Here is a 115,343-nt window from a genome sequence, read left to right on the forward strand (position 1 = left end):
ACTCTATCAGACTCTTTCGCGTCCGATTCCCGGTCGAAGCGGGCCTCGCAATTTCCGCCTTCCGGTTCTCCGCTTTCGCGTTTCCCTTTCCGGCGGTTCCAACCTTACCAGACCCTTTTCCGTCCCCGTTTCCGGGTAGGGATTCGAATTCCGGTGGCCGTTGGAAGGGCCTTTGTCTTTCGACTGACTCGACTTTACCAGAAGCATTCAACCAAGCTGAACGGTTGCGTGATCCGGAATAAGAGAATCAATGGCTCTGCGGAAATTCATTTCCGGTGAGAGCGAGGAAGACGTTAACGGTTGGGATCGGACCTGTCCAGTCCGACGCAACCCGTAAAATCTACCTCCCCCGTCTGACCGTGTCAACAGTTTTCTGGGGCGAAGAGGAGACTAGCAGGTCAGCGGGGGTGCACGCACATCAGGCAGCGACCGGCAACTCGGCGCTGCGCTCCGAGGCGTCGATGTCGCCCCGGTCGCCCGCGCGCGCCGCCCGAGCGCCCAGGATGTAGACGTACGCGAGGAAGGCCAGCTCGGCCGCGATGCCGATGGCGATACGCCCCCAGGTCGGGAGACCGGACGGGGTGACGAAGCCTTCGATGACACCCGAGACGAACAGGACCAGGGCGAGGCCGATGGCCATGCCAAGTGCGGCTCGGCCCTGTTGGGCGAGGGCTGTCCGACGGCTGCGCGGGCCCGGATCGATGACCGTCCAGCCGAGGCGCAGCCCCGTACCCGCGGCGATGAAGACGGCGGTGAGTTCGAGCAGACCGTGCGGGAGCACCAGCCCCAGGAAGGTGTCGAGACGGCCGGCCGAGGACATCAGGCCCATGCCGACGCCGAGGTTGAGCACGTTGACGAAGAGGATCCAGATCACCGGGATGCCGAGGAAGGCTCCCAGGACCAGGCACATCGCTGCCGCCTGGGCGTTGTTCGTCCATACCTGGGCGGCGAACGATGCGGCCGGGTGGCTGGAGTAGTACGTCTCGTACTCTCCGCCCGGGCTGGTCAGGCGGCGTAGGTCGTCCGGCGCCGCGATGGCCGACTGGACTTCCGGATGTGTGCCGATCCACCAGCCGATGACGGCGGCCAGCAGCGTGGAGAGGACGGCTGTGGGGATCCACCAGTGCCTGGACCGGTAGACGGCTGCGGGGAACCCGGCGGTCAGGAAGCGTGTCGCGTCCCGCCAGGACGCCCGGCGGGTGCCTGTGACGGTGGACCGGGCACGGGCCACGAGCTGAGTGAGGCGCGCGGTGAGCAACGGGTCCGGCGCGCTGGACTGCAGGAGGGAGAGATGGGTCGCCGTGCGCTGGTAGAGCTCGACGAGTTCGTCGGCTTCCGCGCCGGTGAGCCGGCGCCCGCGGTGCAGGAGATGGTCCAGGCGGTCCCACTCATGGTGGTGGGCGGTCACGAAGACGTCGAGGTCCATGGTCGGCTGCTGCTCCAGGCATGGGTGCGTACGGGTTCGTACTACGGCGGCGCGCTGCGGATCAGCTTGGCAGACTGATGTCCCGAGGGGCAGGGAAGACCGGTGAGGAATGGGGCGGCGATGAGTGAGTTCGTGACCGGGGACGCGGTCGTGCTGGGACTGAGACCGGCGAAATTGCCGAGCCGGGCGCTGGCGATGGCCATCGATCTGACCGTGGTGGGGGCTGCGTTCGTCCTGGTGTCGATCGGGCTGGCCATCGCGACGGCCACGCTGGATGAAGCGGCACTCGCCGCGGTGTCCGTCGCGGCCTTCCTGCTGGTGCTGGTGGGCGGACCCATCGCGGTCGAAACGCTCAGCCACGGGCGTTCGCTGGGCAAACTGGCGTGCGGGCTGCGGGTGGTCCGCGACGACGGGGGGCCGATCCGTTTCCGTCACGCGCTGGTGCGCGGAGCCATGGGGGTCGTCGAGATCCTGATGACGCTCGGGGTCGTCGCCTGCATCGCCTCCCTGGTGTCGGCCCGGGGACGGCGGCTCGGGGACGTGTTCGCGGGGACGCTTGTCGTACGCGAGCGGGTGCCGGCCGGACGCGCGGCTGCCGTACCGCCTCCGCCGCCCTGGCTGGTCGGTCGGTTCGCGGCGCTGGATCTGTCGGGGGTGCCGGACGGTCTGTGGCTGGCGATACGCCAGTACCTGACGCGGATGCATCAGCTCGACGCGCAGGTGGGCCGGTCGATGGCGGATCGGCTGGCCGGGGAGCTGGCGGCCCGTACGGGGGTTCCTGTGCCCGAGGGGGTGCCCGCCGGTGCGTATCTGGCGGCGGTGGTGAACGAGCGGCAGGCACGGGATGCGCGGCGGGTGTTCGTCGCTGCTCAGGATGTTGCTGCGCCGGCGGGGAGAGGAGTACCGCCGGGTGGCGCCGTTGACTCTGCGCCGACGGGGTCCGGGCCGTCCGCGAAGGGCGCCGGGGCGGCTGCTCCCGTCGCCCCCGCAACGCAGATGCCCGTCGTCCCGGCCGCGATCTCGGCCGTGAAGCAGCAGGGGACGGCACCTGCGACAGGGTTCGCGCCGCCCGCCTGACTCGATCTTCCACCTGGACGGCGCGGACGAGGACTGGCCGGATCGCATGCCCGGCCGAAGACCGCCCGCAGGTGATCGGGGGCGAGAACCCGCAGGAGATCGGGTGCGAGAAGACGTTCCACACCCGAGGTCAGAGATCGAGTCGGCCCGGTGAGGGCGGGGAATCCAGGTCTTCGAGTTCGATCCCGGGGGCCGAGAGCACCACGTCGCCGGCGATGTGAATGGCGTGCTGCTCGCCGGTGTCCAGGGCGCTGACCTGGTATTCGTCCACCATCAGGGGGCCGTTGTCAGTGGCGTGCGCTTCACTGTTCACCAGAGCCCAGGACTGGTCGACGGTGCGGGGGGCAAGGACGGGATCCGTGAAGGCGACCAGGCGGACCCGGGTCGCGGGGGAATCGGGGGTGAGACGCAGCAGCCGTGAGGTCGCGACGAGGAATGCGGGGGACGTGCCGGTGAAGGCGTGGGCGCGCACATTGCCTTCGGTGGCATGAGTACCGGTCGGGTCCGTACGGACCCAGGTGACGCCGTCGAGGGCGGCGCCGCGGACCTGCCAGCTCGCGGAGTGGAGTTCGAGGCGGATGGGGCGGCCCAGTTCGTCGAGAGTGAGGTCGACGGAGCCCAGGTGATCGCCGGAAGGGGCGGTGGTCCGGGAGACATAGCGCCAGCCGGAGGGGCCGGGGGCGCACTGGAAGTGTTCTTCGCCGAGGAGGGTGTGATCGTGAAGGTCGTGAAGCGAATATCGGCCGCGGGGCATGGGGTCCTTCGAGGTTCCTCGGGCTGAGCGGGTGCGGTACGGCACAGGCCCCCGACACGGGGGTGCGGGGGCCTGTGCTCGTCACTGCCGCTGAGGCTGTGCCGTCTGTCGGCGGCCGCTCGTCACTGACCGGTGGTGACGTGCGCGACCGCTGACGGGCGGGGTCAGTAGCGGTAGTGGTCGGGCTTGTACGGGCCCTCGACCTCGACGCCGATGTAGGCGGCCTGCTCGGGGCGGAGGGTCGTCAGCTTCACGCCGAGCGCGTCGAGGTGGAGGCGGGCGACCTTCTCGTCCAGGTGCTTGGGCAGCACGTAGACGTCGGTCGGGTACTCCTCGGGCTTGGTGTACAGCTCGATCTGGGCCAGGGTCTGGTCCGCGAACGAGTTGGACATCACGAACGAGGGGTGGCCGGTGGCGTTGCCCAGGTTCAGCAGGCGGCCCTCGGACAGCACGATGAGGACCTTGCCGTCGGGGAACGTCCAGGTGTGGACCTGCGGCTTGACCTCGTCCTTGACGATGCCGTCGATCTTCGCCAGGCCGGCCATGTCCATCTCGTTGTCGAAGTGACCGATGTTCCCGACGATGGCCTGGTGCTTCATCTTGGCCATGTCGGTGGCCATGATGATGTCCTTGTTGCCCGTCGTGGTGACGAAGATGTCGGCCTTGTCGACGACATCGTCGAGCGTGGTCACCTGGTAGCCGTCCATCGCCGCCTGCAGAGCGCAGATCGGGTCGATCTCGGTGATGATCACACGGGCGCCCTGGCCGCGCAGCGACTCCGCGCAGCCCTTGCCGACATCGCCGTAGCCGCAGACGACCGCGGTCTTGCCGCCGATGAGGGTGTCGGTGGCGCGGTTGATGCCGTCGATCAGGGAGTGGCGGCAGCCGTACTTGTTGTCGAACTTGGACTTGGTGACGGCGTCGTTGACGTTGATCGCCGGGAAGAGGAGGGTGCCGTCGCGGTGCATCTCGTACAGCCGGTGCACACCGGTCGTGGTCTCCTCGGTGACCCCGCGGATCTCGGACGCCAGCTGGGTCCACTTCTGCGGGGACTCGCTGAGGGTGCGGTTCAGCAGGGTGAGGATGTAGCCGTATTCCTCGCTGTCCGCGGTCGACGGGTCCGGAGCCGCACCGGCCTTCTCGAACTCGACGCCCTTGTGGACGAGGAGGGTGGCGTCGCCACCGTCGTCAAGGATCATGTTCGGGCCACCGGTGGGGGTGTTCGGCCAGGTCAGGGCCTGCTCCGTGCACCACCAGTACTCTTCGAGCGTCTCGCCCTTCCAGGCGAAGACCGGGATGCCCGCGGGGGCGTCCGGCGTGCCGTTCGGGCCGACGGCGATGGCCGCGGCGGCGTGGTCCTGGGTGGAGAAGATGTTGCAGGAGGCCCAGCGGACCTCGGCGCCGAGGGCGACCAGGGTCTCGATCAGCACGGCCGTCTGCACCGTCATGTGCAGCGAACCGGTGATGCGGGCACCGGCCAGCGGCTGCGTGGCGGCGTACTCCTTGCGGATCGACATCAGGCCGGGCATCTCGTGCTCGGCAAGGGTGATCTCCTTGCGGCCGAACGCCGCGAGGGAGAGGTCGGCGACCTTGAAGTCGTGTCGGTTGGTGACCGTCGTCATAACGGGCTGCTCCTCGTGATGGGTGTCGAGGTTGGGCACGGCTGGCTCTGCGGCGGCGGGCACACGAATGCCCGGGCGCTCGCAGCGCAGTCCGTCGGAGGCCCTCTCTCCCTCGGCCGGTCCGTGCGAACGGACCGATCGACCGCCATCAGCAGCGACGTCTGACACTGCTGTCGAATCTACACCGATCGGCCCAGCCGCTCCCAGCCCGCCTGGGGCGGAGAGTGGCGGGGAGGGCGGCGACGAGGGACGGGAGAGGGGGTGCCTCGGAGTGCTGGGGAGGTGTACGCCCGGCGGGGTCGGCCCGGGTCAGTGACCGGAGTCCGCCGGGGTGCCGGGGGGCTCTTCGGGAGGCGTTGCGGGGGCGGCTCCGCCGGTGGCACCCGGGGTCTTGCCGGGGTTGGTGCCGGCTGCCGCAGCGGTCTCGCTGTAGATGTCCGGTTCCAGGTAGATGACCCGGGCGATGGGGACGGCTGCGCGGATACGGGTCTCGGCGGCGTTGATGGCGTTGGCCACTTCGGTGGCCGTGTCGTCGTGCTGCACCGCGATCTTGGCGGCGACGAGCAGTTCCTCCGGCCCGAGGTGGAGTGTGCGCATGTGGATGATCCCGGTGACTGTGTCGCCGTCGACGACCGCGGCCTTGATCTTCTCGACCTGGTCGGCGCCGGCGGCCTCGCCGAGCAGCAGGGACTTCGTCTCGGCGGCCAGCACGATCGCGATGACGATCAGCAGGATGCCGATGCAGAGGGTGCCGATTCCGTCCCAGACACCATTGCCGGTCCCGAGCGCAAGGCCGACACCGGCAAGGGCGAGGACCAGGCCGATCAGAGCGCCGAAGTCCTCCAGGAGTACGACGGGGAGTTCGGGAGCCTTCGCCCGGCGGATGAACTCCTTCCAGGAGAGCGATCCGCGGGTCTCGTTCGACTCCTTGATGGCCGTACGGAAGGAGAAGCCCTCGGCGATGATCGCGAAGATGAGCACCCCCACCGGCCAGTACCAGGCCTCGATCGCGTGCGGGTGCTTGATCTTCTCGTAGCCCTCGTACACCGCGAACATGCCACCGACCGAGAACAGCACGATGGAGACGAGGAAGGCGTAGATGTAGCGCTCACGGCCGTAGCCGAAGGGGTGCTGGGGGGTGGCCTCGCGCTGGGCCTTCTTGCCGCCGAGCAGCAGCAGGCCCTGGTTGCCCGAGTCGGCGAGCGAGTGGACGCTCTCGGCGAGCATCGATGACGAGCCGCTGAACAGGAACGCCACGAATTTGGCCACGGCGATCGAGAGGTTGGCGCCGAGTGCCGCCACGATCGCCTTGGTTCCGCCTGACGCACTCATGGGTGCCTGGTGTCCCTTCTTCGGTGCTGCGGCCCTGGCGCCGCGGTACGGCCGGACATTGTTGCAGTCGCTGGTACGGACGGTACGTCAGGCCACCGATGTTGCGCGGAACAGAGTTCCCGTACCGGACACTTCGACCTTCTCGCCGGAGGGGACGAAGACCGAGGCGCCGGGTGTGAGGCCCAGCGTGCCCGCCGTCGGGGCGCCCGCGGTGCAGAGCAGGATCTGCGGGGTTTCCCTGGTCAGGTCGACGGGGTGGGCGCCGGGCGACAGGTCGAAGCGCGAGAGCCGGAATTCGTCCACGGGCGTCTCGTACAGTTCCTCGCCCGAGGGGGACGCCTCGGGGCGAAGGATGGCGGGGTCGCTCGCCTCGAAGCGGACGATACGCAGAAGTTCGGGTACGTCGATGTGCTTGGGCGTGAGGCCGCAGCGCAGCACGTTGTCCGAGTTGGCCATGATCTCGACGCCGAGGCCGTCGAGGTAGGCGTGCGGAACGCCCGCGCCGAGGAACAGGGCTTCGCCGGGCTGGAGTTCCACGTAGTTCAGCAGCATCGCCGCGACGACACCGGGATCGCCGGGGAAATGGTGGGCGATCCGGGCGTAGGGGGCGTGGGCGCCGCCCAGGCGTTCGGCGGCGACGGCCGCCAGATTCACCGTTTCGGCCATCTCCGCGGGGTCGGCGCTGAGGATCGCGGTGAGGACCTCGCGCAGGGCCGCCTCTTCGGGGTGGGCGCCGAGAAGGTCGACGTACGGCTTGAGGGAGTCGACGTCGAGTGCCGCCATCGCCTCGGCCGCCTCGGCGGGCCTGCGGAAGCCGCACAGGCCGGCGAAGGGGGTGAGCGCGCAGATCAGTTCGGGCTTGTGGTTGGCGTCCTTGTACGTGCGGTGAGGGGCGTCGATCGGGACGGAGCGCCGCTCCTCGTCCTCGTAGCCGCGCGCGGCCTGGGCGAGGTCGGGGTGGACCTGGAGGGAGAGCGGGGCGCCCGCGGCGAGCAGTTTCAGGAGGAAGGGCAGTTGGGGGCCGAACTTCTCGACGGTGGCCCGCCCCAGTTCGCGCTCCGGATCGGCGGCGATGACGTCGCTGAGAGCCTGTTCGCGGCCGCCTCCTCCGGTGCGGGTCGGGCGGGTGAGGCGGGAGGGGGCTCCGGAGTGGGCGCCCATCCACATCTCGGCCTGGGGTTCGCCGGTGGGGGCGATGCCGAGCAGTTCGGGAAGGGCGGTGGTGGAGCCCCAGGCGTAGGGGCGCACGGTGTTGGAGAGCCGGTCCATGGGTGGGTCCTTGTGAGATGCGTGGATCGAGGTGGGCCGCGAAGGAGCGGGGTGGTTCGGGCCGGTTCGAGCGGTCAGGCGCGGGCGGCCGACGCGAGTGCCAGGTAGACGGCGGCGAAGTCGGTGACCGCGAGGAGTTCGGCGAGCGCTTCGAGTGCGGTGCCCTCTTCCGGTTCGAGTTCGCTGATCGCGGTGTCGTGACCGAGCGCCAGCTCACGAGCGGCGGGTCCGGCGCTCAGGCCGCCGGTGGGGCGGTCGCGGAGCAGTACGACGCGGGCGTGCAGGGGCTCCGGCTCGTCGACCCGGTCGCGGAAGAAGTCGTCGGGGTCGGCCCCGGCGGCGAAGGCGCCTGCCAGCAGGGCGCCGTGGGCGGGCAGTGCTTCGGGGAGCTCGGCGGCGAGGGCCGGGCGGCCGGACAGCTCGGCCAGGACGGCGGCGAATCTGCGGCCCACCGGGGCGGCGGCTTCGCCCTCCGTCCAGATGAGGGGCAGGCTGTCGGCGAGTTCGGCAGCGAGGGTCTTGGCCGGGTTGCTGTAGGTGGCGACGCCCGGACCGCAGCGTTCCGCGGTGCGGTCGAGGCGGTCGGCGACGCTTTGCAGTGCCTCGGCGGGCGCGGTGAGCAGGCCGACCCGGTCCAGCAGCGCGAGCAACGGGGTGAGCAGGGCCCAGAGCGTGCCGGGGCCGGCGGCCGACGTCTCGGCGTCGTACTCGCCGTACGGGGCGGAGGCCATCGGTACGACGAGTCCGTGCGCCCCGTCGATCGCCTCGCGCAGTGGTGACTGGCGGGGCGCGACGGCGACGACGTTGCAACCGCGGCGGTACGCCTGTTCGGCGAGAAGGGAGAGGCCCGGCTCGGAACCGTCGACGGTGACGATGAGCAGCAGGTCCACGGAGCCGGCCCAGCCGGGCAGCGTCCAGCGCATCGCGCCCGCTGCGGGGGCGACCCCGGTGGGCTGGATGCGGGTGACGGGTCCGGATGCGCCCGCCAGGGCGCTGATCAGGTCGGCGACGCCGGACGCGGCGGTGCCGGAACCCGCGACGAGTACGGCGCGGGGGCGCCCTTCCGGGTTCAGCGCGGCGATCCCGGCCTCCGCGGCGTGCCGGGCGGCGGTACGGACCCGGGCCCCTGCCTCGGCGGCGCCGCGGAGCAGGCCCCGGCGGTCGGCCCGGGCCAGGGCTTCCGGGGCGTCGAGCAGCGACTCGTCGAGCATGGGGACGGTCCTCCGATCACGTGCTGATCAACGTGCGGGGTGTGGGCGCGCCTGCCGTTACGCGGGGCGGCGGGCCTCGTCGACGAGAAGGACGGGGATGCCGTCCCGTACCGGGTACGCCAGGCCGCAGTCCTCGCCGGTGCAGACCAGCTCGGGGCTGTCGGCTGCCGACCGGTCGTCGAGCGGGGCGTGGCAGGCCGGGCAGGCGAGGATCTCCAGAAGGCCGGCGTCGAGCGGCATGGGGTGTCCCTTCAAGGGGTTCGGGATCGCGCGGATCGGGCGACGTCAGCCTACCGCCGGGCTGTGCGGGGTGCGGCCGGGGCGGAGGAGCGGGCGGGAGCGGGGAACGCGGCCCGGGCCGGTGCGCGAGCAGGGCCCTCGCGGGGACCGCCGTCGTCCCGCCCCCACAAGGGCGCGGCCCCGCGGCGATGTGCCTGCGACGGCCGGTGCCGCGTCCGCCCCGCCCTGAACCGACAGCGCAGGACGGGGCAAGCAGGCAGGGGACGGCAGGACAGGGACGGACAGCGCCGGATACGCCCTACGCGGCCCGGGCCCGCACCAGTGCCAGTACCTCGTCCCGTACCGCCGTCATCGTCCGTGCGTCGCGGGACTCGACGTTCAGGCGCAGCAGGGGTTCCGTGTTGGAGGCGCGGAGGTTGAACCACCAGTCCGGACCTGTGACCGTCAGGCCGTCCAGGTCGTCGGTCGTGACGCCGTCACGGGAGGCGAAGGCTTCACGTACCGCTGCCGTGCGTCCCGGCTGGTCGGCGACCGTGGAGTTGATCTCGCCGGATCCGGTGTAGCGGTCGTACTCGGCGACCAGTTCCGACAGGGTGCCCGGCTGGCTCCCCAGCGCGGCCAGGACGTGGAGCGCGGCGAGCATGCCGGTGTCGGCGTTCCAGAAGTCGCGGAAGTAGTAGTGCGCGGAGTGTTCGCCGCCGAAGATCGCGCCGTGCTCGGCCATCTCCGCCTTGATGAAGGAGTGGCCCACGCGGGTGCGGACCGGGGTGCCGCCGTTCTCACGGACGACCTCGGGGACCGAGAGGGACGTGATCAGGTTGTGGATGACGGTTCCCCGGCCGCCGTTGCGAGCGAGTTCCCTGGCCGCGACCAGGGCCGTGATCGCGGACGGGGAGACGCCCGTGCCCTGTTCGTCGACGACGAAGCAGCGGTCGGCGTCGCCGTCGAAGGCGAGGCCCAGGTCGGCGCCCTCGGCCACGACGCGGGCCTGGAGGTCGACGAGGTTCTTCGGGTCGAGGGGGTTGGCCTCGTGGTGCGGGAACGTGCCGTCGAGCTCGAAGTACATCGGTACGAGGTCGACGGGGAGGTCCGCGAAGACGGTGGGGACGGTGTGGCCGCCCATGCCGTTGCCCGCGTCGACGACGACCTTCAGCGGGCGGATCGATGCGAGGTCGACCAGGGACAGCAGGTGCGCGGCATAGTCGGGGAGCGTCTCGCGCTCGGTGACGGTGCCAGGGGTGGCGGCCGGTTCGGGTGTGCCTGCCTCGGACCACTTCTCGACCAGGGTGCGGATCTCCAGGAGGCCGGTGTCCTGGCCCACGGGCGCGGCACCCGCCCGGCAGAGCTTGATGCCGTTGTACTGCGCCGGGTTGTGCGAGGCCGTGAACATCGCGCCGGGGAGGCCGAGGCTGCCGGAGGCGAAGTACAGCTGGTCGGTCGAGCAGAGGCCGATCAGTGTGACGTCCGCGCCGCGTGCCGCGGCACCCCGCGCGAAGGCTCCCGAGAGGCCGGGCGACGAGGGGCGCATGTCATGGCCGATCACGATCGCGTCGGCACCCGTCACCTCGACGAACGCCGCCCCGAACTGCTCGGCCAGCGCTTCGTCCCACTGGTCGGGCACCACTCCGCGCACGTCGTACGCCTTGACGATCTGCGACAGATCAGCAGCCACGGGCCGGTCCTCCTGAGATTCCTGCGGACCGCCCAAACTACCCGGCGGTGGTGCGCGCGGGTCGCGGGGTCGGCGGCAGTGCGGCCGTGGGTGCGTGCAGCCGTGCGGATCCCGGGTTGTGCCTACGGTGACGGGAGAGGCGGCTGCCCACCGTGTGGCCGTCGATCGGCGGGCGGGCCCGCTCCCCCGCTCACGGCAGCGTCCAGCCCAGCACCGCCGTGCTCTGCGCCAGCACGATCAGACACATGACAAGCAGCAGTCCCAGGCTCCACGGCAGCACCTTGCGCAACAGGTCTCCCTCGCGTCCGGCCAGGCCGACCGCCGCGCAGGCGATCGTCAGATTCTGCGGAGAGATCATCTTGCCGAGCACCCCGCCGGAGCTGTTCGCCGCGGCGAGCAGCTCCGGCGAGAGGCCCGATTCGCGTGCCGCGGAGACCTGGAGTGCTCCGAACAGGGCGTTCGCGGAGGTGTCGGAGCCGGAGACCGCGACACCGAACCAGCCGAGCACCGGCGAGAGGAACGCCAGTCCGGCGCCCGCCGCCGCCACGAACTGGCCGATCGTGGCGGCCTGCCCGGAGAGGTTCATGACGTACGCGAGGGCGAGCACGGAGGTCACGGTGAGGATCGCGTACCGCAGTTCATGCACCGTGCCCGCCCACTCGCGCGCCGCGTCCCGGGGCCGTACGCCGAGCACGAGGGTGGTGACCAGCCCGGCCAGCAGGACGAGGGTGCCGCCGGTGGCGATGACCGGAAGCGTGAAGAGATTGGCGCCGACCGGCTTGCCCGCCGGGTTCGCGACATCGAGGAAGGGCCAGTCGAAGACCCGGGTCGCCCCGGCCAGCAGATCCTTGACCGGCGGAATCTGCGCGACGGAGAAGACGGCGACGATGAGGGCGTACGGGGCGTAGGCGCGCAGTACTTCGCGGCGCGGGTCCTCACGGTCGAGGTCCTCGCTCCGTACGCCGGTCAGGACTGCCGCACGCACCGGCTCCTCGGCCGGCCTGCGTGCCGCGGGGACGGCCATCAGCGCTGCCGCGCCCACCAGCGCGGCGGCGATGTCGGCGAGTTGGGCGGAGACGTAGTTGGAGGCGGCGAACTGGGCCCCGGCGAAGGCGATTCCGCAGACGACCGCGGGCAGCCAGGTCTCGCGCAGCCCGCGCCTCCCGTCCACGAGGAAGACCAGGATCAGGGGGACGAACAGGGCCAGCAGCGGGGTCTGGCGGCCGACGACGGAGGCCACGTCGTCCAGCGGCAGCCCGGTGACCTGGGCGAGCGTCACCACGGGGGTGCCCATGGCTCCGAACGCGACCGGTGCGGTGTTGGCCACGAGCGAGACGACGGCCGCCTTGACCGGGTCGAAGCCGAGCGCCACCAGCATCACGGAGGAGATCGCGACGGGCGCGCCGAATCCGGCGAGGGCTTCGAGGAGCGCGCCGAAGCAGAAGGCGATGACCAGCGCCTGGATGCGCGGGTCGTCCGAGAGCCTGCCGAAGGAGCGGCGGAGGATGTCGAAGTGCTGAGTCCGTACGGTCATCCGGTACACCCAGAGGGCGTTGACCACGATCCACATGATGGGGAAGAGCCCGAAGAGCACGCCCTGTGCGCCTGCGGAGAGGGCCTGGCCGAGCGGCATGCCGTACACGAGCGAGCCGACGGCGACCGCGACGGCGAGGCCGATGAGCCCGGCCCGGTGCGCCCGCATCCGGACAGCCCCGAGCAGCACCAGCACGGTGACCAGGGGAAGCGCCGCGATCAGGGCGGACAGGGCGAGCGAATCGGCTACGGGTTCGAGTTGCTGGACAAACACACAGACCTCCCCGGATTCCGTGATGCGGAAAGCTTTTTCACACGGTGAGGGCATAGTCGTGTCCACGACAAGATGCGTCAATGACTCGTCACGAAGATGCGAAGATGCGTCCATGGCTCGTCACGGGAAAACCCGTCACGGGAAAGCCCGGTCGGCTCTCACGGGCGGGACACGCCGGGCGGTCGCCCCGGTCAGGAGTCCGGCGAGCGCAGTACCCGCAGATGGCCGCGGCGCGCGACCTCCATCGGATCCGCGGCCTGCGGGCCGCCTCCGGCCCGGCCCTCTGTACCGCGGTCGTGCGGCCGCGCCGCTTCCCGTACCGCGTTGGCGAGCGCTTCGAGGTCGTCACCGCTGGGACGCGCGGGAGCGGAAGGGTCGGCGAGCCTGACGACCTCCCAGCCGCGCGGGGCGGTCAGCCGCTCGCTGTGCTCGGCACAGAGGTCGTAGCAGTGGGGTTCGGCATACGTGGCGAGCGGGCCGAGGACCGCGGTCGAATCGGCATAGACGTACGTCAGTGTCGCGACGGCGGGGCGGCCGCACGCGGTGCGCGAACAGCGACGTACAGGGCTCACGATGTTGGACGGTACCGCACTCTTGAGCGGGCTGCGACGACTCTCCCTCGGCTCACCCCACCGTGTCGCCCTGTGAACCGCGGCACAACCGCCCTCCCTGCGGCTCTTCTGACCTGCGCGGGAGCCCGGGAGCGGAGGTGGTACCGGCAACGGTTTTGGTCACCGCTCAGCACAAAAGCTGTCATTCAGCAGGAGACCAGCGGTCAGGAGCCGGGCCTGAAACGGGCTCCTGTTCGGCCGGATTGTTCAGGGTCGGACATGCCGACGCCGGGTCAGGGAGCGGCGATCCGCCCGGCCCGCGGAGCGTTACCCTGCGTCAGTGATGGACAGTCCCGTGCCTTCCCACCCGTCCGAGCCGCGCCCGCGCCGCCGTGACCGCCATGGCCGCGGTATGCGCGGACCCGTTGCCCCGCCCCAGGTGCCGCTCTCGGTCAGCAGGGCGGAGAGCTTCCGTGATCTCGTGCAGGACTCGGTGGAACGGCTGGAGCGGCGCTGGCCGCAGCTGGCCGATGTCGACTTCATGGTGCTCGATGTACCGGGGCCCCAGGAGGAGACCGTGCCGTTGGGGCATGCGGTCTCCGCGGAGAAGGGCCGGCCCGCGCAGATCGTCGTCTACCGGCGGCCCGTCGAGATCCGGACGAAGAACCGCGACGAGCGCGCCCTGCTGGTGCACGAGGTGGTGGTGGAACAGGTCGCGGACCTGCTCGGGCTGTCACCGGAGTCGGTCGATCCGCGGTACGGGCAGGAGTAGGACGAACGGCGGTACGGTCCCGTCCGTACCGCCGCGCGCTCAGTCGTTCAGGACCGACAGGTCCTGGTCGGCCGTCGGCACCTCGACCGTTCCGCCGTCGTTCGGCAGGGTCTGCACGGTGAACATCTGAATGCCGTCCTGCGGCAGGGCGAGCGTGCGTGCGGCATGGACCGGGCCGCCCGACTCCGTCTCCACCGTCAGCGCGTAGCTGCCCTTGAGCCCGGACGGTACGGGCGGGGTGACCGCGAGCGTCGTACCGCCCTTGACCGTGTACGTCTTGACGGTCGGTTCGCCGCCCTCGCTCCCGGCGGAGGCGGTGACCTTCACCGTGGCGGTGGCGCCCGGCGCGGTGAGCGAGAGGGTGGAGCCCTTGGCCCGGTTGTCGGCCACGGTCGCCTGCGCGCCCACCGGTCCGGTCGCCGGGATGTAGGCGACCTCCTGCGCGTCGCCCTTGCCGCGGACCACGCGCAGCGCGGCCACCACCGGGGTGCCCTTGCCGCTCCCGGCAGGGGTGAGGAGCAGGGAGCCGGCTTCGCCCTTGGTGATGTCCTTGAGGTCGACGCCCGCGGTCATCCGCGACTTGACGTGGAGGTCCTCGTGTCCGGCCGGGGAGATCGCGCCGTTCTTGCCGAGCAGGTGCACCTTCAGGTCGGCGTCGTCGTCCCCGGGCGCGAAGGCCACCAGACGGACCGAGGTGGCGTCCGCCGGGATGCCGGGGAGCACCAGGGTGCCCGTCGGGTCGGCCGAGGCGGCGAGCCAGTCGCTGCCGGTCTCCTCTTCCGCGGTCCTGACGACCGCGCCGACACGTCCGGTACGGGTGGTGACGTGCACGGTCACGTCCTCGGTGGCCTCGCTGGTCAGGGTGGAGATCAGGACACGGACACCGGACCGGGCGGGCACCGTGATGCCCTCGCCCACATCGGACTTGAGGCTGCCGTCCGGACCGTACAGCTCGATGTCGGCGACGGCCGCGGTGTCGTCCGGGTTGGTGAGGTGGACGTAGTCCTCGCGGGACTTGGCGGTGCTCGCTGCGGGGAACCAGAAGTCCGTGTCGGGTGCGGTGCAACTGACGCCGAGCAGGCCGCGGGCGCCGCCCGCCTCGACCGTGGTGGTCTGCTGCGTGGTCCAGCCGGGGGCCATGCGGCCGGTCGCGGTGCCGACCAGGGCCGGGGCGTCGGCGCCGGACGCGTCGGCGGTGACCGGCTTCCCGGGCTCCTTGAGGGAGACGACCGGCTTCGTGAACTCCGCCTTCTTCTCCTCCTTCTTGTCCTTCTTCTTGTCCTTCTCGTCCTTCTTCTCGTCATCGGCCGCGGTGTCGTCGGCCGCCGCGCCCGTGGACCGCTTCAGTTCGGCCGTACCGGCCTCGCCGCCACTGCCGTCCGCCGGGGTGAAGGAGGTGTACGTCGTCTCCGCGAGGTCCGAGAGACCGGGCGCCGGGCAGAGCAGGCTGGACCGTTCCACCGGGAGCCGCGGGGCGGACTTCGACTCCGCCGCGGCGTCGTCACCGGGGGCGGTGAGCGCGGCGAATCCGGTGACGGCCGCGAGGGCGACAGCGCCCACGATGAGGGACAGGCTGGGAGACTTCACTCGGACTCGCCTCGCGATGCGTTACCGGTCGGCCACGGGTTGTGGCCCGGGGCGGGGTTCTCGTCGGGGTTCTGCTGGTCGTAATCGCCCTGCCGGCCGCCGTGCGCGCCGTAGTCGTAGGACGCCTGGGGGTCGTACGAGGAGGGCTGGGGGGCGTACGGGGCCTGCGGGTCGTACTGCTGCTGCTGCGCGTAGCCGTACGGGTCGTAGGCGTTCTGCTGGTACGGGTCGGCGGTCGCAGGATGGTCCTGCTGCGTGCCGTACTGGCCGTCCTGGTACTGCCCCTCCTGCTGCTGACCGCCCTGGTACTGGCCTTCCTGATACTGGCCTTCCTGCTGCTGGCCTTCCTGCTGCTGACCGCCCTGATACTGCCCGTCCTGCTGCTGACCGCCCTGGTACTGGTCGCCCTGGTACTGCTGGTAGTCGGCGTCCTGGTACTGCGACCCGTCCCATGTGCCGTACTGCTGCTGCGGCACCGCCGCGTACTGGCCGCTGTCGGCCTGCGGATCGAACACGCCCTGGTCGCCGGGCGGGTACGGCTCGGCCGCCTGCTGCGGCACCGCCGCGTACTGGCCGCTGTCGGCCTGCGGATCGAACACGCCCTGGTCGCCGGGCGGGTACGGCTCGGCCGTCTGCTGTGCCGGGACGTACTCCCCCGTCGCCTCCTCGGCGCCGCCGACCGGATCCGATGCGGTCTCCGCCTCCGCCTCCGCCTGGGCCGCCGCGCGGAGCCTGCGGGCCCGGCGTCCTTCGCCCGCGACCGGCTCCGCGAGGACCGAGAGGGCCTCTTCGGGCAGGTCGTCGTCGATCTCCCGGCGGCGGCCCGGCAGGGCGAGGACCACAAGGACCACGGCCAGCGCGGACTGGGCCCAGATCCAAGCGGTGTGGGTGAGCGGGGTGTTGTACGTGAGGTCCAGCGTGCCGCCCTCGGCGGGGAGCTCGAAGCCCTGGGCCCAGCCGTCGACGGTCTTCGGGGTCAGGGCACGCCCGTCGAGCGTGGCCTCCCAGCCGGAGTCGGCGGAGTCGGCGATCCGCAGCACCCGGCCGGAACCGCCCGCCGGAATCTTGGTGTGCGCCTCGACGGGGAGGGAGCCCACGGGCAGCGGTTCGTCGTCGGCACCGGACGGGACGATCATGACGCGGGCGACCTGCCGGTCGACCCGCCACAGCGCACTGCCGTCCAGCTGGCTCAGCCGGCTGAGGCCCGGGGTCGCGTCGAGAACCCGGCTCATCTCCTTCGGAGCGCCGTCCCGTACCAGCACGTAACGGATCGCGAATCCGCTGAGCTGGCTGCCCTGGTCGGCGCCGGAGCCCGCGACCAGATGCGCGACGACCTTGTCGAGGTGGCTGTTGCTGCCGCCCGCCTCGGCCAGTTCCGCATCGCCGAGCCGCGCGCCGGAGCCGCGTACCAGGGTGTACGAGACCGTGGCGGGCGAAGTGCCGCCGAGGACGAGGGTGCGCGGCTGGTCGCGCGTGGTGCTCTCCTCCGCGACGAACGCGGGCACCTGCACCGGGTCGCGGCGCTCCAGCGGACCCGCGGCCCCGCCGATCATCCATCCGGCGGCGGCCAGCACCGGGGCGAGGCCCGCGGCGAGGGCGATCAGCGCGGCGACGGGCTGGCGCCAGCCGAAGCTGAGCTCGGCGACGCGTACCCGGGCCCCGTCCGCGCCGACGAGGGCGGCGACGATCAGGGCGATGCCGTAGACGAGGGTCGCGGGGCCGGCCCAGCCCGAGCCGTTGGCGAGAGCGGCGAAGACCAGCGCCACGAGGGCGACCGCCCACGCGCTGCGCACCGCGAACTGCCGCTCTCCGCGCAGCAGCGCCGCCAGTGCGGCGCACACGATGCCGAGCAGCAGCACTCCACCCGCCGCCTTGGGGCCACCGGGGCTGATGCCGAGCAGATCGAGTGCGGAGGCCGCGCCCGAACCGTCGTCCAGGCCCGCTTCCTTCAGGAAGCCCGACGGACGGGTGAGAAGCGAGAGCGACCAGGGCGCGAGAACGAGCAGCGGGGTGCCGATCGCGGCGAGGAAGCGGAGCCCGTACGCGGCGATGTCGTCGCGGCGCAGGGCGAGCACGCCGATGCCGAGGACCACGGCGAGCGGCCAGACGATGGGTGTGAAGGCCATCGCGAAGGTGAGGAGCAGGGTGTACGCCCATGTGGCGCGCCAGCTCCCGCGGGCGTTGCCGGTGGACCGCATGCCGTGTGCGGAGATGGCCGCGCGGGCGATCAGCGGGAGCAGGACCGCCAGGACGGCGGTGCCGAGGCGGCCCGTCGCCAGCGCCCCGGTGGCGGCGGGCAGGAAGGCGTACGCGACGCTCGCCCAGGCCCGCAGGAGCCTTGATTCGAGCAGCGGCCGGGACACGAAGTAGGCGGTGAGTCCGGCGAGCGGGACCGAGCAGACGAGCAGCAGTGTGAGCGCGAAGCCCGTCGAGCCGAGGAACAGCGCGGACAGGGCCGAGATGGCGGCGAGGTACGGCGGTGCGGTCTGCGTGCCGCCGGTACCGACCGCGTGCCAGCCGTCCGCGAATCTGCCCCACAGATCGGAGACGTCGGCGGGCGCGGGCAGCAGCGCGCCGCCCACCAGTGCTCCGCCGCCGAGCAGGCCGCGGCAGGCGACGAGTGAGACGAGCAGCAGAACGGCGAAGAGCACCGGCCCGGGCTTGCGTCCGATCCGCTTCAGTCGCGCGAACTGCTCGATCTCCAGGAAGTCGGCGTCGTCGCCGCCGGGACCGGACTCCACGGCGCCGTGCCGTGAGCCGCCCGTGTCGGCGTCGGAGCCCCCGCCGAAGTTGCCCACGACCTGTTCGACGGTGGCACGGACGGTCGCGCCGGGCGGCGGGAAGAGGCTGCGCAGTTCGGCCTGGTCGACGCCGCCCTTGCCGCGGCTGCGCCGGGCCGCGAGGATCCGGCCGGGGCGCAGCAGGGTGCCGAAGAATCCGGCGACCTCGTCGAGGGCCTGGCCGGGCACCTTGCCGACGAGATAGGCGAGGGTACGCAGCAGGGTGCCGAGGACGAGCCGGAGCATCACCCAGAGCAGGGCCTTGCCCCGTGCGTTGACGAGCATCGTGTAGACGGCGCCGGCCTTGTCGACGCGATGCGGGGACGCGACCGAGCGTCCCACGCAGTCGATGGGGCGGCGCTCGCGCGCGGAGGCTTCGGCGTGCCGGAGGACGGCGTCGGGGGCGACGAGCACCCGGTGCCCGGCGACGTGCGCGCGCCAGCACAGGTCCACGTCGTCACGCATCAGGGGGAGCCTGCGGTCGAACCCGCCGAGCTCCTCCCAGACATCACGGCGGATCAGCATGCCCGCGGTGGAGACGGAGAGCACGGTACGGACCTGGTCGTGCTGCCCCTGGTCCTGCTCACGCCGGTCCAGTCCCGTCCAGCGGCGACCGCTGTTGGCGATGGAGACGCCGACTTCGAGCAACTGCCTGCGGTCGTACCAGCCGCGGAGCTTCGGGCCGACGATCGCGGCGTGCGGGTCGGTGTCGACGACGCGCAGCATCTCGGCGAGCGCGTCGGGTTCGGGTGCGCAGTCGTCGTGGAGCAGCCAGAGCCACTGCACGGGTTCGCCGTGCGGCAGTTCGGGCAGGTCGTACGCGTCGTCCCGCCAGGTCCTGCTGACGGGATCCCAGCCGCTGGGGCGCTTCAGATAGGGCAGGTCATCGGGCGTGAGGACGCCGGTCGTGCGGATCGCCTCGTCGACGGCGGTGCCGAAGTTCGTACGGCGCGCGAGGTGCAGAACCCGTTCGGCGCCGAGCGCCTCGGTGACCAGCCGTGCGGAGTCGTCGGCGCTGCCGGTGTCGGCGGCGGCGACGTTCTGTACGGGGCGTTCCTGCCCGAGCAGCCCGGCGAGCGCGTCGGGCAGCCAGCGTGCCCCGTCGTGGGAGACGAGCACGGCGGTGACGACATGCCGGGGGAACTCTGGGGCGGCGGCAGCCGCGTACGGCGCCGTCGATTGGCTGTGCACGGACATCGAGGTACGGGCCCTCCGGCCGGGTCCGGGGGGCGTCCCCCCGGGGGCTGCATCGGTGTACACGCGCGCTCAGTCGGGGCGTTGGCGCGTCTCGGACGGGGCCCCACACTAACGGTACGGGCCGCCGCGATGCCGCCGAGCGGTGGAACGAGGGCGGTGACGGGCGGCGGGCACAGCGATGGCCCGTCTCCTGCGGGGCAGGCGACGGGCCGTGGTGGGTCGCGCTCCGGTGGGCGGCCGGCGCGCGCTTCGTGTGCGGTGTGGTGGTGTTCCGGTGGGCCGCGGTCAGACGGCGGCCTTCTTCAGGCGGCGCCGTTCACGTTCCGAGAGGCCGCCCCAGATGCCGAACCGTTCGTCATTGGAAAGCGCGTACTCAAGGCATTCGGACCGGACTTCACAGGCGAGGCAGACCTTCTTGGCCTCGCGGGTGGATCCGCCCTTCTCGGGGAAGAAGGACTCGGGATCGGTCTGGGCGCACAGCGCGCGCTCCTGCCAGCCGAGTTCCTCGTCCGCGTCCTCGACCAGCAGTTGCTGGAACAGCTCGGTCATGTGCGCCCCTCGTCTGTCTCTTGCGTCCCCGTGATGCGGCCGTTACTGATCGCGGCCGAACGACACGAGTGAAATTACAAGCGTGTAGTTCCGAGCCAGTCAAGCGAAGATCTGCTATTGGCCCTGGTATTCACTCTGCGGAACCAAGGGTATGCGGAAAGTGGGTAAATCACCAAAAACCTGACATATGTCACTGGCTCCCTCACGCCCCTCCTCTCACCGAGTGAGACGACCGGGACCACCGCCATGTTTCGATTCGATCACCGAAGCGATCGAGATCACAGTCGGGTCACGAGACCTCAACGGCGTTTACGGACACGGTCGATGCGCCACATCTCCGTCACCATGACCGCACAAACCTTTCCCTGCCCCCGGTAACCGGATGAGGTGAAACATTACCCCCAAATCGGGCATCAGGTTGACAGGGGCGGCACTGAGCCGGTCTCCTTGACTGCATGCAAGCGACCGCAGCGATGTTCGCCACCCACGTCCGTGGGTTCCGCACCGCTGTCCAGGCCCGCTGTTGCTGTTCCAGCTGTCACAGCTGTTGACGCCGTAAGGCTCCGGCTCTGACCCAGCTCCTCTTCGCAGAGCTCTTGCAGAGCGTGTCCGTAGCGCTGCGTCCGCGCTTCCACGGCTCTCCGTCTCCGGTCTCCGGTCCCTGAGAAACCCCGCACATGCACCCCCCATGCCGAGGAACCCCGCTTCCATGAACAGCGACAGCGACCTTCAGATCGCCGGCGACATCCTTGAGGTCCCGCACCTCCTCCAGCCGGCCCGCGAGCACCCCTCCACCGTGGCCGAGTTCGCCGGACTCGCCCGCCGGATCGCCGCCGACCGCGCGCAGTGGGCGCCGCTCGTCCGGTACGACGCCGGCACCCGCTGGTACCACCGGCTGCGCTCCGTTCCCCCGGCTCCCGGCTCCGTGCGAGCGGGAAGGACCCCCCTCGGTTACGAGGTCTGGCTGCTCAGCTGGGTGCCCGGCCAGGGCACCGGCCGGCACGACCACGGACCGTCCTCCGGCGTACTGACCGTCCTGGACGGCCGGTTGACCGAACGCACCGCGTGCGGCGCCCGGGCGCTGGATCCCGGTGCGCAGCGCGTCTTCGCGCCCGGCTCCGTGCACGAAATGGTCAACGACTCCCTCGAACCGGCCGTCAGTCTGCACATCTACTACCCGGGTCTGACCGAGATGCCGATGCACACGGCGCAATGCGCCCCGGCGGCCGTGGATGTCGTACCCGCCTGACAGACTGCTGTGCATGCGCATTGTGGTTCTGGCCGGTGGGATCGGTGGTGCTCGTTTTCTGCGTGGCCTCAAGCAGGCCGCGCCCGACGCGGACATCACGGTGATCGGCAACACCGGTGACGACATCCATCTGTTCGGGCTGAAGGTCTGCCCCGACCTCGACACCGTGATGTACACCCTCGGCGGTGGCATCAACGAGGAGCAGGGCTGGGGACGTACGGACGAGAGCTTCCAGGTCAAGGAGGAGCTTGCGGCGTACGGCGTGGGGCCCGAGTGGTTCGGTCTGGGCGACCGCGACTTCGCGACCCACATCGTCCGTACGCAGATGCTGGGCGCGGGCTATCCGCTGAGCGCCGTCACCGAGGCGCTCTGCGCACGCTGGAAGCCGGGTGTCCGGCTGCTGCCGATGTCCGACGACCGGGTCGAGACCCACGTCGCGGTCGTCACGGACGGCGAGCGCCGGGCCATCCACTTCCAGGAGTACTGGGTGAAGCTGCGCGCCTCCGTCGAGGCGCAGGCGATCGTGCCGGTGGGTGCCGAGCAGGCCAAGCCGGCACCGGGCGTGCTGGAGGCCATCGCCGAGGCCGATGTCATTCTCTTCCCGCCGTCCAACCCCGTCGTGTCGGTGGGGACGATTCTCGCCGTGCCCGGGATCCGGGAGGCGATCGCCGAGGCCGGGGTGCCGGTCGTCGGCCTCTCCCCCATCGTCGGGGACGCGCCGGTGCGCGGCATGGCGGACAAGGTGCTCGCCGCGGTGGGCGTGGAGTCGACGGCATCGGCCGTGGCCACGCACTACGGCTCCGGACTGCTCGACGGATGGCTCGTCGACACGGTGGACGCCGCCGCGGTCGCCGAGGTGGAGGCCGCGGGCATCCGCTGCCGTTCCGTGCCGCTGATGATGACCGATGTCGACGCGGCGGCGGAGATGGCGCGGCAGGCGCTGACGCTGGCCGAGGAGGTCCGGGCGTGAGCGCCGGATCGCGCGGGTCCTCCCCTTCCCCCTCTCTCCCCTCTCCGTCCGCCCCGCCGCCGTCCTACCGGGTCTGGGCGCTGCCCGGGATGCCCGAGGTGCGGGCCGGGGACGACCTGGCCAAGCTGATCGCCGCCACCGAGCCGGGGCTGGCCGACGGGGACGTCCTGCTGGTCACCTCGAAGATCGTCTCCAAGGCGGAGGGCCGGATCGTCGAGGCCACCGACCGGGAAGCGGCGATCGACGCCGAGACGGTACGGGTGGTGGCGCGGCGCGGCACGCTGCGGATCGTCGAGAACCGGCAGGGTCTCGTCATGGCCGCGGCCGGGGTCGACGCCTCGAACACCCCTGCGGGGACAGTGCTGTTGCTGCCCGAGGACCCCGACGCTTCGGCGCGCGCCATCCGGGACGGACTGCGCGACACGCTCGGCGTCGAGGTCGGGGTCGTCGTCACGGACACCTTCGGACGCCCGTGGCGCACCGGGCTGACCGATGTCGCGATCGGGGCGGCCGGGGTCCGGGTGCTGGACGATCTGCGTGGCGGTTCGGACGCGTACGGCAATCCGCTCAGCGCGACCGTGGTCGCCACGGCCGACGAGCTGGCCGCGGCCGGTGATCTGGTCAAGGGCAAGGCCGCGGGGCTTCCGGTCGCGGTGGTGCGGGGGCTCGGCCATGTCGTGGACCCGACGGGTTCCGAGGACGGGGCCCGGGCGGTGGTGCGGGGCGCGGCCGACGACATGTTCCGCCTCGGTACGTCGGAGGCGGTACGGGAAGCGGTGACCCTGCGGCGCACGGTGCGCGAGTTCGCCGACGAGCCGGTGGACCCGGGGGCCGTGCGGCGGGCCGTGGCCGCGGCGGTGACGGCGCCCGCGCCGCATCACACCACGCCGTGGCGGTTCGTACTGCTGGAGTCCGAGGAGTCGCGGACCCGGCTGCTCGACGCGATGCGGGATGCCTGGATCGCGGATCTGCGCCGGGACGGCCGGAGCGAGGAGTCGGTCGCGCGGCGGGTGCGGCGGGGCGATGTGCTGCGCCGGGCCCCGTATCTGGCGGTGCCGTGCCTGGTGATGGACGGCTCCCACACGTACGGGGACGCGCGGCGGGACACCGCGGAGCGGGAGATGTTCGTCGTCGCCGCGGGGGCGGGCATCCAGAACTTCCTGGTGTCGCTGGCGGGCGAACGGCTCGGCTCGGCATGGGTGTCGTCGACGATGTTCTGCCGCGATGTGGTGCGTGAGGTGCTGGAGCTGCCGGAGTCCTGGGATCCGTTGGGGGCGGTCGCGGTGGGCCGGCCTGCGGCCCCACCGGTGCCCCGCGCGGCGCGGGACGCGGAGGCGTTCGTCACGGTGCGCTGAGGCGGGCCGGAAGCGGGCCGGCGGCTGAGAGCCCCCGCCCGACGGGCTCCGAGGCGCGCCGGACGGACGGGCCGTCCGTCACAGCCGGGCGATGTCGCCGCGCGGCATGCGGGGGGCTCTGCGCGGCAGGGTGTGGCCCGACAGCAGGATGAGGCGGGTCGCCCGGTGGCGTTGCCCCTCGTAGGGGGCGAGGAGGGCCAGCATCTCCTCGTCGTCGGCGTCCCTGTTGCCGGCCAGGGCGTGGCCGACGATGCCGGGAAGGTGGAGATCGCCGACCGTGACCGCGTCCGCCGCGCCGTTCGACCGTTGAAGGGTCTCGGCCGAGGTCCAGGGGCCGATGCCGGGGATCAGTTCCAGGCGGGCCATGGCCTCCGGGAGTTCCATGGCGGCCGCTTCCTCCAGTCGGCGTGCCACGCGTACCGCGCGCAGGATCGTGGCCGAGCGCTTGGCGTCGACGCCCGCACGGTGCCAGTCCCACGACGGGATCAGGGACCAGGTGCGGGCGTCCGGCATGACGTGCAGGCCGAGCGCGCCGAACGCGGCGTGGTCCGTGGGGCCGGGCGCCGGCGTGCCGTGCCCGCGGACCAGGTGGCGCCAGGCGCGGTAGGCCTCGTCCGTGGTGACCTTCTGTTCGAGGACCGACGGGATCAGGGATTCCATGACGAGGCCGGTGCGGAGCAGGCGCAGGCCGGGGCGGCTGTGCCGGGTCAGGGCGAGCAGTCGGTGGCGGGGGCGGAAGGCGTCCGGGTCGTCCGTCGCGCCGAGCATCGTCGGGAGCTGGTCCAGCAGCCAGGTCGCGCCCGGTCCCCAGGCCATCGCGTCGATCCGCCCGTCCCGTGCCGTGACGCGGAGGGTGCCGGGGCCCGCGGGTGTGCGGCAGGCCCGCCAGACCACGCCGTCCCGGGTCATCCGGAAAGTGGGGTCGGCGGGGCCGCGGCGCAGCGGGCCGAGGACGAGGCGCAGATCGAGCGGGCCCGGCGGGGTCCAGGCGCGGATCAGCGCGTCCGCCGCCGGAGCCACCGCCTGACGGGGCACTGCCGCACGCGGAGCGCTGCGGGGTGCGAATCGTCCTGCCACGGTGAGGTCCTCGGTCGTCGGGGGTGCCTGTCGAGGGTAAGCGCAGTGGCGGGTGTCCGGCTCACTCGTCGGACGAGAAACGCACCGCGGCGTCCGGCAGGACCGCCCCGCACCAGACGCGGATGCCGTCGCGCAGTTCGTTGTCGGCGCCGACCCGGGCCCCGTCCCCGATGACCGCGCCGGCCAGCACCGTGCGGCTGCCTATCCGGGCCCCGGCTCCGACCAGCGAGTCCGTGATCACGGCTCCGGGTTCGACGACCGCGCCGGCCAGCACCGTGGACCCGTCGATCCGGGCCCCTTCGCCGATCCGGGCGCCCTCGCCGACGACCGTGCCGCCGCTGAGTTTCGCGTCGCCGGCCACGGAGGCCGTCGGCATGACGAGCCGGTCGCCGCACCGCCCGGGGACGGCCGGGGACGGGGCGCGGCCGAGGACGAGGTCGGCGGAGCCGCGGACGAAGGCCTGCGGCGTGCCGAGGTCCAGCCAGTACGTGGAGTCCACCATGCCCTGGAGGTGTGCCCCGGAAGCGAGCAGTCCGGGGAAGGTCTCGCGCTCGACGGAGACCGGCCGGCCGGCCGGGACGGTGTCGATGACCGACCTGCGGAAGATGTACGCCCCCGCGTTGATCTGGTCGGTGACGATCTCCTCGGGTGTCTGGGGCTTCTCCAGGAACGCGGTGACCCTGCCGGTGTCGTCCGTCGGTACGAGGCCGAAGGCGCGCGGGTCCTCGACCCGGGTGAGGTGGAGGGAGACATCCGCTCCCGACGCGGTGTGCGAGTCCACCAGCGCCCGGATGTCGAGGCCGGTGAGGATGTCGCCGTTGAAGATGAGCACCGGTTCGTCGGGGCCGGCGGTGAGCCGGGACGCGACGTTGCGTATCGCTCCGCCGGTGCCGAGCGGTTCGCGTTCGGTGACGTACTCGATGTGGAGACCGAGCGACGAGCCGTCCCCGAAGTACGGTTCGAAGACCTCCGCCAGATAGGACGTGGCGAGCACGATGTGCTCGACCCCGGCGGCCCGGGCACGCGCCAGCTGGTGCGTGAGGAACGGAACGCCCGCTGCCGGGACCATGGGCTTGGGGGTGTGCACCGTGAGCGGGCGCAGCCTCGTTCCCTTGCCGCCGACCAGGAGGATCGCTTCTCTTGCCTCTGTCACAGCGCTGACTCTGCTTCCTGGTGGGGCCTGGCCTGGTTTCGGCTCGCCAGTGTATGCAGAGCGGCTCGGCCGTCCCGGCCGGCGGCCCCGTCGGCCGCTGCGGGCTTCTCGCCGTACCGTTCAGCGGCCCTGCAGACGGGCGGAGCCGGTCCGCGCCGTGCCGAGCTTCTTGTAGAGCCGTGCTCCGGGGCATTCGGTCACGAAGCCGTCCCGGTGGCCCGAGATGACGTTGAGTCTGACCTTCCTGCCCTTCTTGAACTTGTTCCCGCCTCCCGAGACGAGCGTGGTCCTGCCGCGCGGGTCGGCCCCGTACAGGCCGAGCTTCCACGCGGTGAGCTTCGCGACGGCGTTCACCGCGGCGGCGGGCGGGTTCGTGCGGGTGAAGGTTCCGAGCACCGCGATGCCCGTGCTGTTGGTGTTGAAGCCGAGGGTGTGTGCCCCGAGGACGGCCTTCGTCACGCCTCCGGCCCGTCCTTCGTAGATGTTTCCGCACCTGTCGACGGCGAAGTTGTAGCCGATGTCCCGCCAGCCGCTGCTCTTCACGTGGTAGCGGTAGATGCCACGCAGGACCGACGGCGCCTGGGAGCAGGAGTAGTTGTTGCCCGTGGCGCTGTGGTGGATGAAGGCGGCCTTGACGGTCTTGGTGTACACGAAGGCGCGTTCCCTGAGCTTCTCGTCGGCTCCCCAGCCCTTGCGGGTGATGACGCGCGGGCGGGGTCCGATGTACGGCCTGGAGCCGGGGGCGAGCCGGACCTCCTCCTCCCCGCGTGCCTCGGTCTCCGCCTTGGTCAGGGCGGGGAGCACGCTCGGGTCGAGCGGTGCGGTGCGCCCGTCCCCGCCGTCCCCGCCGGCCTCGGCGCCCGCTGCGGGAAGCTGCTGCGGGTCCTTGCCGGGGTCGACGAGTTCGAGTCGCAGACCGGTGGGCAGCGGCACGGCCGGCGCGGTCCGGTCCCGCGGGTCGGTGGTGTCCGGGCGCACCCGGACCGCGACCCCGTCCGACGGGCCGACCCAGAGCGGGGCGGTGGAGCCGCGCACGGTGCCGGACTCCCGCTCGGCGGTCCCGGGGTCGGCTCCGTGCTCGGCGTTGTGCGTCTCCAGGTCCTGCCAGTCCGACCAGCGGGCGGTGGCGCGGGCGCGGGTGCGGACCTGGACGGAGCCGTGGAGTTCGGTTCCGGCGTCGTCCCAGACGACGCCGGCCAGGGAGAAGGGGCGGACCTCGCGTTCGGTCAGCCCCTGCTCGGCCGGCCCGGCGGTCCGGGTGGGTACGCCGGTGGCCCGGCCGGACGGTGCGGACAGCGGCGACATGGGCAGCGACTGCGTCGAGCCCGCGACGTCGGACGCCCCGCCGGGAACGCCGGGGGCGGCGCCCGCGGGGACGGCCGACGGCAGTGCGAGTGCGGCCGCGCAGGCGACACCGATCGAGGATGCAAGGAAGGCACGCATGACAATGATCCTGGGCACATCATGACAACTCCGTCTACCGCGGTATTTCCCCACGATTGACGGACCGTCTGCCGAACCGGTGTACCCGGCATCCGCCGCTCCGGCGCGGTCCGGCGCCGACGCGTACCCTTGCGCGGATGAACGCCACCGACCGCACCCCCGCCGACCTGCTGCGTTCCGCGCTCGCCGTGGATCCGACCCGCCCCTTGGTCACTTTCTACGACGACGCCACCGGAGAACGCGTCGAACTGTCGGTGGCCACCTTCGCCAATTGGGTGGCCAAGACCGCCAACCTCCTGCAGGGCGACCTCGCCGCGGAGCCCGGCGACCGGCTCGCCCTGCTGCTGCCCGCGCACTGGCAGTCCGCGGTCTGGCTGCTCGCCTGTTCCTCGGTGGGCGTGATCGCCGATGTGCAGGGCGACCCGGCCGGCGCCGACCTCGTCGTCAGCGGCCCGGACTCGCTGGAGGCCGCGCGCGCCTGCCGCGGCGAGCGGGTCGCCCTGGCGCTGCGTCCGCTGGGCGGCAGGTTCCCGCAGGCGCCCGAGGGCTTCGCGGACTACGCGGTCGAGGTGCCGGGCCAGGGCGACCGGTTCGCTCCGTTCACGCCCGTGGATCCGGACGCTCCCGCGCTGGCGGTGGACGGCGCCGAGCTGACGGCGGCGCAGCTGGTGGCGCGGGCTCGTGAGGACGCGGCCGGTCTCGGCCTGACCGCCGGGTCGCGGCTGCTGACGGGCCGTACGTACGACACCTGGGACGGCCTGAGCGCGGGGCTGTTCGCTCCGCTGGCCGCCGGGGGCTCCGTGGTGCTGTGCCGGCACCTGGGGCAGTTGGGCGAGGACGGTCTGGCGGGGCGCGTCGCGAGCGAACGGATCACCAACACCGCGATGTGACAAGAGGTCTGGGGATCACTCGTCCGGCCCATACCGGTCGAGTCCTCGGGTCTGCGCGTCAACTCCGGTACATGATCGGCGGTACGGACCACTCGGAAATACAACCAAGCGTGAGGTTCAGCCGTCTACTTGTGCGACCGGCGGCCCAGCGCGCCGCCGAACGTGAGGATGGACGCAGACGTGAGCGAAAGCGCCGGCCCGCCGGATGACTCCGACGACTCGGCCGCGGACGAGGGCAGGTCACCGGCCGGGGATGGCTCCGGCGGCGCTGCCGGGCGCAGCCGCCGCTGGCTGCGCTGGACCGCGCTCGGCGTCTCGCTCGTCGTGCTGGCCGCCGCGGGTCTCGGCTGGTGGCTTTACCAGAAGCTCGACGGAAACATCAGGACCGACACATCGGCCGCCGCCGAGCTCAAGACCTACGAGCGGGAGCGGCCCGCGACCGTGGTGCACGACGCGGAGAACATCCTGCTCATCGGCTCCGACAGCCGGGCCGGTGACAACCGTGAGTACGGTCGCGACGACGGCGGCAGCCAGCGCTCGGACACCACGATCCTGCTGCACCTCGCCGCGGACCGGAAGAGCGTCACCGCGATGTCCCTGCCGCGGGATCTGATGGTGCAGATCCCCGTCTGCCACAGGGCGGACGGTACGGCGACGAAGAAACAATTCGCCCAGTTCAACTGGGCCTTCGAGTTCGGTGGCACCGCCTGCACGACCCGCACGGTCGAGAAGCTGACCGGCGTCCGGATCGACCACCAGATGGTCGTCGACTTCAGCGGGTTCAAGGACATGGTCGACGCGGTGCACGGTGTGGAGGTCTGCCTCAAGAAGCCGGTCGACGACGCCGACGCCCATCTGAAGCTCTCCGCCGGGCGCCACAGGCTCGACGGCGAGCAGGCGCTGGGGTACGTACGGGCACGCAAGTCCATCGGCAACGGCAGCGACACCGAACGGATGGACCGCCAGCAGCAATTCCTGGGCGCGCTGGTGAACAAGGTGCAGAGCAACGGCGTCCTGCTCAACCCGACCCGCCTCTACCCGGTGCTGGACGCGGCCACCAAGTCGCTGACCACGGATCCGGGCCTGGACAGCCTCAAGAACCTGTACGAGTTGGTGCGGGGCCTGCGCGAGGTACCGACCGACAAGGTGCAGTTCCTGACCGTGCCCCGGCAGCCGTACACCGCCGACCCGAACCGGGACGAACTGGTTCAGCCCGACGCGAATCGCCTCTTCAAGCGGTTGCGTGACGACACTCCGGTCGCCGTCGTCCCGGCGGACCGGCTCAAGGGGGACGACGGGAAGAACGCCGGGAAAAACAATGCCGCGACCGATACTCCGGACGCCTCGGGCCCGAGTCCCACACCCACCTATTCGGGCAACAACGCGGCGGCCGACCTGTGTAAGCAGTAAAGCAATTCCCAAGCAGAAGCCGGTGATCGGCGCGTAATGAGCAGAATGACCAGTTGTAAGGACCGTGGAATTTGTCACGCTCGTCGCTCTACGACGAACAGGGCCGATAGTGTGACGCGATCCGGTGCTTCCGGCCACCCGGCCGCGCGCTTCCGGAGTAAAGGATCGAGCGCCTGACCGGGGATGGCGCCTCGCGTGGCACCCGACGGAGGACTCAAGCAACCGTGGATGCGCAAAGTCGTGGGCGGGCGGATGAATTCGACCCCGCAGACCAGTGGGTTCTGAACCCGCACACCGGCGATTACGAACTGCGACTGAATCATTCCGGAGGGGATTCAGCCGGCGTTTCCCAACCGTCCGGGCCGCGCGTCCCGCATCGCAGAACACCGGCCCGCGACAATGACGGCGAGCGCATAGACAAGGCCCGCGACGGCGGTCGCGGCGAACGCGGAGACGCGACCCGGCACAGCGGTGAGGGCCGGGGTCCGGCGCGTGACGGGCGCGGGTCCGACCCGCGCCGCGAAGTGCCGGGCCAGCGCGGCCGCCGTTCGGCCCATGGTCCGCGCGGGCAGGAGGGTGCCGACCGTGCCGAGGGCGCGGGCCGCCGCAGCCGCAAGGCCCCGAAGGCGCGCCGCAAGAAGGCGCTGCTGTGGACGGGCGGCGTGATGGCCTTCGTACTGGTCGGCCTGTCGGTCGGCGGATACGCCCTCTACCAGCACTTCAACGGCAACCTGAACACCGTCGACGTCGGCAGCGCCGGCAACAAGGACGTCGTCACCGCCAACGCCCCGCTCAACATCCTGATCATCGGTACCGACAAGCGCACCGGTAAGGGCAACGAGGGGTACGGCGACAAGGGCAGCGTGGGCCACGCCGACACGAACATCCTCTTCCACGTCTCCAAGGACCGCACCAACGCGACGGCGCTCAGCATCCCCCGCGACCTGATCACCGACATCCCGGACTGCACCGCCAAGCAGTCGGACGGCTCGGAGAAGGTCATCCCGGGGACGCAGAACGTCCGCTTCAACGTCAGCCTCGGCCAGGACGGCCGCGACCCGGGCTGCACCATGAACACGGTCAAGGAGATCACCGGGCTGAAGGTCGACCACTTCATGATGGTCGACTTCAACGCGGTGAAGGAACTGTCCACCGCGGTCGGCGGTGTCAAGGTCTGCCTGGCCAAGCCGGTCAAGGACAAGGACTCGCATCTGGACCTGTCGGAGGGTGAGCACGTGATCCAGGGCGAGGAGGCCCTGGCGTTCGTACGGACCCGGCACAGCTTCGGCAATCAGAGCGACCTGGACCGGATCAAGGTCCAGCAGCAGTTCATCGCCTCGATGATCCGGCAGATGCAGTCGGACGACACCCTGACCAGCCCGACCAAGCTGTACAAGCTGGCGGACGCGGCGACCAAGGCGCTCACCGTGGACTCCGGCATCGGCTCGGTGAAGAAGCTGACGTCGCTGGCCAAGGAGGTCGGCAAGGTGAACACCAAGAACATCACCTTCACGACGGTGCCGGTGCGGGACAACCCGGCGGAGAAGGTCAGGGCCACTGTCGTGGTGGACGCGCCCAGGGCCGACCCGCTGTTCGCCATGATGCAGGAGGACACCTCCCTGACCGAGGTGGCGTCGCAGAAGAAGGCCACGAAGAGCAAGCAGGACGCGCTCCTCAAGGGAACCAAGGCCGACCCTGCCGACGTGCGTGTAGATGTGTACAACGGCGGCGACATCGCCGGTGCCGCACAGGCTACGGTCACCTGGCTGCAGAACGACCAGGGTGTACCGAAGTCCACGAACAAGGCCAACGCCCCGGCGAAGACGAAGACGACGACGCTGGAGTACGCACCCAACCAGGCAGACCAGGCCCGCGCGCTGGCCGCCATGATGGGCCTGCCCGGCTCGGCCATGAAGCAGGGCACCACGGACGCCGAAGGGCTCCAGGCGATGGTGCTGACGCTGGGCGCCGACTTCAAGGGCGCGGGCATCCCGATCACGGGTCCGACAAAGGCGCCGGACAATATCCAGCAGGCGAACGCCGCCAAGGCAGAGTGCGCCAAGTGACACCCGGTCACTGCGCCACACCACAAGTCTGAACAGCAGGGGGGTCCTGGTGGGACGGAGCAGTACGCCCGGGGAGGGGACGCGACCACGCGTCCGGCACGCCGGCCAACTCGGCTGGGACGACAGGCTCTACGAGGACGCGCCGCCGAAGGATCCGGACTCCGGCGCGTCCGGTGAGCGGGCCGCGCCGGCGGACGGCGGCCATCGGCGCGGTGGCCCCAAGCGGCGCGGCAAGAAGGGCAAGCGCAGGGTACTGCGCTGGGTCGCCGCGGTTCTCGCCCTGTTCATACTCGGCGGCGCGGGGGCCGGATACCTCTACTACAGGCACCTCAACGGCAACCTCAAGAAGGCCGACCTGACGCTCGGCGACAAGAAGATGGCCGATCACAAGGCCAATGCCGCCGGTCAGACCCCGCTGAACATCCTGCTCATCGGCTCGGACGCACGGGACTCCAAGGCGAACCAGAAGCTCGGCGGGGCCAAGAGCACGTTCGGGGCGGCGCCGCTGGCCGATGTGCAGATGCTGCTCCACCTCTCCGCGGACCGCAGCAACATGTCGGTGATCAGCATGCCGCGCGACACACTGCTGCAGATCCCGAAGTGCACCGACCCGAAGACGGATCAGGTCTACCCCGCGAGCACGAACCTGACGATGACCAACGAGACGCTCGGCCGTGGCGGTCCCGGATGCACCGTGGCCACCTGGTACGAACTGACCGGCATCACCATCGACCACTTCATGATGATCGACTTCGCCGGTGTGGTCTCGATGGCCGACGCGATCGGCGGCGTCCCGGTCTGCGTCAAGGGCAACGTCTACTCCCACACCCGTGACGGCAAGGGCTCCGGGCTGAAGCTGGAGGAAGGCACCACGAAGGTCAAGGGCAAGCAGGCCCTTCAGTGGCTGCGGACCCGCTACGGCTTCGAGGACGGCACCGACCTCGGCCGCACGCACGCCCAGCACATGTACATGAACTCGATGGTCCGTGAGCTGCGCACGGGAACCAAGCTCACCGACCCGGGCAAGCTGATGGGTCTCGCCGAGTCGGCGACCGACGCGCTGACGGTCGACAAGGGCCTCGACACGGTCAAGAAGCTGTACGACCTCGCGGGCGAACTGCAGAAGGCACCCACCAAGCGCATCACGATGACGACGATGCCGAACGTCTACGCAACGGGTGCGAACCAGGGCCGGGTGCTGCCCAAGCCCGGCGAGGCCGATCAGCTGTTCCAGATGGTCCGTGACGACGTCCCGCTCGACGGCAAGGCGTCCAAGCGCAAGACCGCGGTCGCCAAGGAGGCGACATCGCCCGTCGCCGAGATCCCGGTCAGCGTCCGCAACGGAACCCGCACCTCCACCGAGTACCCGGCCGAGGGCCGCGCCACGGCGGTCCAGAGCCTGCTGACCGGGAAGGGCTTCGACCGGGCCACGGTCGACTCGCAGAACACGGACGCGGCGGCGCGGACCGAGGTGCTCTTCCCCAGCGCGGACATGGAGGGCAACGCCCAGGCCGTCGCCAAGGCGCTCGGAATCCCGCTGACCTCGGTGAAGAAGTCGACCGAGGTCTCGGGGATCACCCTGACCGTGGGGGCCGACTGGCGCGAGGACGGGGCCTACACCCCGCCCAGTGCCACGGAGAAGACCCCGGAAAGCGCCCGCGCGCTGAACGGCGGCGACGAATCGGCCTGCATGGACATCCAGCCGGGCTTCGGCTGGTAGCCCCGAAGGCGGGCATCACGCACGGTGGGGGCCTTCCGGCGCTTCGGAAGGCCCCCACCGCGTGCCGGCCGTTACGCCGTCACGGCCGGGCGCCGGGCGGCGATGACCTTCTTCGCCAGCGAGCGCGGGCTGGTCAGGAAGCCGTACCCCCACGACATGTGCATGGTCGCGAGGGCCACCGGGATCTGCGCCCGCGCCTTCAGCGACAGGCCCTTGCCCGCCGGGACGGACCCGGCGACGATCGCCGCGACGTACCCGGCGGGGACGACGAACGCCCACGGGGTGACGGCCGCGCCGACCACGATGCCCGCCGCGATCGCGCAGACGGCGGCGGGCGGCGCCAGGTAGCGCAGATTGATCGAGCCGGAGTGGAAACGGGCCACGACGTGGCGCCAGCGACCGTAGTCCTTGTACTGCTTGGCCAGTGCCCTGACGGAGGGCCGCGGCCGGTACTGCACCTTCAGCTCGGGCGAGAACCAGATCAGGCCGCCCGCCTCGCGGATGCGGAAGTTCAGCTCCCAGTCCTGGGCGCGTATGAACTCCACGTTGTAGCCGTCCGCCTTCTCCAGGGCCTCACGGCGGAACACACCGAGGTACACGGTCTCCGCCGGGCCCGCCTGGCCGCCGGTGTGGAAGGCGGCGTTGCCGACGCCGATCCTCGACGTCATGGCCGCGGCGACGGCGTCCTCCCAGGCGTTCTCGCCCTCGGCGTGCATGATGCCGCCGACGTTCTGCGCACCCGTCTCCTCCATCAGGCGGACGGCCGTCGCGATGTAGTCCGGCGAGAGCATGCCGTGACCGTCGACCCGCACGACTATGGGGTGGCGGGACGCCTTGATCGCGGCGTTGAGCGCGGCGGGAGTGCGTCCGGTCGGGTTGGGGACGGTGTGGACCCGGGGGTCCTCGCGCACCAGTTCCGCCGCGATCTCGTCCGTACGGTCCGTGGAGGGGCCCAGCGCGATCACCACCTCCATCTCCCCCGCGTACTCCTGCTCCAGGATGTGCCGGACGGAGCTCCTGAGATGGCGTTCCTCATCGAGCACCGGCATGATCACGGAGACGGCGGGGGGCTGCGCGGCAGGCATGGTGGTCCTCGGGTGGTCCTCGGGGGCGCCGGCGGTTCGCTCCCCACCGGGCGGCGGTATTCGGCCGCCACGTTACCGCGAATGGGGGACACCGGCGCGCGGCACGGGGTCGCTTCGCGGAGTGCAGATCATATGGACCTACTGTGCGAACGGTCCCCCCTGCACCGCGGAGGTTACCCCTGTGCCCACACCGCACTCCTCCCCTCGCTCCTCGCGCACCCGCCCGGTTCCACCGCAGCTCACGCCCAGAAAGCGGGACGCACGGCCACGCTGGGGGATGCGCGTGGTGACCGGTGTCTCCGTGGCCGTGCTCGGGGCGGGCGGTATCGGCCACGCGGTGGTCACCAGCCTGGAGACCGGGATCGACCGGATCGACCCGTTCAAGGACATGAAGAACCGTCCCCGGGCCGGTCACGGCATGAACCTGCTGCTCGTCGGCACCGACGGCCGCGACAAGATCACCCCGGAGGAGAAGCGGAAGTACCGCCTCGGCGGTGCGCCCTGCAACTGCACCGACACGATCATGCTGGTGCACCTGTCGGCGGACAGGAAGCGTGCGAGCGTCGTCTCGCTGCCGCGGGACAGCTACACCGAGATCCCCGAGCACAAGGACGTGGCCACCGGAAAGACGCACTCCGCCCACCCGATGAAGCTGAACGCCGCCTACGCCGAGGGCGGACCCGGACTGACCGTGCGGACCGTCGAACGCATGACGGGCGTCAAGATCGACCACTACCTGGAGGTCGACTTCACCAGCTTCATGAAGACGGTGGACACCCTGGGCGGCGTACAGATCTGCACGCCCCGGCCGCTGAAGGACTCGTACACCGGTCTCGATCTCGCCGCCGGCTCCCACGACCTGAACGGCGGGGAGGCGCTCCAGTTCGTACGCTCCCGGCACATCGACGCGGACGCCGATCTGGGCCGGATGCAGCGCCAGCAGCAGTTCCTCGCCTCGCTGCTCAGACAGGCGACCCGCAGCGGTGTGCTGCTCAACCCGGTGAAGTTCCAGGACGTCGCCTCGACCATGCTCGGCTCGGTCCGGGCCGACAAGGGCTTCGGCCCGGAGCAGATGCTGGAGCTCGGTCAGGCGATGCGCGGCTTCTCCCCCGCCTCGTCCGAGTTCACCTCCGTACCGGTGCTGAACGCCTCCCACCCGGTCAAGGGCATCGGCTCCACGGTCACCTGGGACGAGGCGAAGTCGAAGAAGCTCTTCCAGGCACTGCGCGAGGACCGGCCGCTCGCCCCGGAGCGGCCCGAGGGGCCGAAGGCCGTGAAGGTCGATGTCGCCCCGCAGCGGATCCGGGTCCAGGTCTACAACGGCACTCCGAAGGACGGGCTCGGCAGAACGGTCGACACCGCGCTGCGCGCCACCGGCTTCAACACCACGCGCGCCCCGCTGAACGGGGAGCCGCACGGCCTGAAACGCACCCTGATCACCTACGACCCCCGCTGGGACGCGTCCGCGAAGTCACTGGCCGGTGCGCTGCCGGGGGCCGAGCTGCGGGCGGTGCAGGGGCAGGGCGCCACGATGCGGGTGACAGCGGGTGCGGACTTCGAGAAGGTGCGGCAGGTGCGGGCCGAGGAGGCGAAGGGCGAGTTCGGCACGTTCACGGGCGATCAGGTGGCCTGCCCGTGACCCCGGTCGGGGCCGTGACCCTGCACGGGGCCGTTGCCCCTGCACGGGGCCGTGACCTCTGGGCGGGGCCGTGACCTCTGGGCAGGGCCGTGACCGCGGACGGGGCCGTGACCCTGGGCAGGGCCGTGGTCAGACGTCGATGCCGTCCGCCACGCGCTTCTCGCGCAGTTCCTTGATCGCGCGCCGCCGGGCGAGACGGTGGGTGCGCCGGATCTGCGCCTCCTGGTAGCGCCGCTTGTCGCGCTCGGTCTCCGCGATCACCGGGGGTACGGGACGCGGCCTGCCGTCCGCGTCGACCGCGGCGAACACCAGATACGCGCTGCCGACCTGCTGGGCGGGGGTGGATTCGTTCCACCGCTCGGCCATGACCCGGACGCCGACCTCCATCGAGGAGCGGCCGGTCCAGTTCACCTGGGCGCGGACGTGGACGAGGTCGCCCACCCGGACCGGCTCCAGGAAGACCATCTCGTCCATCGAGGCCGTCACCGCAGGTCCGCCGGAGTGCCGGCCGGCCACGGCACCCGCCGCGTCGTCCACCAGTTTCATGATCACGCCACCGTGCACCGTCCCCAGCAGATTGGTGTCGCTGCCGGTCATGATGTGGCTGAGGGTGGTGCGGGAAGCAGCGGTCGGCTTGCCCGGAATATCACCCTCCGGGTTTGGGGCCTGATCTGTCATACCGTCCACCTTATGCGGGGGCTTCGGCCCGGCAGCAATGCATCAGCTTCGCAACAGCCCTGATGCGATTTCCCGTACACCCTTGTAAGAGTGGTAGGCCCGGCCTGCACACTGGACGGCATGAACGATTGGCCCGAGGGCTGGACCGACGACAACCGCAGCGGCAACCGCTACGGGCAGGGCAGCGACAGCGACCGGCCCGAGAGCGCCCGCGTGATGCGGCATGTGCAGCGGCATCCCGCGCCACCGCAGCAGCGACCCACGCCGCCCCGGCAGCGGCAGCCCGAGCCGCCGCAGCACTCCGGCGGGTACGACGACCGCGCGGGGTACGACAACGGCTACAACACGGGCCAGGTCTACGGCGGCGGGGGCAACGGCGGCGGCCGGGGGGACGGCCACGGCGGCGGGCGGGGTGACGACGGTCACATCCAGGGGCGTCCCGCGCCCAATTGGGGCCGCCGAATAAAGATAGGCGCGCTGTCCCTGGTCGTCGTGGTGCTCGCGGTCTCCATCGGCACGTATTTCTGGGCCGACTCCAAGCTCAAGCGCGAGGTGGACCTCTCCAAGGTCATCGAGCGGCCCAAGGGCGGCGACGGCACCAACTACCTGATCGTCGGTTCCGACAGCCGCGAGGGCATGTCGGCCGAGGACAAGAAGCGGCTCCACACCGGCTCGGCCGAGGGCAAGCGGACCGACTCGATGATGATCCTGCACGACGGATCGAACGGCCCGACACTGGTCTCCCTGCCGCGTGACTCGAACGTCGAGATCCCCTCGTACAAGGGCTCCGAGTCGGGCAAGCTCTACCCGGCCAAGGGCCGGTTCCGGAAGCTGAACGCCGCGTACGCCGAGGACGGGCCCGAACTCCTCGTCCGTACGGTCGAGTTCAACACCGGTCTGCACATCGACCACTACGTCGAGATCGGCTTCGGCGGCTTCGCCAAGATCGTGGACGCCATCGGCGGTGTGGAGCTGGACATCCCCAAGGGCTTCAAGGACAAGAAGTCCGGCGCCGACTTCAAGGCGGGCAAGCAGACCCTGAACGGCGAGCAGTCGCTGGCCTTCGTCCGCACCCGGTACGCCTTCGCCGAGTCCGACCTCGCCCGCACGAAGAACCAGCAGAAGTTCCTCGCGGCGCTGGCGAGCCAGACGGCGACACCGTCCACGGTCCTCAACCCGTTCAAGCTGTACCCGACGATGGGTGCCGGTCTGGACACCCTCATCGTGGACAAGGACATGTCGCTCTGGTCTCTGGGGCAGATGTTCTTCGCCATGAAGGGCGTCACGGGCGGTGACGGCACGTCGATGAACATGCCGATCTCGGGCTCCACCGGCGGGAACCTGGTCTGGGACAAGGCCAAGGTCAAGCAGCTGGTGGACCAGCTCAACAACGACGAGAAGGTCACCGTCTCCGGCAACTGACGGCAGAAGGTGACGCGGGGCCCGGACGGTTCGCCGTACGGGCCTCGTTGCCGTACCAAGGCGCCGCGTTGCCGTACCGGGCCCCGTTCCCGTACCGGGCCCCGTTCCCGTACCGGGCCCCGTTCCCGTGCCGGGCCCTGTTCCGTGCCGGGCCCGGCGAACGCGGTCGTCACATGCCTCCTGCGGGCCCCTGCGGCTCGGCCTCGTCCAAGTCCTCGTACAACGCGTCCAGGACCCGGCCGGTGGGCTCGCCCTCCGGTGTCAGCTCGGCCAGGCACCAACCGGGCAACTGCTGCTCGATCTCGGGCGGAAGGTCACCGTCGGCCGGGTCGGCCAGCCCGTAGAGCAGGCCGAACGCGGTCTCCTTCGCCACCTCGCGGGCTATGTCGCCCAGGTCTGCGGGGGTCAGGCCGAGGGCCAGCGCCCGCTCGACGGCGCCGCCGGCGAGCCCGTCCTTCCGGTAGGCCTCCACCCAGTCCGGCGCCGCCGCACTCCACCCGTCGATGTCCTGCCAGACCATGCGCAGAAAGCGGTAGCGGGCGAGCTGCGGAATGTTCTCCTCGGCCTCGGAATCGGCCCAGCCCTCGGCGTCGTCGGCACCGAGGGCGGTGAACAGGCCGGTGAGTGCGGTGATGTCGGTCATGGAAGGGGAAGGTACGCCACCACAGCGCCGGGCCGGTCCCCGATGCCCGTGGGCGAAGGGCCCGCACGATCGCGCCGGGGGCCGGCCCCGCCGCTACGCGCTGTAGGAGATGTTGCCCCACTCGTCCATCACGGGATGGATCTGCATGGGCTCCTGGACGTCGGTGTCCGAGCGCCGTGGCCCCTCCGGGCCCGCGGGCCCCATGCGCATCATGCGTTCGATCCGGACGATCTCGAAGCAACGCCCCCGTACAGTCAGTTCGTTGGGCCGGAGCCGCCGCGTGAACGCCTCCGCCGCCCGTGCGTACACGGCGGCCTCCTGCTCGTCGACCTCTCCGGTCAGCGGCATGACCTCCTTCAGATAGCCGGCCAGAGAACGCCGGGCGTCCTGCGGGGTGGGGTGCTGACCCGACGCCATCGACCAGGATTTCTCCTTGCGCTCCATCACCCGGTAGACGACCGGCAGCAGGACCACGCCCGGGTGGGTCCGCAACGCCCGTTGAGAATCCGCCAGTACATCGGACGGGAAGCGCTCCGAGGTGTACGAAAGTGACAGCAGGCTCATCCGGTCCAGTCCCTCCACCAGGCCCACCGCCGCCGCGTGGTCGACGACGAAACCCTTGGTGGTCGAGGGCGTGCGCGTCTGCAGTTCCCAGCCCTCCGAGTCGACGTCCGTGGGCCTGGGCGGCTCCAGGCGGCCCCCGCCGACCCGGGCGAACTCGTCGGCGCGCACGACGCGGTACCGCGTGTCACCGACGGTCAGCTCATTCAGCGGCTCGGTCTCCAGCCGGGCCACCGCGTCCAGCAGGAGGCGCCGCTCGCGGGGGTCGTCCGTGTCGTCCTTGGCCTTGAACCAGAGGTGGGAGTTCAACTCGTCGCGGGCATCCTGCGGATAGCCGGTGTCCATGTCGGTCAGCAGCCGCCACCGCGGCCGTTCCCCGCGGCGCTGCTCGGCGATGCCGAAGAGCGGCCCCCGGACCACGATGTTCGCGTACGTACGGGATGCGGCGAGCGCGTCCGCCTCGGTGACCAGGGACACGGGGTCGTCCCGGTGTCGCACGTTGACGACGAGGTGGTCCGGCGGTTCCTGATAGTGATCGACCATGCACCCAGTGTGCCGAGGCCGCGGACGGAAGGTACGGGGAATACGAGAAGGAGGACACGGAACCCTGTCAGTGGCGGCGCCTAGAGTCGCACGCATGACGCAGGAGCCACAGCCCCCGAACCTCACGCCCGCGCTCGACCTCGACGCACTCACCGCGGCCGTCGGCGAGCAGCCCGACAGGCCGGCGGCCTGGCGTTTCGTCCGCGCCTTCGCCCGCGACTGGAGCCAACGCCCCCTCGCCGGGACCGACGGCTGCGCCCCCGCCGACCTCGACGCGACCCGGGCCCGGCTCGGCCTTCCCCTGCCCGCCGCGCTGCGCGAGGGCTACCAACTGCTCGGCAGCCGCACGGACCTGACGGGCAATCAGGACGTCTTGCTCGCGCCGCAGGACCTCTACCTGGACGAGGACCGCGGCGTGCTGGTCTTCCGCGTCGAGAACCAGTCCTGCGCCTACTGGGGCATACGCGTCACGGACCTCGACCAGGACGACCCGCCCGTCGTGGTCCGCGCCGACCTCGCCCGGCCCACCGCCGCGGACTGGGAGGCGTGGCTGGGCCGGGTCAGCGTCGCGTTCGTCGAGATCGTCCTGTCCGAGGCCCTGTGCGCCGATGAAGACCTGATGGTATGGGTCGCCTCCGACGACACCGGCCTGCCTGAGGACATCGCCGCCACTTTCCAGCGCCTTCCGTTCCCGGAGTACCCGATCAGCCGGCAGGTGGGCTCACGCTGGTACGCGCACGACGAGATCATCCTCCGCGACGATCGCGGGACCGCGTTGTTCCGTGCCCGCACGGAAGCGGCCCTCGACCGCTTCGACGGGGAGTACGAAGAGGTCTGACGGGAGTCGCCCTGTCCGGGCCGGCGGCCGAGCGGGATCAGTGCTCGGCCGCGTACGGGACGAAGCCCGCCCAGGCGTCGGGGCCGAAGGCGAGGCGCGGGCCTTGAGCGTTCTTGGAGTCCCGGACGTGAACTGTGCCGGGGGCTGCAGCGACCTCGACGCAGTCATTGCCGTCGCTGCTGTCACTGAAGCTGCTCTTGAACCACTCCAAGCCGGAGGCGCCCCCTGCAGAGCTCTTGCGGATCATGTCTCTCCCAGCACTTGCTCGATGAAGGCCAGTGACTCTCCTGGCGAGAGAGCCCGAGCCCGGATGATGCCATACCTCAGTTCGAGGATCCGGAGCTGCTTCGGATCGGAGACAGGACGACCGGCGAACTCGTTGTCGGTGCGCCCTACCGCCGAGCCGTCGCCGAACTTCAACACCTGGATCCGCCCGCCCGTTCCAGGGTGATCTCCGCAGCACGTCGGCATCACCTGGATCTCCACATACCGCAACTGCCCTACCTGCAGAAGGTGTTCGAGCTGTTCGCGCATCACCAGTGTCCCTCCGATGGGGCGGCGCAGCGTCACCTCTTCCTGGACAAAGCTGAGTTCCGGGGCGGGCTCCCGGGTGAAAATAGAACGTCGGGCCATGCGTGCATCGACCATCCGCTGAAGCTCATCCTGGGAGTACGCGGGCCGACGCGTAGCGAGGAGCGCGCTCATGTACGCCTCGGTCTGCAACAGGCCGTGGATATTGTGATTGCCGTATGCCGACAGCTCGACGACCTTGGCCTCCAGCTTCGCCAGGTCCCGCACCTTCTTCGGGTACCGGACCTCCGCCACGTCCTGCTTCATCGCCGCGATCTTCCCGCGCGCGCCGAGCACGTCGTCCGCCCTGTCCAGAAACTCCGGGCGGGGGATGCGACGGCCGCCCTCCACCTTGTAGATCTGGTCCTCCCCGTACCCGATCGCGGCCCCGAACTCGCCGGCCCGCAGCCCCGCCGCTTCCCGCCACGCCTTGATCTGGCGGCCCACCGCCGCGACCACGGCCGCCCCCGACTCGTCATCGGGATCGACGTCCCAGCCCGGCTCGTCCGCCCCGGCGTCACCGCGTTCCGTACCGGTCCCATCCACGCTCATCCGTGCCCCACTTCCGACGCGTTCTGCCGTCTTGACTCAACCCCCGGTCTCCCCGACACGTCACCCCGGACAGCCGGGACAGCACTGGACAAGCACGGGACAATCACCGTACGTAAGGGGCTTGTTGCTGTTCACGGTACGCAGGGCGCGGCCACGCTGAGTGACGTGAACCAACACATCACCCGAACCGAACATTCCGCTCCCGTCCGGCGCGGTCTGCTGATCGTCGAGGCGCTTGCCGACCGCTGGGGCATCGATGTCGGACCCGTCCCGCGCAAGACCGTCTGGGCCGAACTCGACCTCGCACCACGACCACTCCACCGGGTCGCGGAAACCCACGACCCGGTGCGCCACGTCCCCGCATTCCGCGACGCATAAAGCTTTAAAGAACCTGGGGAAATTACCCTCCCCACCCAAACCCGACCCCCGTCACTCTCGCGGGTGAAATAGGGCAACTGAGCTGGATTTCAAGCGGGTTGGCTGGCATATGCTCGCCGCGACAACTCCAGACATGCGACGGCCCCCGACGAGACGCCAATCTCAGTCGAGGGCCTGACCACCGAGGAAGTAGGAGCTTCCCGATGGATACCCCGCAGGTTAGCGCGCCCCCGCGCGCCCCGTCTCCCGTACCCGGAGACGCCACACCCTCATCCGGTGTCATCCACATCAACTCCCGGCATGCCGCAGGCTTCACCGTCATCGGCAACCACCTCACCCAGCACCGCGGACTCTCCCTCACCGCGATCGGGCTCGCCGCCCACATCCAGGCGCTCCCCACCGGAGCCAGAATCGGCATCAAACACCTCGCCGAACGCTTCCCCGAAAGCGAAACCCGCATCGCCGCCGCCCTACGCGAACTCGAAACCCACGGCTACCTCCACCGCAGCCGCGCACGCCTCACCAACGGCCGCATCATCACCCGCACCCTCTCGTACAACCAGCCCGGCGCAGCCGCCGACCCCGTCACAGCTCCCCGTCCCCGGACGGCCCCCAACAAGCCAACCCCACAGCCCACGCCACCGTTACGTGCCACCACTCCCGAACGGCGCCCAGCTCCGGCCCCCGCACTCCAGCCCCAGCCCGCCCCTGTCCTCGTACCGGCCCCCACCACACACACGACATCACCACCACCGCTCCCCCAGCCGCAGGAACTCACGCCGGAGCTCCACCGCGTGGCCACCGCGCTCCTCGCCGACCTGCGCCGCCACGCACCCCAGCTCGTCCTCTCCGAGAGCGACATCCACGCCCTCACCCCCGGCGTCGCCACCTGGCTCGAACGCGACACCCACCCCGACACCATCCGCCACACCCTCACCACCGACCTCCCCATGCCCCTCAAACACCCAGCCAAGCTCCTCCGGCACCGGATCACGACTCTTCTGCCACCACCGCTACCAGGAGCCCAGGACGTCGTCGCACTCGCACGCCCCGGCCTCATCGCCATCCCGCTCCAGAACTGCGACCGCTGCGACCGCGCCTTCCGCTCCCACCACCCCGGCCACTGCCGCGACTGCAGCGACTGCCGCACGGAAGAGCGACGCGTCGAGGTCAGTGCATCTTCAGCCGAGGAGAGTCAGTGGCCCATGACCGGCTGAACACAACGAGGTGTCCGCGTTGTCCACCTCTTCCCGCAGCAACAGAGTGAGCGGCTGTTACCGAGAACGCTTCCAGGATCGGGTGGTGGCCACGGTGACGCCTGCCTGACGGAATTTCCACTTCCTCGGGGTCAGATTCCTGACTGACTCTCGCGAGGACCGTTGCGTACCGCCGGTTGCCTTGACTGCGGATCACTACGCCATTTTGATCGCGTTCAAATATAGTTGACTCCGGTCGATGAGGCCGCGAGGTTGGCGGCTGCCGGGGAGGTTGGGAAGGGAGAGACGTGAGCCGACAGTTATGGCGCTCAATCGCCCTAACAGGGGTGGCGGTGGCGCTGACGGTGTCCTGCGGCTTGGCTGCGGCGATCTATGCCGTAGAGATTTCAGCGGATCAAGTGAAGGGGCGATGGAGCAGCGAGGCGGGCACTTCCCTGACCTTCCATGAGGACCACACCTTCGCTGCGGAGAACTTCGACGAGTTGCCCGTCGCGTCACGCTGCGAGAACCCTTCGGCCCTGTCGTCCGGCCGCTGGGCCTTCTATGCCTCAGCTGAAGCCGACGGGTTCAACACCGCTGACGAGACCGCCACACGCGGCACCGTTCTGTCGCTGATCTTCTCCATCAGCGACTGCGAGGTGGACGTCCATCTTTTCGGCGACGAGGACGACCCTTCGATGTGTCCGACCGCGGACCCGGATGCCGGCTGCCCCAATGACGGCTATCTCCGCCGAAACAAGACTGCGACTCACGGCCTTTGAGAAAGCCGTGACTCGGCCGACCGTCTCGGACAAGTCGTGCCCGCTTCCTGAACAGTTGGAAGCCTGCACGGCCGATCATCTGCCGTTTGATGAAGGTCACCAAGCCGGCACGCACATGCGACCTCAAGGACTGCCCGACGACCTACGCAACAGATCGCGGCACCTTCCTCGCGCAGGGCCTTCGACTGCGTTCGAGGCAGTCCGGGAGCGAGATACCCCGCACGAGATGTACACGGTCCGATCTGACGGAAAATGAACGGGCCACGTCGGAGCAACGGAAGAAGTCCCAGCCGGCCAACCGGCTGGGACTTCCGCTCTGCGCAGGTCAGCACCCCAGAAAGCTGATGACCTGCGAAAGCCCTGCTACGGCAGGTTCCGCGCCATCACGATGCGCTGGACCTGGTTCGTGCCCTCGTAGATCTGGGTGATCTTCGCGTCGCGCATCATCCGCTCCACCGGGTAGTCCCGCGTGTAGCCGTAGCCGCCGAGCAGCTGGACCGCGTCCGTGGTGATCTCCATCGCGACGTCGGAGGCGAAGCACTTGGCCGCGGCGCCGAAGAACGTGAGGTCGCCGTCGAGGCGCTCGGACTTGGCGGCGGCCGAGTAGGTGAGCTGGCGGGCCGCCTCCAGCTTCATGGCCATGTCGGCGAGCATGAACTGGACGCCCTGGAAGTCGCCGATCGGCTTGCCGAACTGCTTGCGCTCCTGGACGTAGCCCTTGGCGTAGTCGAGGGCGCCCTGCGCGATGCCGAGGGCCTGGGCCGCAATGGTGATGCGGGTGTGGTCCAGGGTCTTCATCGCGGTGGCGAAGCCGGTGCCCTCCTCGCCGATGATGCGGTCGGCGGGGATCCGGACGTTGTCGAAGTAGACCTCGCGGGTCGGGGATCCCTTGATGCCGAGCTTCTTCTCCGGAGCGCCGAAGGAGACGCCCTCGTCCGACTTCTCGACGACGAACGCGGAGATGCCCTTGGACCGCTTGGTCGGGTCGGTGACGGCCATCACCGTGTAGTACTCGGAGACGCCCGCGTTGGTGATCCAGCGCTTCACACCGTTGAGCACCCAGAAGTCGCCGTCGCGCACGGCCCGGGTCTTCATGCCCGCCGCGTCGGAACCCGCGTCGGGCTCGGAGAGGCAGTACGAGAACATCGCGTCGCCCTTGGCGAGCGGGCCCAGGTACTTCTTCTTCAGGCTTTCGGAGCCGGCGAGGATCACGGGGAGCGAGCCGAGCTTGTTCACGGCCGGGATGAGGGAGGAGGAGGCGCAGACGCGGGCCACCTCCTCGATCACGATGACCGTGGCGAGGGCGTCGGCGCCCGCGCCGCCGTACTCCTCGGGTACGTGCACCGCCTGGAGGTCCGCGGCGGTCAGGGCGTCCAGCGCCTCCTGCGGGAAGCGCGCCTCCTCGTCGACCGCCGCCGCGTACGGGGCGATCTTCGCCTCGGCGAGCGCGCGCACCGTCTCGCGAAGCATCTCGTGCTCCTCGGCCGGACGGTACAGGTCGAAATCGGTCGAACCCGCCAAGACGTTCACTCCCCAAGACGCTAACTACCGTTAAGTAACTCAATTTTAGGGCTCCGCTCCCGCAATGGCCTACGCAATGCCCGCGTGAGCTTGACGACAGGGGTGGGCGAAGGGGGGAAAAAGGGGTGCGGGCGGGCGGAAGACCTGGGCTTCGGGAGCACGACTATGCTCGTTCACCGCACGTCTGTCCGCATCTCACAGGAGCACTTCATGGCCCTCAGGATCACTGTGATCGGTACCGGCTACCTCGGCGCCACCCACGCCGCGGCCATGGCGGAACTGGGCTTCGAAGTGCTCGGCCTCGATGTCGTGCCCGAGAAGATCGAGATGCTGAGCGCCGGCAGGGTTCCGATGTACGAGCCGGGCCTGGAGGAACTGCTGCGCAAGCACGTCGAGGGCATCGAGGGAGCCACCGGGCGGCTGCGGTTCACCACCTCGTGGGAGGAGGTCGCGGCCTTCGGCGATGTGCACTTCGTCTGCGTGAACACTCCGCAGAAGCACGGTGAGTACGCCTGCGACATGAGCTTCGTCGACAGCGCCTTCGAGTCGCTGGCGCCGCATCTGACCCGGCCCGCCCTGGTCGTCGGGAAGTCGACCGTCCCGGTGGGTTCGGCGGCCCGGCTCGCGGCACGGCTGGCGGAGCTGGCGCCGGTGGGCGCCGACGCGGAGCTGGCCTGGAACCCGGAGTTCCTGCGCGAGGGCTTCGCCGTGAAGGACACCCTGCACCCGGACCGGATCGTCGTCGGCGTGGAGAGCGAGCAGGCCGAGAAGCTGCTGCGCGAGGTGTACGCCGTGCCGGTCGCCGAGGGGTCGCCGTTCGTGGTGACGGACTTCCCGACCGCCGAGCTGGTGAAGACCGCGGCCAATTCGTTCCTGGCCACGAAGATCTCGTTCATCAACGCCATGGCGGAGGTCTGCGAGGCCGCCGACGGCGACGTGAAGAAGCTGGCCGAGGCGATCGGCCACGACGAGCGGATCGGGTCCAAGTTCCTGCGGGCCGGGATCGGCTTCGGCGGCGGCTGCCTGCCCAAGGACATCCGGGCGTTCATGGCGCGCGCCGGCGAGCTGGGCGCGGACCAGGCGCTGACCTTCCTCCGCGAGGTCGACTCGATCAACATGCGCCGCCGCGGCCACATGGTGGAACTGGCCAGGGAGGCCGTGGGCGGCGATTCGTTCCTCGGCAAGCGGGTGGCGGTCCTGGGCGCGACGTTCAAGCCCGACTCCGACGACGTGCGGGACTCGCCGGCGCTGAACGTGGCCGGGCAGATCCATCTGCAGGGCGGGCAGGTCACGGTCTTCGACCCGAAGGGCATGGACAACGCCCGGCGGCTCTTCCCCACCCTCGGTTACGCGGACTCGGCGCTGGACGCGGTGCGCGGCGCGGATGTGGTGCTGCATCTGACGGAGTGGCGCGAGTTCCGCGAGCTGGACCCGGCGGCGCTCGGCGAGGTCGCGTCGCGCCGGATCATCCTGGACGGCCGCAACGCCCTCGACAGCGAGCTGTGGCGCGCGGCCGGCTGGACGTACCGTGCGATGGGACGCCCGAAGGCCTGAGCCGGAGGAATGACCTGACGCGCCGGAAGGGCCCGGCCTCCGGGCCCCGGCGCCCGGGAGTCCGCAGCGTCCTCGGCCTTCGCGGTCCTCAGCCGCGCTTCGCGCGGTAGGTGCGCATCTTCGCGCGGGCGCCGCACACCGACATGGAGCACCAGCGGCGGCGCCCGGCCGGGCTGCGGTCGTAGTACGCCCATTGGCAGTCCTCGGCCTCGCACGCCTTGAGCCGCGCCCAGGTGCCGTCGGCCGCCGCGGCGGCGATGGCCGCCGCGACCCGGGCGGTCAGGCCGGCCGGTTCCTCGGTGGGCCGCAGTGAGGCGGCGCCCGCCGCGTCCACGGTGACGCGCAGCGGAGCTTCGGCGAGGAGCCGGTCGAGCGGGGGCGCCGCGGCTCCGTCCGGCGGATGGTGCCCGGCGTGGGCGAGGCAGGCGGCGCGGAGCGCCTCGCGCAGGGCGCGGGCGTCCGGGGCGTCGGACTCGGCGAGGGAGAAGGCGGCGCGCCCGTCGGCCGTGTCGAGCGTGTCCGCACCGGTCTCGACGTCCAGCGTGTTGACCAGGGCCTCGATCAACGCGAGTCCACCGGGCGCGGAATCTTTCCCATTCATGGTTGCGACGTTACTTCCAGTGCGGCAGCATGCAGTAACAGTTACCTGTTGGACCAGTTTAGAGGTAACCCCTTGCTCGCGTGATGTCCCTGCTCGAAGGAGGAAGTGTCATGGCTGTCGCCACACTGGGGGCCGTCGTTCTGGACTGCCCCGACCCGGTCGCGCTCGCCGGGTTCTACGCCGGGCTGCTCGGCGGAAAGGTCGAGGACGGCGGCGAGGACTGGGTGGAGCTGACCGGCGGCGCGGCCACACCGCTCGCGTTCCAGGCCGCGCCCGGTTTCGTACCGCCGCGGTGGCCCCGTCCGGACGGTTCGCAGCAGTTCCACCTGGATCTGACCGTGCCGGATCTGGACGCGGCGGAGCGGGAGGTGCTCGCGCTGGGCGCGCGCGTGCTGGACGCGGAGGACCGGGAGCGGACCTTCAGGGTGTACGCGGATCCTGCGGGGCACCCGTTCTGTCTGTGTGCGGGCTGACCTGCTGGCTGTGTGCGGGCTGACCTGCTGCTTGTGTGCGGGCTGACCTGCTGTGTGGGTGCGGGTCGGCCCGGCTGCGTGCGCGTCGAAAAACGTGCGGGGCACCCCGGGGGTGCCCCGCACGCGACAGCTCCGGCTCAGCCGGCCCGGCCGTCCAGCTGCTCGATCGTGGCGTGGGACGGCGCCCGGCGCGCGCTCAGATCGCGCGCGACGTCTTCGGCGTCACGCAGTACCCGTACCGCGTTCTGCCAGGTGAGCTTGGCGAGGTCGGTGCCGGACCAGCCGCGGCCGAGCAGCTCCGCGATCAGGTTCGGGTATCCGGCGACGTCCTGGAGGCCGTCCGGGAGGAAGGCCGTGCCGTCGTAGTCGCCGCCGATGCCGATGTGGTCGATGCCGGCGACCTCGCGCATGTGGTCGAGGTGGTCGGCGATCGTCGCCACCGTGGCCACCGGGCGCGGGTGGGCCGCCTCGAAGTCGGCGTGGATCTTCTTGGCCCGCGCCGTGGTGTCGAGGTGGTGCAGGCCGTGGGTCCGCAGGTTCTCGTCCGCGGCCAGGGTCCAGGCGACGGCCGCCGGGAGGACGAACTTCGGTACGAAGGTCGCCATGGCGACGCCGCCGTTGGCCGGGAGCCTGCCGAGGACGTCGTCGGGGATGTTGCGCGGGTGGTCGCAGATCGCACGCGACGAGGAGTGCGAGAAGATCACCGGCGCGGTGGAGGTGTCGAGCGCGTCACGCATCGTGGTGGCCGCCACATGGGAGAGGTCGACCAGCATGCCGGTGCGGTTCATCTCCCGTACGACCTCGTGGCCGAAGGGGGAGAGACCGCCGACGCCCGGCTCGTCGGTCGCCGAGTCCGCCCACGCGATGTTGTCGTTGTGGGTGAGCGTCATGTAGCGCACGCCGAGGGTGTGCAGGGCGCGCAGGGTGCCCAGCGAGTCGTTGATGGAGTGCCCGCCCTCGGCGCCCATCAGGGAGGCGATGCGGCCCTCGGCGCGGGCGGCCTCCATGTCGTCGGCGGTCAGGGCGCGCCGCAGGTCGGCGGGGTGGCGCGCGATCAGCTCGGCGACCACGTCGATCTGTTCGAGGGTGGCGCTGACGGCCTGGTCGCCCGCCATGTCGGACCGTACGTAGACGGACCAGAACTGGGCGCCGACACCGCCCGCGCGCAGCCGCGGGATGTCGGTGTGCAGATGGGCGGACTGGTCGGTGGCGATGTCACGGGCGTCCAGGTCGTAGCCGACCTGTTCGCGCAGCGCCCACGGAAGGTCGTTGTGGCCGTCGACGACGGGGTACTCGGCGAGGAGTTCCGCCGCCCGCTCCAGCTGGTCCATCGCGGCCTACTTCCCGAAGCCGAAGGTGTCGGCGCCGTCGGCCTTGGCGCGCAGCCGCTTGCCCTTCTCCGTCGCCTGGTCGTTCAGCTCCTGCTGGAACTCCCGCATCCGCGCCAGCAGCTCGCTGTCGTGGGCGGCGAGGACGCGCGCGGCGAGCAGGCCCGCGTTGCGCGCGCCGCCGACGGAGACGGTCGCGACGGGGACGCCGGCCGGCATCTGCACGATGGACAGCAGGCTGTCCATGCCGTCCAGGTACTTCAGCGGGACCGGGACGCCGATGACCGGCAGCGGGGTGACGGAGGCGAGCATGCCCGGCAGGTGTGCGGCGCCGCCGGCGCCCGCGATGATCGCCTTGAGGCCGCGGTCGGCGGCGTTCTCCCCGTAGGCGATCATTTCGCGCGGCATGCGGTGGGCGGAGACGACGTCGACCTCGTAGGGGATCTCGAACTCGTCGAGGGCCTTGGCCGCTGCCTCCATGACGGGCCAGTCGGAGTCCGAGCCCATGACGATGCCGACGAGGGGCGCGGCGGCGGGGGAAGTCATTCGGTGATCGTTCCTCGCAGGTAGTCGGCCGCGTGCCGGGCGCGCTCCCGCACGTCCGCCAGGTCGTCGCCGTAGGTGTTGACGTGTCCGACCTTGCGGCCGGGCTTCACGTCCTTGCCGTACATGTGGATCTTGAGCTGCGGGTCGCGGGCCATGCAGTGCAGGTACCCCTGGTACATGTCGGGGTAGTCGCCGCCGAGCACATTGGCCATGACCGTCCAGGTGGCGCGCGGGCGGGGGTCGCCGAGCGGCAGGTCGAGGACGGCCCGGACGTGGTTGGCGAACTGCGAGGTCATCGCGCCGTCCTGGGTCCAGTGCCCGGAGTTGTGCGGGCGCATGGCCAGCTCGTTGACCAGGATGCGTCCGTCCGCGGTCTCGAAGAGCTCGACGGCGAGGTGTCCGACGACGCCGAGTTCGGCGGCGATGCGGAGGGCGAGCTGCTGGGCCTCGCCGGCGAGCCGCTCGTCCAGCTCCGGGGCCGGGGCGATGACCGTGTCGCAGACGCCGTCGACCTGGATCGACTCGACGACCGGGTAGGCGACGGCCTGGCCGTGCGGCGAGCGGACGATGTTGGCCGCCAGCTCCCGTACGAAGTCGACCTTCTCCTCGGCGAGGACCGCGACACCGGCCCGGAACGGCTCGGCGGCATCCGCCTCGGAACGGACCACCCACACGCCCTTGCCGTCGTAGCCGCCGCGGACCGTCTTGAGGACGACGGGGAAGCCCCCGGCCTCCTCGGCGAAGGCCGCGACGTCCGCCGGGTCCTTCACGATGCGGTGGCGGGGGCAGGGCACGCCGATCTCGGTGAGCTTCGCGCGCATCACCCCCTTGTCCTGGGCGTGCACCAGCGCGTCGGGGCCTGGACGCACGGGGATGCCGTCCGCCTCCAGGGCCCGCAGGTGCTCGGTCGGTACGTGCTCGTGATCGAAGGTGATCACGTCGCAGCCGCGCGCGAAGGCGCGCAGCGTGTCCAGGTCGCGATAGTCGCCGACGACGACTTCGTTCACCACCTGGGCCGCCGAGTCCTGGGGGGTGTCACTGAGGAGCTTGAACTTGATGCCGAGGGGGATGCCTGCCTCGTGGGTCATACGGGCGAGCTGACCGCCGCCGACCATGCCGACTACCGGAAACGTCACTCCTCCAGGGTATCCGCCGCTCCGGGGGCACCCCACGACGCCCTCCGTCCGCCCCCGCGTCACGGCAGCGCCGCGCCTGACAGCACAACCACAGGCAGCCCACGGGCGGGCTGGTTAGCATGGGTGGATTGACGTTGCCGACAGACGGGCTGAGCGATCACCATGAGCGAACGGGGCGCACTGCGGACCCGGCTGGATCTACTGGTCCGCGAGGTCGCGAAGTTCGGCGCGGTCGGCGCACTCGGCCTGGTGGTCAATATCGGGGTCTCCAACCTGCTCTGGCGCACCACGGACCTCCAGGTGGTGCGGGCAGGTCTGCTGGCGACGTTCGTCGCCATCCTCTTCAACTACGTCGGTTTCCGCTACTGGACGTACCGGGACCGTGACAAGAGCGGGCGGACCCGGGAGCTGACGCTGTTCCTGCTGTTCAGCGCGGTGGGCGCGGTCATCGAGACCGGTGTGCTGTACGCGGCGACGTACGGGTTCGGATGGAACACCCCGGTCCAGAGCAATGTCTTCAAGGTCCTCGGAATCGGCATCGCGACACTGTTCCGCTTCTGGTCCTACCGGACGTGGGTGTTCAAGGCACTGCCCGCGAAGGAGACCGTGCTGAGCGCGGAGGGGTTCCTGAAGCAGGGCCGTACGGAGCAGGTGCCGCAGATCGAGGTGGATCCGGCACGGCGGTAGCCGCCGCCCCACCCGCTCACCGTGCCGCCACCGGAGCCGTTCGCCCCGCCTTCGCCCGGCCTGCTCACCCCGCCCTCACCGGACCCGCTCACCGTGCCGCCACCGGAGCCGTTCGCCCTGCCGTCACCGCACCGGGCGCTCCGGTTCCTGCCTCTTCAGGGCCACCCTGCTGAGGAAGAGGGCGAAGACCGGGGGCTGCTGCTGGAGCAGTTCGAGGCGACCGCCGTCCGCCTCCGCGAGGTCCCTGGCCACCGCGAGGCCGATGCCGGTGGAGTTGCGGCCGCTGATCGTCCGCTCGAAGATCCTGGCGCCGAGGTCGGGCGGCACGCCCGGGCCCTCGTCCGTGACTTCGATCACCGCCTGGTTGCCGGTGACCCGGGTGCGCAGCGCGACCGTGCCGCCGCCGTGCATCAGTGAGTTCTCGATCAGTGCGGCCAGCACCTGGGCGACCGCGCCGGGGGTGCCGACGGCCCGCAGCCCCTTCTTCCCGGAGCGGACGATGGCGCGGCCCTCGCCCCGGTAGGCCGGGCGCCACTCCTCGATCTGCTGCTTGACGACCTCGTCGAGGTCGAAGACGACGGCGGAGCCGGTGCGCGGATCACGGGCGTTGGTCAGCAGCCGCTCCACCACGTCGGTGAGCCGTTCGACCTGGGTGAGGGCGATGTTCGCCTCCTCCTTCACCGTGTCCGGGTCGTCGGTGACCGAGATCTCCTCGATGCGCATGGAGAGCGCGGTCAGCGGGGTGCGGAGCTGGTGCGAGGCGTCGGCTGCCAGCCGGCGTTCCGCGGTCAGCATCCGGGCGATCCGCTCGGCGGAGGAGTCCAGGACGTCGGCGACCCGGTCCAGCTCCGGCACTCCGTACCGCTTGTGGCGCGGGCGCGGATCGCCGGACCCCAGGCGTTCGGCGGTCTCGGCGAGGTCCGTCAGCGGAGAGGCCAGCCGGTTGGCCTGGCGTACGGCGAGGAGCACGGCCGAGACGATGGCCAGCAGCGCCACCGCACCGATGATCAACAGCGTGCGGCCGACCTCACGGGTGACGGCGGAGCCGGACTCCTCGACGGTGACGCGCTCACCGTGCTCCCCCTCGGCCGTGCTGCTGATCGCGCTGCCGCTGGGGCGCGTACCGACTTCGAGGGGAGTACGCCCGGGGATCTCGACCCGTGCGTAACGCTTGCTGGAGATCTGCTCGGCCAGCAACGAGGCGTTGATCCGCTCGTCCCCGAGAATCCGGCTCTCGACGACGCTGATCAGCCGCAGCGCCTCGGAGTCGACGCTCTCCTGGGCGCTGTTGCTGATGGTGCGGCTCTCGACGATGACGAGGGAGACGCCGAAGACGGCGATCACCACGAGCACCACGGCGAGCGTGGAGTTGATCAGTCTGCGGCGCATGAGTGTTTCTGTACGTCAGCTCTTCTCGAAGCGGAAGCCGACGCCCCGTACGGTCGCGATGTAGCGGGGATTGGCGGCGTCGTCGCCGAGCTTCTTGCGGAGCCAGGAGATGTGCATGTCGAGGGTCTTGGTCGACGACCACCAGGTGGTGTCCCAGACCTCGCGCATCAGCTGGTCACGGGTGACGACCCGGCCGGCGTCGCGGACCAGGACCCGCAGCAGGTCGAACTCCTTCGCGGTGAGCTGGAGTTCCTCGTCGCCCATCCAGGCACGGTGCGACTCGACGTCGATCCTGACGCCGTGGGTGGCGGGCTGCGGGGCGGGCTCGGTGGCGCCGCGGCGCAGCAGGGCCCGGACGCGGGCGAGCAGTTCGGCCAGCCGGAAGGGCTTGGTGACGTAGTCGTCGGCGCCCGCGTCCAGCCCGACGACGGTGTCCACCTCGTCGGCGCGGGCCGTCAGCACCAGGATCGGCACGCTGTGGCCTTCGGCACGGAGTCTGCGGGCGACTTCGAGGCCGTCCATCCCGGGCAGGCCCAGGTCGAGTACGACCAGGTCGATTCCCCCCTGGAGGCCGGCGTCGAGGGCGGTCGGACCGTCCTCGCGGACCTCGACCTCGTACCCCTCCCGACGCAGGGCGCGGGCCAGCGGCTCGGAGATGGATGCGTCGTCCTCGGCGAGCAGTACACGGGTCATGAAGTGATGGTAGTCCGCGCGGGGCACCCGCCGTGCGGTGATCGAAAAGCCCTTCGAGTCAGCGATGAGGATGACGAATAGCCTTCGAATAGAGGAGTCTGATTGCATGGATACCTGTGATCCATCTCTCAAGTCCATTCATATCGGACTGTGTCATGCCGTATGGTTACTCGACGCCTGTTGCACGACTCAAGGACCCTTGGGCAGCTTTTAGCGCCTGGGGTCTTTTTGCTCTGCCGGCTGGTACCCGCCAGTCGTGAGTTCAGTGAATGACCTGCGGCCGGGCCCGGAGCGCGAAAGTGCGCGCCGGGCGTGGATCCCGATGCGGTCGGTCCCCGTCTCCTCCGGTCGGCTCCTCGACGAGTCCGGCGGTCGGGACGCATCCCCAGCGAGGCGTCGGGGTGGGGCGCGTCCGTGCCGGTGCCGGCCTCCCCCCACCGGGCGCGTCACGCTCACGAGGCGCCGCGTCCCGAGCACCCAAGGATCGACCATGGCGTCCAGCCTGACGAAGGACCCGGCCAGTACCTCTGGATCCGCGAAGACCTTCTTCGGCCACCCCCGCGGCCTGGCCACTCTCTTCATGACGGAGATGTGGGAGCGCTTCAGCTACTACGGCATGAGGGCCCTGCTCCCCCTCTATCTGATCGCCCCCAACGGGCTTCACATGAACCCGGCCACGGCCACGGCGATCTACTCGGTCTACCTGTCGCTGGTGTACCTGCTCGCCATGCCCGGCGGCTGGTTCGGCGACCGCGTCTGGGGCCCCCGGAAGACCGTCGCCGTCGCCGGCGCCGTGATCATGCTCGGCCATCTGACCCTGGCGCTGCCGTCCCAGGGCACCTTCTTCGCGGGCCTCGGCCTGGTGGCGATCGGCTCCGGGCTGCTCAAGTCGAACATCTCCACCATGGTCGGCCACCTCTACGACGGTCCGGACGACCCGCGCCGTGACGGCGGCTTCACCATCTTCTACATGGGCATCAACATGGGTGCCTTCGCGGCGCCCCTGATCATCGGCACCATCGGTGAGAACGTCAACTGGCACCTCGGCTTCGCACTGGCCGCGGTCGGCATGGGTCTGGGCGTCGCCCAGTTCCTGATCGGCACCCGCCACCTGAACGAGCGCAGCCTCGTCGTCCCGAAGCCGCTGTCCGCCGCCGAGCGCGCGTCCACGCTGCGCAAGTCCATGATCTGGCTGGCCGTCGCGGCCGTCTTCTACCTCGTCACGGTCGCCACCGGCGTCTACACGCTCAACTGGCTGCTGGTCCCCATCACCGTCGCGGGTCTGGTCATTCCGGTCGTCGTCCTGGCGCGCATCAAGCGCGACAAGGAGCTGAGCGCCTCCGAGCAGGCGAAGATGTCCGGCTACATCTGGTTCTTCGTCGCCGCCGCCATCTTCTGGATGATCTACGACCAGGGCGGTTCGACGGTCGCGATCTTCGCCGACTCCTCGGCCGACAACACCGTCTTCGGCTGGGACTTCCCGGTCTCCTGGTACCAGTCGGTCAACCCGGTCCTGATCATGGCGCTGGCTCCGGTCTTCGCCGCGTTCTGGATGGCGCTGAACCGCCGCGGCAAGGAGCCCAGCACCATCGTGAAGTTCAGCTCCGGCCTGGTGCTGATCGGTGCGTCGTTCTTCCTCTTCCTGATGCCGCTGACGATCGCGGGCGACGGTCACCAGGCCGCCGCGATGTGGCTCGTGGCGATCTACTTCGTCCAGACGGTGGCCGAGCTGACGCTGTCCCCCGTGGGCCTCTCCGTCACCACGAAGATGGCTCCGGCGAAGTACGCCAGCCAGATGATGGGGGTGTGGTTCCTCGCGGTCACCGCCGGTGACTGCACCACGGGTCTGCTCTCCATCGCGGGTGTGGAGCTCAACGGCACCGGCGTGGTCACGCTCCAGGCCGCCCTCGCCGTCGCCGCGGGTGCCGCCGTCTTCCTGTACCGCGGCAAGGTCAAGCGGCTCATGGGCGACGTGCGCTGACGCGCCGGCCCCTGCCGTACGGAGAGCCGCCGCACCGATCCCGGGTTCCGGGAGCCGGTGCGGCGGCTCTTTCGCGTGCGGGCTCAGCTCAATGCCATGGGTGCCGCGAGCGGCGGCCCTTTCGCCTGCGACCGCGCGGGGGTCGGCTCACCGGGTGCCGCGCAGCCTGCGCCACGGGGTGAAGGTGAACACCGCGCCGCCCAGCAGGATCGCCGTCCCCGCGACCAGTCCGAGCGCGCGCAGGGTGCCGTGGTCCTCGGCCCCGGTGGCGGCCAGTCCGCCGCCGGAGTCCGTGCCGCCGGCCGTGGAGCCGGTGGAACCGGTGGTCGTACCGCCGGAGGCACCGCCCGGCTGTGCGGCGGTGTCGAGTTCCAGCGACGGGGTCACCGAGCCCTTGACCGTGCACGGGATATTGATCTTCGAGGAGCCCAGGGTGACGTCGATCGTCAGGGTGCCGGGGCTGAGAGTGGACTTCCCGGACGCGCCCGGCTTGTAGGTGCCGGTCATGTCGGACAGGTCGACCGGCTTGCCCTGCTCCAGCGGCTCGGCGTTGGCAGCTCCTGTGACCTTGACCGATCCCTTGTCGGCGCCGCCGAGCACGACGTCCATGGACGGTTTGAGCGCTCCGGCGGGCAGTGCCGCGGGGCTGTCCATCACGCCCTTGGCCGTCTTGACCGTGAGCGCGTAACTCCCTCCGCTCTTCTTGGCGTTGATCGTCACCTTGGAGGCGATGGCGGCCGGGCCCGGGGACGTACAGGCGAAGTCGACCGCGACCTCCTTGCCGGGGAAGTCGGTCTGGCCGCTGTCGCCGCCGGAGCCCGATGTGGTGCCGCCCGCGGTCGTCGTGCCGCCGGAGTCCGTGCCTCCGGCGGTCGTGCCGGCGGTCGTGCCGCCCGCGTCCGTCGTGCCGCCGGCGGTGGTGGAACCGGTGGTGGAGCCCGAGGTCGTCCCGCCCGCCGTACCGGAACCGCCGCCGTCCGTGACCGTGATGGTCGCGCCCGGCTGCACCGTCTCCTTCGGCGTGCACTTGGTGTCCGTGGAGATCGGCTTGGAGACGTTGATGGCGTACGCGTCCGGCGTCAGCGTGATCTCACCGGCCTTCTCCAGCTTCAGCGTGCCCTTCATGTCGGGCAGCACCATGGCGCTGTTCTTCGGGATCGGCGGGTTCTCCCGCGGCCCTTCCATCGCGAGGGTGCCGCTCGCCGCACCCCCCACCTTGATCGTGCCGGTCGGCTTGACCGTGTCCTTCTCCAGGTCGAGGACGTCGGGGTTGTCGGAGGCGGCGTGGACCGTCTTCCACACCACCTCGACGGTGTCCCCGACCTTCGCCGCGGCCGGCGCGGTCAGCTGCACCTCGGTGGTGCCCTGCACGGCCGGCAGTCCGGAGATGGACGGAGGAACGCACTCCGTCTTGTACGAGACGTCGGCGGCCTGGGCCGGACTCGCGGCCAGCAGCATGCCCGCGCCGCCGAGCATCATCGCGACTCCCGCCGCGACCGTCCTGCGTTGCGTACTCACGAATGTCCCTTCGTCGTCGGTCTGTTCTCTGACGGTGCGGAATCCGGGGTGAACCACGGCAGCGCGGCCGTGGGTGGGGCCGTGGGCGAAGCCGTGACCGTGGGGGTGGGGGTGGGTGGCACCATGGGGCTGCGGTCGGTGCCCGGCCTGCGGCGCAGCCCGGGGAGCTTCGCGGTCACATCGGCCCAGCGCGTGGGGCGGTGGCGCCCGGCACGGGCCGGGGTGCGCGAGGAGCGGGGCGGGGTGCGCGAGGAGCCGGCCGGGGTGCGCGAGGAGCGGGGGCGCGCCTTGTCGACGATCGCCATGCCGATCCGGAACACGGCGGCGGGGACGACGAGGCACAGCAGGATCCAGAAGAGCGTGACGCCCCAGGGGCGTCCGACTCCCCACGGCTGCTCGGCCAGCACCTTGCCGCCGTACTCCAGCGAGACCTGGTAGTCGCCGTGGGCACCCGCCGACAGTTCGACCGGCAGCTTGATCTGCGCCTTGCGGCCGGACTCGATGGTGCCGCGCCACTGCCGCTCCTCCCACTGCGGGGCGTAGACGCCGTGCGCGGTGCCGATCCGGAACACCGGGTCCTTGACGGGGGCGGAGCCGAGATTGCCGACGGTGAAGACCAGTCGCCGGGCCGGCGGCGCGCCGAACCAGGTGAGGACTCCGCCGTCGCCCTCCAGTCGGGTGGTGGCCAGGACCGCGAGCCTGCCGCCGTCGGTCTCCTTCGGCAGCGCGGCGACCGGGTGGCCGGCGACGACGAACACGGCGTCGGCGGTGGCCTGTTCCCCGGTGACGGTAGCGACATGCACCACGCAGGGGCACGGTACGGGCGGCTCGGCGACCGGCAGCTTCTTGCGGAAGCCGCCCTCGGCGCCGGTGGTGACGGCGCGGCCCTCGGCGTTGGCGCAGGAGTTGGTGCCGCCGATGACCCCGCGTTCCGGCGTGGACCGTCCGCAGATCAGCATCATCAGCAGCGTGTCGGGGCGCCAGCCGCTGCCCTTGACCGTGATCTCGCCGCCCTTGCCCGCCTGCTGTCGGGAGAGAGTCACGCCGGGCTTCGCCTCGGCGGCCTTCGTGCCCGCCGCCTCGGCGCCGGTCGCACAGAGCGTCAGCAGCACGGGCAGCAGTGCGCCGAGCAGCACGGCCACCCACCGGTGTCCGCCGTTTCGGAGTGATGCCGGTCCGGCCTGTCGAGTCACGATTCCGCTCCCGCCTTCACCACGTGTCCTGTGCCGGAACGCCTTGTCCCGGAGTGCCGTTGGTCTCCCGAGGACTGCCCGGACCCGGCGTCCTCCGGTGACCGTCCGCGTGAGCGCCGGAGCCGGTACGCGTACGCGCCCGCGGCGACGGCGGCCAGGAGCAGCAACGCGCCGCCGGTCACCGCCGCCCACGGGACGAAGACCGCGCGGGCCGTCGCCTCGCCGTGCGCTCCGCCCGACGCCGTGACGCGCAGCCGCACGGTCACCGAGTCGAGGGCCGGGGCGTCCCGCCACGGCTCGCCGAGCCTGACGCGCTGTCCGGGCAGCAGCTCCACCGGCAGCGTGCGCGCCGCCCGCCGCAGCAGTGCCCCGAACACTCCGTCGGCGTGCACGGCGATCCGCGGGGTGAGGACCGTGTTGCCGCGGTTGACCAGCGTGTAGTGGACGGTCCGGCCGGAGACGGAGACGTCCTCGACGGTGAGCGCGGCCAGCGTCGGCCCTCCGACGCGCACGTGCACCCGTACGCCCACCGAGCGGTCGCCGCTCTCCACGAGGATCGCGCCGGAGTGGTCACCGGGCGTCGCACCCGTCGGCACCGTGACGGAGAACGGCACGTCGGCGCGGGTCCGGGCCGGCACGGTCACCTCGGCGACGGCAGTCCGCAGCCAGGCACCGGTCCCGGTCCCGGTTCCGGTCCCGGTCTTGGTCCCGGTCCCGGTTCCGGTTCCGGTCTCGGTTCCGGTCTTGGTCCCGGTTCCGGTTCCGGTCTCGGTGGGCCCCGTGGCGCCGTGGCCACTGTCCTGTGCGTGGTCTGCGTCGGCGCCGCGCAGCCGCACGGTGACCGGCGCCGTACCGGAATTGGTGACGGAGAGCCGGTCCTGGAGGACCGTGCCGGGCGGGCCCTCCAGGTAGACGTACGGTCTGCCGCCCGATCCGGAAGCGCTCACGCCGGAAGCACCGACCGCGGAAGCGCCGACCGTGGGCCGAGCCGTCCACGACGCCGGACTCGCGGGTGCGGCCGTCCACGACGCCGGACTCGCGGGTGCGGCCGTCCGCGACGCGGGACTCGTCGGTGTCGGTGTCGGTGTCGGTGTCCGGGTCTCGGCACCGGCCACCGGGGTCATGGCGAGGGCGAACAGCAGTACGGCGAGGGCGAGTGCCTGTTGCGGCACTCGTCGGGCGGCGAGACCGGTGGGCGGCGGCATGGCGGCTCCCTGATGCGTGACGGCGGCGGGATCGTGGGCCGGGGCCTCTCCTCGACGTGCGGCCCGATCCGGAGGAGGGGCCTATCGGGCCGCGGCTCCCTGCCCGCGCCTGGTCAGCCAGAGCACCCCGGCCGCACCGGTCAGCAGCACCGTGCCGCCGAGCGTGCCGAGCGCCACGGCCGAGTCGAGCGGACCGGTCTTCGGCAGTTGACCGCCACCGTCCGGGGTGGTCTGCGCCTTGCCCGCGGCCGTCACGTCGAGCTGGAGCGACGGACCGGGGTTGTTGGAGGGGGTGCAGGTCGTGGTCGTACCGAGCGCCTTGATGGTCAGCACTCCGGCGGTGAAGTCGACCTTGCCGCTCTCCTTCGGGGTGTACGTACCCGACAGGTCACTGATCTTGATGGGGGTGTTGGCGGGTATGGCCGCGGAGTTCGACGGTCCGGAGACCTGGACCTGACCCGAGTCGGCGCCACCCAGTTTGATGACCGCGCTGGGGTTCATCGCACCCTTGCCCAGTTCGACGGGGCTGGACGAGACGCCCTTCTGGAAGGACATCGTGAGCTTGTAACCGCTGCCGCTCTTGACGCTCTTGATGTCGATGGGTGACACCGCGCCCTTGTCGCCGATCGGGGTCTTGCACTGGTAGTCGACGTCCACGACCGTGGCGTGGGCGGCGGGCGCGGCCATCAGCACCACCGTGCCCGCCAGCGCGGACGCCAGCGCGAGAGCTGTTCGCTTCTGGTAGGACACCTTGAGTTCCCCTCATGCCGGAGGTCGCCCCGCGCCGTCTTCCGTCGGCACGCTTAACTGACGACACATCAGATCGGGCGCTCAAGGTACGCCTGGGGTCCTGTGGAGGGAAGACAAAGAGCGCGCCGATCCGGCGCGCTCTTCAAAGGTGCACATGCGGAGCCGTCCGGCCGCCGCGTCGGGACGGTGACTACGCGGGGGCGGCCAGTTCCGCCCAGACGGTCTTGCCCGCCCGGCCCGCCACCCGCAGGACGCCCCAGTCCAGGCAGAGCCGCTGGACGATGAACATGCCGTGCCCGCCGGGCCGGCCGGCCCGGTGCGGGGTGCGCGGCGCGGGCTGTCCCGCGCCCGAGTCGACGACTTCCACCCGCAGCACCTTCGCCGTGCAGGCGATACGCATTTCCTCGGGGCCGTCCGCGTGCAGACAGGCGTTGGTGACCAGTTCGGAGACGACCAGCAGGACGTCCTCGGCGGCGGCCCGCCCGTCGGCGCTCGCCGCGGGGAGCCAGCCCCAGTCGTGAAGCGCCTCGCGGGCGAAGTCCCGGGCCGTCGGCACGATGCCGCCGATTCCCCGCAGCGACAAGGTGCGCCACTGTCGCTCGACCGGCTGCGGGGAGGCCGCACCGGTGCCCACATCCGCGGGTACGCCCGCGCCGGCGCCCTCCGGCTCGCGGCCGAGGTCGCCCGGCGGATGCTGCCGGGTGGTGCTCATCAGCGCTTCACCTCACCGATTCACCATGTCGCCATGTCGCCATCGAACAGTTACACGTACAGATACAGAGTGCGCGGGACGCTCACGGCCCTGCCGGGGTTCTTCTGCCCGGCCGAATCATGACAACACCCACTTCGCCTACGCGGATCGCGTGACACGGGCAACACATGAGGCACCCGGGGTCGCGAGGCGCGTCGCGCTCTCAGGTCTCCAGGGCCGATTCGAGGGAGTCATGGACGGTGAAGACCGCCTCGGCCCCCGTGATCTCGAAGACGCGCGCCACCACCGGCAGCATTCCCGCCAAATGGACCCCTCCCCCGGCCGCCTCCGCCTTGAGGCGGGCACCGAGCAGCACATTGAGCCCGGTGGAATCACAGAATTCGAGTCGCGAGCAGTCGACCACCAGGCGCACACGCCCCTGCTCGACCGCACTCTCCAGGGGTTCCCGCAGCAGATCCGCCGTGTGGTGATCCAGCTCACCCACCGGCGTCACGACTTCGCTGCGCCCTTCGGTACGGGACTCGACCTGAAGCCGACCCCGGTTCGCACTGCCGACCGTCCCGCGGTCCATGCCGTCCCTCTTCGCCGTTCGTCACTGCCTGCGTCTCTGCGTGCGCAGATTCGTATGTGCTGTCGCTGACGTTCTTGAAACAGTACGCGTTTCGTGCGCCACGCGGTAGCCGAAGACCTCAACAAAGCGGACATATGGCCTCAATTGGCGCTTGTAACTGCCCGTCTGTACCGGGTAAGGGTAGGGGGACACCCAAAACACGGCCGGCTTCGGAGGCGCCGCTTCACCGCAGGAAACACGTATGGGCATCGGCAGCCATATGCCGAGAACGATGGAGGAGACCATGTCACCCCGGCTCGACGGACCGCGCACTCAGGACGCGACGTCAGCATGTCCTCAGGGACTGACCCACTCAGACTCCCTCGCGCACACCGGAGACGGTACGCGCGACAGCAGTATCAGCAGCACCCGCGGCACCGCCGTGGACGACGTCGACCACCAGGGCGTCACCGACGGCCTCGATGGACTTCCCGAGATCCCGCCGTACGACGAAGTGGGACCGCTGGACGCCAGGGCCCTGTCGAAGACGCTCTTCAAGCGGCTCGAATCCCTCGAAGAGGGCACCCACGAGTACGCCTACGTCCGCAATACGCTCGTCGAACTGAACCTGGCTCTGGTCAAGTTCGCCGCCTCCCGGTTCCGCTCCCGCAGCGAACCGATGGAGGACATCATCCAGGTCGGCACCATCGGCCTGATCAAGTCGATCGACCGCTTCGAGCTCAGCCGGGGCGTGGAGTTCCCGACCTTCGCGATGCCGACCATCGTCGGCGAGATCAAGCGCTTCTTCCGCGACACCAGTTGGTCCGTGCGCGTACCGCGCCGACTGCAGGAGCTGCGGCTCGACCTGGCCAAGGCGGGCGACGAGCTCGCCCAGAAGCTGGATCGTTCACCCACTGTGGGCGAGCTCGCCGACCGCCTCGGCATCACCCGTGACGAGGTCGTCGAGGGCATGGCCGCGAGCAACGCCTACACCGCGAGCTCGCTGGACGCCAAGCCCGAGGAGGACGAGCACGAGAGCGCGCTGGCGGACCGTATCGGCTACGAGGACCACGGTCTCGAAGGCATCGAGTACGTCGAGTCCCTGAAGCCGCTGATCGCCTCGCTCGCGGGGCGCGACCGCACCATCCTCTCGCTCCGGTTCGTGGCCAACATGACGCAGTCGGAGATCGGTGAGGAGCTGGGCATCTCCCAGATGCATGTGTCGCGGCTGCTCTCCCGCACGCTGGTCAAGCTCCGCAGGGGCCTGACACTGGAGGAATGAGCGGCCCCGCGCGCCGTGGAACACCTGCGGGGCGCGCCGCGGAGCCCAGCGGGGCGCGCCCTGAACCTGCGGGGTTGCACCAGCGGGGCGCGCCGCGAACCTCCACCGAAGGACCTGCCCCGAACGGAGGGCGGGTCCTTCCGCATGTCTGTGACATTCCGCAGGTCCGTGACATGGCGTCATGGGCGCCTCGGCGCGGGCGTCGTGAGAGGTGCGGGCGCGTCGGTACTCAGACGACGCGTACGCCGTGCCGCCAGACCGCGTGGACCAGGGGGACGCCCGGCCGGTAGGCGAGGTGGACATGGCTGGGGGCGTCGAGGAGGACCAGGTCGGCGCGGGCGCCGGGCGTGACGCGTCCGATGTCCGTACGCCGCAGGGCCGCCGCACCGCCCGCGGTGGCGGACCAGAGGGCTTCATCCGGGGTCATGCCCATGTCGCGTACGGCGAGCGCGATGCAGAAGGGCATGGAGGACGTGAACGACGAGCCCGGATTGCAGTCGGTGGAGAGCGCGACGGTGGCGCCGGCGTCGAGGAGACGGCGGGCGTCCGGCCAGACGGCGCGGGTGGAGAACTCGGCGCCGGGGAGCAGGGTGGCGACGGTGTCGCCCTGGGCCAGCGCGTCGACGTCCGCGTCGGTGAGGTGGGTGCAGTGGTCGGCGGAGGCGGCGTCGAGCTCGACGGCCAGCTGGACGCCGGGGCCGTGGCCGAGTTGGTTGGCGTGCACGCGGGGGTGCAGGCCCCTGGCGCGGCCCGCGGTGAGGACGGCACGGGCCTGGTCGCCGTCGAACGCACCCCGCTCGCAGAAGACGTCGACCCAACGGGCGTACGGGGCACAGGCGTCGAGCATCGCTCCGGTGACCAGGTCGACATAGCCGGCCGGGTCGTCGGCGTAGTCCGGGGGGACGATGTGGGCGCCGAGGTAGGTGACCTCCTCGGTGTGGCGGGCGGCGACGCGCAGGGCGCGGGCCTCGTCCGCGACGGTGAGGCCGTAGCCGGACTTGGTCTCCAGCGTGGTGGTGCCCTGGCGCAGCGCCTCGGCGAGGTAGCGGGCGACGTTGGCGGAGAGTTCGTCGTCGGTGGCCGCGCGGGTGGCGGCGACCGTGGTTCTGATGCCGCCCGCGCTGTAGGGGCGGCCGGACATCCGGGCGTTGAACTCCTCGGTGCGGTCGCCCGCGAACAGCAGGTGGGAGTGGGAGTCGACGAAGCCGGGGATCACGGCCCGGCCGCCCGCGTCGAAGACGTTGTCAGTGGCGGGTGCTTTGCTTGATTCACCGGTCCAGACGACCCGGTCGCCCTCGATGACGACGGCCGCGTCCCGGATCGGGCCCAGGGGGGAATCCGCGCGGAGGGAGGGGTCGTTGGTGACCAGATGGGCGATGTCGGTGATGGCGGTCGTCGTCATCGGGAGACTTCTCTCCTTGTGTGTCGGCGTGCGAGGTGGCCGGTCGGTGGGCCCGCGGGGCGCCGGCCCGGGCGCCCCGCGCGGCGGTCTCCGGGTCGGTGCGTTCAGCGGTGCAGTGCCGCGATGGCCGAGGCGAGCGCTGCGGGGACGTCCTCGACCAGCGTGTGCCGCCCGTCACGGACGATGTGCCGACCTGCCACGACCGTGTGCCGCACATCGGCGGCGGAGGCGGCGAATACGACCGCTTCGGCAGCGAGCCGGGGCGCCGGCCCCGCTGTTCTGACGGAGTCCAGGGCGACGGTCACCAGATCGGCGGGAGCGCCTGGTTCGAGGGTGCCCGCCGAGGGCCGGCCGAGCGCGGCATGTCCGTCGACCGTCGCGGCGCGCAGCAGCGCGGCCGCCGTCCAGTGACCACGCGCCCGGGTGCGCAGGCGTTCGTCGAGTTCCATGGCCCGCGCCTCCTCGAAGAGGTCGATCACGGCATGGCTGTCGCTGCCGAGGGAGAGCGGCGAGCCGGCGCGCTGGAGCGCGACGGCGGGACCGATGCCGTCGGCGAGGTCGCGTTCCGTGGTGGGGCACATGCAGGTGCCGGTGGCCGAGGAGCCGAGGAGCGCGATGTCCTCGCCGGTCAGGTGGGTGTTGTGGATGCCGGTGGTGCGCGGGCCGAGGACCCCGTGGTCGGCGAGGAGCCGGGTGGGCGTGCAGCCGTGTGCGGCGAGGCAGGCGTCGTTCTCCGCGGTCTGTTCGGAGAGGTGGACATGGAGCGGGGCCTGCCGTTCCTCGGCCCAGGCGGCCACCGTGGCGAGCTGTGCGGCGGGTACGGCGCGCACGGAGTGGACGGCCGCGCCGATCAGCGCGTGGTCGCTGCCCTTGAGGAGGGAGGCGCGGTCGGCCCAGGCGTCCGCGGTGGTGTCGGAGAAGCGCAGCTGATGGCGGTCGGGCTTCTGGTACTGGGTGGGGCGCCGGCCGAATCCGGCGGAGAGATAGGCGGTGTCCAGCAGCGTGATCCGGATCCCGGCTTCGCCCGCCGCCGCGATCAGTGCCTCACCCATCGCGTTGGGGTTGTCGTACGGGGTGCCGCCCGGCGCGTGGTGCAGATAGTGGAATTCGCCGACCGCGGTGATGCCGGCCAGGGCCATCTCGGCATACACGGCACGGGCGAGGTCGTAGTACGAATCGGGGGTGAGGCGGGCGGCGACCCGGTACATGGTCTCGCGCCACGTCCAGAAGGTGCCGGAGCCGACCTGGACGGTGGAGCGCAGGGCGCGGTGGAAGGCGTGCGAGTGGGTGTTGGCGAGCCCGGGCAGGGTGAGCCCGCGCAGCACGGTGGCGCCCGGCGGCGGGATGGCGACGCCGGTGCGGACGCCCGCGACGCTTCCGCCGGACACGTCCAGGGCGACACCCGGCTCGACATGGGTGCCGAGCCAGGCATGGGACAACCAGTACGTCATGGTGACGGGCCTGCCCGTCGGCTCCGTTGTCAGCTGCACGCGAGACCTTCCAGTACATCGGCGAGAGCGATCACCCCGGCCACGCAGTCGTCCTCGGTGACGTGTTCGGCCGGTGAGTGCGAGATCCCGGTGGGATTCCGTACGAACAGCATGGCGGTGGGGACCGAAGCGGACAAAATACCCGCGTCGTGTCCGGCCCCGGTGCCGAGGACGGGTACGGCGCGGCCGGTGCCTGCGCGCCGTGTCAGGATCTCGCGGAGTTCGTCGCGCAGGGCGTGTCCGAACTCCACGAGGGGCGTGAAGGACTCCCGTACGACATCGAGGTCGATCCCGGCCCGCTCGGCGTGGTCCCGGGCGGCCCGCTCGATGCCGTCGACCACGGTGTCGAGGCGGTCCTGGTCGGCGGCGCGGGCGTCGAGCCAGCCGCGGACGAGGGAGGGGATGGCGTTGACGCCGTTCGGTTCGACGCCGACCTTGCCGAACGTGGCGACGGCTCCGGCGAGCTCCGCCTCGCGGCGGGCGGCCAGTACGGTCTCGGCGTACGTGAGCATCGGGTCGCGCCGGTCGGTCAGCCGGGTGGTGCCCGCGTGGTTGGCCTCGCCCCGGAAGTCGAACCTCCAGCGCCCGTGCGGCCAGATCGCGGAGGCGATGCCGACCGGATCGCCGGTGAGGTCGAGGGCGCGCCCCTGTTCGACATGGAGTTCGACGAACGCGCCGATACGGCCGAGCCGTTCGGGGTCGGGGCCGAGGGCGGCGGGATCGTATCCGGCCGCCTCCATGGCCCGCGGCAGGGTGATGCCGTCACCGTCGCGGAGCCGGTGTGCCGCGTCGACGGTCAGCTGCCCGGCGGTGAGCCGGGAGCCCACGCAGGCGAGTCCGAAGCGGGCCCCCTCTTCGTCGCCGAAGTTGCTGATGGCCAGCGGGCGGACGAACTCCACTCCCCTGTGGTGGAGTTCGTCGAGCGCGGCGAAGGAGGAGACCACACCGAGCGGACCGTCGAAGGCGCCGCCGTCCGGTACGGAGTCGAGGTGCGATCCGGTGACGACGGCGTCCCCGGCGAGGGGGTCTCCGAGCCAGGCCCACTGATTGCCGTTGCGGTCGACCTCGTAGGTGAGCCCGCGCGCCTCGGCCTGCGCCCGGAACCAGGCGCGGCAGTCGGCGTCGGCCGTGGTCCAGGCGTATCGGCGGTAGCCTCCGCCGTCCCGGCCCCGGCCGACCGGCAGGAGTTCGCGCCACATGTCCTGGAACGACGCCGTGCGGCGAGGGGCCGCGCCGTCCCCCCGGGTCGCGGCGCCCGCGTCGCCGTCGCGGATCACGCCGCCTCCGACGCCTTCGCCGGTCGTGGCACCTGCGTGGGCCGTGCCGCCTCCGACGCCTTCGCCGGTCGTGGCGCCTCCGGCGCCTGTGCGCGTCATGGCCCCTCCGTCATCGGTACGCGCACGCCCTTGTCGGCGGCGACGGATTCCGCGAGGTCGTACCCGGCGTCGACGTGCCGGATGACGCCCATGCCCGGGTCGTTGGTGAGCACGCGGCGGATCTTCTCGCCCGCCAGCCGCGTGCCGTCGGCGACGGTCACCTGTCCGGCGTGGAGCGAGCGCCCCATGCCGACGCCTCCGCCGTGGTGGATGGAGACCCAGGAGGCCCCCGACGCCACGTTGACCATGGCGTTCAGCAGCGGCCAGTCGGCGATCGCGTCGGAGCCGTCGCGCATGGCCTCGGTCTCCCGGTACGGGGAGGCCACGGAGCCGCAGTCCAGGTGGTCGCGGCCGATGGCCAGCGGAGCGGCCAGTTCGCCGGAGGCCACCATGTCGTTGAACCGTTCACCGGCCCGGTCGCGCTCGCCGTATCCGAGCCAGCAGATCCGGGCGGGCAGTCCCTGGAAGCGGACGCGTTCACCGGCCATCTTGATCCAGCGGTGCAGGGACTCGTTCTCGGGGAAGAGTTCGAGCATCGCCTTGTCGGTCCGGTGGATGTCGGACGCCTCGCCGGACAGGGCGGCCCAGCGGAACGGGCCCTTGCCCTCGCAGAAGAGCGGCCGGATGTACGCGGGGACGAACCCGGGGAAGTCGAATGCCCGGTCGTAGCCCGCGAGCCGGGCCTCGCCCCGGATCGAGTTGCCGTAGTCGAATACCTCGGCCCCGGCGTCCATGAAGCCGACCATCGCCGCGACGTGCTGGGCCATCGACTCCCGCGCGCGCTGCGTGAAGTCGGCGGGCTTCTCGGCGGCGTACGCGGCCATGTCGTCGAAGTCGACACCGAGCGGCAGGTACGCGAGCGGGTCGTGCGCACTGGTCTGGTCGGTGACGATGTCGATCGGCGCCCCCTCGGCGAGCATCCGCGGCAGCAGCTCCGCCGCGTTGCCCAGCAGGCCGATGGAGAGCGGCTTGCGGGCGTCCCGGGCCTCGGTGGCCAGCCGGAGCGCGTGTTCCGGGGAGTCGGCGCGCACATCCAGGTAGCGGTGCTCGATCCGGCGCTCGATGGCCCGCGGGTCGCAGTCGATACAGATCGCGACGCCGTCGTTCATGGTCACGGCGAGCGGCTGGGCGCCGCCCATGCCGCCGAGTCCGGCGGTCAGGGTGATCGTGCCCGCCAGCGTGCCGCCGTACTTCTTGGCCGCGACGGCGGCGAACGTCTCGTACGTGCCCTGCAGGATGCCCTGCGTACCGATGTAGATCCACGAACCGGCGGTCATCTGGCCGTACATGGTGAGCCCGAGCGCCTCCAGCCGGCGGAACTCCTCCCAGTTCGCCCAGTCGCCCACCAGGTTGGAGTTGGCGATCAGCACGCGCGGCGCCCATTCGTGCGTCTGCATGACGCCGACCGGGCGCCCGGACTGGACGAGCATCGTCTCGTCCTGCTTGAGCGTCCGCAGCGTGCGCACCATCGCGTCGAACGAGCGCCAGTCGCGGGCCGCCCTGCCGGTGCCGCCGTAGACGACGAGCTGGTCGGGGTGTTCGGCGACCTCGGGGTCGAGGTTGTTCTGCAGCATGCGCAGGGCGGCCTCCTGCTGCCATCCCAGGGCGCTCAGTTCCGTACCGCGCGGTGCCCGTACGGGGCGGGGACCTGACATGGCGATGCCTCCTCGCGACGCGTAAATCTCCTATTCACATCCTGGTGTCGTGAATACTCGTAGTCAACAGCCCCGCGCCGTCCCTGGCGGACGACCCCCCGGCAGCCCCACCCCGTCCCGGGCGAACGACCTCCGGCACCCCCACGCCGCCCCTGGCGGACGGCCTCCGGCGGCCACACGCCGTACCCAGGCGGACGGCCTCCGACAGCCCCACGCCGTACCCAGGCGGACGGCCTCCGACACCCCCACGCCGTACCCAGGCGGACGGCCTCCGGCGGCCGCGCGCACGACGCCGGGGAACCCTCCTCCGCACGTCCTCCTCCCGGGCCCGCGCATGTACCCATGGAAAATGCCAGAACTCCCCCTTGGGGCAGGCACGTTGCGTAGCCTCTGTGTCACAGCCGTACGCCACGTCGGGAGGGGAGTGCGCGTGCCCGGAATCGACGAGTGCCTGCTCGAAGTCATGAGGCTGCCCGGCGCCCGCGGCGCCGCCGTGGTCGACTGGACGAGCGGTCTCGCCCTCGGCACCATCGGCGAATCGCCCAACGGCGACCACGAGGCCACCGCCGCGGAGACGGCCGAAGTCGCGAGGATGGCGGCCGAGCAGCCGGCCTTCGCGTCGGAGGCCACCGGGCATGCGGCGGAGAAGGCCGTCGCGGGAGCGCCGCCGCCGGTCGAGGACGTCATCGTCACCACACCCGCCGGGTACCACATCCTCCGTTTCGTCGAGACGGCCTTCGACAGCAGCGTGTTCCTGCATCTCTGGCTCGACCGTGCGGAAGGCAATCTGGCCCTCGCCCGGATACGTCTGAGCGAGTTGGCCGAGCGGCTGGTCCTGGCATGAGAACCGCCCCCGTCCCGGGCACACCCCTCTCCCCCATGCTGGAACGCCTCGCCGCCGAGCGGGCCACCGGCGCCCTGACGCGCGACCGCGGCACCCTCTACCTCGCCGAGGGACAGGTGGTGCACGCGGAGAGCCCGGCGACACCCGGCATCGACGTCCTGCTCACCACGGGCGGCACCCTGCACCGGGACGGCTGGTGGGAGGCGGTCGCCCGAGCGGGCGCCGGTCAGCGGGTCGGCCGCTATCTCGTGGACAGCGGGCGGATCCCGGGCGGGGCGCTGGAGCTGTGCCACCTGGGCGCACTGTACGACGCGGCGTTCTTCGCGCTCTCCCCCACCCGGACCCCGGCCCGCTTCCGCTACGGGGTCTCCCACTGGATCGGCCCCGTACGCCCCGTCCCCGTCGATGCCGTGCACCGCGAGACGCTTCGGCGGCGGGAGCTGCTGGAGCGGATCTGGCCCGACGCGGTGACCGACAGCGCACCGCTCGTACGGACGGCCCACCCGGTCGACGCCCCCGTTCCACCGGTCCGGCGCCGCGTGCTCGCTCTCGTGGACGGGGTGCGTACCGCATCGGACATCGCCCGGGATCTGGGCAGACCCGCGTTCCACGTCCTGGTCGATCTGCGGCGTCTGGCCGCGTCCGGGCTGGTCGAAGCCGTACGGGAGCCGGCGGGGGCGGCCGCCCCCGGCCGGGTCGCGCTCCCCGCGGTCACGGCCGATCCCGACGTCGCGCTGCTGCGCCGGCTCCGAGACGCATTGGAGGCCTTGTGATACGCGCGCTCAGACAGCGTGCCGGGAGGAGACAACTGATGGTGCCCGAGGCCGCAGTGCAGGATGTCCTGGCCGAGCTCCAGCGGTTACGGGCCCGGGTTCCGCTCCTCTCCGGCGCCCTGGCGGCCAGCATCGACGGTCTCGTCCTGGCGCATGACACCCCGGGCGTGGAGGCGGAGGGCGTCGCCGCGCTGACCGCGGCCGGGCTCGGCGTCGCGATCCGGATGACGGAGGCGACCGGCCGGGGCGGCTTCCGTGAACTTCTCGTACGGGGCGACAGCGGCTACATCGCGACGTACGCCGCAGGCTCCTCGGCCGTCCTCACGCTGCTGGCCGAGGACCGGATCAACGTCGGCAGGCTCCATCTGGAGGGCCGCCGGGCGGGCGCCCGGGTCGGCGAACTGGTCGACACCGCGCTGGAACGCGCCGCGCGCCCCGCACCCCCGAACAGCGCCCCCGCACAGCCCCCCACACAGCCCGGCGGCCCACTGCCGCACCGCACGTGACTCCCATGCCCCGGAAACAACCCACGGATCCGGTCGTCCCGGCCGGCCAGGAAAGGAAACGAGCACTCATGGCGAACACCGAAGCGTCATTGAAGGAAGCGATGACGTCCATCGAGGGCACCCTCGGTGTCGCCCTCGTCGACTACACCAGCGGAATGGCGCTGGGCACGCTCGGCGGCGGCAAGGACTTCAACCTGGAGGTCGCGGCGGCGGGCAACACCGATGTCGTCCGCGCCAAGCTCCGCACGATGGAGCACCTCGGCCTCAAGGACGAGATCGAGGACATCCTGATCACACTCGGCACCCAGTACCACCTGATCCGGCTGCTCAAGACCCGGGGGAACAACGGACTGTTCCTCTATCTGGTACTGGACGGCCAACGCGCCAACCTGGCGATGGCCCGCCACCAGCTGAAGCGGATCGAGGCCGAACTGGAGGTCTGACCCGGCGGCCTCAGCGTCGGCGCCGCGCCCCGCCGGGCGCGGCGTCACCCGCCATCGGACCGGTCGTCCGGTACCCCTTCACCTGCTTGCCCGCGGGCCGCCCGCGCTGCACCCAGTCGGTCCGCACCCAGTACAGGACGTCGCCCCGGCGCTCGCGCTGCCCGATCCTGGCGGCCTTGATCCAGAGCCCCGCTCCCGCGCCCGCGAGGACCAGTCCCCCGGCCCCGGGCAGCAGGAACACGCTCGCCACCGCCACGAGGAACGCCCCGAGCAACCACCACCGGTGCCCGCGCCGCCAGTCGCGTACGGTCACGTCCCGGTCCTGGAGGAAGTCGGACCGGCCGGCGCGTGTGGCTCCCTCGGCCAACTCCGCGTACCGCCCGCCTCGTACGAGCGCCACCACGGCGGCGGTGATCAGGAACAGCGCCGCTCCGGCCAGCAGCCCGATCCGGCGTCCGGTGAGCCCCGGCACCAGTGCGCCGATCGCCGCGGCGATCAGCCCCGGCCACCACAGCGGTGCTGCTCCGGCCCGTACGATCACGGCCACCCTCGCCAGCGACTGTGCTCCGCGCCCCACGTCCGTACCCCTCTCCGCAGCTCCTTCTGTTCCTTCCGGGCCGGAGATTAACGGCCGTAGATGAGCGACGTCTGAGAATCACGGAGCGGGCCGGGGCGGTCCTCGTGCGGGAAACCCGCCCGGCCGCAGCTCCCCCGGCCGGGTGCCCCGGCCATGCCCGGGCAGGGGGCGCCGTCACTCCACGAACAGCCCGCGCGCCGCCGCCCGGGTGTCGAATTCCTCCAGTCGCGCCTGCGCGTCGGGCAGGTCGTCGCACATCGCTTCCAGCAGCACGCGTCCCAGGAGCATGGGCGCGCACACCGTGTCGAAGGCGAGCCCGGTGCCGACGGCGCCGGGGATCAGCAGATCGCTGCACTTGGCCACGGGCGCGAAAGCGGAGTCGGCGACCGACACGACGGTCAGGCCGCACTCCTGCGCGTACGCGAGGGCGTCCACGACCTCCTTCGGGTGGCGGGGCAGCGCGAAGCAGATCAGAGCGGTGGCACCGGCCCGCCGCACGGCATCGAGCCGGTCGTACAGCGCCGTCCCGCCCTCGTCGAACACCCGCACATCGGGGTGGACCTTGGCGGCGAAGTATCCGAACCCGCGCGCCTGCGAGGAGGCGGCCCGGAGCCCGAGCACGGGGAGCGGTCGCGAGGCCGCCAGCAGCCTGCCCGCCCGTTCGACGGGTCCGGGGTCGGCGAGCAGCTCGGTCAGATGCCGCAGATTCTCGATCTCGGCCAGCACGGCCTGCTGGTACTCGTTGTACGCCTCCGTCCCGTCCTCCGCCGCGGGCTGCTCGGCGGGGGCGACCTCCCGCAGGTGTCTGCGGAGCGCCGGATAGCCGTCGAACCCGAGCGCCACGGCGAACCGGGTGACGGACGGCTGGCTCACCCCGGCGAGTTCGGCCAGCTCCACACTCGACAGGAACGGGACCTCCCCGGCCCTGCGCACCATCGAGTGGGCGATGCGCCGTTGGGTGGGCGTGAGCCGGCGCCCCTCGAAGAGCTGCTGCAACCGCGCGGCCGGGCTGCTCCCGCTCATGCTGTCCCCTCGGTAGATCCGTCACGCCATGGGCGGCGCGCCATCGTCCGCCGCGCCATGGTCCGTCACCCCACGACCCGTCACGCCATGGTCCGGCGCGCCATGGTCCGTCACGCCATGGTCCGGCGCCGACTCATCCATTCAGCCAGCAAGCCACCTGTATGTCCATATGCAGCGAGTCTGCGGGAAAGGGCGGAAAGAGGGGGGACAGCCCCACTGGCCGGGACGCCCCCGATGCGTACCGTGAAAGGCATGGATACCCGCGACCCCGAGCTCAAGAAGGAGCTCGACGCCACCCTGCACGCACGGAGCGAGCTGGGTTCGGATTACGAGTCCGCGCTCGTAGAGTCATTCCTGGAAAAGGTCGAGCAGCGTCTCGACACCACGCTCGACCGCCGCGTCCGGCGTCATCTCGCCGAGCAGCAGGTGAGCGTCGCCCGGGGTACGCGTGCGCCGCAGCCCCTGGGGAACTTCGCCGAGCGCTACGGCTTCGGGATCATCTCGCTGGTCCTGGCCATCCCGCTGTCGGCGATCGGCGCCGCGACCGCCGGCGCAACGGGCCTGGTCATCGCCTGGCTCGGGATCGTCGCCGTCAACGTGGTGCAGGCCGCCCGCCACCGGCCCCGGGGCCGGTGGCGTACCGGGCGCTCGGAGTCGTCCGACTGGGAGGACTGAAGAGGACTGAGAGGGAGGGCCGCGGGGAAGGGCCGCCCGGGCCCTCGCGCACACAGGTGTATCGCGGGGACCGCCGCACCCCCGGTTTCCCAGGGGGCGGGACGACGGCGGTCCCCGCGAGGGACACGGTCCGGGTCAGGGCCGGTCACCGCGTCCGGGCGACGGTGGAGGTCCGGGAGCCGCTCCGTAGTCCGTGTCGCCGTACCGGGTGTCGGCTGGTCTCCCTGCCGACACCCATCAATCTGCCGTACTCGTGTTAAGCGGGTGCTGCGCGGACGTGTCGCGCTCGTACCGTTTTCGCGAAGCCCGGCCGCCCCGGCCGCTACGGCTTGCCGGCCGCCGCGTCCCTGGCGAGGAACGCCAGCAGGTCCTGCCTGCTGACGACGCCCTTCGGTTTCCCCTCCACCAGCACGATCGCCGCGTCCGCCGCGTCCGTACCGCCGAGCACCGCCATCAGGTCCTCGACCGGTTCGCCGGAGCCGACCTGCGGCAGCGGCGGCGACATGTGCTTCTCCAGCGGGTCGGCGAGCGAGGCGCGCTGGGCGAACAGGGCGTTCAGCAGCTCCCGCTCCACCACCGAACCGATGACCTCGGCGGCCATCACGTCCGGGTGTCCGGCGCCCGGCTTCACGATCGGCATCTGCGAGACGCCGTACTCGCGCAGGACGTCGATCGCCTCGCCGACGGTCTCCTCCGGGTGCATGTGGACGAGCGTGGGGATCGGGCCGTCCTTGTGGTCGAGCACGTCCCCGACCCGGGCCGACGGGCCGGTGTCCTCCAGGAAGCCGTAGTCGGCCATCCACTCGTCATTGAAGATCTTGCTGAGGTACCCGCGTCCGCTGTCGGGCAGCAGCACGACGACCACGTCGTCCGGGCCGAGTCGCTTCGCGACCTCCAGAGCGGCGACGACCGCCATCCCGCAGGAGCCGCCGACCAGCAGGCCCTCCTCCTTCGCGAGGCGGCGGGTCATCTGGAAGGAGTCCTTGTCGGACACGGCGACGATCTCGTCCGTGACCGTGCGGTCGTACGCGCTCGGCCAGAAGTCCTCGCCGACGCCCTCGACGAGGTACGGGCGTCCGGAGCCGCCCGAGTAGACCGAGCCCTCCGGGTCCGCGCCGACGACCGTGACCGAGCCGCCGCTGGCCTCCTTCAGATAGCGGCCGGTGCCGCTGATCGTTCCGCCGGTGCCGACCCCCGCGACGAAGTGGGTGATCTTTCCGTCCGTCTGCTCCCACAGCTCGGGACCGGTGGTCTCGTAGTGGGAACGCGGGTTGTTGGGGTTGGAGTACTGGTCGGGCTTCCACGCTCCCGGTGTCTCGCGGACCAGCCGGTCGGAGACGTTGTAATACGAGTCGGGGTGCTCGGGGTCAACGGCCGTCGGGCAGACGACGACCTCGGCTCCGTAGGCGCGCAGCACATTGATCTTGTCCGTGGACACCTTGTCCGGGCAGACGAAGATGCACTTGTATCCCTTCTGCTGGGCGACGATCGCCAGGCCGACGCCCGTGTTGCCGCTGGTCGGCTCGACGATGGTGCCGCCGGGCCGCAGCTCACCGCTCTGTTCGGCGGCCTCGATCATGCGCAGGGCGATGCGGTCCTTGACCGAACCGCCGGGATTGAAGTACTCGACCTTGGCCAGGACCGTCGCCTGGATGCCGGCCGTCACACTGCGCAGCCTCACCAGCGGGGTATTGCCTACGAGACTGATCATCGAATCGTGGAATTGCACCGTGTACTCCGGGGTCTCCGAGATGGTGCGGCAAGGGTATGCGTACGGGCGCGACATTGGGCGAAGCGATTGAGCGGCGGTCACTGCGGGGCAGTTAGCTGTATGTACGGCAGCACGGCAACGAGGAGGTGGACCGGACTGTGTCGAGGGCAAGGGTGGCACGGCGGATCGCGGCGGGCGCGGCCTACGGCGGCGGCAGCATCGGGCTGCTCGGCGCGGCGGCGGTAGGCGTACTGCTGACGGAGGTCCAGCTGGCGAAACGGCATGTGGGCGGCGGTATCGCACCGGTTCCGCCGAGCGCGGACGGGCGGTACGGGGTGGCGTTCGCCGGCCCCGCGGACCCACTGCGACTGGGGTTGCTGGGTGACTCGACGGCGGCCGGACAGGGGGTGCGCCGGGCCGGGCAGACCCCGGGGGCGCTGCTCGCGTCGGGGCTCGCGGCGGTGTCCGAGCGGCCGGTGGATCTGCGCAACGTGGCGCAGCCGGGTGCGCGGTCGGACGATCTGGAACGGCAGGTCTCGCTGCTGCTCTCGGACACGTCCCGCACACCGGACGTCTGCGTGATCATGATCGGGGCGAACGATGTGACGCACCGGATGCCCGCCACCCAGTCGGTGCGCTGTCTGACCACCGCCGTGCGCAGGCTGCGCACGGCGGGTGCGGAGGTGGTGGTCGGCACGTGCCCCGATCTCGGCACCATCGAGCCGGTGTACCAGCCGCTGCGCTGGCTGGCCCGGCGGGTGAGCCGACAGCTGGCGGCGGCCCAGACGATCGGTTCGGTGGAACAGGGCGGGCGCACGGTGTCGCTGGGCGACCTGCTGGGGCCGGAGTTCGAGGCGAACCCGCGGGAGTTGTTCGGCCCCGACAACTACCACCCGTCGGCGGAGGGGTACGCCACGGCGGCGATGGCGGTCCTGCCCACGCTCTGTGCGGTGCTGGGACTGTGGCCGGAGACCGACCGGCTGGACGGGGCACGGCGCGAGGACATCCTGCCGGTGGCCAAGGCGGCCTCCCAGGCGGCCCGGGAGGCCGGTACGGAGGTCACGGGGGCTCGGGCGCCCTGGGCGCTCCTCAAGCACCGCAGGCGGCGGCGTCTGCCCGCCGCCACGGAGCCCCATCCGCACCCGGAGACGCAGGACACCCACGAGGAAGCGCCGTCGGCCCGGCAGCGGCACGGGCGGGCGGCCCCGGAGACGCGGGACGTCACGGGCAGGGAGCCGTCCGGAAAGATCGGCGAGAAGGCCGGCGAGACGCCGGGACGGTCCCAGGGAGAGACGCAAGGGGACGGAGGGACACTGGAGGAGCGGCACGGCGAGCGGCACGGCGGAACCCACGGCGAGACCCACGGAGATCCGCACAACCTGCCCGCCAATTGATCGACTGAGCGGTCGCTTAGAAAAGAGGTCGGCGTCACATGCGCTGCCCGGTGACCCAGCCCCTACGTACAGGTAACTTCCCCTTCAGTACCTGCCAGAACCCGCCGTCCAGCCCTCATGGAGCCGCGTGATGCCCGAAGCCGTGATCGTCTCTGCTGCCCGTTCCCCCATCGGCCGGGCCTTCAAGGGGTCGCTGAAGGACCTGCGCGCGGACGACCTGACCGCCACGATCATCCAGACCGCGCTGGCCAAGGTGCCCGAGCTGGATCCGAAGGACATCGACGACCTGATGCTCGGCTGCGGTCTCCCGGGCGGCGAGCAGGGCAACAACCTGGGCCGGATCATCGCCGTGCACATGGGCATGGACCACCTTCCGGGCTGTACGGTCACCCGCTACTGCTCGTCCTCCCTCCAGACCAGCCGGATGGCGCTGCACGCCATCAAGGCGGGCGAGGGCGACGTGTTCATCTCGGCCGGTGTCGAGATGGTGTCCCGTTTCGTGAAGGGGAACTCCGACAGCCTGCCGGACACGCACAACCCGCTGTTCGCCGACGCCGAGGCCCGCACGGCGGCCCGCGCCGAGCAGGAGGGTGCGGACTGGCACGACCCGCGCGAGGACGGCCTGGTCCCGGACGCGTACATCGCGATGGGGCAGACCGCGGAGAACCTGGCCCGGCTCAAGGGCATCACCCGCCAGGACATGGACGAGTTCGGCGTCCGCTCGCAGAACCTCGCCGAGGAAGCCCTCAAGAACGGCTTCTGGGAGCGCGAGATCACCCCGGTCACCACGCCGGACGGCACGGTCGTCGCGAAGGACGACGGCCCGCGTGCGGGCGTCACCCTGGAGGGCGTGCAGGGCCTGAAGCCGGTCTTCCGCCCCGACGGGCTGGTCACCGCGGGCAACTGCTGCCCGCTCAACGACGGCGCCGCCGCACTCGTGATCATGTCCGACACCAAGGCGCGCGAGCTGGGCCTGACCCCGCTGGCCCGGATCGTCTCGACCGGTGTCTCCGGCCTCTCCCCCGAGATCATGGGATACGGGCCGGTGGAGGCCAGCAGGCAGGCGCTGAAGCGCGCCGGGCTGACCGTCGACGACATCGACCTGGCCGAGATCAACGAGGCGTTCGCCGCCCAGGTGATCCCCTCCTACCGCGACCTCGGCCTGCCTCTGGAGAAGGTCAACGTCAACGGTGGCGCCATCGCCGTCGGCCACCCCTTCGGCATGACCGGCGCCCGGATCACCGGCACGCTGATCAACAGCCTGCAGTTCCACGACAAGCAGTTCGGCCTGGAGACCATGTGCGTGGGCGGCGGCCAGGGAATGGCGATGGTCATCGAGCGGCTGAGCTGAGCTGGAGTGGGGGGTAGGGGTTGCCTGAGGCACGAAGGCGACGCCTGCACCCCACGGAAGCGAAGCGAACGCGACCCCACACACGGAACCAGCCATCGCCGCCGCCCGGGAGCCGGGCGGCGGCGATGGCTGGTTCCGAGCCCCGTCCGTGACCGAATCTCCCCCAGGATGTGACCTATCTCCCCCGGAAGAGACATTCCCGCAGGTCACACCAGCAACCGACCTAAACCCCAGGCACAAAGACCTGTCCAATTCGTGACGTAATGCACTGACACCGGGCGCAGGCACAGTTCAAGCTGAGGTAGGAAGTCGGGGAATCGATTGAAAACGGGAGTATGTGAGTGAGCGCCATGCCTCTTGCCTTGATGCTGACCACCGCCGCCGCCACGGTCGTCGGTGCTGCCGCTCTGCACGCTGCTCACGGGCTGCGCAAGCAGATCACGGCCCTTCGTACGGAGCTGGCCGCGGCCCGTGTCCAGGGTGCCGTCGTGCCCGCACAGAGCCGCCACGACACGCTCCCGGCCGCCGAGATACGCGCGGCCGTGGCCGAGGCGCTCGCCGAGGAGCGGGAGCGCGAGCTCGCCGAGGCCCGCGCCTTCTGGGCCACCCAGGAGGCGCGCGACGCCGCCGACGCCCCGTCCCTGCTGGGCGGACTGACCGGGATCAGCGAGGACGCGCCGTTCTTCCTGCCGCGCCAGGCCGACTTCGCGGGCCTTGAGGCGATGGACCTCGATGCCACCGAGGCGCTCGAAGAACTGACCGAACTGACCGAACTGGCCGAGCTGACGGAGCTGGCCGAGCTGACGGACGTGACCGAGCTGCCCGAGACGGCGGAGTTCGCCGAGGACTCCCCCGAGCTGGCCGCGGCCCGTCGCCGCCACCCCTCGCACCCCGACTTCGTACCGGTGCAGACCCCGGTCGTCACCGACCACGAGCGCACCGTGAACCGGCTCGAAGAGCTCGCCGAAAGCCGTACGGAACTCGCCGATGTGCGCCCCGGCCCGCTCGGCACCCTCGATGTCTACGTCTTCGCCGACGGCACCACGCTCTGTATGACCCCCGGCCACCGTGAGACCGCCGAGCGTCTCGCCGAGTCGCTGCTCGCGGGTGAGCACCCGGTGCTGCTGGGCGGCTCCGGCGTCTCCGGCGCGTACGCCCTGACCTTCTCCTGCGGCGCGGAGAACGTCTACATACTCGCCGACCGCGTCATCGCCTCGTTCTAGCCCCCGGGGCACTCGGGCACAGCGGCTCTCGCCGGCCGCCGCCCCCGGGCCACCGCCCCGCCCGCCGCTACGCGAACGCGCGCGCAGCGGCCTCCTTCACGAATTGCACGGCCTCGTCCAGCTCAGCCGACGGGGCCGTTTCCAGTGCCACCGCCAGGTCGCGGCCCGCCACGGCGAGCTGGTCGCCGACGGCGAAGATCCCGGCGTCCGGCATCACCCGTGGCTCCTTGTCCGGCGCCTCGACGCGCTGGGCCCGCAGAGCCATTTCCCTGGCCGTGGCCAGGCCCTCGGCAGCCGCTCCACGCTGGAGACGGCTCTGGGAGGCGGCGCGCAGCCGGTCGGCGAATCGGTCCACGGCGGTGATCAGCGGGGTCGTATCGAGCACTCCGCGACCCTACGCGCTCCCCCGGGACAGCCGCCAACGGACCGGTGCGGGCCGCCGACGGACCGGTGCGGGCCGCCAACGGACCGGTGCGGTGTCCGGGTACACGCAGGACGCGATGCCCGGGCACACGCAAGAACGGAACGGCCCGCAGGTGGCGGGCCGTTCCGTTCTTCATGGGGTGTCGCTCCCCCGCGGTGCGATCTGTCAGTCGTCGCCGCTGAGGATGGAGAGCAGACGCAGCATCTCCAGGTAGATCCACACCAGGGTCATGGTGAGGCCGAAGGCCGCCAGCCAGGACTCCTCGCGCGGGGCGCCGAACGCGATGCCGTCCTCGACCTGCTTGAAGTCCAGGGCCAGGAAGCACGCGCCGAGAAGGATCCCGATGACTCCGAAGAGAATGCCGAGACCACCGCTGCGGAAGCCCAGGCCGTCACCGCCGCCGAAGGCGGCGAACAGCAGGTTGACCACCATCAGGAGCATGAAGCCCATGGCGGCGGCCATCACGAAGCCGTAGAAGCGACGGGTGACGCGGATCCAGCGCATCTTGTACGCGAAAAGCACACCGGCGAAGACACACATGGTGCCCAACACCGCCTGCATCACGACGCCCGGCCCGATGTACGTGCTCACCGCGCTGGAGATCACTCCGAGGAAGACACCCTCGAAGGCCGCGTACGAGACGATCAGCGCCGGGACCGGCCTGCGCTTGAAGGACTGAACGAGCGACAGGACGAACGCCACCAGGGCGGCGCCGATCGCGATGCCGTAGGACTTGCCGAGGTTGGCCTCGTCGACCGGCAGCAGCGCCCAGGCGAGAGCCGCGCCGAGCACCACGGTGCCCAGCGTGATCGCGGTACGCGTGACGACGTCGTCGATCGTCATCGCGCCGGTGCGCGCGGGCGCCTGCGGGGCGCCGTACTGGGTGTCCTGCTGTGCGTAGGGATTGGTGGCGTACGGATTGGCGGCGGTGCCCTGCGCATACGGGTTGGCACCCGCGGCGGGGGCCCCGGCCTGCGGGGCCGCGTTGAAGCCCGCGTATCCGTTGTCGCGGCTGAAGCCCCGTCGCGAGAAGACCGGGTTGCTGCTCCTCATCTCACTCCTCCATGGCCACCCTGCGTGGCCTTCCCACAAGAGTAATGGGTAGGCAAAACAATCAGGCTAGTGCTTGGGGAGGATCTTTACGGACATCCACACCGGATCCTGCACCCAGCACGGTACGGAGAACGCTCACCGGCCACGGCCGACTCCCCCACCGGCCGCCGCCGGGCCCACAGCAGCAGAGCATCCGGTCCGCCGCGACGTCCCTCACAGGCGCGCGGCCCTCCAAGGACGGCGTTCGGCCGTTCGAGGACGGCGCGCGACCAGGGCAGCCACGGGCCGGGGCTCGTCATGGCGGCCCTGTCCGTTTGTGTTCCGGATGACAGCGGCACAACGCCGTTCGGGTGCGCCATCTCAGCGTGGCCACGGTGTGGTCGGGCAGGGAGAGGATCTCGCCTGCGCCAGGCCGTCCCCGCCGTCGGATCATGCGCGCTGTGTGGTGCCCGGAACCGGACTCGAACCGGTACGCCCCCGAGGGGCAGCGAGGTTTAAGCTCGCCGTGTCTGCATTCCACCATCCGGGCCTGGCGCGCGGCTCCGCGTTGGCACATGACCCTATCCGGGGGCTTCCTCCGATCAGCGGATCAGTAGCGCGATGTTGTCTTATTTTATTGACCGTTTGAGGGGTCGTCAGCATGCGCGTGAGGGCATCGTCACATGCCTGGGCGGGGTAGCGGGCGCGGCGACCGGTAATCCGGATTGACGTAAAGTCGCCGCACCCGGACGGCGCATTCGCCAGGCGCGCGCCGGGTTCGCCAGGCGCGCGCCACCCTTCTAGGCGACGGTGTCGTTGACGCACCGCAGGACCGGACGCGTTCCGAGCGCTTCCGGGTCCGCGAGAACCGCGCCCTCGACCAGGAACACGACGCTCTCCCCGGGCAGCAGAGTGACGAGCATGTCGTCCGCCTCGGCCGCCGGATCCAGCCGGTCGGGGAAGAGCGCGAGGTCCCGCAGAAGGGTGCGGGCGGTCACCGTCACGCGGTATCCGGGCGCCGCGTCCCCGTTCTGCGCCACCGTCACGTCGTAGCGGGCCGGCGGGAGTGCGAGGCGGGTGTCCTCGTCGTAGAACTCGACCGTCCTCGTTCCGCCGAGGCGCGCGACCAGGAGTTCGCGGGTCCGGTCGCCCGGTGCGGCGACGGAGGGCGGCAGCGGTACCCGGGTGACCGCCCGCGCGTCGGTGCTCACCGCCACCTCCTCCTCGGCCAGCACCGTGCCGTCCAGTCCGTGCCGGGTCAGCCGCAGCGTGCCCGCCCAGGGGGTGGGGGCGTCGTTGACGAGGTGTACGGCCCCGTCGCGGACCACGATCAGGCGGTCCGCGTAGGCGGCCCGCAGCGCGTACCAGAGCGGTTTGCGGCGGCCGTCGCCGTCGACGGCGGACCAGGAGACGACCGGCCAGCAGTCGTTGAGCTGCCAGACGACGGTGCCCATGCAGTACGGGGTGTGCGAGCGGAAGTGCCGGATGCCGAAGGCGACGGCGCGGGCCTGGTTGAGCTGGGTGAGCCAGTGCCAGTCGTCGAAGTCCCCGCCGGGCTGCGGCAGGTGGTCGCCGAGGCCCCGGAGCAGTTTGGCGTTGCCGTCCTCGGCCTTCTGGTGGTGGGCCAGGAGCGGGGCGTCGGGCGTGAGCGGGCCGCTGACGGCGCGGCGCAGGGTGGCGTACGCGGGCGGTCCCTGGAAGCCGAACTCGGCGACGAAGCGCGGCACCCGGTCCGCGTAGGCGCGGTAATCGGCCCGGTTCCACACGTCCCAGATGTGGAGGGTGCCGCGAGCCGGGTCCTGCGGGTGGACGTCCGGGGAACCGGAGTAGGGCGATCCGGGCCAGTAGGGGCGGGTGGGGTCGGTCTCGGCGCAGAGGGCGGGGAGCAGTTCGTGGTAGTAGCCGTGCCCCCAGGTGCGGTCACCGAGCTCCTTCTGCCAGCCCCAGTCGGCGTGGCCCTCCAGGTTCTCGTTGTTGCCGCACCACAGGACCAGGGAGGGGTGCGGGGCGAGGCGGGTGACGTTCTCGCGGGCCTCGGCCGCCACCTCGTCCCACAGGGGCTGTTCCTCCGGGTAGGCGGCGCAGGCGAACGGGAAGTCCTGCCAGACCAGCAGGCCCTTCTCGTCGGCCAGTTCGTAGAAGTCGTCGCTCTCGTACAGGCCGCCGCCCCAGACCCGGATCAGGTTGACTCCGGCGGCGATCGCCTGGTCGAGGCGGTCGGAGACGCGCTGCCGGGTGAGGCGGGCCGGGAAGCAGTCGTCGGGGATCCAGTTGACGCCGCGTACGAAGACGGGTTCGTCGTTGACGTCGATCCGGAACGCCTCGCGTTCCAGGGTGACGCGGCGGAAACCGGTCGTGCCCTGCCAGGTGTGGTCGCCGAGCCGGACGGTGACGTCGTACAGCGGCTGCTTCCCGTGGCTGTGCGGCCACCAGGGTTCGGCGCGCGGGACGGGGAGGGTGGTGGTGGCGTGGTCCTGGCCGGCGGGCACGGTGAGTGCGGCCCGTTCGCCGGCCACCTCCACGACGGCGGTCAGCTCTTCGGGGCCGGACCGTTCGACGTCGAGGGTGGCGGTGAGCCGCGGCACCCCGTCGTCGGCGAGGTCGGCGAGCAGTTTCACCGAGGCGATCCGCGTCCCGGTCCATGTCTGGAGGGCGACCGGCCGCCAGATGCCGGAGGTGACCAGCGTCGGCCCCCAGTCCCAGCCGAAGTTGCACGCCATCTTGCGGATGAAGGCGTACGGCTCCGTGTACGCGCCGGGCCGGTCGCCGAGCCGGTCGCGCAGCTCCTCGGCGTAGGCGTACGGGGCGGTGAACCGTACGTCGAGGGTGTTGGCGCCGTCCCGGAGCAGCGGCCGGACGGCGAAGCGGTGGCTGCGGTGCTGGTTGGCGGTGCGGCCGACCTCGGTGCCGTTGAGCAGGACGGTGGCGACGGTGTCGAGGCCGTCGAAGCACAGGTCGGCGTGGTCGTGTCCGTCGGGGGTCCAGTCGAAGGTGGTGCGGTACGTCCAGTCGGTGCGGCCGATCCAGCCGAGCCGGGTCTCGTTGTCGTCGAGGTACGGGTCGTCGATGAGTCCGGCGGCGAGCAGGTCGGTGTGGACGCAGCCGGGCACGGTGGCCGGGACGCCTCCCGCGGGGAGTCCGAGGGGTACGGGGCCGTCGGCGGTGAGCGTCCAGCCGTCGTGCAGGGGCAGGGTGCGAAGGGTCACGCGGAGATCCTTCCGCTTGCGCAGTCGGGAAGCTGGGCGCAGGCCACGAAGTGGTCCGGCTCGGTCTCGTACAGATCGGTGTCCTGGTGCCCGGCCGCGTGGAAGGCGCAGCGCTCCAGCGGTTCGGGCTCGGTCCAGGGGGTGTTCAGCCGGGGCACGGCGGCGAGGAGGGTGCGGGTGTACGGGTGCAGCGGGTTGCCGAAGACCTTCCGGGTGTCGCCGCGTTCGACGACGCGGCCGCGCCGCAGCACCACGGTCCGCTCGGCGAGGTAGGTGCCGAGCGCGAGGTCGTGCGTGATGTAGAGGACGCCGAGGCCGCGTTCCTTGAGCCCGGCCAGGAGGTTGAGGACGTCGATCCGGGTGGAGGCGTCGAGCATGCTGGTGATCTCGTCGGCGACCAGGAAGCTCAGGTCGAGCAGGAGGGCGCGGGCGATGAGCAGCCGTTGCAGCTGGCCGCCGCTGAGCTGGTGCGGGTAGCGGCCGAGCACCTGTCCGGGGTCCAGGCGTACGTCGCGTACCGCCTTCTCGACGCGGTCGGCCCACTCCTTGTCGCCCACGCCCGGGTGGTAGGCGCGGCGGACGAGGGCGAAGACGCGGTCGGCCCTGAAGACGGGGTTGTAGCAGGAGAAGGGGTCCTGGAAGACGCCCTGGACCCGGCGGTAGAAGTCCTTGCCGGGGCGGACCGTCTTCCCGTCGAGGGTGAGGCGGCCGTCGCTGACACCGGTGAGGCCGAGGATCATCCGGCCGATGGTGGATTTGCCGCTGCCGCTCTCGCCGATGAGGGAGACGACCTCGCCGGGCGCGGCGGTGAAGGACACCCGGTCGACGGCGGTGAAGGAGCCGCCGCCGAAGGATCCGGACCGGTAGGTCTTGGTGACGTGGTCGAGGGTCAGCATCAGGCCTTCCAGCATGCGACGGAGTGACGGGGGGCGATCTCGACGAGCGGGGGTTCCTCGGCGCACCGGCGGTCGGCGACCGGGCAGCGGTCGCGGAAGCGGCAGCCGGCCGGGGGGTTCAGCAGGGAGGGCGGGGCGCCGTTGATGCCCTTGAGCGGCTTGTCCGCGTACCGGGCGCCGATCTCCGGGATGGAGCCGAGCAGCAGCTTGGTGTACGGGTGGCGGGGTGCGGTCGTCAGGACCTTCGTGGGTGCCTTCTCGGCCGGTTTCCCCGCGTACATGACCATGATGGAGTCGGCGATGTGCGAGGCGAGTCCGAGGTCGTGGGTCACGAAGATCATGCTGGTGACCAGGCCCTTGTCCCGCAGCCCGGTGAGCGCGCCGACGACGGCCCGCTGGGTGGAGACGTCGAGGGCGGAGGTCACCTCGTCGGCGATGAGGACGGCCGGGTCGAGGAGGGTGGAGATCACCATGACGGCGCGCTGTTTCATGCCGCCGGACAGCTCGATGGGGTAGCGGTCCAGGATGTCGTGGTCCAGGCCCACCAGGTCGAGGCGGCGGTGCAGTTCCGCGGTGTCGATGGCGGCACCGCGCGAGGCGAGGAGTTCGCGGATCATGCGTCCGACGCGCCGGGTCGGGTTGAGGGCGCTCATGGAGTACTGCGGTACGAGCGAGATCCGGTGGAAGCGGAAGGCGTTCATCGCGCGGTCGTCGGAGAGCGGCAGCTCGTCGCCGTCGAGGGTGACGGTGCCGCCCGCGTGCCGCATCCGGCCGTCCAGCCGGATCAGCGACTTGCCGAGCGTCGACTTGCCGCAGCCGGACTCGCCCGCCAGGCCCAGGATCTCCCCGTCGGCCAGGTCGAATCCGACACCGTCCAGGGCGCGGACCTCGCCGCGCAGGGTGCGGTAGTGGACGCGTAGATCGGTCACGGTCAGGGTCATCTGCCTAGGCCTCCCGGAGCTTCGGGTTGAACACTTCGTCGAGACCGACGTTGGCGACGTACAGCCCGCCGACGATCGCGGTGATCCCCGCGCCCGGTGGAACGAACCACCACCACAGGCCCAGTTGGAGTGCGCTCCACTGCTGGGCGCTCTGCAGCATCAGACCGAGCGAGACGCCCTCGGTGGGTCCGAGCCCGATGAAGTCGAGGGAGGAGGCGATCAGGACGGAGCCGCCGAAGAGCAGGATGAACGTCATGAAGAGGTACGAGCTCATGTTGGGCGCGATCTCGCGGAAGACGATCCGCCAGGTGCCGCTGCCGCTGAGCCGGGCCAGGTCCACGAACTCCCGGGTGCGCAGCGAGAAGGTCTGCGCGCGGATCGCGCGCGCCGCCCAGGGCCAGGAGGTGAGCCCGATGAACAGGCCCTGTGCGGGCACCGATCGGACCCCGAGGTAGGCGTTGATGATCAGCAGGACGGCGAGGGCCGGCAGGACCAGCACGACGTTGGTGAGCATGTTGAGGATCTCGTCGACGACGCCGCCGCGGTAGCCGGCCAGGAAGCCGACGAGCATCGCGATGACAGCGGCGATGACCCCGCCGACGACGCCGACCAGGAAGGTGGCGCGCAGCCCGTGCACGAACTGGGCGTACACGTCCTGGCCGAAGGTGGTGGTGCCCATCCAGTACGTGCCGTCCGGCGGTGCGGCCTGCGGGCCCACGTACTCGTTGGGGTCGGCGCCGCCGAGCAGCGGCGGGCCGATCAGTCCGACGGCCAGGAACAGCGCGACGACCGTGAAGCCGATGAGGAGTTTGGGGTTGCGTACGGCGTAGTGGAGTGTCTCCCGGGCGGGGCGGACCGCGGTGGCCGAGGCGGGGTCGGCGGTCGTGGTGGGGCCGGGGTCGGCGGCCGGTTCGGGCGCGGTGCTCATGACTGGCCTCCTGCCATGCCGGTGCGGGTACGGGGGTCGACGACGACGTACACGATGTCGATGAGGAAGTTGGCGACCAGTACGCCGATGACGATGAACAGGAACGCGCCCTGGAGCAGGAAGAAGTCCTGGTTCTGGATCGCGGCCAGGATCAGCGAACCGAGCCCGGGATAGGCGAAGACGATCTCGGTGACGAGGGCCCCGGCGACCAGGACGCCGAGCTGGAGGGCGAGGCCGGTGATCTGGGGCAGTACGGCGTTGCGGAAGGCGTAGCGGCGGATGAGGCGCTGCGGTGCGCCGAGGGCCGACAGGTACGACGCGTAGTCGGACTCCAGCTCGTAGATGATCATGTTGCGCATGCCGATCGCCCAGCCGCCGAGCGAGACCAGGAAGAGGGAGAGGAACGGCATCACCCAGTGCCGCAGCAGGTCCAGGGCGAAGTCGATGCTGTAGCTGGGCTGCATGTTCAGGCTGTAGCCGCCCGAGAGGGGGAACCAGCCGGCCTTGGATCCGAGCGCCCAGGCGAGGATGACGGCGATCCACATGTACGGCATCGCGGTCAGCAGGTATCCGGCCGGGAGCACGGTGTTGTCGAGCACCTTGCGGCGGGCGGCCAGCGCGCCGGCCCAGTTGCCGACGAACCAGCTGAGCAGCACGGCCGGGATCATCAGTCCCAGGGTGTACGGGAGCGCGTCGAGCAGGACGTCGGCGACGGGCTTGGGGAAGACCCAGATGGACAGCCCGAAGTCGCCCTGGAACAGCGCGCCCCAGAAGTGCAGGTACTGCTGCCACACGGGTTCGTCGAAGCCGAACAGATCGTTGTAGTAGGAGCGCATCGCCTCGACGGCCTCGGGCTGTGAGACCCGGGCGCGGGCCACCATGGCGGCGACCGGGTCGCCGGGCATGAAGCGCGGGATCATCCAGTTGACGGTGACGGCGACGACGAAGGTCAGTGCGTAGATCAGAAGTTTTCGGGCGAAGTAGCGGCGCAAGGGGACTCCCCGGAAAGAGCCCCGCCGTGCGAGCGGCGGTCAGGACGCGCGGGCACGGCGGGGCGGTCGTGGAAGGGCCGAATCAGCGGGCCGACCGTGGAGGGGCCGAATCAGCGGGCCGACCGTGGAGGGGCCGATTCAGCGGGCCGACTGCGGAACTGCCGGGTCACTTGGCGGGCTTGAGCCGGGTGAGCGTTTCGAAGCCGCCCATCTCCAGCCAGTTGCGCCACAGCGCGGGTGCGTACTTGGGCGCACCCGCGGCGTCCGACGGCCAGTTCGTCCAGGTCCCGGTGGTGGACTGCGCCCACAGGCCGTTGTACCAGAGCGGGATGACCGGCATCTCGTCGAGCTGGATGTCCTGGATCCTGGAGATGACCTTCTTCATGCCCTCGGTGTCGTCGGTCTTCACCCCGCCGAGTTCCTGCACGAGCTTCCAGGCGTCCTCGTTCTCGTACCGCCCGAAGTTCACCGTGTTCTGCTGCTTCTGCACCGGCAGCTGGAATATGTACTCGTAGTACGTCCACGGGGTGTTGGACAGTTGGCGTTCGTTGTTGATGACGAGGTCGAAATCGCCCTTGCCGCGCTGCTCGTTGAGGGCGTTCTGGTCGGGGAACTCGGTGGTGATGTCGATGCCGGCGGCCTTGCCGGACGCGGCGATGACCTTGGCCGCCTCCATCCAGTCGGTCCAGCCGGTGGGCACCGCCAGCTTGAGGCGGAGCTTCGAGCCGTCCTTGTTCTCCACGAGGCCGTCGCCGTCGGTGTCCTTGTACCCGGCGCCGGAGAGGATCCGCTTGGCCTCGGCGGTGTCGAAGGAGAAGCCCTTCCGGGCCACCAGGTCCTGGTCGACGAACTGGTTCCACTGGGGGAGCAGACCGGTCGGGTCGGCGGGCTTGACCAGGTCCCCGTACACCCCCTTGACGATCTTCCCGATGTCGACGGACGTGGCGAGCGCCTTGCGGAAGGCCGCGTCGTCCATCGGCTTCTTCTTGGTGTTGGGCACCAGCCAGGCGGTGTTGGCGGAGAGCATGTAGGGCGGCTTGTCGTAGTACGAGACGACCTTCTTGCTCTTGATCAGCGAGGAGGCGCCCGGCAGGAAGTTGTTGCTCAGGTCCAGCTGGCCCTGGCCCAGTTGGCCGATGACGACCTCGTTGCTGGGGTTCGAGACGTCGACGATGTAGCGGGGCGCGGGCTTCATGCCGAGCTCCTTGACGCCCCACCAGTCGTCGCGCCGCTGCCAGATGACCCGGTCCTGGGTGTGGCTCTTGAGGGTGTACGCGCCGGAGCCGACCGGCTTGTCGTTGACGCCGTCGAGGATCTCCTTCTCGGCGCGCCCGCTCCAGATGTGTTTCGGGACGATCGGCTGCCCGTAGAGGGTGTAGTCCCACTCCTGGTAGCGGGCCTGCTTGAAGGTGAAGCGGACGGTCGTGGTGTCCACCGCCTTTGCACCGGCCAGCCAGTCCCACAGGGTGTGGAAGGACGACGCCTCGATCTTGCCGAGCCCGTAGGAGTACGCGACGTCCTCGGCGGTGAGTGGCTTGCCGTCGGACCAGGTGATGCCCGGACGCAGCTTGAGCTCGTACGTCCGGTCGTCGGTCCAGCTGCCCGACGCGGCCAGCCAGGGCGTCAGCTTGCCCGCGTCGGGGTCGAAGTGGAACAGCGTCTCGTAGACCAGCCCCTTGGTTCCGGTCGCGTGGTCCCAGTTGTGCAGTGGGTTGTAGTTGGCCGGCGGCCCCCACTGTGTGCCGGTCGTGTAAAGCGTCTCGTTGCGCGGAAGCGCTCCGCCGCCGCCGGCACCACCCGAGCCGCCCGCCGAGGAGCCGCCCCCCGTGCACGCGGTGGCGGCGAGTCCGATCACGGCGAGCGTGGTCGCGATCCGTCCCCGGAATCCCGAGCCCATCGTCCCTCCTTCTCCCCGCCGTCCCTGCCGAGCGGAGTCACTGAACCGGATAAGTGCTCGGAAGTTACGGCCGGAGCGAGACCCTGTCAATAGGACGGGAGCGCTCCCATTTTCTTTGCTGCCAAGGGGAGTTGATCGATCACTGCCTTTCGCGGCGTGGCCGCCGGGAGGGAGTGGGGAGATTAGGATGAGCACAGAAGAGGAACCGGTTAAGTGAGGTCATATGCCCAAACACCGCCCCACGATCGCCGACATCGCACGGCGCGCCGGGGTATCCAAGGTCGCGGTGTCGTACGCGTTGAACGACCGGCCGGGGGTCTCCCCGGCGACCCGCGCCTCGATCAAGGCCATCGCGCAGGAGATCGGCTGGCGGCCCAACAGCGCGGCCCGCGCCCTCACCCGTGCGCGGGCCGACGCGGTCGGCCTCGCCCTGTGCCGGCCCGCCCGGCTGCTGGGGATGGAACCCTTCTTCATGGAGCTGATCAGCGGCATCGAGAGCGAGCTCTCGACGCGCGACTGCGCCCTGCTGCTCCAGGTCGTCTCCGATCCGGCTCAGGAGCTGGAGGTCTACCGGAGGTGGTGGGGCGAGGGCCGGGTGGACGGCGTGTTCCTGGCCGACCTGCGCGTCCCCGACCCCCGGATCGAGGGCGTCGCCGAGCTGGGCCTGCCGGCCGTGGCGATCGGTCACCCCTCGGCGGCCGGCCCGCTCACGCCCGTGTGGTCGGACGACAGCGCGGCGGTCCGGGACACCCTCGCGTATCTGACCGCGCTGGGCCACCGGTCGATCGCCCGGGTCGCGGGTCTGCCCGACCTGATCCACACCCGCCTGCGCGACCGGGCCCAGGCCGAGGTCTGCGCCGAACTCGGCCTCGGTGAACCGGTGGTCCTCCACACGGACTACTCCGGCGAGGACGGGGCGCATGCGACGCGGCGGCTGATCAGCTCCCCGCAGCGGCCCACCGCGGTCGTCTACGACAACGACATCATGGCCGTGGCCGGCCTCTCGGTCGCCCAGGAGATGGGGCTCGACGTGCCCGGCGACCTCTCCCTGGTCGCCTGGGACGACTCGCAGCTCTCGCGGGTGGTGCGTCCGCCGCTGACCGCGCTGAGCCGGGACATCCCGGCGTACGGCGGCCATGCCGCGCGCACCCTGCTGGCCCTGGTCACGGATGGCACGGCGGCCGGATTCGAGGACTCCGCGGCCCGCCTGGTCCCGCGCGGATCGACGGCCGCGCCGCGCTGAGGCACCCCCGAGGGCCGCGCCGGGACCGCACTGGAGCTGCGCTCGGGCCGCACCGCGGCCGTGCCCCTCCTCAGGGTCGGTGTCATACCGCAGGAGGACGCCGGGGCTGCCCGGTGCGACTCAAGACGGCCTCGGAAACGGGCATGCGGGCTGACGAACCGCGGCCACGCGACGGTGACGATGGAGGGACACCCCAGGCAATCGAACGCGCCCCCGGACGAAGCTCTCGGCCGGAGACCCGAATCAGGAGAGTCCCGTGACCACCACTCCCACCGCACACCGCGTCACCACGGTGGCCGCCCGCGCCACGGACCTGTCGAAGGTCTACGGCGAGGGCGAGACCAGGGTCACGGCCCTGGACCGGGTCACCGTGGACTTCCCGCAGGGCGAGTTCACCGCGATCATGGGTCCGTCCGGCTCCGGCAAGTCCACGCTCATGCACTGCGTGGCCGGCCTCGACAGCTTCAGCAGCGGCTCGGTGCGGATCGGCGAGACGGAGCTGGGCTCCCTCAAGGACAAGCAGCTCACCCAGCTCCGCCGGGACAAGATCGGCTTCATCTTCCAGGCGTTCAACCTGCTGCCGACCCTGACGGCGCAGGAGAACATCACGCTGCCCATGGACATCGCGGGCCGCAAGCCCGACGCCGAGTGGGTGCGCCGGGTCATCGACATGGTGGGGCTCTCCGACCGGCTGACCCACCGGCCGACCGAGCTCTCCGGCGGACAGCAGCAGCGCGTCGCGGTGGCGCGCGCCCTGGCCTCGCGGCCGGAAATCATCTTCGGTGACGAGCCGACCGGGAACCTGGACTCCCGCTCCGGCGCCGAAGTCCTCGGCTTCCTGCGCAACTCGGTGCGCGAGCTGGGGCAGACCGTGGTGATGGTGACCCACGACCCGGCGGCGGCCTCCTACGCGGACCGGGTCGTCTTCCTCGCGGACGGGCGGATCGTCGACCAGATGCCGCGCCCCACCGCGGACCGGGTCCTCGACCGGATGAAGGCGTTCGACTCCAAGGGCCGCACCAGCTGAGACCCGCTCCCTTCCCCGCGCCCTCTTCCGGACCCCTTCCCCTCCAGGACTGACAGACATGTTCCGTACTGCCCTGCGCAATGTGCTCGCGCACAAGGCCAGGCTGCTGATGACCGTCCTCGCCGTGATGCTCGGCGTCGCCTTCGTCTCCGGCATCCTGGTCTTCACCGACACCCTCGGCAACGCCTTCCGCAACCAGTCGGCGAAGAGCTACGACGACGTCGCCGTCGCCGTCACCACCTGGGCCGACCAGCGCGACGAGAAGACCCCCGCCATCACCGCCGCCACGCTGAAGAAGATCCAGGACCTGGACGGTGTGGACACCGCCACCGGCCGGGTCTCCGGCTTCGCCGGGGTCGCCGACCCCGACGGGAAGCTGATCGGCAACGGCTGGTCGAACACCGGAGGGAACTACTTCCCCGGCAGGAACGGCAAGGACTCCGCGTACACCTTCGTCGACGGCAAGGGGCCGGACGCGGCCGACCGGATCGCACTCGACGAGCAGACCGCGAAGAAGGGCAAGTACCACGTCGGTGACCGGGTCCGGGTCGCCACGAACGGACCGGTGAAGGAGTACACCCTCTCCGGTGTCTTCACCACCGAGGACGGCGCGGTGAACGCGGGCGGCAGCCTGGTCCTCTTCGACACCCCGGTCGCCCAGAAGCTGTACCTCAGGCCGGGCGAGTTCAAGGACGTCAACGTCTCCGCCGCGACCGGCGCCTCCGCCGCGAAGCTGCTGGCCGGCATCGAGCCGCTGCTGCCCGAGGACGCCGAGGCCAAGACCGGCACGGCACTCGCCGACGAGCAGGCCCAGCAGATCGAGAAGGGTCTGAGCCACCTCAACAACCTGCTGCTCGCCTTCGCGGGCGTCGCACTCTTCGTCGGGGTCTTCCTGATCGCCAACACCTTCTCGATGCTGGTCGCCCAGCGCACCAAGGAGCTGGCACTGATGCGCGCCATCGGCGCCTCCCGCCGCCAGGTCAAGCGCTCCGTGCTCCTCGAAGCGGGCGTGGTCGGCGCGCTCGCGTCCGTCGTCGGCTTCCTCGTCGGTCTCGGCCTCGCCACGGGCCTGCGCTCGGCGATGAGCCTGATCGGTGGCAAGATCCCGGCCGGACCGCTCATCGTCTCGCCCACCACGGTCGGCGCCGCGTTCGGCGTCGGCGTCCTGATCACGGTGCTGGCCGCCTGGCTGCCCGCCCGCCGGGCCGCGAAGATCCCGCCGGTGGCGGCGATGAACAGCGTGCACGCGACGGCCACCGTCAAGTCCCTGGTCCTGCGCAACTCGATCGGCGCGGCGCTCACCCTGCTCGGCGGCGCGGCGATCACCGCGGGCGCGGCAACGGCCGGATCGACCGGCCAGGTCACCATCGCCGGCGGTGCCTTCCTGACGCTGATCGGTGTCATCGTGCTGATCCCGCTGCTGTCGCGGCCGGTCATCGCACTGGTCCGTCCGCTGCTGAAGCGCCTGTTCGGGGTCTCCGGCAAGCTGGCCGCACAGAACGCCGTCCGTAATCCGCGACGTACCGGAGCCACCGCCTCCGCACTGGCGATCGGGCTCACCCTGGTCACCTGCATCTCGGTCCTCGGTGTCACCCTCGGCCGGGCGGTCGACCGGGTGACGACGGACAACATCAAGGCCGATTACATGGTGTCGATGGCGAGCGGCAACCCGCTCGACGAGTCGGCACTCACCGCCCTGGAGAAGGCGGACGGTGTCTCGGCGATCTCGCCGCAGCAGGCCACCTCGGTGCGGATCGACGACAAGTACCACTCCGCCTCCGCCGTCACCCCCGGCGACGTACAGAAGGTCTTCACCCTCGACACGGTCTCCGGTTCGCTCGATTCACTCGACCACGGCGAGTTCGCGGTCGCGGAGAAGACCGCCCGGTCGAACGGCTGGAAGACCGGCGACACCCTCCCGGTGACGTTCGACGACGACAAGAAGGGCGAGCTGACGATCGGCGCGGTCTTCAAGGACAACGAGTTCCTCTCGCCGGTCGTGATGGCGAAGAAGGTCGCCGACGCGCACGAACCCCAGTCGGACATCCGGGAGGTCTGGCTGACGATGGACGGCGGCGCGACCGCCGCCGGCGAGCAGGCCCTGGTGGACGCGCTGGGCGACAACCCGGCGATGAGCGTCATGGACCGTCAGGACATCCGGGACCTGTTCGGCGGCTCCATCAACCTCGCGATGAACATCATGTACGGACTCCTGGCGATGGCCCTGATCATCGCGGTGCTCGGGGTCGTCAACACCCTGGCGATGTCGGTCTTCGAACGCCAGCAGGAGATCGGCATGCTGCGGGCGATCGGTCTGGACCGGCGCCGGGTGAAGCGCATGATCCGGCTGGAGGCCGTGGTCATCTCGCTCTTCGGCGCGGTGGTCGGTATCGGCCTCGGGACGTTCCTCGGCTGGGCGATCGGGCAGACCGTCGCCTCGTCCATCCCGCAGTACACCCTGATCGTCCCGTGGGACAGGATCGCGGTCTTCCTGCTGCTGGCAGGGGCGGTGGGCGTGCTGGCCTCGCTCTGGCCGGCCCGCAGCGCGGCGAAGCTGAACATGCTCACGGCGATCAAGACCGAGTAGCGGCCCGCCGGGTCCGGGCGGACCGGGCCGGGACGGCAGGGGACTGGTCGGCAGGCGGCCGGAACGGGAGGCGGCCGGCCGAGGACCGGAAGGGCCACGGACCGGATCAACCGAGGACCTGTACGGCCAAGGGCCGGTACGCGCAGTGCACAGCTGCGGGTACCGGCCCTCGGCCGTACCGTCCCGGTGCCGTTGATGCCGGTGCAGGCACCGACACCGGCACCGGCACCGGCACCGGCATCAACGCGACGTGCCGTCAGGCAGTCGCTGACGCCGTCCAGTCGCGGGCCCGCAGCGGCATGCGGGAGGACCCGCCCTGCGCCGGGCGCACCACGAGGATCTGGTTGACGCCGATCTTGTTGTGCTCGAAGGAAAGGGCCGACGCGGCCATGTAGAGGCGCCAGACCCTGGCCCGTCCCGGCGAGGCCATCCGGACCGCGCGGTCCCAGTCCTTCTCCAGGTTGGCGACCCAGGTGCGCAGGGTCAGTGCGTAGTGTTCGCGGATCGACTCGACGTCACGGGCCTCGAAGCCCGCTTCTTCGAGGGTGGCCAGCGTCCGTCCCACGGGCGCCAGTTCGCCGTCCGGGAAGACGTAGGCGTCGATGAAATCGTCCACGTGGTACGCGGACTCGTCCTTCTCGGGCCGCCGGGCGATCTGGTGGTTGAGCAGCCGGCCGCCGGGCTTGAGGAGGGCGTGGAGATCGTCGGCGTACTCCCGGAAGCGGACCGAGCCGACGTGCTCGGCCATGCCGATGGACGAGATGGCGTCGTACGGGCCGTCCCTGACGTCCCGGTAGTCCTGGACCCGGATCTCGATCCGGTCGGTCAGGCCCTCTTCCGCGATGCGTTTCCTGGCGAAGGCGGCCTGTTCGACGGAGAGGGTCACTCCGGTGACCCGGGCGCCGTACTCGCGGGCGGCGTGGATGGCCATGGAGCCCCAGCCGCAGCCGACGTCGAGGAGACGGTCGCCCTCCTTCAGGGCGAGCTTGCGGCAGACCAGGTCGAGCTTGTCACGCTGGGCGTCCTCCAGAGTCCCGCCGTCCGCCCAGTACGCGCAGGAGTAGACCATGGACGGACCGAGGACCAATGCGTAGAAATCATTGCCCACGTCGTAGTGGTGGCTGATGGCTTCCTTGTCGCGCCGCTTGGTGTGGAGGGCGCCGCTGCGGCGGCGCACCTCCTCGGGCGGCGGGGACGGCGGGAGCCAGGGGCCCGCCAGCTGCAACAGCCCCTTGGCGAAGGCCCGCACCTTCGGGTCGCGGACCGGGTGGACGCTGTCCGTGGCCGCCTCGCCGCGGTCCCAGATCAGCGAGGCCAGCAGGTCCAGGGCCTCGTACAGATCGCCTTCGATGTCCAGCTCGCCCGCCACCCAGGCGCGGGCCAGGCCCAGTTCGCCCGGCTTCCAGAGCAGTCGGCGCAGTGCGCGGCGGCTTCGGACGATCAGAACGGGGGCACCGGGCGGTCCGGATTCGCTGCCGTCCCAGGCCCGGATACGGACCGGCAGCTTTTCTCCCAGCAACTCCTCGGCGAGAGCGGTCAGCCGCAACGCGGCGTCTGCCATGGCGCACACCTCCATGATGGTGTTCCCAATGTGCCCAAACATGCCCGAACATGCACGAACATGCCTGCAACCACGCCGGGCACCCGCGGTGCCGCGACGAGGTACCTCCCCGTCAACAGTCTGCGGAGTACGGGCCATCCCGCCACCGCGCAAGGAAAAGGCAAAATACTTGTAGGACACATATACCCGCGTGCGGGCGGCCCGCAATCCCCTTGCTCGCCCCGCCGCGCGCGCCCGGGAACGCCGAAGGGGCCGTTCCGCACCACGGATGGCGGACGGCCCCTTCGGGCGTACTGCGCGTACTGCGCGGGTGAGTGGACCCGCGGGCGGACTAGGAGGCCTTGGCCTTCTCGCCCTCGGCCTCCTTGACGGCGGCCGGTGCCGGGGCCGGCTTGGCGGCCTCGTAGAACTCCTCGCGCGGCGTCTCCATGGCACCCAGCGAGACGACCTCGCGCTTGAGGAACATCGCAAGGGTCCAGTCGGCGAAGATCCGGATCTTGCGGTTCCAGGTCGGCATCGCCAGACCGTGGTAGCCACGGTGCATGTACCAGGCGAGACGGCCCTTGAGCTTGATCTTCATCTTGCCCATGACGATCATCGCGACGCCCTTGTGCAGCCCCAGACCGGCGACGGCACCCTTGTTGGCGTGGCTGTATTCCTTCTGCGGGAAGCCGCGCATCCCGGAGATGACGTTGTCGCCGAGGACCTTGGCCTGACGCAGCGCGTGCTGGGCGTTCGGCGGGCACCAGGCGTTGGGGTTGCCGGCCCTGCGGCCGATCATGTCCGGCACCTGGGCGTTGTCGCCCGCGGCCCAGATGTAGTCGGTGCCCTGCACCTGGAGCTTCTCGGAGGTGTCCACGTGACCGCGCGGACCGAGCGGCAGGCCGAAGCGGGCCAGCGCCGGGTTCGGCTTCACGCCGGCCGTCCACACGATCGTGTTGGAGTCGACCTCCAGGCCGTTCTTCAGCACGACGTGGCCGTCGACGCAGGAGTCCATGGAGGTCGAGAGGAAGACCTCGACACCGCGGGACTCCAGGTGCTCCCGGCCCCACGTGCCCAGCTTCGGGCCGACCTCGGGAAGGATCTTGTCGGCGGCGTCGACGAGGATGAAGCGCATGTCCTCACGCTTCACGTTCGTGTAGTACTTCGCCGCGTCGCGGGCCATGTCCTCGACCTCGCCGATGGTCTCCGCGCCGGCGAACCCGCCGCCCACGAAGACGAACGTCAACGCACGGCGGCGGACGTCCTCATCGGTCGTCGAGTCGGCCTTGTCCAGCTGCTCAAGGACGTGGTTGCGCAGGCCGATGGCCTCCTCGATGCCCTTCATGCCGATGCCCTGTTCGGCGAGGCCGGGGATCGGGAAGGTGCGGGAGACCGCGCCCATCGCGATGACCAGGTAGTCGAAGGGCAGCTCGTAGGCCTCGCCGACGAGCGGCGCGACCGTGGCGACCTTGCGGTCCTGATCGATGGTCGTGACGCGGCCGGTGAGAACCTCGGCCTTCGGCAGTACGCGTCGCAGCGGGACGACGACATGCCGAGGCGAGATGCTGCCGGCAGCAGCTTCGGGGAGGAAGGGCTGGTACGTCATGTACGAGCGCGGGTCGACGACCGTGACGGTCGCCTCGCCGTAGCGCATCTTCTTCAGAATGCGTCGAGCTGCGTACAGGCCTACGTACCCACCGCCTACTACGAGGATCCTGGGACGCTCCGTGGTGCTCATGGCATCGAGTATCCACCCCCCTCGGGGGGCAACCTCGTGCGCCCCTTCACAAGCTAGGGCCGACCCTCTGCTACACTCCGCCACCCACGTGATCGAGGTCATGGCACCAGCCGGGAACCACAAGCGGGGTCCAGGACGTTGTCACCGCCTGTGAGCTGGCCCTTGAGCCTCCGGAACGGGTGATCCGCGGCTCCGATTCATGCGTCGGCAACGCGCCCGGAACAGTCCCGTATCGACGCGGAACCAGCCCGAAAGCGGCTCCGGATGCCCATACGGAGCAGAAGAGCCCCCCACAGGGCCGAATTCCTTGTGAAGAAGTTCACGAACTTCGTCGCGACGTGTCTCGCGACGCACCCCTCAGGTGGCCCACGAAGGCTCAAAGGTGCAGGCCGGGATGCGCATGAGCGCCTGTTCCGCACCCTGCGGAGGGCCCGCCCGCACGAGCCGGCCCACACGGCCGGCCGACGCATCATCCTCGCCGTCGAGGTCGGCGACCGGCGCGACGTCCACCGCGCAGGCTGAGCGCAGGCGGCCCGGAGTCCGAGGATCCGGGCCGCCTGCGCAACGGACACGTCACTCGTCGTCGAGTGCCGCGTGCCAGGCGATGCCGTCGAGGATGTCGTGCTCGCTGACGACGACCTCCTGGGCCCCGCTCCGCTTCATCACGGCGAGCAGGATGAGCGCCCCCGCGGTGATCACGTCGACCCGTCCCGGATGCATCGCGCCGATCGCGGCACGCTCGGCGTGGGTGGAGGCGAGGAGCCGTGCGGTGATCTCCTGGACCTGGCCGAGGGAGATCCGGGAGTGGTGGATCGCCTCGGAGTCGTACGCGTCGAGCCCCAGGGCGATCGCGGCGACGGTGGTGACCGTCCCGGCGAGGCCGACGAGGGTGGCGGCGCCGGTGAGCGGGACCGTCTCTTCGGCGAGGTCGAGCGCCGCGTCGATGTCGGCACGGATCGCGGCGATCTGACCGGGCGTCGGCGGATCGCTCACGACACCGTCGCGCACGAGGTGCCGCTCGGTCATCCGTACGCAGCCGATGTCGACGGAGCGCGCGGCCCGCACATGGTCGTCGCCGACGACGAACTCGGTGGAGCCGCCGCCGATGTCCACGACGAGATACGGCTTCGCGAGGTGATCGCGGCCCGCCAGCTCCTTGGTGGCGCCGGTGAAGGAGAACTCCGCCTCCTGGTCACCGCTGATCACCTCGGGCTCGACGCCCAGGATGTCCAGCACACCGCGGACGAACTCGTCCCTGTTCTCCGCGTCGCGCGAGGCGGAGGTGGCGACGAAGCGTGTCTTCCGCGCCCCGTGCTTCCTGATCACCTCCGCGTACTGGCGGCAGGCGGCGAACGTCCGCTCCAGGGCCTCGGGCGCGAGCCGGCCGGTGCGGTCCACGCCCTGGCCGAGGCGGACGATCTCCATCCGGCGGTCGAGCTCGACGAGCTCACCGGTGGACGGGTCCGCGTCGGCGACGAGCAGGCGGACGGAGTTGGTACCGCAGTCGACGGCGGCCACGCGAGTCATGGATGCTCCTGAGGAATCGAGCCCCTCCGACGTACGGGGAGCGGGGGTCCGGGGATCCCGGGGGCGGAGCCCCGGGAGGCGATCGGGCGCCTCCGGGGGCCGGTGCGGGCGTCGCGGGGAGGCGGTCAGGCCGCGTCGTCCGCGTCCGCGGGCCGGCAGGGCGTCACGCACGGCCCCTTGCGCCACCACTCCGGCAGCATCGCGATCGCCTCGTCACCGAGCGGGTTCACGCCGGGCCCCGCGGCCAGGGCGTGCCCGACCAGCACGTGCAGGCACTTCACCCGGTCCGGCATGCCCCCCGCGCTCGGGAATCCCTCCAGCACCTCGATCGCGTCCCGCCGGGCGATGTAGTCCTCGTGCGCGGCCCGGTACGCGGCGGCCAGTTCCGGGTCCGTACCGAGGCGCTCGGTCATCTCCTTCATGACACCGTTCGCCTCCAGTGTGCCGATCGCGGAGGCGGCACGCGGGCACGTCAGGTAGTACGTCGTCGGGAACGGCGTGCCGTCCTCCAGCCGTGGCTGCGTCTCGACCACGTCCGGGTTCCCGCACGGGCAGCGGTGCGCGATCGCGCGCAGCCCGCGCGGCGGACGGCCCAGCTGCTGCTGGAACGCTGCGATGTCCGCCTCGGTGGGCGCGGTGGACTCGGTCTGCGGAGGGGGGGTTTCCATGCCTGCCTAGGTTCTGATCGGGCTGCTCGAACTGCGGGTTCTGCAGAGGGATGAAGAGAGTCAGTCGCGGTCGGCGCTGTCGACGCCGTCCCAGAGGTTGGAGTGCCACGGCCGGCCGGACGCGTCCTTCTCGCCGTTGCGCTCCTTGACCGCGTCGGGGTCGATCACCGTGTAGCCGGTCTCCCCGGGGAGAAGGTAGTGCAGATGCTTGCGGGCCAGCTGCTTGACGTACGCGTCGTCCTGGAGGCGCGCCTTCTCGTCGCGCAGCTCCTCGGTGCGGGCCCGTGCCTCCTGCGCCTGGCGTTCCTGTTCGGCGATCTCGTCCTGCTGCGACACGTACTGCCGCATCGGGTACGCGAGCGCCACCACCAGGGAGCAGACGACGAGGGCGAGGAACGCCGCCCGGCCGGTGAGCCGGGAGCGGCGGGCCTGACGGCGGGTCTGTGACCGGTAGACACGGGCGGCGGTCTGCTCTCCGAGCAGCCGCAGCCGGGTCGCGGTGGAGAACCGGTCCCGGTCCTTCGCGGCCATGTCTCCGCCTCCCCATTACGCACGTCCGTCCCCGCACACGGTACGGGACCGAGCGCGGGGACGGAGGGATGCCAGGACCGTCGGCCTCGAAGGGCCGGGGCTCAGCCCTTGAAGCGCGGGAACGCGGAGCGGCCCGCGTACACCGCGGCGTCGTCGAGGATCTCCTCGATGCGCAGCAGCTGGTTGTACTTGGCGACGCGCTCGGAGCGGGCCGGGGCACCGGTCTTGATCTGACCGCAGTTGGTGGCGACGGCCAGGTCGGCGATGGTGACGTCCTCGGTCTCACCGGAGCGGTGCGACATCATGCACTTGAAGCCGTTGCGCTGGGCCAGCTCGACGGCGTCCAGGGTCTCGGTCAGCGAACCGATCTGGTTGACCTTGACGAGCAGGGCGTTGGCGGAGCCCTCCTCGATGCCGCGGGCCAGGCGCTCCGGGTTGGTGACGAACAGGTCGTCGCCGACGAGCTGGACCTTGGCGCCGAGCTTGTCGGTGATGACCTTCCAGCCGGCCCAGTCGTCCTCGTACAGCGGGTCCTCGATGGAGACCAGCGGGTACGCGTCGACGAGCTCCCCGTAGTACTCGGTCATCTCGGCGGCCGAGCGGGACTTGCCCTCGAACTCGTACGAGCCGTCCTTGTAGAACTCGGACGCGGCGACGTCGAGCGCGAGCGCGATGTCCTTGCCCGGGGCGTAGCCGGCTTCCTTGATGGCCTCAAGGATGAGGTCGAGGGCGGCGCGGTTGGACTCCAGGTTCGGCGCGAAGCCGCCCTCGTCGCCGAGACCGGTGGAGAGGCCCTTGGTCTTCAGGACCTTCTTCAGCGTGTGGTAGACCTCGGCGCCCCAGCGCAGCGCCTCGGAGAAGGACTCCGCACCGATCGGGGCGATCATGAACTCCTGGATGTCCACGTTGGAGTCGGCGTGCGACCCACCGTTGAGGATGTTCATCATCGGAACGGGCAGCAGGTGCGCGTTCGGGCCGCCGAGGTAGCGGAACAGCGGCAGGTCCGAAGCCTCGGAGGCCGCGTGGGCCACGGCGAGCGAGACGCCGAGGATGGCGTTGGCGCCGAGCGAGCCCTTGTTCTCGGTGGCGTCCAGGTCGAACATCGCCTGGTCGATCAGCCGCTGCTCGGTCGCGTCGTAGCCGACGAGCTCCGGGCCGATCTGCTCGATCACGGCGAGGACGGCCTTCTCCACGCCCTTGCCCTGGTAGCGGTTGGGGTCACCGTCGCGAAGCTCAATGGCCTCGAACGCACCGGTGGAGGCGCCGGACGGCACGGCAGCACGGCCCGTGCTGCCGTCGTCGAGGCCAACCTCGACCTCGACCGTGGGGTTCCCCCGGGAGTCGAGGATTTCCCGGGCTACGACGACGTCGATGGACGGCACGAGGCATCTCCTTCTGGGATATGACACTGGTTGTGCAGGGTCACTTTGGCCTTGCGACAAGAGCCTAACCGGCCCGGCCCGGTCAGCCGGACGAACGCCCGTCCCCTGGGACGAAAAAGGACCCAAGGGCGCCCACCGCCGGACAAAAGGCCAGAAATTTACTGACCAGTAACTACAACAGTTGAACGGTCGCCCCGTTTGCCCCGAACGCCGCCCGCACGCCCCCGCGCGGGAAAAACCCCGGCCCGGCGCATACGGGGGATTGCGCGCCGGGCCGGGGTGCTCGGGGGAGAGAGCCGGGGACTACTTCGTCAGGTGCAGCTGCTGACCCGGGTAGATCAGGTCGGCGTCCTTGACGATGTCCTTGTTCAGCTCGAACAGCCGCTGCCAGCCACCCTTGACCTTGTGGTCGGCGGCGATCTTGCTCAGGGAGTCGCCGGAGACGACCTTGTACTCGCCGTCGCCCTTCTTGACCTTCTCGCCGGTCGGGGTGGTGACGGTCTTCTTCGACTCGGCCTTCGGGGCGGCGGAGCGGTCCGAACGGGAGGCGGCGGGAGCCTCGGTGCGCTCGGCCTTCTTCGGCTGGGCCTGCTGCTTCGGCGCGGCCGGGGTGCTCTGCTGCTGGGTGGCGGCGGAGGACTTGCCCGCGGAGGAGCCGGTGTCGACGCCCGGGTCGACACCGTCATTGGTCAGGTTGCCCGCGGAGGCGCAGCCCCAGGCACCCGGACCCTGCAGGTCGAGGAGCCGCTCGGCGGTGGCGATCTGCTGAGCCTTGGTGGCCAGGTCGGCGCGGGAAGCGTACTGCGTACCGCCTGCGGCGGCCCAGCTGGACTGCGAGAACTGCAGACCGCCGTAGTAGCCGTTGCCGGTGTTGATGGACCAGTTGCCACCGGACTCGCACTGGGCGACGGCGTCCCAGGTGGCGACGGACGCGGCGGAGGCGCCGGTCGCTCCCATCAGCGGTACGGCGACAGCGGTGCCGGCGACACCGGCGAGCGTGGCGATACGGACGGCCTTGGACGGGCGGCGGTGCTTGCCCTTGCTGGAAAACAGCATGGAACTTCTCCTCACCGACGCCTACGAGGTGAGCTGTCGGGTTCGGGCCAAGTGAGTTGCCCGGTCGCACGTCCTAGCACGCGACTTCACCCCAAGCCGGGTCCTGATGCGTCTTTCGACGATCGGGACCAGGCGCTTACCTGGGTCCCCCGCTCCTGCCTACGGCGCTTTACGCGTCTGTTCCCTTCGACCGACGGCAGGATTCGGCGTGACGGTCGACGGGGCCCGCGGTGCGAGCGGTTCCGACCGTAAACATACGCAACCCCGACATTCAAAGAAGGACACATCGGACAATCATCCCTTACTTGCATCTGAGGAACCGTCGTTTCCGCAGGTGGGACGCGATGCGGCGGGGCTCTCCAGCGGCGACACGCCAGTTGACGCAAAGAGACCCATGTCTCACTTACGCATAAGTGGACATAGGTCCCTGAACTACCCCGACTTTTGGGGCTCTTTTAGACGATTTTCAGACCGCACTCACTCGGACTTCAGGTCGAGATCAAGGCTCTGGCCAGGGAGAATGAGGTCCGGATCGGAGCCGACGACACCCTTGTTGGCCTCATAGAGCGCGGGCCACCCACCGGGGATGTTCTGTGCATCAGCAATCGCCCAGAGGTTGTCGCCGGGGCGAACGGTGTACGCGCCGTCGGTCGCCGCCACGCCGGCGTCGCGCGCACCGGCATCACCGCGCGAGGCATGGCGGCCGGACTCGCGGTCGCCGCCACCGGCCACTCCGCCGCTTGCCTCGGAGGCCGGCGTGCCGCGGTGCTTGCCACCCACCCCACTGGACGAATCGGATGAATCGGACGCGTCGGATGAAGAGGACCGGTCGGAGGACGCGGTGGCCGAGGGCTTCGCTGACGGCGTGGCCTCACCGGCCGACGCGCCGGTGCCGCCCGAGCCCTTCGCGTCACCCGTACCGCTCGACGCGTCGTCGGACGGCGTGGCGCTGTCGGACGGGGTGGCCGACGCGCCGTCAGCCGGCTCCGCGCTCTGCGTCGGGTCGGCGGAGGGCACGGCGCCCGGGTCGACACCCGGCAGCGTCCCGTCCACCGCGAGGCCGGAGATGACCGCACAGCTGGGCCACGCCTGCGGCCCCCGGTCGTCGAGGACCTTCTCGGCCACGGCGATCTGCTGCGCACGGCTGGCGAGGTCGGCACGCGGGGCGTACGACTCACCGCCGTACGCCTTCCAGATCTCCTGCGAGAGCTGCAGGCCGCCGTAGAAGTCGTTGCCGAGGTCGGCGCTCCACATGCCGCCGCTCTCGCACTCGGCCACACGGTCCCAGGTCGTGGCGTCGGCCGCGTGCGCACCGGCCGCGCCGAGCAGCGGGATGGCGATGGCCGATCCGGTCACGCCCGCGGCGACGACGATGGCGGGTGCCTGACGAGGGCGACGGTGTCTGCCGTTCGCGGAGCCCATGGGGTTGCCTTCCGTGTGACGGGTGAGTCGAACGGTGAACCTAGCGGGACTCGAACGCGTGTCACAAGTCGATGCAGCACAGATCACGTCGAAGTCACAGAGTTGACGGAGCGTCATCCTGCGTCGTGGTGGCGCCCGGCGTGAACTCCACGGGCAACGTGCGCAGTCCACGCATGATCAGCCCGCCACGCCACCGCAAATCGGTAGGTTCCACCGCAAGGCGCAGGTCGGGAAGGCGTCTGAGCAGGGTGGTGAGCGCGGTCCGTCCCTCCAGTCGGGCGAGCGGCGCTCCCAGGCAGTAGTGGATGCCGTGCCCGTATCCGAGGTGCTGATTGTCACGCCGCGCGAGGTCGAGCGTGTCGGGGTCCTCGAAGCGTTCCGGGTCGCGGTCGGCGGCGGCGAGCACGACGAGTACCGGGTCGCCGACCGCGATGTGCTGTCCGCCGAGCGTCAGCGGCTCGGTGGCGAACCGCCAGGTCGCCAGCTCCACCGGCCCGTCGTACCGCAGCAGCTCCTCGATCCCGGTCTCCAGCAGATCGCTCTCCCCCGCGTCGAGGGAGAGCTGGAGCCGTTCGCGTTGTCCGGGGTTGCGCAGCAGGGCGTAGACCCCGTTGCCGATGAGGTTGACCGTCGTCTCGAACCCGGCGAAGAGGAGGATGAAGGCCATGGCCGCGGCCTCGTTCTCGGTGAGGTGCTCTCCGTGGTCACTGGCCCGGATCAGCCCCGAGATCAGGTCGTCCCCCGGGTTCTCCCGCTTGCGGTGGATCAGCTCGGCGAGATAGCCGCGCATCTTCTTCACCGACCTGGCCACCCCGCCGCGGGGGCCGCCGCCGTGGCGGATCATCATGCCCGCCCAGTCCCGGAAGTCGTCCTGGTCCTCGCGGGGGACGCCGAGCAGGTCGCAGATCGCGTAGATGGGGAGCGGGAACGCGAAGTCGTGGATGAGGTCCGCCTTCCCCTCCGCGACGAAGCGGTCGATGAGACGGTCCGTCAGCTCCTGCACGCGGGGCGCGAACTCGGCGACCCGGCGCGGGGTGAACGCCTTGGAGACGAGGCGGCGCAGCCGGGTGTGGTCGGGCGGGTCGATGTTCAGCAGATGCGTCATCAGCTCCGCCTTGCGTTCGCCCGGAATACCCGTCTTGCCCTTGGCGTGCGCCGGCTCGGCGTGGTGCGCCGGGTTCTTGGAGAGCCGGGTGTCGGCGAGCGCCTGCCGGGCGTCCGCGTACCGGGTCACGAGCCAGGCCTCGACGCCGCTGGGCAGCGCGGTCCGGTGCACGGGGCTGTGCTCGCGCAGCCACGCGTAGGCCGGGTAGGGATCGGTGGCGAACTCCCAGGTGAAGAGTGGGGGCGCGTCGACGGGACAGGCGGCGGGGCGGTCGGCGGGCGCAGGACCGGCGGGAGCGGCACCACGGTCGGCGGGCTCACCCGCGGGGCTGTGGGCAGGCTGACCGGCGGGACGGTCCGTGGGGCTGTGATTCACCCCCCGACGTTATCCGTTGCCCTCCGCCGCCCGGATGGCGTCCCGGTAGGCGCGGCCCGCGGCCCGCAGAGCGGCCTCGGGGTCGACACCGTCCTGTTCGGCGCGTGCGGCGAGGGCGAGGAGCTCGTAACCGATGCCGTCGCCCGTGGGGAGCGCCACGTCGAGCCCCGCTGTACGCACCCGGCCGGCCAGTTTCGCCGCGAGCGCGAGGCCGGGCTGGCCGAGCGGCACTCCGTCGGTGACCGAGTCGCGCTGCTTCTCGATGGCCTTGGTCCGCAGCCAGTGCGCGTGCACGTCCTCCGGGGTCTCGGCGGTCTCGTCCCCGAAGACATGCGGATGGCGGTGGATCAGCTTCTCCACGAGCGTCGCGGCCACGTCGTCGACGGAGAACGGATCCTCCTCGCTCTCCTCGGCGATCCTGGCGTGGAGGACGACCTGGAGGAGTACGTCCCCCAGTTCCTCGCGCAGCTCGTCGCGGTCGCCGTCCTCGATCGCCTCGACGAGTTCGTACGCCTCCTCGATGGCGTACTTGGCGAGGCCCTGGTGGGTCTTCCGGGATGTCCAGGGGCATTCGATCCGGATCCGGTCCATGACCTGGACCAGATCGAGGAGCCGGGCACCCGGCAGATCGTACGAACCGGGCAGCAGCTCCAGGGCCGGCATCCGCACCCGGCCCGAGCCGGCGAGCCGGGCCAGTCCGTCGGTCAGCGGCTGATCGCCTTCGCCGCCGGCGAGGACGACCACGCTCCGGCCGCCCGCGCACACGTCGACGAGCTCCTGCGCGGTGGGCGCCGCGTGCTCGACGGCGACGCCCGCCTCGCGCAGGTAGGGCAGCTGGGGATGGTCCTGCTCGGCGCAGAACACCCGGTCGGCGGCGTGCAGCGTCTGCCAGGCGGGCCAGGACAGGAGTCCGGGTGCGACGCGGTGGCTGGCGGTGAGCAGGACGATGCGGCCGGGGTCTTCAGCGTTCACCGTTCGAATCTACCCGCTCGGTCGGACAGCCGTTTTCCGCACTCCCGAAGGACCGGGCCGAAGGGGTGTCCCGCAGTCCCCGGCGGGGCGGCCCTCAGACGCCGGACTCGGCCTCCGCCCCGGCGGGCTTGCTCTCCTGCTTGATCCAGGGGGCCTTGTAGTTGGCGAGCTGGGTCTGCTTGTCGTCCCAGGCGCCGTAGCGCGGGTTGACGTCGACCTTCAGGGCCTTCGACGCCTTGCTGAGCGCGTCGCCGACGGCCTGCTGCCCCTCGGGCTGCTGGAGGTCGGCGCCGAGCGCCTGGGCCAGTTTCGTCAGCTGGACCTGCTCACGCAGGACGGCGTCGATCTGGCTGGGGGCGACCCAGCTCTGCTGGAGCATCGCCGTCTGCAGCTGCGCCTCTCCCCCGGACTGGGCGGCGGCCGCCTTCCGCATCTGCTGGATCTCGTTGCGGTTGACACTCACGCCCGCGTCCCGCGCGGCCCGGTCCAGGACCCGGTCGAAGATCATGCCGTGCAGCTTGGCCCGGCTGAGCTGCCCGGACTTGTCGATGAGCTGGGGGGCGTCCTTCGCGTCGCGCTGGGCTTCGCGTACGGCCGCCACCTCGCCCTGCAGCGTGGACACCTCGATCCGGTCCCCGCCGATGAGGGCCGCGGCGCCCGGGTGGGCCTGGCTGCCGCAGGCGGTCAGGAGTGGGGCGCCGGTGAGCAGGGCGGCAAAGACGGTGAGCGCGGTGCGACTGCGGCGGTGCAAAGGAACCTCCCGGGGAGACTTTGTGCATCAGTGCACAAGACCTTGCGGTGATCGATGTTAGGCAGTGGATGTGGTTGGGGCCACTGGTTCGACCAACGATTCGGAAGGAGTTCGGGATGTGGGCCCGCCCCGGGACACCCTGGGCACACCCGTCCGGGCCCCGGCGGGATGCTCAGGACACGCGCTCGGGTGCCGGGAGGCCGCTGTCCGGGCGCAGCATGATCGTGCGCGAGACGACGAACGTGATCGGGATGGCCGCGGCGGCCGCGACCAGCGGCGCGTACCGGCTGCTGAACCCGGCGAGGCCGACCAGCAGATAGACACCGCCGGTCGTGATGACGAAGTTGGCCGCGTTGGTGAGCGGGAAGAGCAGGAACTTCCGCCAGGTGGGGCGGGTCCGGTAGGTGAAGAAGGAGTTCAGGAAGAACGAGCCGGTCATGCTCAGCACGAAGGCGAGCGCATGAGCGGCGATGTAGGGCAGCCAGGTCAGCAGGACGAGGTAGCAGCCGTAGTAGGTGCCCGTGTTCACGACTCCCACGAGGGCGAAGCGGGCCATCTGCGCGGTGACCGTCATCGGCGTACGAACTCCCGTGATCCCCGTGCCGGCTGCGGCGCCGTCCCGGTGTTCGTGGCCTTCACCAGGAAGTGCGGTCGCCGCTTCACCTCGTAGTAGATACGGCCGACGTACTCACCGACCACCCCGACCATCACCATCTGTACTCCGGCGAGGGCGGTGACCACGACGAGCAGGGTGACGTAGCCGGGGGTGTCGACCCCTCTCACCAGTGCGACGCCGACGATCCACGCGGCGTAGGCGAACGCGACGGACAACAGCAGCAGGCCCAGATAGAGCGCGACGCGCAGCGGTTTGTTGTTGAAGGAGAGGAGGCCGTCGAGACCGTAATTGAGAAGCTTTCCGAAAGTCCAGGTGGACCGGCCCTGTTCACGAACGGCATTCTCGTAGCTGAACGTCGTGGTGCGAAATCCCACCCAGGCGAAAAGACCCTTGGAGAACCGGTTGTACTCGGTGAGTTCCAGTACGGCGTCGACGGTGCGACGGGACAGCAGCCGGAAGTCACCGACGCCGTCGACCAGCTCCACGTCCACCAGGCGGTTGATCAGCCAGTAGTAGGCACGGGCGCTGACGGTGCGGGTGACGCGGTCGCCCTTGCGGGTGCGGCGGGCGATCACCTGGTCGTGGCCGTCGGCGTGCTCCTTGAGCATCCGGCCCACGAGCTCCGGCGGATGCTGGAGGTCGGCGTCCATGATGACGACCGCGTCGCCCTCGGCGTGCTGGAGGCCGGCCAGCATGGCGGCCTCCTTGCCGAAGTTCCGGCTGAAGGAGACATAGCGGGCCCGCGGATCGGCGGCGGCCAGCTCCTGGAGGATCACCAGCGTCCGGTCCGCGCTGCCGTCGTCGACGTACACCAGCTGGAATTCATGTCCCAGCCGGGTCATTTCCTCCGTCACGCGTTCATGGAAGCGTTCGAGGATCTCTTCCTCGTTGAAACAAGGCACCACCAGCGAGATCAGCACGGATGTACATCAGCCTGCCCACATGTCGGAATCCGGCGCTTCATATGGCCGCTGAGCGACCATCAAGTGAACTGACCCATTTCAGAAGGGGTTTGCGCGTTCGAGGCTGGCATATTCCTGCGTATGCCGACTTCCCGTCCCCGCCTGTGCGCGGGCGCGCTCGCCGCCCTGCTCACCGTCGCCGCCGTCTGCGCCGGTGACGCCCGGGCACGCAGCTTTCCCTTCGGGCCGCACACCCGGAGCGTCAACGACCTGGGCAATCAGTTCGTGCCGTTCCACACCCGGCTGTGGGACCTGCTGCACGGGAACGCCGACGGCGGGGTGCTGCTCAACTGGTCGTCCGGGTACGGGACGAGCTTCCTGCCGGATCTGGGCACCTATCTGACCAGCCCGTTCGCCCTGCTCGTCGGGGTCTTCCCACGCGACCGGACGGATCTCGCGGTCTACGTGGTGACGGACTTGAAGATGGCGTCGGCCGCGGCGCTCATGGCCCTGCTGCTGCTGACGCTGCGCGGCGGACGCTGGTGGATGGCGGGCCTGCTCGGTGGTTCGTACGCGCTGTGCGGCTGGTCGGTCGTCGAGGCGTCGTACAACCCGATGTGGCTGGACGGCCTGGTCGCGCTGCCGCTGCTCTGCCTGGCCGGTGAGTGGGCCCGTACGGGACGGCACCGTATTGCCGCGCCGTTGCTCGTCGCGGTGGTGTGGGCGGCCAACTTCTACACGGCGTACATGGCGACGCTCGGGGCCGCACTGGTCCTCGCGGTGCGGTTCTTCACGGAACGGGAGGACCGAAGGGCGGTGGGCCGGGGACTGATACGGGCGGTCCGCACGGTCGGAGTGGGGATCGGTCTCGCGGCGCCCGTCCTCGTTCCCGTCTATCTGGGCACGAAGCACGCCTACCCCGGCTGGGACCGGACGTTCGAGCCCGCAGCCTGGCCCGATGTGCTCGCGCGGCTGCTCCCCCACACGTACAGCTTCTTCACCCCCGCGCTCTTCCTCGGCACGGGCACCCTGCTGCTGGCCTGTGCGCTGGTCTTCCAGCGGTCCGTGCCGCGACGCGAGCGGTGGGCGTGGGCGGGGCTGGTGGCCGGGGTCGCGCTGTCGTTGCAGTGGGGCCCGACCCACCTGCTCTGGCATGCCTTCGCCACGCCCAACGGCAGTCCGTACCGGCAGACGTTCGTCCTGGCCGGGCTGGTCGTGATCGCCGCCTGGATCACCGTCTCGGCCGACTGGCCACCGTGGCGGGCCCTGCTGGGCGGGAGCGCGGTGCTGGTGCCGGTCGCGGCCGGAGCCGGTTTCAGCGACCTGGTCACGCGGTGGACGTATCCGCTGTTCGCGGCCGGTCTGGTGGCGGCGGTGGGCGCGCTGCTGCTGGCCGGCCGCGGTCGCGGGTACGCGGTGCTCGCCGCGGTGCTGCTCATCGGCGCGCAGGCCGGGCAGGCCGCCGCGACCACCGCGTTCGCCGACCGGCAGAAGCTGAACCGGCTCGACCACTACGCGCCGTGGGGCGAGCGGCAGCGGATACAGGCGGCTGCCGTCGCGAGTGCCGACGGCTGGCCGCGCTACCGCACCGACCCCGGCCGCGAGCAGACCACGGCGAACGACCCGCTGCTGGTGGGCGGGCAGGGCGCCGCGTACTACAGCAGCCACACACCCGCCGTGCTGACGCGCACGCTGCGCGCGCTGGGCGGCGGGTGGACGTCGAACGGCCGCGCCGTGCAGAGCCTCGACAACCCCGTCACGGACGCGATCTTCTCGGTCGGTGCACGGGTGCGCGGGCCGCGCGACCCGCATCAGGTGTGGAACGCGCCGGACGACCGGCCGGTGACGGTGAGCCGTACGGAGGCGCCGCCGCTGGTGACGGTACGGCCGCCCGGCGAACCCAGGGCGTACGGCCGGTCCCCGTACCGGAACCAGGAGGAACTGCTCGGTTCCCGCGTCTATACGGTGCCGAAGACGGTGCTGCGCACCGCGACGGGTGCCGCGGTGGCGGACCGGGGTGCGCACGACTACCGGGTGGGGCGCGGTGCGTACACGCTGACCGCCCGCTGTCCGGCGGCCTCGGAGGCGTATCTGTGGACGCCCGACCTGTTCGGCTCGGCGCGCCTGGGTACGGGCCCGGCGATCGAGTTCAAGGGGCAGCTCCCGGCCCGCCGCGCCCCGGTGGAACGCCTGGGGACGGCGGGCGGGAGCGCGCCGGTCGTGGTCACGCTCGCCTCCGTCCGCGAAGGGACCGTGCCGCACGAGGCGATCGGCTGCCTGGACCGGTCCCGGCTCACGTCGGCGATCGCCGGTCTGCGGCGCACGGGCGCCACCGCCGTCCATGTCACCGCCGACGGCATACGGGCCGAACTGCCGCCCGGCAGCACAGGAACGGTCGTGATCGCAGCGCCCCGGATCGCGGGCTGGAGCTGCCAGGGGCGGCCCGCCGGCAGTCACCTGGGCCTGGTCTCCGTCCCGGTGCCCGCCCACGGCACCGCCGTCGACTGCTCGTACCGGCCCCCCGGTCTGCGGGCGGGCACGGCCGTCGGCGCGTGCGCGGCACTCGCCCTGCTGGCGACCGGCGTGTGGGCGCGGTGGCGGGGACGGTCCCGCGGGGAGCGCGGGCTCGTGTCCGGTGCGGACCGGCCCGGACTGCATCGGTGAGGGTGCCGACAGGCTGCTGTGGGAGCCCGCGTTGTTCGCGGTGGGCGATCGATCTCGCCCGGGCGGTTACGCGCGGACGGAGGCGAGGATGGCCTCGGCGCCCTTGGCCAGCAGCTCGGCCGCTACGGTGCGGCCGAGTGTGACCGGCTCGACGGCCGGCCCGGTCCCACTGGCGGTGATCTGGTGGGCACCGTCGATGCTGGTCACCGCGGCCGTGAGGTGCAGCGTCCCGTCAGGACGGGGCTGGGCGTACGCGCCGACGGGCACCGAGCAACCGCCGTGCAATTCCGCGAGCAGCGCCCGCTCGGCGCGCACCGCACTGTCCACGGTGACGTCGCCGATACCGGCGAGGAGTTGGGCGACTTCGCTGTCCACGCGTACCTGGATGCCCAAGGCGCCTTGACCGGGTGACGGTGGATACGCCGTGAGGTCGAGGTATTGGCTGATCCGGTCGCCCAGACCGAGCCGGCGCAGACCTGCGGCGGCCAGGACCACGGCGTCCATGGCCCCCGCGCCCGTGATCCTGGCGACGCGGCCGGGGACGTTGCCCCGGATCGGGACGACGTCCAGGTCCGGTCGCAGTGCGAGGAGCTGTGCGGTGCGGCGGGGGGCGCCGGTGCCGACGCGGGCGCCTGTAGGGAGCGACTCCAGGGTGTGCCCGCACAGAACGTCGCGGGGGTCAGCGCGGGGACCGGGGGTGGTCAGCAGCATCAGCCCTTCTGGGCCGGCGGTGGGCAGGTCCTTGAGGGAGTGCACGATCACGTCGACTTCGCCGTCCAGGAGTGCCCGTTCCTGGTTCGTGGAGAAGGAGGACCCGCCGGTCGTCTCCGCGACCTCGGCGAGGGTCGGTGTGAGCCGGTCCTTGTCGCCGCCCTCCAGGATGACGCGCTGTCTGAAGACGACATCCGGGAACCGCTCGCGCAGCGGGCCCAACACCTCCCGCACCTGGGCCTTGGCCAGGTTGCTCGCTCGCGATCCGACCATCACCACAGGTTGAGCCATCACCATCAACTCCCTTGTAGCCGCAGCGCTGTTGACGACAGATCCTACTTGCGCCACAAGGGTGTATTTTCCGACAGTTTGTTGCTATCGAGAGGGAGGAGAGGATCACACCCCGTCGGCTTCGAATCGGTGCCCGCGCGTCAGTCATGTCGCCGGCGCAACGACGAGATCGACAGGCCAGTGCACTGCCTCAAGGACGCCTCCACCCATGACATTCCTGGCCTGGCCCTCGCTGCGTACAGGCCCGGGGAAGACATCCGTGGCGCACTCGTCCGCCCTGACCCTTCCACGGCGCTGGAGACCTTGCCGCCCGGCTGCTCGCGTGGTCGCGGCCGTCCGCGGATCCGTCGCCCCGTCAGCCGCCGTGTACCTCCACCTGGCGGTCGAGACGGCGGCGCAGTTCCTCCGGCAGTGGGTGATGCGGTCCGTACGCCCGCTCCGTGTCGTACAGCAGCCCCTGGAGCTGCACACGTGCCGCCACGTGGTCGCCGACCGCGAGCAGCAGGTGCCCGATGCGATGGCGGATCTCGAAGGCGCGGGCCGGGTCGTTGCCCGTGGCGTGGTGGTTCTCGTAGTACGGAAGCACAGCGCGGTACTCCGCGAGCGCCGCGGCCGGTTCGCCGAGTTGCTCCAGGCACTGGGCCGCGTCGTAGCGGAACTGGAGGGTCTGGGCGTCGGCCGGGCCGGCCTCCGCCGCGCGGTCGTCGGCGAGGCGGCGCAGTTCGGGCAGGGCGCGACGGTACTGGCCGTCGTCCATCAGCGTCGCCGCGTACTGCTTGCGCAGGATGCGCACCACGGCGGAGTCGTCACCGTGCTGTTCGGCCGCGACCGGGAGGATCGCGCCGAGGATGTCCACGGCCTGGGTGATGCGCCCTTCGCCGAGCAGCTTCTTGACGTCGTCGACGGCGGCGGCGACATCGGGCCGGGCGGCGGCCGGTGCGGGCGGGGCCGGGGGCGGGGGCGCGGGGGTCGCGCGGTCGGGCCACGGGGCGTGCGGGCGCAGGAAGGGACGGGTCGGGTCGAGCGGCCCCGACGGCAGCCCGGTGCCGCGGGCGGGAAGCAGCGGGGCCAGGTGTTCGTACACCTCCTGGGCGCCGGACGGGCGGTGCTGGGGGTCCTTGGCGAGCAGCCGCAGCACCAGCGCTTCGAGCGGTTCGGGGATGTCGGGCCGGATCCGGCGGACCGGGAGGGGCGGCTCGTAGAGATGGCGGTGCAGCACACCGAGGGCGGTCGATCCCGCGAACGGCACGTCGCCGCTGAGGAGTTCGTGAAGGAGCACGCCGAGCGCGTACAGATCGGTGTACGGGCCGACAGTGCCGCCCATCGCCTGTTCGGGAGCCATGTAGGCCGGGGAGCCGATCGGCGAGCCGGTGTGGGTGAGCCGGGTGGTGTCGGTGTCCAGGACGGAGGCGACGCCCAGGTCCAGGACGGTGACGGTGCCGTCCGGACGCACCATGACGTTGCGGGGCTTGAGGTCGCGGTGGACGATCGGCACCGCGTGCACGGCACAGAGGACGGCGCAGAGCTGGGCGGCGACCGCGACCGACCACTGCCAGGGGTACGGATCGTGCTCGGCGAGATGGTCGGCCAGGTCGGCGCCCTCGACATACTGCATGACGAGGTACAGGTCATCGCCGTCACTGCCCGCGTCGTGCACGGTGACCAGGCCCGGGTGGTCGACCTGGGCGGTGACCCGGCACTCGCGGACGAAGCGGCGGCGCAGCTCGTCCGCCGCGTCGCCGTCGGCGGGGCCGGTGACCCGGTCGGGGCGCAGCAGCTTCACCGCGACCCGGCGGTCCAGGCGCTGGTCGTAGGCCGTCCAGACCTGACCCATGCCGCCCTGGCCGAGGATGGTCGCCAGTTGGTACCGCCCGCCGATGAGACGGCCGCTCACCGGCCCTCCTCCTTACGGAGGTAGTCGCTCAACTCATCGAGCTCCGCGCGGACCTGGTCGATGCGCTGGGGCCGGGAGCCCGGCTGGGGCCGGGAGCCCGGCTGGGGCCGCGGGCCGGGGTGGGACTGCGGGTTGGGGTGGGACTGCGGGCCGGAAAGGGGCTGGGGGCTCGGAAGGGGCTGAGGGCTGGGAAGAGGCTGAGGGCTCGGCTGGGGCTGCTGGTTCGGATAGGGCTGCGGGCTTGGCTGGGGCTGCAGGCTCGGCTGGGGCTGCTGGTACTGCTGCGAGGGCGCGGCAGGCGGCTGCATCGGCTGCCCTGCCTGTACCGGCTGCCCTGCCTGTACCGGCTGTCGCGGCGGCGCCTGCTGTACGGCCATGGGCGGGGTGGCGGGGG

Annotated in this window: 97 protein-coding genes, 1 tRNA gene, 1 pseudogene and 1 riboswitch (1 of these 100 running past the window's edge); of the genes and pseudogenes, 32 read left to right on the top strand and 67 right to left on the bottom strand. The window is 70.8% G+C overall.

Going from position 1 to position 115,343, the window contains the following annotated elements:
• Positions 1–418: 418 nt before the first annotated feature.
• The gene (locus ACFVUT_RS16260) at positions 419–1,426 is read right to left on the bottom strand and encodes a stage II sporulation protein M (protein WP_389649260.1); all 1,008 of its coding nucleotides are present in this window, start codon (positions 1,424–1,426) and stop codon (positions 419–421) included.
• 120 nt (positions 1,427–1,546) lie between these two features.
• On the opposite strand from ACFVUT_RS16260, the gene ACFVUT_RS16265 reads away from it, so the two are divergent.
• Positions 1,547–2,503 carry an RDD family protein gene (locus tag ACFVUT_RS16265; protein WP_389649257.1) on the top strand — a complete coding sequence of 319 codons (957 nt, stop codon included), beginning with the start codon at positions 1,547–1,549 and terminating at the stop codon, positions 2,501–2,503.
• 130 nt (positions 2,504–2,633) lie between these two features.
• Here ACFVUT_RS16265 and ACFVUT_RS16270 read toward each other — a convergent pair whose 3' ends face one another.
• From ACFVUT_RS16270 to ACFVUT_RS16310, 9 genes are all read right to left on the bottom strand, one after another.
• The gene (locus ACFVUT_RS16270; RefSeq protein ID WP_389649254.1) at positions 2,634–3,257 is read right to left on the bottom strand and encodes a hypothetical protein; all 624 of its coding nucleotides are present in this window, start codon (positions 3,255–3,257) and stop codon (positions 2,634–2,636) included.
• A gap of 164 nt (positions 3,258–3,421) precedes the next feature.
• Positions 3,422–4,879, bottom strand: a complete 1,458-nt coding sequence (gene ahcY, locus ACFVUT_RS16275; protein WP_389649251.1) for an adenosylhomocysteinase — start codon at positions 4,877–4,879, stop codon at positions 3,422–3,424.
• Positions 4,880–5,188: 309 nt separating this feature from the next.
• Positions 5,189–6,211, bottom strand: coding sequence for a cation diffusion facilitator family transporter (locus ACFVUT_RS16280; protein ID WP_389649248.1), 1,023 nt, complete (start codon positions 6,209–6,211; stop codon positions 5,189–5,191).
• 87 nt (positions 6,212–6,298) lie between these two features.
• Entirely contained in the window at positions 6,299–7,480 is a 1,182-nt protein-coding gene (manA, locus tag ACFVUT_RS16285; RefSeq protein ID WP_389649245.1) for a mannose-6-phosphate isomerase, class I, read from the bottom strand.
• Positions 7,481–7,554: 74 nt separating this feature from the next.
• On the bottom strand, positions 7,555–8,691 hold the full coding sequence (locus ACFVUT_RS16290) for an SIS domain-containing protein (protein ID WP_389649242.1): 1,137 nt from the start codon (positions 8,689–8,691) through the stop codon (positions 7,555–7,557).
• Between the two features lie 57 nt (positions 8,692–8,748).
• Positions 8,749–8,931 carry a Trm112 family protein gene (locus ACFVUT_RS16295; protein ID WP_389649239.1) on the bottom strand — a complete coding sequence of 61 codons (183 nt, stop codon included), beginning with the start codon at positions 8,929–8,931 and terminating at the stop codon, positions 8,749–8,751.
• A 298-nt stretch (positions 8,932–9,229) separates the two neighbouring features.
• The gene (locus tag ACFVUT_RS16300; RefSeq protein ID WP_389649237.1) at positions 9,230–10,603 is read right to left on the bottom strand and encodes a phosphomannomutase/phosphoglucomutase; all 1,374 of its coding nucleotides are present in this window, start codon (positions 10,601–10,603) and stop codon (positions 9,230–9,232) included.
• A 190-nt stretch (positions 10,604–10,793) separates the two neighbouring features.
• On the bottom strand, positions 10,794–12,410 hold the full coding sequence (locus ACFVUT_RS16305) for an L-lactate permease (RefSeq protein ID WP_389649234.1): 1,617 nt from the start codon (positions 12,408–12,410) through the stop codon (positions 10,794–10,796).
• Between the two features lie 191 nt (positions 12,411–12,601).
• Positions 12,602–12,982 (bottom strand): DUF3499 domain-containing protein, encoded by a 381-nt coding sequence (locus ACFVUT_RS16310; RefSeq protein WP_389649232.1) that lies wholly within the window; start codon positions 12,980–12,982, stop codon positions 12,602–12,604.
• Positions 12,983–13,304: 322 nt separating this feature from the next.
• Between ACFVUT_RS16310 and ACFVUT_RS16315 the strand changes: the two genes are divergently transcribed.
• Positions 13,305–13,733, top strand: a complete 429-nt coding sequence (locus ACFVUT_RS16315) for a metallopeptidase family protein (RefSeq protein WP_389649306.1) — start codon at positions 13,305–13,307, stop codon at positions 13,731–13,733.
• A 39-nt stretch (positions 13,734–13,772) separates the two neighbouring features.
• Here ACFVUT_RS16315 and ACFVUT_RS16320 read toward each other — a convergent pair whose 3' ends face one another.
• From ACFVUT_RS16320 to ACFVUT_RS16330, 3 genes are all read right to left on the bottom strand, one after another.
• Positions 13,773–15,320 carry a DUF5719 family protein gene (locus ACFVUT_RS16320; protein WP_389649229.1) on the bottom strand — a complete coding sequence of 516 codons (1,548 nt, stop codon included), beginning with the start codon at positions 15,318–15,320 and terminating at the stop codon, positions 13,773–13,775.
• Positions 15,317–19,297, bottom strand: a complete 3,981-nt coding sequence (locus ACFVUT_RS16325) for a glycosyltransferase (protein WP_389649226.1) — start codon at positions 19,295–19,297, stop codon at positions 15,317–15,319. Before ACFVUT_RS16325 ends, ACFVUT_RS16320 begins: the two co-directional genes overlap by 4 nt.
• 285 nt (positions 19,298–19,582) lie before the next feature.
• On the bottom strand, positions 19,583–19,846 hold the full coding sequence (locus ACFVUT_RS16330; protein WP_030927001.1) for a WhiB family transcriptional regulator: 264 nt from the start codon (positions 19,844–19,846) through the stop codon (positions 19,583–19,585).
• Between the two features lie 709 nt (positions 19,847–20,555).
• Here ACFVUT_RS16330 and ACFVUT_RS16335 point away from each other — a divergent pair.
• The 3 genes from ACFVUT_RS16335 to ACFVUT_RS16345 are packed head-to-tail and all read left to right on the top strand — an operon-like array spanning position 20,556 to position 23,420.
• Positions 20,556–21,095, top strand: a complete 540-nt coding sequence (locus tag ACFVUT_RS16335; RefSeq protein WP_389649223.1) for a cysteine dioxygenase — start codon at positions 20,556–20,558, stop codon at positions 21,093–21,095.
• Positions 21,096–21,108: 13 nt separating this feature from the next.
• A complete protein-coding gene (gene cofD / locus ACFVUT_RS16340; protein ID WP_389649220.1) occupies positions 21,109–22,065 on the top strand; it encodes a 2-phospho-L-lactate transferase in 957 nt (318 codons plus the stop codon).
• Positions 22,062–23,420 (top strand): coenzyme F420-0:L-glutamate ligase, encoded by a 1,359-nt coding sequence (locus ACFVUT_RS16345; protein WP_389649217.1) that lies wholly within the window; start codon positions 22,062–22,064, stop codon positions 23,418–23,420. The genes cofD and ACFVUT_RS16345 overlap by 4 nt, the downstream gene beginning before the upstream one ends.
• A 78-nt stretch (positions 23,421–23,498) precedes the next feature.
• Here ACFVUT_RS16345 and ACFVUT_RS16350 read toward each other — a convergent pair whose 3' ends face one another.
• The 3 genes from ACFVUT_RS16350 to ACFVUT_RS16360 all read right to left on the bottom strand — a co-directional run bounded on the left by ACFVUT_RS16350 (position 23,499) and on the right by ACFVUT_RS16360 (position 27,093).
• The gene (locus tag ACFVUT_RS16350; protein WP_389649214.1) at positions 23,499–24,497 is read right to left on the bottom strand and encodes a DNA-3-methyladenine glycosylase family protein; all 999 of its coding nucleotides are present in this window, start codon (positions 24,495–24,497) and stop codon (positions 23,499–23,501) included.
• Between the two features lie 61 nt (positions 24,498–24,558).
• Complete coding sequence (locus ACFVUT_RS16355; protein WP_389649211.1) at positions 24,559–25,650, bottom strand: sugar phosphate nucleotidyltransferase; 1,092 nt, start codon at positions 25,648–25,650, stop codon at positions 24,559–24,561.
• Between the two features lie 120 nt (positions 25,651–25,770).
• Entirely contained in the window at positions 25,771–27,093 is a 1,323-nt protein-coding gene (locus ACFVUT_RS16360) for a peptidoglycan recognition protein (protein ID WP_389649208.1), read from the bottom strand.
• 137 nt (positions 27,094–27,230) lie between these two features.
• Between ACFVUT_RS16360 and ACFVUT_RS16365 the strand changes: the two genes are divergently transcribed.
• The 4 genes from ACFVUT_RS16365 to ACFVUT_RS16380 all read left to right on the top strand — a co-directional run bounded on the left by ACFVUT_RS16365 (position 27,231) and on the right by ACFVUT_RS16380 (position 33,179).
• On the top strand, positions 27,231–27,983 hold the full coding sequence (locus ACFVUT_RS16365) for a TIGR03089 family protein (protein WP_389649205.1): 753 nt from the start codon (positions 27,231–27,233) through the stop codon (positions 27,981–27,983).
• 129 nt (positions 27,984–28,112) lie between these two features.
• Positions 28,113–29,393: an LCP family protein gene (locus ACFVUT_RS16370; protein ID WP_389649202.1), complete on the top strand. Its 1,281-nt coding sequence runs from the start codon at positions 28,113–28,115 to the stop codon at positions 29,391–29,393.
• Between the two features lie 224 nt (positions 29,394–29,617).
• Positions 29,618–31,459, top strand: coding sequence for an LCP family protein (locus ACFVUT_RS16375; protein ID WP_389649199.1), 1,842 nt, complete (start codon positions 29,618–29,620; stop codon positions 31,457–31,459).
• A gap of 49 nt (positions 31,460–31,508) precedes the next feature.
• The gene (locus ACFVUT_RS16380) at positions 31,509–33,179 is read left to right on the top strand and encodes an LCP family protein (protein ID WP_389649196.1); all 1,671 of its coding nucleotides are present in this window, start codon (positions 31,509–31,511) and stop codon (positions 33,177–33,179) included.
• Between the two features lie 71 nt (positions 33,180–33,250).
• Here ACFVUT_RS16380 and ACFVUT_RS16385 read toward each other — a convergent pair whose 3' ends face one another.
• Positions 33,251–34,264: a glycosyltransferase family 2 protein gene (locus tag ACFVUT_RS16385; protein ID WP_389649193.1), complete on the bottom strand. Its 1,014-nt coding sequence runs from the start codon at positions 34,262–34,264 to the stop codon at positions 33,251–33,253.
• A gap of 277 nt (positions 34,265–34,541) precedes the next feature.
• Here ACFVUT_RS16385 and ACFVUT_RS16390 point away from each other — a divergent pair, with 277 nt between their 5' ends.
• The gene (locus ACFVUT_RS16390; RefSeq protein ID WP_389649190.1) at positions 34,542–35,903 is read left to right on the top strand and encodes an LCP family protein; all 1,362 of its coding nucleotides are present in this window, start codon (positions 34,542–34,544) and stop codon (positions 35,901–35,903) included.
• Between the two features lie 129 nt (positions 35,904–36,032).
• On the opposite strand, the gene ACFVUT_RS16395 is transcribed toward ACFVUT_RS16390, so the two are convergent.
• Positions 36,033–36,581 (bottom strand): acyl-CoA thioesterase, encoded by a 549-nt coding sequence (locus tag ACFVUT_RS16395; protein ID WP_389649187.1) that lies wholly within the window; start codon positions 36,579–36,581, stop codon positions 36,033–36,035.
• A 120-nt stretch (positions 36,582–36,701) separates the two neighbouring features.
• Here ACFVUT_RS16395 and ACFVUT_RS16400 point away from each other — a divergent pair, with 120 nt between their 5' ends.
• Positions 36,702–38,003, top strand: coding sequence for an LCP family protein (locus ACFVUT_RS16400; RefSeq protein ID WP_389649184.1), 1,302 nt, complete (start codon positions 36,702–36,704; stop codon positions 38,001–38,003).
• Positions 38,004–38,172: 169 nt separating this feature from the next.
• Here ACFVUT_RS16400 and ACFVUT_RS16405 read toward each other — a convergent pair whose 3' ends face one another.
• Both ACFVUT_RS16405 and ACFVUT_RS16410 read right to left on the bottom strand, forming a co-directional pair.
• Positions 38,173–38,646: a hypothetical protein gene (locus tag ACFVUT_RS16405; protein ID WP_389649181.1), complete on the bottom strand. Its 474-nt coding sequence runs from the start codon at positions 38,644–38,646 to the stop codon at positions 38,173–38,175.
• Positions 38,647–38,739: 93 nt separating this feature from the next.
• Entirely contained in the window at positions 38,740–39,750 is a 1,011-nt protein-coding gene (locus tag ACFVUT_RS16410; RefSeq protein WP_389649178.1) for a DUF5954 family protein, read from the bottom strand.
• Between the two features lie 94 nt (positions 39,751–39,844).
• Here ACFVUT_RS16410 and ACFVUT_RS16415 point away from each other — a divergent pair, with 94 nt between their 5' ends.
• On the top strand, positions 39,845–40,588 hold the full coding sequence (locus tag ACFVUT_RS16415; RefSeq protein ID WP_389649175.1) for an SMI1/KNR4 family protein: 744 nt from the start codon (positions 39,845–39,847) through the stop codon (positions 40,586–40,588).
• A 37-nt stretch (positions 40,589–40,625) separates the two neighbouring features.
• On the opposite strand, the gene ACFVUT_RS16420 is transcribed toward ACFVUT_RS16415, so the two are convergent.
• Positions 40,626–40,835, bottom strand: a complete 210-nt coding sequence (locus tag ACFVUT_RS16420; protein WP_389649172.1) for a DUF397 domain-containing protein — start codon at positions 40,833–40,835, stop codon at positions 40,626–40,628.
• The gene (locus ACFVUT_RS16425) at positions 40,832–41,710 is read right to left on the bottom strand and encodes a helix-turn-helix domain-containing protein (protein ID WP_389649169.1); all 879 of its coding nucleotides are present in this window, start codon (positions 41,708–41,710) and stop codon (positions 40,832–40,834) included. The genes ACFVUT_RS16420 and ACFVUT_RS16425 overlap by 4 nt, the downstream gene beginning before the upstream one ends.
• A gap of 165 nt (positions 41,711–41,875) precedes the next feature.
• On the opposite strand from ACFVUT_RS16425, the gene ACFVUT_RS16430 reads away from it, so the two are divergent.
• From ACFVUT_RS16430 to ACFVUT_RS16440, 3 genes are all read left to right on the top strand, one after another.
• A complete protein-coding gene (locus tag ACFVUT_RS16430; RefSeq protein ID WP_389649309.1) occupies positions 41,876–42,088 on the top strand; it encodes a hypothetical protein in 213 nt (70 codons plus the stop codon).
• A 203-nt stretch (positions 42,089–42,291) separates the two neighbouring features.
• Positions 42,292–43,305, top strand: a complete 1,014-nt coding sequence (locus ACFVUT_RS16435; protein WP_389649166.1) for a helix-turn-helix domain-containing protein — start codon at positions 42,292–42,294, stop codon at positions 43,303–43,305.
• Between the two features lie 332 nt (positions 43,306–43,637).
• Complete coding sequence (locus ACFVUT_RS16440; protein ID WP_389649163.1) at positions 43,638–44,066, top strand: hypothetical protein; 429 nt, start codon at positions 43,638–43,640, stop codon at positions 44,064–44,066.
• Positions 44,067–44,429: 363 nt separating this feature from the next.
• On the opposite strand, the gene ACFVUT_RS16445 is transcribed toward ACFVUT_RS16440, so the two are convergent.
• The gene (locus ACFVUT_RS16445) at positions 44,430–45,587 is read right to left on the bottom strand and encodes an acyl-CoA dehydrogenase (protein WP_389649303.1); all 1,158 of its coding nucleotides are present in this window, start codon (positions 45,585–45,587) and stop codon (positions 44,430–44,432) included.
• Between the two features lie 210 nt (positions 45,588–45,797).
• Between ACFVUT_RS16445 and ACFVUT_RS16450 the strand changes: the two genes are divergently transcribed.
• Complete coding sequence (locus ACFVUT_RS16450) at positions 45,798–47,141, top strand: UDP-glucose dehydrogenase family protein (RefSeq protein WP_389649160.1); 1,344 nt, start codon at positions 45,798–45,800, stop codon at positions 47,139–47,141.
• Between the two features lie 88 nt (positions 47,142–47,229).
• On the opposite strand, the gene ACFVUT_RS16455 is transcribed toward ACFVUT_RS16450, so the two are convergent.
• A complete protein-coding gene (locus ACFVUT_RS16455; RefSeq protein WP_389649156.1) occupies positions 47,230–47,742 on the bottom strand; it encodes a CGNR zinc finger domain-containing protein in 513 nt (170 codons plus the stop codon).
• Positions 47,743–47,852: 110 nt separating this feature from the next.
• Here ACFVUT_RS16455 and ACFVUT_RS16460 point away from each other — a divergent pair, with 110 nt between their 5' ends.
• Complete coding sequence (locus tag ACFVUT_RS16460) at positions 47,853–48,215, top strand: VOC family protein (RefSeq protein WP_389649153.1); 363 nt, start codon at positions 47,853–47,855, stop codon at positions 48,213–48,215.
• Positions 48,216–48,352: 137 nt separating this feature from the next.
• Here ACFVUT_RS16460 and ACFVUT_RS16465 read toward each other — a convergent pair whose 3' ends face one another.
• Genes ACFVUT_RS16465 through ACFVUT_RS16475 form a run of 3 tightly spaced genes read right to left on the bottom strand, consistent with a single transcriptional unit; the run spans position 48,353 to position 51,225 of the window.
• Complete coding sequence (locus ACFVUT_RS16465) at positions 48,353–49,546, bottom strand: dipeptidase (RefSeq protein ID WP_389649149.1); 1,194 nt, start codon at positions 49,544–49,546, stop codon at positions 48,353–48,355.
• 6 nt (positions 49,547–49,552) lie between these two features.
• Positions 49,553–50,089, bottom strand: a complete 537-nt coding sequence (purE, locus tag ACFVUT_RS16470) for a 5-(carboxyamino)imidazole ribonucleotide mutase (RefSeq protein ID WP_389649146.1) — start codon at positions 50,087–50,089, stop codon at positions 49,553–49,555.
• Complete coding sequence (locus ACFVUT_RS16475) at positions 50,086–51,225, bottom strand: 5-(carboxyamino)imidazole ribonucleotide synthase (protein ID WP_389649143.1); 1,140 nt, start codon at positions 51,223–51,225, stop codon at positions 50,086–50,088. The genes purE and ACFVUT_RS16475 overlap by 4 nt, the downstream gene beginning before the upstream one ends.
• A 162-nt stretch (positions 51,226–51,387) precedes the next feature.
• On the opposite strand from ACFVUT_RS16475, the gene ACFVUT_RS16480 reads away from it, so the two are divergent.
• Complete coding sequence (locus ACFVUT_RS16480) at positions 51,388–51,912, top strand: GtrA family protein (protein WP_389649140.1); 525 nt, start codon at positions 51,388–51,390, stop codon at positions 51,910–51,912.
• Positions 51,913–52,035: 123 nt separating this feature from the next.
• Here the strand turns inward: ACFVUT_RS16480 and ACFVUT_RS16485 are convergent, their stop codons facing one another.
• A complete protein-coding gene (locus tag ACFVUT_RS16485; protein ID WP_389649137.1) occupies positions 52,036–53,301 on the bottom strand; it encodes an ATP-binding protein in 1,266 nt (421 codons plus the stop codon).
• Positions 53,302–53,316: 15 nt separating this feature from the next.
• Positions 53,317–53,994: a response regulator transcription factor gene (locus ACFVUT_RS16490; protein WP_389649134.1), complete on the bottom strand. Its 678-nt coding sequence runs from the start codon at positions 53,992–53,994 to the stop codon at positions 53,317–53,319.
• A gap of 490 nt (positions 53,995–54,484) precedes the next feature.
• Between ACFVUT_RS16490 and ACFVUT_RS16495 the strand changes: the two genes are divergently transcribed.
• The gene (locus ACFVUT_RS16495) at positions 54,485–55,975 is read left to right on the top strand and encodes an oligopeptide:H+ symporter (protein WP_389649131.1); all 1,491 of its coding nucleotides are present in this window, start codon (positions 54,485–54,487) and stop codon (positions 55,973–55,975) included.
• A 147-nt stretch (positions 55,976–56,122) separates the two neighbouring features.
• Here the strand turns inward: ACFVUT_RS16495 and ACFVUT_RS16500 are convergent, their stop codons facing one another.
• The 6 genes from ACFVUT_RS16500 to ACFVUT_RS16525 all read right to left on the bottom strand — a co-directional run bounded on the left by ACFVUT_RS16500 (position 56,123) and on the right by ACFVUT_RS16525 (position 61,924).
• Positions 56,123–57,451 (bottom strand): hypothetical protein, encoded by a 1,329-nt coding sequence (locus ACFVUT_RS16500; protein WP_389649300.1) that lies wholly within the window; start codon positions 57,449–57,451, stop codon positions 56,123–56,125.
• A gap of 38 nt (positions 57,452–57,489) precedes the next feature.
• Positions 57,490–58,686, bottom strand: coding sequence for a hypothetical protein (locus ACFVUT_RS16505; protein ID WP_389649128.1), 1,197 nt, complete (start codon positions 58,684–58,686; stop codon positions 57,490–57,492).
• Positions 58,683–59,891, bottom strand: a complete 1,209-nt coding sequence (locus tag ACFVUT_RS16510) for a hypothetical protein (protein WP_389649124.1) — start codon at positions 59,889–59,891, stop codon at positions 58,683–58,685. The genes ACFVUT_RS16505 and ACFVUT_RS16510 overlap by 4 nt, the downstream gene beginning before the upstream one ends.
• Positions 59,892–59,972: 81 nt before the next feature.
• Complete coding sequence (locus tag ACFVUT_RS16515) at positions 59,973–60,641, bottom strand: peptidase (protein ID WP_389649121.1); 669 nt, start codon at positions 60,639–60,641, stop codon at positions 59,973–59,975.
• 190 nt (positions 60,642–60,831) lie between these two features.
• A complete protein-coding gene (locus ACFVUT_RS16520; RefSeq protein ID WP_389649119.1) occupies positions 60,832–61,353 on the bottom strand; it encodes an ATP-binding protein in 522 nt (173 codons plus the stop codon).
• 202 nt (positions 61,354–61,555) lie between these two features.
• Complete coding sequence (locus ACFVUT_RS16525; protein WP_389649116.1) at positions 61,556–61,924, bottom strand: STAS domain-containing protein; 369 nt, start codon at positions 61,922–61,924, stop codon at positions 61,556–61,558.
• Between the two features lie 283 nt (positions 61,925–62,207).
• Here ACFVUT_RS16525 and ACFVUT_RS16530 point away from each other — a divergent pair, with 283 nt between their 5' ends.
• Positions 62,208–63,185 (top strand): RNA polymerase sigma factor SigF, encoded by a 978-nt coding sequence (locus ACFVUT_RS16530; protein WP_389649297.1) that lies wholly within the window; start codon positions 62,208–62,210, stop codon positions 63,183–63,185.
• Between the two features lie 229 nt (positions 63,186–63,414).
• Here the strand turns inward: ACFVUT_RS16530 and hutI are convergent, their stop codons facing one another.
• The 4 genes from hutI to hutU all read right to left on the bottom strand — a co-directional run bounded on the left by hutI (position 63,415) and on the right by hutU (position 69,108).
• Positions 63,415–64,587, bottom strand: a complete 1,173-nt coding sequence (hutI, locus tag ACFVUT_RS16535) for an imidazolonepropionase (protein WP_389649113.1) — start codon at positions 64,585–64,587, stop codon at positions 63,415–63,417.
• 104 nt (positions 64,588–64,691) lie between these two features.
• Complete coding sequence (locus ACFVUT_RS16540; RefSeq protein ID WP_389649110.1) at positions 64,692–66,077, bottom strand: formimidoylglutamate deiminase; 1,386 nt, start codon at positions 66,075–66,077, stop codon at positions 64,692–64,694.
• Positions 66,068–67,276, bottom strand: a complete 1,209-nt coding sequence (locus ACFVUT_RS16545) for an allantoate amidohydrolase (protein ID WP_389649294.1) — start codon at positions 67,274–67,276, stop codon at positions 66,068–66,070. Before ACFVUT_RS16545 ends, ACFVUT_RS16540 begins: the two co-directional genes overlap by 10 nt.
• A gap of 173 nt (positions 67,277–67,449) precedes the next feature.
• Positions 67,450–69,108, bottom strand: a complete 1,659-nt coding sequence (gene hutU / locus ACFVUT_RS16550; protein ID WP_389649107.1) for a urocanate hydratase — start codon at positions 69,106–69,108, stop codon at positions 67,450–67,452.
• A gap of 430 nt (positions 69,109–69,538) precedes the next feature.
• On the opposite strand from hutU, the gene ACFVUT_RS16555 reads away from it, so the two are divergent.
• From ACFVUT_RS16555 to ACFVUT_RS16570, 4 genes are all read left to right on the top strand, one after another.
• Positions 69,539–69,952: a hypothetical protein gene (locus ACFVUT_RS16555; protein WP_389649104.1), complete on the top strand. Its 414-nt coding sequence runs from the start codon at positions 69,539–69,541 to the stop codon at positions 69,950–69,952.
• Positions 69,949–70,725, top strand: a complete 777-nt coding sequence (locus ACFVUT_RS16560; RefSeq protein ID WP_389649101.1) for a winged helix-turn-helix domain-containing protein — start codon at positions 69,949–69,951, stop codon at positions 70,723–70,725. Before ACFVUT_RS16555 ends, ACFVUT_RS16560 begins: the two co-directional genes overlap by 4 nt.
• Before the next feature lie 38 nt (positions 70,726–70,763).
• Positions 70,764–71,231 carry a roadblock/LC7 domain-containing protein gene (locus ACFVUT_RS16565; protein WP_389649098.1) on the top strand — a complete coding sequence of 156 codons (468 nt, stop codon included), beginning with the start codon at positions 70,764–70,766 and terminating at the stop codon, positions 71,229–71,231.
• Positions 71,232–71,299: 68 nt separating this feature from the next.
• The gene (locus ACFVUT_RS16570; RefSeq protein ID WP_389649095.1) at positions 71,300–71,674 is read left to right on the top strand and encodes a hypothetical protein; all 375 of its coding nucleotides are present in this window, start codon (positions 71,300–71,302) and stop codon (positions 71,672–71,674) included.
• Between the two features lie 10 nt (positions 71,675–71,684).
• On the opposite strand, the gene ACFVUT_RS16575 is transcribed toward ACFVUT_RS16570, so the two are convergent.
• Both ACFVUT_RS16575 and ACFVUT_RS16580 read right to left on the bottom strand, forming a co-directional pair.
• The gene (locus ACFVUT_RS16575) at positions 71,685–72,251 is read right to left on the bottom strand and encodes a hypothetical protein (protein WP_389649093.1); all 567 of its coding nucleotides are present in this window, start codon (positions 72,249–72,251) and stop codon (positions 71,685–71,687) included.
• Positions 72,252–72,425: 174 nt separating this feature from the next.
• Positions 72,426–73,274, bottom strand: a complete 849-nt coding sequence (locus tag ACFVUT_RS16580) for a MurR/RpiR family transcriptional regulator (protein ID WP_389649090.1) — start codon at positions 73,272–73,274, stop codon at positions 72,426–72,428.
• A 252-nt stretch (positions 73,275–73,526) separates the two neighbouring features.
• Between ACFVUT_RS16580 and ACFVUT_RS16585 the strand changes: the two genes are divergently transcribed.
• A complete protein-coding gene (locus tag ACFVUT_RS16585; protein WP_389649087.1) occupies positions 73,527–73,949 on the top strand; it encodes a hypothetical protein in 423 nt (140 codons plus the stop codon).
• Between the two features lie 322 nt (positions 73,950–74,271).
• On the opposite strand, the gene ACFVUT_RS16590 is transcribed toward ACFVUT_RS16585, so the two are convergent.
• A complete protein-coding gene (locus tag ACFVUT_RS16590; protein WP_389649084.1) occupies positions 74,272–75,678 on the bottom strand; it encodes a cystathionine beta-synthase in 1,407 nt (468 codons plus the stop codon).
• Between the two features lie 155 nt (positions 75,679–75,833).
• Between ACFVUT_RS16590 and ACFVUT_RS16595 the strand changes: the two are divergent.
• The 3 genes and pseudogenes from ACFVUT_RS16595 to ACFVUT_RS16605 form a co-directional block, all read left to right on the top strand.
• Positions 75,834–76,832: pseudogene (locus ACFVUT_RS16595) on the top strand (SGNH/GDSL hydrolase family protein); the annotation flags it as partial.
• A 352-nt stretch (positions 76,833–77,184) separates the two neighbouring features.
• On the top strand, positions 77,185–78,405 hold the full coding sequence (locus tag ACFVUT_RS16600) for an acetyl-CoA C-acetyltransferase (RefSeq protein WP_389649081.1): 1,221 nt from the start codon (positions 77,185–77,187) through the stop codon (positions 78,403–78,405).
• Positions 78,406–78,770: 365 nt separating this feature from the next.
• The gene (locus ACFVUT_RS16605) at positions 78,771–79,628 is read left to right on the top strand and encodes a hypothetical protein (RefSeq protein ID WP_389649291.1); all 858 of its coding nucleotides are present in this window, start codon (positions 78,771–78,773) and stop codon (positions 79,626–79,628) included.
• Between the two features lie 67 nt (positions 79,629–79,695).
• On the opposite strand, the gene ACFVUT_RS16610 is transcribed toward ACFVUT_RS16605, so the two are convergent.
• The 9 genes from ACFVUT_RS16610 to ACFVUT_RS16650 form a co-directional block, all read right to left on the bottom strand.
• Positions 79,696–80,013: a hypothetical protein gene (locus tag ACFVUT_RS16610; RefSeq protein ID WP_389649078.1), complete on the bottom strand. Its 318-nt coding sequence runs from the start codon at positions 80,011–80,013 to the stop codon at positions 79,696–79,698.
• A 204-nt stretch (positions 80,014–80,217) separates the two neighbouring features.
• Complete coding sequence (locus ACFVUT_RS16615; protein WP_389649076.1) at positions 80,218–81,105, bottom strand: Bax inhibitor-1/YccA family protein; 888 nt, start codon at positions 81,103–81,105, stop codon at positions 80,218–80,220.
• Positions 81,106–81,548: 443 nt separating this feature from the next.
• Positions 81,549–81,634: transfer RNA gene (locus tag ACFVUT_RS16620), tRNA-Leu, on the bottom strand.
• A gap of 250 nt (positions 81,635–81,884) precedes the next feature.
• Positions 81,885–84,290 (bottom strand): glycoside hydrolase family 2 protein, encoded by a 2,406-nt coding sequence (locus tag ACFVUT_RS16625; RefSeq protein WP_389649073.1) that lies wholly within the window; start codon positions 84,288–84,290, stop codon positions 81,885–81,887.
• Positions 84,287–85,201, bottom strand: coding sequence for an ATP-binding cassette domain-containing protein (locus ACFVUT_RS16630; RefSeq protein WP_389649070.1), 915 nt, complete (start codon positions 85,199–85,201; stop codon positions 84,287–84,289). The genes ACFVUT_RS16625 and ACFVUT_RS16630 overlap by 4 nt, the downstream gene beginning before the upstream one ends.
• Complete coding sequence (locus tag ACFVUT_RS16635; protein ID WP_389649067.1) at positions 85,186–86,127, bottom strand: ABC transporter ATP-binding protein; 942 nt, start codon at positions 86,125–86,127, stop codon at positions 85,186–85,188. Before ACFVUT_RS16635 ends, ACFVUT_RS16630 begins: the two co-directional genes overlap by 16 nt.
• Before the next feature lie 4 nt (positions 86,128–86,131).
• On the bottom strand, positions 86,132–87,055 hold the full coding sequence (locus ACFVUT_RS16640) for an ABC transporter permease (protein ID WP_389649064.1): 924 nt from the start codon (positions 87,053–87,055) through the stop codon (positions 86,132–86,134).
• Entirely contained in the window at positions 87,052–88,047 is a 996-nt protein-coding gene (locus tag ACFVUT_RS16645; RefSeq protein ID WP_389649061.1) for an ABC transporter permease, read from the bottom strand. The genes ACFVUT_RS16640 and ACFVUT_RS16645 overlap by 4 nt, the downstream gene beginning before the upstream one ends.
• Positions 88,048–88,213: 166 nt before the next feature.
• A complete protein-coding gene (locus ACFVUT_RS16650) occupies positions 88,214–89,944 on the bottom strand; it encodes an ABC transporter substrate-binding protein (RefSeq protein WP_389649058.1) in 1,731 nt (576 codons plus the stop codon).
• Between the two features lie 223 nt (positions 89,945–90,167).
• Here ACFVUT_RS16650 and ACFVUT_RS16655 point away from each other — a divergent pair, with 223 nt between their 5' ends.
• The 3 genes from ACFVUT_RS16655 to ACFVUT_RS16665 all read left to right on the top strand — a co-directional run bounded on the left by ACFVUT_RS16655 (position 90,168) and on the right by ACFVUT_RS16665 (position 94,801).
• Positions 90,168–91,187, top strand: coding sequence for a LacI family DNA-binding transcriptional regulator (locus ACFVUT_RS16655; protein ID WP_389649055.1), 1,020 nt, complete (start codon positions 90,168–90,170; stop codon positions 91,185–91,187).
• Between the two features lie 256 nt (positions 91,188–91,443).
• Positions 91,444–92,214: an ABC transporter ATP-binding protein gene (locus tag ACFVUT_RS16660; RefSeq protein ID WP_389649052.1), complete on the top strand. Its 771-nt coding sequence runs from the start codon at positions 91,444–91,446 to the stop codon at positions 92,212–92,214.
• A gap of 58 nt (positions 92,215–92,272) precedes the next feature.
• Positions 92,273–94,801, top strand: coding sequence for an ABC transporter permease (locus tag ACFVUT_RS16665; protein ID WP_389649049.1), 2,529 nt, complete (start codon positions 92,273–92,275; stop codon positions 94,799–94,801).
• 256 nt (positions 94,802–95,057) lie between these two features.
• On the opposite strand, the gene ACFVUT_RS16670 is transcribed toward ACFVUT_RS16665, so the two are convergent.
• The 13 genes from ACFVUT_RS16670 to ACFVUT_RS16730 all read right to left on the bottom strand — a co-directional run bounded on the left by ACFVUT_RS16670 (position 95,058) and on the right by ACFVUT_RS16730 (position 109,407).
• Positions 95,058–96,362 carry a class I SAM-dependent methyltransferase gene (locus ACFVUT_RS16670; protein WP_389649046.1) on the bottom strand — a complete coding sequence of 435 codons (1,305 nt, stop codon included), beginning with the start codon at positions 96,360–96,362 and terminating at the stop codon, positions 95,058–95,060.
• 331 nt (positions 96,363–96,693) lie between these two features.
• Complete coding sequence (locus tag ACFVUT_RS16675) at positions 96,694–98,082, bottom strand: NAD(P)/FAD-dependent oxidoreductase (RefSeq protein ID WP_389649043.1); 1,389 nt, start codon at positions 98,080–98,082, stop codon at positions 96,694–96,696.
• A 573-nt stretch (positions 98,083–98,655) separates the two neighbouring features.
• The gene (locus ACFVUT_RS16680) at positions 98,656–99,609 is read right to left on the bottom strand and encodes an exopolyphosphatase (protein ID WP_389649040.1); all 954 of its coding nucleotides are present in this window, start codon (positions 99,607–99,609) and stop codon (positions 98,656–98,658) included.
• Between the two features lie 125 nt (positions 99,610–99,734).
• Entirely contained in the window at positions 99,735–100,277 is a 543-nt protein-coding gene (locus ACFVUT_RS16685; protein WP_389649038.1) for a DUF501 domain-containing protein, read from the bottom strand.
• Positions 100,278–100,337: 60 nt separating this feature from the next.
• Positions 100,338–100,808, bottom strand: a complete 471-nt coding sequence (locus tag ACFVUT_RS16690; RefSeq protein ID WP_389649035.1) for a septum formation initiator family protein — start codon at positions 100,806–100,808, stop codon at positions 100,338–100,340.
• A gap of 101 nt (positions 100,809–100,909) precedes the next feature.
• Positions 100,910–102,190, bottom strand: coding sequence for a phosphopyruvate hydratase (gene eno / locus ACFVUT_RS16695; RefSeq protein WP_389649032.1), 1,281 nt, complete (start codon positions 102,188–102,190; stop codon positions 100,910–100,912).
• A 303-nt stretch (positions 102,191–102,493) separates the two neighbouring features.
• Positions 102,494–103,246 carry a transglycosylase family protein gene (locus ACFVUT_RS16700; protein ID WP_389649029.1) on the bottom strand — a complete coding sequence of 251 codons (753 nt, stop codon included), beginning with the start codon at positions 103,244–103,246 and terminating at the stop codon, positions 102,494–102,496.
• 3 nt (positions 103,247–103,249) lie between these two features.
• Positions 103,250–103,423: riboswitch (cyclic di-AMP (ydaO/yuaA leader) on the bottom strand.
• Between the two features lie 300 nt (positions 103,424–103,723).
• The gene (locus ACFVUT_RS16705) at positions 103,724–104,668 is read right to left on the bottom strand and encodes a transglycosylase family protein (RefSeq protein WP_389649026.1); all 945 of its coding nucleotides are present in this window, start codon (positions 104,666–104,668) and stop codon (positions 103,724–103,726) included.
• A gap of 94 nt (positions 104,669–104,762) precedes the next feature.
• Positions 104,763–106,148 carry a cytochrome P450 gene (locus ACFVUT_RS16710; protein WP_389649023.1) on the bottom strand — a complete coding sequence of 462 codons (1,386 nt, stop codon included), beginning with the start codon at positions 106,146–106,148 and terminating at the stop codon, positions 104,763–104,765.
• A gap of 9 nt (positions 106,149–106,157) precedes the next feature.
• Positions 106,158–107,120, bottom strand: a complete 963-nt coding sequence (locus ACFVUT_RS16715) for a nucleoside triphosphate pyrophosphohydrolase (protein WP_389649020.1) — start codon at positions 107,118–107,120, stop codon at positions 106,158–106,160.
• 94 nt (positions 107,121–107,214) lie between these two features.
• Positions 107,215–107,871: a SurA N-terminal domain-containing protein gene (locus ACFVUT_RS16720; RefSeq protein WP_389649018.1), complete on the bottom strand. Its 657-nt coding sequence runs from the start codon at positions 107,869–107,871 to the stop codon at positions 107,215–107,217.
• A 172-nt stretch (positions 107,872–108,043) separates the two neighbouring features.
• Positions 108,044–108,445: a GtrA family protein gene (locus ACFVUT_RS16725; RefSeq protein ID WP_389649016.1), complete on the bottom strand. Its 402-nt coding sequence runs from the start codon at positions 108,443–108,445 to the stop codon at positions 108,044–108,046.
• Positions 108,442–109,407: a glycosyltransferase family 2 protein gene (locus ACFVUT_RS16730; RefSeq protein ID WP_389649014.1), complete on the bottom strand. Its 966-nt coding sequence runs from the start codon at positions 109,405–109,407 to the stop codon at positions 108,442–108,444. Before ACFVUT_RS16730 ends, ACFVUT_RS16725 begins: the two co-directional genes overlap by 4 nt.
• 123 nt (positions 109,408–109,530) lie before the next feature.
• On the opposite strand from ACFVUT_RS16730, the gene ACFVUT_RS16735 reads away from it, so the two are divergent.
• Complete coding sequence (locus ACFVUT_RS16735) at positions 109,531–112,053, top strand: YfhO family protein (protein WP_389649011.1); 2,523 nt, start codon at positions 109,531–109,533, stop codon at positions 112,051–112,053.
• A gap of 66 nt (positions 112,054–112,119) precedes the next feature.
• Here ACFVUT_RS16735 and hemC read toward each other — a convergent pair whose 3' ends face one another.
• The 3 genes from hemC to ACFVUT_RS16750 form a co-directional block, all read right to left on the bottom strand.
• Positions 112,120–113,055: a hydroxymethylbilane synthase gene (gene hemC, locus ACFVUT_RS16740; RefSeq protein WP_389649008.1), complete on the bottom strand. Its 936-nt coding sequence runs from the start codon at positions 113,053–113,055 to the stop codon at positions 112,120–112,122.
• Positions 113,056–113,410: 355 nt separating this feature from the next.
• A complete protein-coding gene (locus ACFVUT_RS16745) occupies positions 113,411–114,949 on the bottom strand; it encodes a protein kinase (RefSeq protein ID WP_389649005.1) in 1,539 nt (512 codons plus the stop codon).
• A protein-coding gene (locus ACFVUT_RS16750; RefSeq protein WP_389649002.1) for a hypothetical protein crosses the window boundary here: on the bottom strand, positions 114,946–115,343 show its 3' portion. It continues 430 nt past the right edge of the window; the window shows 398 of its 828 coding nt (coding positions 431–828); the start codon falls outside the window, past its right edge — the gene reads right to left on this strand; the stop codon is at positions 114,946–114,948. The genes ACFVUT_RS16745 and ACFVUT_RS16750 overlap by 4 nt, the downstream gene beginning before the upstream one ends.

It is taken from the genome of Streptomyces sp. NPDC058051, assembly GCF_042885475.1.
Taxonomy (GTDB): Bacteria; Actinomycetota; Actinomycetes; order Streptomycetales; family Streptomycetaceae; genus Streptomyces.

Coding starts and splice junctions, on each gene's coding strand:
- ACFVUT_RS16705 (WP_389649026.1), bottom strand. CDS start 104,668: ATGGGCTCCGCGAACGGCAGACACCGTCGCCCTCGTCAGGCACCCGCC.
- ACFVUT_RS16630 (WP_389649070.1), bottom strand. CDS start 85,201: ATGCTGGAAGGCCTGATGCTGACCCTCGACCACGTCACCAAGACCTAC.
- ACFVUT_RS16530 (WP_389649297.1), top strand. CDS start 62,208: ATGTCACCCCGGCTCGACGGACCGCGCACTCAGGACGCGACGTCAGCA.
- purE (WP_389649146.1), bottom strand. CDS start 50,089: ATGACTTCCCCCGCCGCCGCGCCCCTCGTCGGCATCGTCATGGGCTCG.
- ACFVUT_RS16665 (WP_389649049.1), top strand. CDS start 92,273: ATGTTCCGTACTGCCCTGCGCAATGTGCTCGCGCACAAGGCCAGGCTG.
- ACFVUT_RS16410 (WP_389649178.1), bottom strand. CDS start 39,750: ATGGTCGATCACTATCAGGAACCGCCGGACCACCTCGTCGTCAACGTG.
- ACFVUT_RS16545 (WP_389649294.1), bottom strand. CDS start 67,276: ATGTGGCGCGAACTCCTGCCGGTCGGCCGGGGCCGGGACGGCGGAGGC.
- ACFVUT_RS16670 (WP_389649046.1), bottom strand. CDS start 96,362: ATGGCAGACGCCGCGTTGCGGCTGACCGCTCTCGCCGAGGAGTTGCTG.
- ACFVUT_RS16385 (WP_389649193.1), bottom strand. CDS start 34,264: ATGCCTGCCGCGCAGCCCCCCGCCGTCTCCGTGATCATGCCGGTGCTC.
- ACFVUT_RS16585 (WP_389649087.1), top strand. CDS start 73,527: ATGGATACCCGCGACCCCGAGCTCAAGAAGGAGCTCGACGCCACCCTG.
- ACFVUT_RS16325 (WP_389649226.1), bottom strand. CDS start 19,297: ATGTCCGTGCACAGCCAATCGACGGCGCCGTACGCGGCTGCCGCCGCC.
- hutU (WP_389649107.1), bottom strand. CDS start 69,108: ATGTCAGGTCCCCGCCCCGTACGGGCACCGCGCGGTACGGAACTGAGC.
- cofD (WP_389649220.1), top strand. CDS start 21,109: ATGCGCATTGTGGTTCTGGCCGGTGGGATCGGTGGTGCTCGTTTTCTG.
- hutI (WP_389649113.1), bottom strand. CDS start 64,587: ATGACGACGACCGCCATCACCGACATCGCCCATCTGGTCACCAACGAC.
- ACFVUT_RS16420 (WP_389649172.1), bottom strand. CDS start 40,835: ATGATCCGCAAGAGCTCTGCAGGGGGCGCCTCCGGCTTGGAGTGGTTC.
- ACFVUT_RS16570 (WP_389649095.1), top strand. CDS start 71,300: ATGGCGAACACCGAAGCGTCATTGAAGGAAGCGATGACGTCCATCGAG.
- ACFVUT_RS16425 (WP_389649169.1), bottom strand. CDS start 41,710: ATGAGCGTGGATGGGACCGGTACGGAACGCGGTGACGCCGGGGCGGAC.
- ACFVUT_RS16415 (WP_389649175.1), top strand. CDS start 39,845: ATGACGCAGGAGCCACAGCCCCCGAACCTCACGCCCGCGCTCGACCTC.
- ACFVUT_RS16360 (WP_389649208.1), bottom strand. CDS start 27,093: ATGCGTGCCTTCCTTGCATCCTCGATCGGTGTCGCCTGCGCGGCCGCA.
- ACFVUT_RS16490 (WP_389649134.1), bottom strand. CDS start 53,994: ATGACCCGTGTACTGCTCGCCGAGGACGACGCATCCATCTCCGAGCCG.
- ACFVUT_RS16525 (WP_389649116.1), bottom strand. CDS start 61,924: ATGGACCGCGGGACGGTCGGCAGTGCGAACCGGGGTCGGCTTCAGGTC.
- ACFVUT_RS16520 (WP_389649119.1), bottom strand. CDS start 61,353: ATGAGCACCACCCGGCAGCATCCGCCGGGCGACCTCGGCCGCGAGCCG.
- ACFVUT_RS16615 (WP_389649076.1), bottom strand. CDS start 81,105: ATGAGGAGCAGCAACCCGGTCTTCTCGCGACGGGGCTTCAGCCGCGAC.
- ACFVUT_RS16685 (WP_389649038.1), bottom strand. CDS start 100,277: ATGGAAACCCCCCCTCCGCAGACCGAGTCCACCGCGCCCACCGAGGCG.
- ACFVUT_RS16650 (WP_389649058.1), bottom strand. CDS start 89,944: ATGGGCTCGGGATTCCGGGGACGGATCGCGACCACGCTCGCCGTGATC.
- ACFVUT_RS16315 (WP_389649306.1), top strand. CDS start 13,305: ATGGACAGTCCCGTGCCTTCCCACCCGTCCGAGCCGCGCCCGCGCCGC.
- ACFVUT_RS16455 (WP_389649156.1), bottom strand. CDS start 47,742: ATGAATGGGAAAGATTCCGCGCCCGGTGGACTCGCGTTGATCGAGGCC.
- ACFVUT_RS16655 (WP_389649055.1), top strand. CDS start 90,168: ATGCCCAAACACCGCCCCACGATCGCCGACATCGCACGGCGCGCCGGG.
- ACFVUT_RS16270 (WP_389649254.1), bottom strand. CDS start 3,257: ATGCCCCGCGGCCGATATTCGCTTCACGACCTTCACGATCACACCCTC.
- ACFVUT_RS16265 (WP_389649257.1), top strand. CDS start 1,547: ATGAGTGAGTTCGTGACCGGGGACGCGGTCGTGCTGGGACTGAGACCG.
- ACFVUT_RS16435 (WP_389649166.1), top strand. CDS start 42,292: ATGGATACCCCGCAGGTTAGCGCGCCCCCGCGCGCCCCGTCTCCCGTA.
- ACFVUT_RS16700 (WP_389649029.1), bottom strand. CDS start 103,246: ATGCTGTTTTCCAGCAAGGGCAAGCACCGCCGCCCGTCCAAGGCCGTC.
- ACFVUT_RS16680 (WP_389649040.1), bottom strand. CDS start 99,609: ATGACTCGCGTGGCCGCCGTCGACTGCGGTACCAACTCCGTCCGCCTG.
- ACFVUT_RS16725 (WP_389649016.1), bottom strand. CDS start 108,445: ATGACGGTCACCGCGCAGATGGCCCGCTTCGCCCTCGTGGGAGTCGTG.
- ACFVUT_RS16330 (WP_030927001.1), bottom strand. CDS start 19,846: ATGACCGAGCTGTTCCAGCAACTGCTGGTCGAGGACGCGGACGAGGAA.
- ACFVUT_RS16565 (WP_389649098.1), top strand. CDS start 70,764: ATGGTGCCCGAGGCCGCAGTGCAGGATGTCCTGGCCGAGCTCCAGCGG.
- ACFVUT_RS16605 (WP_389649291.1), top strand. CDS start 78,771: ATGCTGACCACCGCCGCCGCCACGGTCGTCGGTGCTGCCGCTCTGCAC.
- ACFVUT_RS16260 (WP_389649260.1), bottom strand. CDS start 1,426: ATGGACCTCGACGTCTTCGTGACCGCCCACCACCATGAGTGGGACCGC.
- ACFVUT_RS16510 (WP_389649124.1), bottom strand. CDS start 59,891: ATGCCGCCGCCCACCGGTCTCGCCGCCCGACGAGTGCCGCAACAGGCA.
- ACFVUT_RS16395 (WP_389649187.1), bottom strand. CDS start 36,581: ATGACAGATCAGGCCCCAAACCCGGAGGGTGATATTCCGGGCAAGCCG.
- ACFVUT_RS16495 (WP_389649131.1), top strand. CDS start 54,485: ATGGCGTCCAGCCTGACGAAGGACCCGGCCAGTACCTCTGGATCCGCG.
- ACFVUT_RS16480 (WP_389649140.1), top strand. CDS start 51,388: ATGAGCGAACGGGGCGCACTGCGGACCCGGCTGGATCTACTGGTCCGC.
- ACFVUT_RS16690 (WP_389649035.1), bottom strand. CDS start 100,808: ATGGCCGCGAAGGACCGGGACCGGTTCTCCACCGCGACCCGGCTGCGG.
- ACFVUT_RS16560 (WP_389649101.1), top strand. CDS start 69,949: ATGAGAACCGCCCCCGTCCCGGGCACACCCCTCTCCCCCATGCTGGAA.
- ACFVUT_RS16405 (WP_389649181.1), bottom strand. CDS start 38,646: ATGACCGACATCACCGCACTCACCGGCCTGTTCACCGCCCTCGGTGCC.
- ACFVUT_RS16600 (WP_389649081.1), top strand. CDS start 77,185: ATGCCCGAAGCCGTGATCGTCTCTGCTGCCCGTTCCCCCATCGGCCGG.
- ACFVUT_RS16500 (WP_389649300.1), bottom strand. CDS start 57,451: ATGCTCGGCGGCGCGGGCATGCTGCTGGCCGCGAGTCCGGCCCAGGCC.
- ACFVUT_RS16640 (WP_389649064.1), bottom strand. CDS start 87,055: ATGAGCACCGCGCCCGAACCGGCCGCCGACCCCGGCCCCACCACGACC.
- ACFVUT_RS16290 (WP_389649242.1), bottom strand. CDS start 8,691: ATGCTCGACGAGTCGCTGCTCGACGCCCCGGAAGCCCTGGCCCGGGCC.
- ACFVUT_RS16335 (WP_389649223.1), top strand. CDS start 20,556: ATGAACAGCGACAGCGACCTTCAGATCGCCGGCGACATCCTTGAGGTC.
- ACFVUT_RS16675 (WP_389649043.1), bottom strand. CDS start 98,082: ATGAGCACCACGGAGCGTCCCAGGATCCTCGTAGTAGGCGGTGGGTAC.
- hemC (WP_389649008.1), bottom strand. CDS start 113,055: ATGGCTCAACCTGTGGTGATGGTCGGATCGCGAGCGAGCAACCTGGCC.
- ACFVUT_RS16365 (WP_389649205.1), top strand. CDS start 27,231: ATGAACGCCACCGACCGCACCCCCGCCGACCTGCTGCGTTCCGCGCTC.
- ACFVUT_RS16485 (WP_389649137.1), bottom strand. CDS start 53,301: ATGCGCCGCAGACTGATCAACTCCACGCTCGCCGTGGTGCTCGTGGTG.
- ACFVUT_RS16280 (WP_389649248.1), bottom strand. CDS start 6,211: ATGAGTGCGTCAGGCGGAACCAAGGCGATCGTGGCGGCACTCGGCGCC.
- ACFVUT_RS16735 (WP_389649011.1), top strand. CDS start 109,531: ATGCCGACTTCCCGTCCCCGCCTGTGCGCGGGCGCGCTCGCCGCCCTG.
- ACFVUT_RS16460 (WP_389649153.1), top strand. CDS start 47,853: ATGGCTGTCGCCACACTGGGGGCCGTCGTTCTGGACTGCCCCGACCCG.
- ahcY (WP_389649251.1), bottom strand. CDS start 4,879: ATGACGACGGTCACCAACCGACACGACTTCAAGGTCGCCGACCTCTCC.
- ACFVUT_RS16465 (WP_389649149.1), bottom strand. CDS start 49,546: ATGGACCAGCTGGAGCGGGCGGCGGAACTCCTCGCCGAGTACCCCGTC.
- manA (WP_389649245.1), bottom strand. CDS start 7,480: ATGGACCGGCTCTCCAACACCGTGCGCCCCTACGCCTGGGGCTCCACC.
- ACFVUT_RS16400 (WP_389649184.1), top strand. CDS start 36,702: ATGAACGATTGGCCCGAGGGCTGGACCGACGACAACCGCAGCGGCAAC.
- ACFVUT_RS16635 (WP_389649067.1), bottom strand. CDS start 86,127: ATGACCCTGACCGTGACCGATCTACGCGTCCACTACCGCACCCTGCGC.
- ACFVUT_RS16390 (WP_389649190.1), top strand. CDS start 34,542: ATGCGCGTGGTGACCGGTGTCTCCGTGGCCGTGCTCGGGGCGGGCGGT.
- ACFVUT_RS16295 (WP_389649239.1), bottom strand. CDS start 8,931: ATGCCGCTCGACGCCGGCCTTCTGGAGATCCTCGCCTGCCCGGCCTGC.
- ACFVUT_RS16450 (WP_389649160.1), top strand. CDS start 45,798: ATGGCCCTCAGGATCACTGTGATCGGTACCGGCTACCTCGGCGCCACC.
- ACFVUT_RS16580 (WP_389649090.1), bottom strand. CDS start 73,274: ATGAGCGGGAGCAGCCCGGCCGCGCGGTTGCAGCAGCTCTTCGAGGGG.